Raw genomic sequence first — 101,363 nt, 5'->3', positions numbered from 1 at the left:
CCGCCGTTTCAGCCGCGTCGCGGCGGATAACGCCTGTGGCGTTATCCGCCCTGCGGACCGGCACCCCGCTGGCCCAACAGCGGCGTGCTCAGGCGAACCTAGAGAAATCCGGCTGGCGCCGATGCATGAAGGCGCTGAGCGCCTCGATCGCCTCAGGCGAGCGCAGACGGGTACTGAAGATATCGCCTTCCTCGGCGATCACCCGGCGAAGCTCCTCGATAAACGGCGCTTTCATCAGGCGCTTGCTCTCCACTACCGCCGAGGGCGCCAGGTGCAGGAAACGCCGGGCCGCATCGCGGGCGTGCTCCAGCACCGTGGCGCCATCCTCCAGCGCCGCGTTGGCCAGGCCCCAGGCGGCAGCCTGCTCGCCGCTGAAGTCCTGGCCTAGCATCAGCAATTCCGCAGCCCTGGCATGGCCGAGCATGCGCGGCAGGATCAGGCTCGAGCCGAACTCCGGTGTCAGGCCGAGGTTGACGAACGGCATCTTCAATCGCGCGTTGCGACCGACGAAGACCAGGTCGCAATGCAGCAGCAGGGTGGTGCCGATACCCACCGCCGGTCCGTTCACCGCGGCGATCACCGGCTTGGGGAATTCCAGCAGGGCGCTCATGAAGCGGCCGACCGGGCTGTCGCGCAGGGATGGCGGTTGCTCGAGGAAGTCGAGAATGTCGTTGCCGCTGGTGAAGCAGGCGTCGCCGCCAGTGATCAGCACCACCCGCACAGCCGTATCGGCCTGCGCCTCCAGCAGCGCCTCGGCCATCCGGCTGTACATCGCGCGGGTCAGCGCGTTCTTCTTGTCCTGGCGGTCCAGGCGCAGGGTCAGCAGCCCCGTTTCGCGTTCGACCCGAATCAGCTCGCTCATCGTCACTCCAGGGATGCGGCGCAGGGCCGCGGCAATGGCTGCAAGGCTCCGCCACCGGCGCCGAGAGTCAGGCGTGGGGCAGGAACAGGTCCGCCAGGGTCTGGCTACGCGGTACACCGGCCAGGTAGAGCTGCCGGGCGAAGCGTTCGACGCTGGCGGGTTGGCCGCAGAGTAAGGCGATGCTGCGCCGCGGAACAAGGCGGAGATCGGCCAAGGCAGAGGGCAACTGTGCCGCCGACACCAGGTTGACGCGCACTTGCGGATGTCGCCCGGCCAACTCCGCCAGCTCGCTGGCCAGGTAGTGGTCACGCGCCAGGTGCAGCAGTTGGATCGGCGCCTGGTGTTCCGCGCGCAAGGCCTCGCGAAGTATCCCCCAGAGCGGCGCCAGCCCGGTGCCGGCGCCGATCAGCAACAGCGGTCGCTCCTGCCAGTCCGGCTCGTAGCGCAACGCCCCGCCGCGCAACTCGCCCAGGCGCAGGAGAGCGCCAGGCGCCAGGCGACGGGCACGGTCGCAGAACGCGCCGGGAGCGCCGCAGTCGATGTGGAACTCCAGCCATGGGTCCTCGTGGGGCAGGCTGGCCAGCGAATAGGGACGCGCCACACCGTCGTCGCTCCACAGCAGCAGGTGCTGCCCGGCGCGATAGCGCAGGGGCCGCTCCGGCTCCAGGCGCAGGCGCAGCACATCGCCCAGCCAGTGGCAGGCGACGACCCTGGCCGGCAGCCCGTCGCGCTGAGGATCGAAAGGCTGCAACACGAGGTCGCCGAGCACCCGGCACTGACAGGCCAGCCGCCAGCCCGCTTCGCGCCGTGCCGGATCGAGCGCCTCCGGGAGGGTGTCTTCCACCTCGCCCTGCAGGCAATGCACCAGGCAGGCGTGGCAACTGCCGGCGCGGCAGCTATGGGGCACGGCGATGCCGCCGGCGAGCAGCGCATCCAGCAGGTTGCTGCCGGCGGCGACGGCAAGGCGTCGCTCGCCGACCCGTATGTCAGGCACTGGTGACCTCCCAGGTGGCGTCGCAGCGGTTTCGTCCGCCACGCTTGGCACGGTAGAGCGCCTGGTCGGCACGCTGCAAGGCCTCGTCGAGATCGTCGTCGGCATACAGCAGGGTCATGCCCACCGAAAGGCTCAGGGTATCCACCGTGACCCCGACCGGTTCCGCCTGTTGGAACGCCAGGCGCAGGCGTTCGCAACAGCTTTCCAGCTGTTCCGCGTCGGCGTGGGGCAGCAGCAGGACGAACTCCTCGCCGCCGTAACGGGCCAGGACGTCGCCATCGCGCAGACAGGAACGCGCCACCGCGGCGAAGGTCTGCAGGACCCGATCGCCGGCGGCGTGGCCGTGGCGGTCGTTGATCCGCTTGAAGTGATCGAGGTCGATCAGCGCCAGGCCGTGCTGCCGGTTCGGCAGCAGGTCTTCCAGCGCCCGACTGGCCATGCGCATGAAATGCCGGCGGTTGAACAGACCGGTGAGTTCGTCGGTGGCCACCAGGTCTTCCAGTTGGCGCATCATGCCGCGCAGCGTGTCCTGGTGCGCCTGCAAGGCATAGCGGCGCTGGCGCATGCGTTGCCGCATCGCCTGTATGTAGCTGGCGAACAGGCTCAGCCAGACCATTACGATGAACATCACGAGCACCTGCAATGCAGCCCGGCCCGGCAGCTCGAGACGCTGCTGCAAGGCCTCTACCAGGTAGATGCCGGAAAAAGCGATGAACGCCAGCGCCGCACAGCGGGCGAAGACCCGCGGCGGCAGTTGGAACACGCCGAACAGCAGGGCCAGCACGTAGAACACCATGAAGGTGCCGCGCAGGCTGTCGACGTGGTAGAGGAAATAGGTCAGCCAGGCGGTCGCCACCAGCACCTGCGGCTCGGTCAGGCTGGGATCGGCGTAACGCAGGTTGCGACCGCTGGCGAACAGCCAGAGGAAGGCCAGTTGGCAAGCCACCACCAGGGTGGTGCTGGCCGCCGCGGTGGTCGGCGCTGCGCGGTAGAAGCCGCTGAGTAGCGCCAGCCAGAGCAGGACCAGGCCGAGCAGGTAGGTGCCTGCGGCCATGCCGAACCGGCGGAGCAAGAGCTTTTGCAGCGCACGCTGTTTCAGAGGAGGCTTGTCTGTGCGCATGGGCTCCGTCCCGTAATGGCACCTGGCCGCAATGTACCCTGCCCCCTGCGGGTTGCCTAGTCGAACGAACTGCCAGCTAGCGGACCGCGGATTTATCGGCCGACCAAGGTCTGATCGTCGACGCGTGCGCCCCTCTCGTCGGAACGGCTATACTGTCGCGCCTTTTTTGCGCCGGTGCCTGACCGGCGCGCTCCTCGGCTGCGGCCGGCTCCGTGACCCTGCCCCGCATCCGAATTACCCGCCTGAAGAGGACCGTGCTCCATGGCCGTGATCAAGCAAGACGACCTGATCCAGAGCGTCGCCGATGCCCTGCAGTTCATCTCCTACTACCACCCGGTCGATTTCATCCAGGCCATGCATGAGGCCTACCTGCGCGAAGAATCGCCGGCTGCCCGCGACTCCATGGCGCAGATCCTGATCAACTCGCGCATGTGCGCCACCGGCCACCGCCCGATCTGCCAGGACACCGGGATCGTCACCGTGTTCGTCCGGGTCGGCATGGACGTGCGCTGGGACGGCGCTACCATGAGCGTCGACGATATGATCAACGAAGGCGTGCGCCGCGCCTACAACCTGCCGGAGAACGTCCTGCGCGCCTCGATCCTGGCCGACCCGGCCGGCGCGCGGAAGAACACCAAGGACAACACGCCGGCGGTGATCCACTACTCCATCGTTCCCGGCGACAAGGTCGAGGTCGATGTCGCGGCCAAGGGCGGCGGCTCGGAGAACAAGTCGAAGATGGCCATGCTCAACCCGTCCGACTCGATCGTCGACTGGGTGCTGAAGACCGTACCGACCATGGGCGCCGGCTGGTGCCCGCCGGGCATGCTCGGCATCGGCATCGGCGGTACCGCGGAGAAAGCAGCGGTGATGGCGAAGGAAGTCCTCATGGACCCGATCGACATCCACGAACTGAAGGCCCGCGGCCCGCAGAACCGCATCGAGGAACTGCGCCTGGAGCTGTTCGAGAAGGTCAACCAGCTGGGCATCGGTGCCCAGGGCCTGGGCGGCCTGACCACCGTGCTCGACGTCAAGATCATGGACTACCCGACCCACGCCGCCTCGCTGCCGGTGTGCATGATCCCCAACTGCGCCGCGACCCGCCACGCCCACTTCGTGCTCGACGGCTCCGGCCCCGCCGAACTGGAAGCGCCGTCGCTCGACGCCTATCCGGAGATCGTCTGGGAAGCCGGCCCGTCCGCGCGCCGCGTCGACCTGGACAAGATCACCCCGGAAGAGGTGCAAAGCTGGAAACCGGGCGAGACCCTGCTGCTCAACGGCAAGATGCTCACCGGCCGAGACGCCGCGCACAAGCGCATGGTCGACATGCTGAACAAGGGCGAAACGCTACCGGTGGACCTGAAAGGCCGCTTCATCTATTACGTCGGCCCGGTCGATCCGGTCGGCGACGAGGTGGTCGGCCCGGCCGGCCCCACCACCGCCACCCGGATGGACAAGTTCACCCGCCAGATCCTCGAACAGACCGGCCTGCTGGGCATGATCGGCAAGTCCGAGCGCGGTCCCATCGCCATCGAGGCGATCAAGGACAACAAGGCGGTATACCTGATGGCCGTCGGCGGCGCCGCCTACCTGGTCGCCCAGGCGATCAAGAAGTCCAAGGTGCTGGCCTTCGCCGAACTGGGCATGGAAGCGATCTACGAGTTCGAGGTGAAGGACATGCCGGTCACCGTCGCGGTCGATACCAACGGCGAGTCGGTGCACATCACCGGCCCGGCGGTCTGGCAGAAGAAGATCGCCGAAAGCCTGGCGGTCGAGGTCAAGTAAGCCTGCTCTGTCCCTGGAAAAGCCCGGCCCCGCGCCGGGCTTTTTCGTACGGCCACTGGCCGGAGCCTGGGCTGGCAGCGCCGCAGGCGCCTTGGTTCAGCCGAACCAGAAATACAGCAAGGTCAGGTTCGCCGCCGAGATCAGGCCGAACAACGACCAGGCCAGCGCGCTGACCCAGCGCGGGTTGACGAACTCCCCCATCAGGTTCCGGTCGCTGCTGAAGCGAATCAGCGGCCACAGGGCGAACGGCAATTGCAGGCTGAGCACCACCTGGCTGAGCACCAGCAGCTTGCCTACCGCGCCTTCGCCCAGCCAGAGCACGCCGATCAAGGCCGGCACCAGGGCCAGGCCGCGGGTGATCAGGCGCCGCTGCCAGCAGGGAATCTTCGCCCGGAGGAAACCCTCCATCACCACCTGCCCGGCAATGGTGCCGGTGAAGGTCGAGCTCTGTCCCGCCGCCAGCAGGGCGAAGCCGAACAGGAAGCTGGCCAGGGCGCCGCCCACCAACGGGTCGAGCAGGTGGTAGGCGTCCTGGATCTCCACCACCTCGGTATGGCCGCTGCCGTGGAAAGCCGCGGCGGCGAGGATCAGGATCGCCGCATTGACCAGCAGCGCCAGGGACAGCGAGCCGATGGTGTCGAGCCGGGAAAAGCGGATCGCCGAGCGTTTGCTCGCCGCGTCGTCGCCGCTGACCCGGGTCTGCACCACGGACGAATGCAGGTAGAGGTTGTGCGGCATCACCGTCGCGCCGAGGATGCCGATCGCCAGGTACAGCGGCTCCTGGCTGCTCAGGGTGTCCCAGGACGGCCGCAAGCCGGCGGCGACATCCGGCCAGTAGGGGCCGATCAGCACCAGTTCGACGAAGAAACACGCGCCGATGGTCGCGATCAGCCCCAGCACTATGGCCTCCAGGCGGCGGAAGTTGGCGCCCTGCAAGGCCAGCACGATCAGGGTATCGAAGGCGGTGAGGACCACCCCGGTGGTAATCGAGACTCCCAGCAGCAGGTGGAAGGCCAGCGCCGCGCCGAGCACCTCGGCAAGGTCGGTGGCGACGATCGACAGCTCCGCCAGCAGCCATTGGCCACGCGCCACGCCAGGGCGGTAGCGCTCCCGGGAGAGCTGCGCGAGGTCGCGGCCGGTGGCGATCCCCAGGCGCGAACAGAGGCTTTGCAGGAGCATCCCGGAAAAGCTCGCCAGCACCACCACGAACAGCAGCGCGTAGCCGAAGCGCGAGCCCGCCTCGATGGCGGTGGCCCAGTTGCCGGGGTCCATGTAGCCGACCGAGACCAGCAGGCCGGGGCCGACGAACAGCGCCAGCTTGCGCAGCGGCGAGGCGTCGGCCGGCACCGCCACGCTGTGGCTGACCGCCGAGGGACAGAACGGCGCGGTGGCCGTGGTGGGCAGGGAGTATTTCACGAGGCGACGCCGGATCGGGGGAGGAAGTGCGACCAGCCTAAACGTTTCACCCCGGTCGCGTCTTCCCTCGCCTCAGGCCTGGGCGCGCTGGCCGACCAGGCTCAACTCGGCGACTTTCTCGCGCCGCTGCGCCAGATAGCGGGTGCAACTGACACGCAGGAAGGAGGCGAAGTTGAGCACCTCGCCGCGATAGTCCATCACTTCCTCGTAGAGATTGGTGATCAACTGGTTGGTGCTCAGGCCCTCGCCTTCGGCGATTTCCCGGAGGATGTCCCAGAACTGGTTCTCCAGGCGCAGGGTGGTCACCACCCCGCGGATGCGCAAGGAACGCGAGCGCGATTCATAGAGGATCGGGTCGGCTTTCACATAGAGTTCGCACATGCGCGGGGGTCTCCTGGGTCTCAGTGGCCGATGCGGGTGCCGAGCGCCTCGAGGAAGCGCGCCAGCCACGCCGGATGCGCCGGCCAGGCCGGCGCGGTGACCAGGTGGCCGTCGACGTGGGCCTGGTCCGACGGAATGTCGACGTACTCGCCGCCGGCCAGCCGCACCTCCGGGGCGCAGGCCGGATAGGCGCTGCACGCCCGCCCTTGCAGGACGCCGGCGGCGGCCAGCAGTTGGGCGCCATGGCAGACCGCGGCGATCGGCTTGCGCGCGGCGTCGAAGTCACGCACCAGGGCCAGCACCTGCTCGTTCAGGCGCAGGTATTCGGGGGCGCGGCCGCCGGGGATCAGCAGGGCATCGTAATCCTCGGCGCGGGCCTGGGCAAAGTCGGCATTGAGGGTGAAGTTGTGGCCCGGCTTCTCGCTGTAGGTCTGGTCGCCTTCGAAATCGTGGATGGCGGTGCGCACGCTTTGCCCGGCCCGCTTGCCCGGACACACCGCATGCACCTGGTGGCCCACCATCTGCAGGGCCTGGAACGGGACCATGGTTTCGTAGTCTTCGGCATAGTCGCCGACCAGCATCAGGATCTTCTTCGCAGCCATCACGCGCACTCCTTCGGGCAGGGCCCGGTCATACCGGGGATGCACCTAAGGTAGCCAATCCGCAGGGGGACGCGGGTAATAGACGGTTACTACACGCGTGACGGGTTCAGATGCCGATCTTGTCCAGGGCCCGCCCGACGCCTTCCCAGAACGAGCGCTGCACGCGTTTCCGGTAGCCGCTGGCGGCGAACTGCATGGGCTCCTGGACCTGGTGGGTAGCGCCGATTTCCGCAGCGCCGAGATCGGCCGCCACCAATTGCAGCGGGCCATCGCCCTCACCCGCCGGGTGCTCGCTCTTCGGTGGCGGGTTGAGTTCGTCGTAGCGCAGGTAGTAGACCGAGCCGGCCCTGGCCTCGAGCATGAAGCTGGCGATGCGGGTGAAATCCATCGGGCCGTCGGCGAACAGGGTCCAGAAGCTGCCCGCCAGCGGCCGGCGCATTTCCAGCTTGTAGCTGCCGGTCTCGAACTCGAACGCCAGGTAGCCGTTGCTCGGCAGGCTGCCGATCAATTCGTTGTTGAGGAAGATCCCCGGCGCCTCGAGTTCCTCGTCCGCCCACTGGCTCCGCGGACGGTAGAGGTAGACGGTGGCGTGGCTGGCATCGGCGCTCGGATGGGCGACGAAGGCCGGTCCGTCCACCGCACCGAAGAACGCGCCGGGCGTGCTGCAGCCGACCAGGCTCGCGACGATCGACAGGGCCAGCGACAGGCTGCGCAGCATGCTCCATCCCTCTTCTTATGGTTATCCGCGCAGCATAGCCAGCCGGGCCGGGCCTGCCACCCGTCGAAAGTCCGGTTCGCCGGGAAAACGGCCTCAGGCCGGGCGCGGCACCTTGGCCAGCACCGGCGCCGGCATCAGCCTGCGCACCAGCCACTTGCGCACCGGCACCACGCCGCGCTCCTGGAACAGCACGCAGAACGCCACCAGCAGGACCAGGAACAGCGGGTAGTAGAGCAGCGACGATGGCAGCGCGGCCGCCGCCTCGGTGCAGGCACTCCAGTCGTCGAGACAACGCCCCGGCACGGCGATAAGGCGCTCGCTACGGGAGAACAGGGTGAACATCGGCACATGCAGGGCGAACAGCGACAGCGAGGCGGCCCCCAGGCGCGGCGACCAGTGGCGGACGAAAGCGCTCTTCGGGTCGGCGGGCAGCGCGCAAAGGCACACCAGCAGCAACTGGGCCGGCAGCAGCAGGCCGTTGTGCAGCAGGAAGTACCAATGCTTGGCGCCCTGGGTGAACAGGTAGTCGGCCACCAGGAAGGCCGCCACCACCAGCGCCACCAGCCCGGCCAGCAGGCCGCGTCCCGGCACCATGCCGCGGTCGCGGTAACCGCGGAACAAGCCGTAGGCAAGGATGCCGCCAAGGAATTCCGGCAGGCGCAGCAACGGATTGCGGTGCAGCAGGCCGGTCCAGGGGATCCCGTAGCTCTCGCTGGCCACTACCAGCACCGGCGGGACCAGGTAGACCAGCCAGACCAGCGCCAGCACCTTCCACTTGTGCCGGCTACGCATCAGCCGCGGGGCTACGAAGGGAAACGCCAGGTAGAAGAACATCAGCGTCGACAGCGACCACAACGGCGCGTTGAAGGTCAGGTAATAGGGATTCCAGGCCTGCAGCAGGAGGATCTGCAGGATGCTGTTGACGAACAGTTCGGTGTTGCTCATCCAGTGCAGGAAGAGTTCCGGGTGGGTGCGGCCGAGCACTTCGTTGGTGTCGTAGATGACGAAGCGCGGGGTGGCCTTGTCCAGCTCGGGCCCGATTCCCAGGTGGCTGAGGGCCAGCAGCACCAGGATCGACAACAGCAGGGAGAACAGGTGCAGCGGATATAGATTGGACAGTCGCTTGGTCCAGAAGCTGCGGGCGCTTTCGCGCAACCGGCCGCTGCGCGCGTAGACATGGGCCAGGAGGAAGCCGGAAAGCACGAAGAAGGTGCTGGTGGCGAAGAACCCCAGGCTGGTCAGTTCGTCGAGACCGGGAAACTTCTGCTCTTTCGGATAGGTATGCAGGGTGTGGTACACCACCACGTACAGGCCGAGCAGGAAGCGCAACCATTCCAGTCCGATGAAACGTTCCTTGGAGTCGGGCGTTGCCACGCATCTCTCCTTTGTCATTGTAATGGGCGGTCCGGGGTAGACCCGCAAGCTCCCCGGCAAGTTTCACCGGGCCGGCCAGCGGCTACGAACGGCCGCTCCCTAGCGCCGGCGGTCGAGGAAATTCACCACTACCCGGTCCAGCCAACCCCACAGGCGCTGGTGCAGGCGCATCCACAGGGGGCGCGCGCGCCACATCGCCAGGGTCACCTCGCGGCTGTCGGCGAAGTCCGCCAGCAGGCTCGCCGCCGCCTCATTGGTGAAGTCCGGGTCGAGGGCCTCGAGATTGGCGTCGAGGTTGAAGCGTAGATTCCAATGGTCGAAGTTGCAGGAGCCGACGCTCACCCAATCGTCGACCATGACCATCTTCAGGTGCAGGAAGCGCGGCTGGTATTCGTGGATGCGCACGCCGGCGCGCAGCAGGCGCGGGTAGTAGCGCTGCCCGGCATAGCGCACCGGGGCGTGGTCGGTGAGCCGCCCGGCCAGCAGCAGGCGCACCTCCACGCCGCGCTGGGCGGCCTTGCGCAGGGCCCGGCGAACCTTCCAGGTCGGCAGGAAGTACGGCGTCGCCAGCCAGATCCGCCGGCGCGAGCCGTTCAGCGCGCGGACCAGCGATTGCAGGATGTCGCGGTGCTGGCGGGCGTCGGCGTAGGCCACCCGGCCCAACCCGCGGGCCGCCCCCGGCTGCGGCGGAAGGCGGGTAAGGGTCATGCCCTCGCGGGGCTTCCAGGCTTTCTCTTCGAGACAGGCCAGCCATTGCCGCTCGAACAGCGCCGCCCAGTCCGCCACCACCGGGCCGTCCATCTCGACCATCACCTCGCGCCAGGCGCTGACGTCGCTGACCGGTTCCCAGAATTCGTCGGTGATCCCGGCGCCGCCGACATAGCCGAGGCGCCCGTCCACCAGCAGCAGCTTGCGATGGTCGCGGTAGAGATTGCCGCCGGTCAGCTTCCAGCGCAGCGGGTTGTACAACCGCAGTTCGCCGCCGGCCTCGCGCAGGCGCTGGATCCAGGCGCTGCCCAGGCCGAGGCAGCCGAAGCCGTCGAACAGGCAGCGCACGGCGACGCCCCGGCGGCGGGCATCCAGCAGGGCGACGAGAAACAGTTCGGCGCAATGCCCGTCTTCCACCAGGTACAGCTCCAGCTCGATGCTCCGCTGCGCCGCCTCGATGGCCAGCAGCATGCGCGGGAAGAACCGCACGCCGTCATTGAGCAGGGCGAAGCGGTTGTCGCTGCGCCAGGGAAAGACCGGGCCGCTCACCGCGAAGTGAAGATCAGCACGGCGCCGACCGGCACCGAGAGCCCGATGCTGCCGGCGCCGGCCAGCTTGCGCAGGGTCTCGATGCCAGGGGCGAGGTCGAAGTCGGCGGCGTCCAGCACCAGCGGCGACAGGGTCACCACCTGGAAGCGATGCTCGTCCAGGCGGGTCACCAACAGGTCGCTGGCGTAGCTCTTGCGCTTGCCATGCAGGCTGACGGTCAGCGGCTGGCGCATTTCCAGTTGCACGCCGTCGGCCAGCTCGACGATCGGCGCCAGGTCGAGCTGGGCGGTGATCTCCGCCTCGGCGAAGCGCTTGGTCTCGAACAGATGCTCGCGGATGCGTTCGTCGCGCAGCGGGATGTCGGTGCTCACCGAGTCCAGCTCGACGCGCAAGCGCGCCTGGCCCTTGTCGTCGACCTTGCCGTGCATGACCAGGAAGCGGCCGACCTCCGAAAGGGTAGCGTTCTTGGTGGAGATGAAACTGAGTCGCGACGACTCGTAGTCCAGGTACCAGGCGGCCTGGACCGGCAAGGCCAGGAGGGCCAGGCCGAGGCAGATCAACTTGTGCATGCGGGCTCCCTTTGCGTCCGGCGCCACCTTAAACCGGCCGCCTGGGAGCAGGCAAACTCCCGCGTCAGTCGAGCGCGTGCTGCAACTGACTGACGGTATCGGCCAGGGTTCCCAGGTGCCGGCGGCGCACCCGTTCGACGCAATCCTGGTCGCGCGGCCAGTGCAGCGCCACGCTGCCGAGCAGGCGACCCTGGGCGCGTACCGGCAAGGCCACCGCGCGGATCAGGAACGGCAGGCGCACCGGATACTCCCAGTGTCCCTCGGTACGCTCGCCGTATCCCTGGCCGTGGGCCTGCTCGCGGGTGCGCAACCAGAGGTCCTCGTCTACCTGGTGCTGGCGCGCCAGGCGGCGCACCTCGCTGTCTGCCAGTTCGCCCAGGCAGGCCTTGCCCATGGCCGAATGGAACAGACTGGCGTGCTGGCCGACCACCAGCCGGTTGGCCGGGTAGCGCTTGCGCAGGACGCCGGGCACCGAGCTCTCCGCCACCAGCAGGTGGTCGCCGTCGAGAATCGACAAATCGGCGACCAGCCCGGTGCGCTCGCTCAACTCCACCAGCAGCGGCGCGGAACGCTCCACCACCTGGCAGCGGAAGCGCTCGGCGGCGTCACCGTAGAGGCGGGTGGAACGCAGCCGGTAGCGCCGGTCGGTCAAGCCGCGGTACAGCCAGCCCTGCTCCAGCAGGGTATGCAGCAGCCGCGACACCGTGGCCTTGGGCAGTTCGGTCAGGTAATGCAGTTCCTCGAGCCCCAGCGCCTGGTGCTGGCCCAGCAGATCGAGGATCGCCAGCGCCCGCTCCACCGAACGCACGGTTCCCGCCTCTTCTCTTTCCGGCATGACGACACCTCCACCGTCGACAGACCGTTATGGCAAAGCAAGATGCAGGCCCAGGTCATGTTGGGAATCTGCGAATACGCCAGCATTGCTCCGCGGCCTAGTCGATGCCCCCTGGAGCCTCGAGCATCGCCGGCGGACGGCGGCTGACCCAACGGGTCAGGCCCTCGTGGGCATGAGCCAGTTGCAGCACCGCCAGGTCGGCCTGCGCCGGGCCGATGATCTGCAATCCCATCGGCAGGCCCGCCGCGCCGAAGCCGATCGGTACGCTGATCGCCGGCAAACCGGCCAGGGTCGGGCCGATCACCACCTCCATCCAGCGGTGATAGGTGTCCATCGGCCGCCCGGCGACCTGCCGCGGCCACGCCGTTTCTGCATCGAAAGGAAACACCTGGGCGCTGGGCAGCAAGAGGAAATCGTAACGCTCGAACAGATGCGCCAGCGCCCGATACCAGTCGCTGCGATCCAGCGAGGCGCGATAGACCTCGGCGGCGCCGAGGCCGAGCCCGGACTCCACTTCCCACTGCGCCTCCGGCTTGAGCCGGACGCGCCGTGCGGGATCGGCGTAAAGCTCGCCAAGCGAGCCCTGCACCAGCCACTGGCGATGGACCAGCCAGGTGCGCCACAGGCGCTCCAGGGGATAGTCCGGCAGGCACGCCTCGACATCGCAGCCCAGCTCGGCGAAATCGCCCAGCGCGGCTTCGCAAAGCTCCAGCACGCCCTCCTCCATCGGCAGGTAGCCGGCGTAGTCGCCGAGCCAGCCGAGCCGGGCTCCGCGGAAGTCGCGCCCGAGGTCGTCGGCGAACCTGCGCGGATCGTCGCGCAACGACAGCGGACAGCGCGGATCGTAGCCGGCCTGGGTGGCCAGCAGCCGGGCCAGGTCGGCCACGCTGCGCCCCATCGGGCCTTCGGTGGCCAGTTGCTGGACGAACAGTTCCGCTTGCGGGCCGTGCGGCACCCGTCCCTGGGACGGGCGGAAGCCGTAGACGTTGTTGTAGGCGGCGGGGTTGCGCAGCGAACCCATCATGTCGCTGCCGTCGGCCACCGGCAGCATGCGCAGCGCCAGCGCCACCGCCGCCCCACCGCTGCTGCCGCCGGCGATCCGCGCCGGATCGTAGGCATTGCGGGTGGTGCCGAACAGCGGGTTGTAGGTCTGCGAGCCGAGCCCGAACTCCGGTACGTTGGTCTTGCCGATGACGATCGCACCGCTGCTCTTCACCCGCTCGACGACGATGGCGTCGTGCTCCGGCACCTGCCCGGCGAACAGCGGCGAACCCAGGGTGGTAGGAATGCCGGAGGTGGCGGCGAGGTCCTTGATCGCCTGCGGCATGCCGTGCATCCAGCCCAGCCATTCGCCGCGCGCCAGTTGCCGGTCGCGCTCGTCGGCCTGGGCGAGCAGGCGGCTTTCCGCCTGCAACGAGACGATGGCGTTGACCCGCGGGTTGAACCGTTCGATCTGTGCCAGGTAGGCCTGCATGACCTCGCGGCAGGACAGTTCGCGTCGGCGGATCGCCGCGGATAGCGGCAGCGCGTCAAGCGCGACGATTTCCTCGTGGCTGTCGCTTCGATGGCGGGTGGCGCTCATTCACAGACTCCTTGCCGGCTTGCCCAGGGCCGGTTCGCGGGGGCGCGGGGCAGGCGTCGCGCCCTCCCGCAGATAGAGGGTGGCGAGCAGCCCGAGGAAGGCCGCGCCGAGCACGTAGAACGCCGGCGCCACTGGCGAGCCGCCGACCTCGGTGAGCCAGGTGACGATGAACGGAGCGAAACCGCCGAACAGCATCACCGCCAGGTTATACGCCACCGCCAGGCCGGTGGAACGCACCCGCACCGGAAACTGCTCGGCCACCGCGGTCGGCGCCGGGCCGAAGAAGCCGCCGATCGCCGTGCACAGCAACAGTTGCATCAGCAGCAGGCGCCCCAGGCTCGGCGCCGCGGCGACCCAGGCGAACAGCGGATAGACCATGAGCATGAAGGCCAGGGTCGCGACCAGCAGCACCGGGCGCCGCCCGACCCGGTCGGAGAGTCCCCCGGCCAACGGGATCACCAGGGTCATCAGCGCCACCGCAGCCATCTGCACCATGAACACCTCGTCCAGCGGCAGGCCCAACTGCTTGTGGGCGAAGGTCGGCATGTTCACCAGCACCACGTAGAAGGACACCGTGCCGATCACCGTCAGGCCCATGCTCACCAGCACGCTGCGCCGGTATTCGCGCAGCACGCCGAGCAGCCCCTGGCGCTCGCCGGGCTCCCGGATGGCTTCGAGGAAGGCCTCGGTCTCGCCCATGTAGCGACGGATCCACAGTCCCACCGGACCGATCAGCAGACCGAACAGGAACGGCACCCGCCAGCCCCAGCTCTCCAGGGCCTCGGCATCCAGGCAATGGGTGACCAGCGCGCCCATTCCCGCACCGGCGAACACCGCCAGGCACTGGCCGAACAATTGCCAGGAACCGTAGAGACCGCGCCGCTGCGGCGGCGCGCTTTCCACCAGGAAAGCCGTGGCGCTGGCGTACTCGCCGCCGGTGGCGAAACCCTGCAGCATTCGCGCGATCACGATCAGCAACGGCGCGCCAACGCCGATCGCCGTGTAGGTCGGGGCGAAGGCGATCAGCGCGATGGAAAGCGTCATCAGCAGGATGATCAGTTGCATCGCCGCCTTGCGTCCCCTGCGGTCGGCATACAGGCCGAGCAGGACCCCACCGACCGGACGCATGAAGAAACCGACGCCGAAGGTGGCCAGGGCCATCAGCAGCGAGGTGTACTCGTCGCCGGAAGGGAAGAACAGCCTGGCGATCAGGCTGGAAAGGAAGCCGTAGACGATGAAGTCGTACCACTCCAGGGCGTTGCCGATCACGGCAGCCGCCACCTGGCGGGTACGCGAGGTACCGCTCGGGCAAGCGTGCATGGGAATCTCCTGGTAACCGGGGGAAATGCCGGCGCGGCTCAGGCCGCGCCGTTACTGGCGGCAGTCAGTCGCAAGGCCGGACGCCGCGGGGGCGGCCAGCCAGGTCTCGGCGAGCGCGCCCCAATAGGCCGCGCCCCGGACCAGGATGTCGTCGTTGAAGTCATAGGCCGGGTTGTGCACCATCGGCCGCCCTCTGCCGTTGCCGATGAACAGGTAGCTGCCGGGGCAGCGCTGTAGCATCCAGGCGAAGTCCTCGCTGCCCATCAGCTTCGGCGTGGCGCCGTCGACCTGCTCCGCGCCGGCCAGCTCGACCCCGACCTGGCGGGCGAACTCGGTTTCCTCGACACTGTTGACCAGCACCGGATAGGCCGGGTAGTGCTCGATGCTGGCCTGGCACCCATAGCTGGCGGCCTGCAACTCGATGATCTGGCGAACCCGCTGCAACACCTGCTCGCGCACCTGCCCGTCGAGCGCCCGCAGGCTCAGGCGCAGCACGGCGCGCTGGGGTATGACGTTGGCCGCCTCGCCGGCCTGCAGGGCGCCGACCGTGACCACCGCGGCCTTCTGCGGATCGACGTTGCGCGCCACCACGCTCTGCAGGGCCATCACCGCGCTCGACGCGGCGAGCAGCGGATCGACGCTCAGGTGCGGCATCGAACCGTGGCCACCGACGCCCTCCAGGGTGACGCTCAGCAGGTCCTGGGAAGCCATCATCGGTCCCGCGCGGAAGCCCAGGTGGCCGGCCTCCAGTCCCGGCATGTTGTGCATGCCGAACAGCGCATCGCAGGGGAAGCGCTCCAGCAGCCCGTCGGCGAGCATCGCCTCGGCGCCGCCCTGGCCTTCCTCGGCGGGCTGGAAGATCAGCACCAGGGTGCCGTCGAAACGCCGCGTCGCCGCCAGGTAGCGTGCCGCGCCGAGCAGCATCGCGGTGTGTCCGTCGTGGCCGCAGGCGTGCATGCGCCCGCCGTGGCAACTGCTGTAGCCGAGCCCCGTGGCCTCGAGGATCGGCAGCGCATCCATGTCCGCCCGCAGGCCGAGCCGCCGCGTGCCGTCGCCCTGGCGGAGGACGCCGACCACGCCGGTGCGGCCGATTCCTTCGTGCACTTCGTAGCCCCAGCCGCGCAGGCATTCGGCGACCAGCGCGGCGGTGCGTCGCTCCTCGAAGCCCAGTTCGGGATGGGCGTGGATGTCCTGGCGCAGGCTGCGCAGGTCGTCGGCGACCTCCTCGAGCCAGGCCACGATGTGTCGATGTCGAGCCATGCCGTCTCTCCTCTGGCCGGATTGCGCTCCGGTCTTGTTGGCGGGAGGCCCGGACGCAAGGCCGGCCGGGCGTGGTCACAGCTAAGCGCGGCACGCGGCGAAGGACAACGGAAGGCGGTTCCACTGGGTGGAACCCAAGGCCCGCGCCGCCCTGCGCCGGTACGTCAGAACTGTTCCGGCGGCACTTCGCGGAAGTTCAGCACGGCGAACACCGGTACCTCGGGAGTGATCGAGGGAATATTGGCCATCTCCTTCAAGGGCTTGAGCTTCTCTTCCAGGTCGAAGTCGAGCAGCTTCAGCAGCACCGGCTCCAGGGTCGCCACCTGGACCAGCCCCTCGCCCTGGCGGGTGACCAGCACGTCGGCCTTCAGGCGGCGCTGCTGGCCGTGCAGGTCGAGGGTGAAGTCGAGCTTCTCGACCCGCGACTGGCCGACCCGCAGGTCGTCGAAGCCGGCCATGTCCAGGCGGCTCTCCACGGTGGCCTCGGGGAAGCGCGAGGTTTCGAAGAAGTTGTCCTTCATTCGCTCGTCGCGCAAGGCCAGGCCGCTGTCCAGGGTGCCCAGCGGCACCACGACGCGCGCGACGCCCTGCTTGTCGATCTGGCCGCTGAGACGGTCGAAACGCTGCACCTCGGCCATCTTCGCGCGTTTCACGGAAACGAAGCTGATCCGCGAATAATCCGGCTCCAGTTGCCATTCCGCCGCCGACAGCAGCGGGCTGAGGAGCAACAACAGGACACACAATACAACAGGCATTCCACCTCCGGCTTCGGGCCGGCGCCGTCCCTCGCCCCGCGCCCCGACATGCGCCGCCGGTCAGTCCGGCAGCCTGTCCGCCGCGGGCATGAGCCGGCATCCCTCGCGCGGGCCCAGCCAGGCGGCCGTCTGCGTACTGCCGAGGCCGCGGGCGGTCACCCGGCGGCGGGCTTCGTCGTCGAAGAAACCGCTGATCGGCACGTACTGTTGGGTATAGGCCCGGCAATAGTCCGCGGAGTTCCCCATCACGTAGCGGCAGGAGCAATACTCCTTGGCCGTGTAGGCGCCGATGATGGCGGGAAAGGCCGCCAGGTGGATGCGGTTCTGCCAGGCCCACGCGAGGGCGGCGAGCAGGCCCAGGACGCACAGGAAGAGCAAGGGGTGGCGACGGATCATGGTCGCGCCTCCCCGGCGAACGCCGCCTGTGCCAGGCGCAGGAATTCGTTGTGGCGGAAACGCCCGTCGCGGTCGTCGGCGTAGCGCACGATCACCAGCTTCTCCTCGGGCAGCACGTAGAGCGCCTGGCCCCAGTGGCCGAGCGCGGCGAAGGCGGTCTCGGCGACGTCCGGCCAGGGCGCCGGCGCGCCTTTCACCGCACGGTTCAGCCACCAGTGGCCGCCGGGCACCGCCTCGCCGGCCTCTTCCGGGCTCGGCCGGTAGCGGGCGAAAGGCGTCAGGTTGAACTCGACCCATGCCAGCGGCAGCAGCTGCCGCTCGCGCCAGCGCCCGTGGCGCTGCATCAGCAGCCCGACGCGCGCCAGGTCGCGGGCGCTCATGTAGACGTACGACGAGCCGACGAACGTGCCGGCGGCGTCTCGCTCCCATACCGCCGAACGGATGCCCAGCGGCTCGAACAGCGCGCGCCAGGGGTACTCGGCATAGTCCGCGCCGAGCATGCCGTGGAGGGCCGCCGCCAGCACGTTGCTGTCGCCGCTGGAGTAGCGGAAACGCCGGCCCGGCGGCCGGGCCGGCGGGGTCTCGGCGACGAAGCCGGCCATGTCGGCGCGCCCGCGGGTGTAGAGCATCGCCACCACGGAGGACTTCAACGGCGCGAACTCGTAGTCCTCCTGCCAGTCCAGCCCGGAAGACCAGTTCAGCAGGTGGCGTAACGTCACCTCGGGATGACGGGCGAAGGGCGGATAGTAGCGCGCCACCGGGTCGTCGAGCTGGAAGCGCCCTTCGCCCTCGGCGACGCCGAGCAGCGTGGCGAGCAGGCTCTTGCTCACCGACCAGGTAAGGTGCGGGGTCTCGGCACGGCTCGGGCCGGCGTAGCGCTCATAGACCAGGCGACCGTCGCGGATCACCACTACCGCGTCGGTGCGGATGCCTTTGCGACGAACATCGTCGCGACGGCCGAAGGCATAGCGCTCGAATGCCTCCAGCGCCGGCCCCGCGGGCTGTTGGGCACGGGGCCAGTCGGTGTCGGGCCAGTCTTCGGCCAGGGCTGGGAGGGCGAATACCAGGGCAAGCGCGGCGAGGGCGCGGCGGGACAACGGCAAAGCGGGCATCGGCGGGCCCTCTCGACGGTCGAGGGGCAACCCTAGCATGGCGTCGATGACGCCAGGAAGCGCGGACTCAGCCGGGCATGCGGTAGTCGTCCGGGCCGAGCAGGTCGATGCCGCACTCGAGGTTCTCGATCCAGTAGAGGAAGGCGCTGATCATTTCCTTGCCGACGAAGGGCCGCCCGTGTTGCGGCACGATCATCTCCACATCCATGTCCCGGACCATCCGCGCCCACAGGCGGCAGATCTTGTTCGCCGCCATGTAGCGGCGATGGAATCCGTCCATGTACTGGATATGCGCGGCGAAATCGCTGACCGGCGCGGCGTCGTCCACCAGCGAGGCGCCCATGTCGCCCGAGAAAAGGATCTTGCTCACCGGGTCGTAGAGCTGAAAGTTGCCCACCGAATGCAGGAAATGCGCGGGGATCGCCTTCAACGAGCAGTCGCCGAGAGCGATCGCCTGACCACGGTCGGGCAACGGCATGACCCGGTCGTAAGTGTTGATGCCATGGCTGACCGCCAGGTAGTTGGCCGTCAGGTGCGGCAGGAAGCGCGCCCACAGCTTGGAGCAGATCACCCGGGCGCGGGTGTGCAGCAGCCACTTGTCGAGGGCGGCGATGATGTCCGGGTCCTGGTGCGAAGCGAAGATGTAGTCCAGCTCCTGCAGCGGAAAGCGTTTCGACAGTTCCAGCGAGAGCGGCGTGTAGGTCAGGTCGCCGCCGGGATCGAGCAGCAGGTACTGGCCGTTGTCGACGATGAGGAACTGGTTGGACTGGACCCCTTCGCCGCTGACGAGGTCATCGAAACACAGGCACTGGTGGCTGCCGTTGTCGAACAGCACGATCGGTTCGCGTCGCATGGTCGGTGAAATCTACTCTGTGCAGGCGCCGAGGAGCATTCCTCGCCGGATGCTGCGCAGGGTAAGCGCCTGCGGCGCGGCGCCTCACTGACCTGGGTCAAGCCCGAGGCGGGTCAAGGCCTTCTCCAGGCGAACTTTGCGGGCCCCGTTGGCAATCGCCAGCAAGCCGCGGTCGCGTTGCCACAATGCCTCCCAGGTCGAGGCGTTGGCGGCGAAGGCGGCATCCAGCTGCCCCTCCAGCGCCGAGAACTGTTCGAACAGCCCAGCCAGTACCGCCTGGGTGCCGACACAGGCGACCGGATGCCGCGCGACCTCGGCGCAGCCGCCGAGGATGCCGGCCAGGCGCAGCAGCAGCGGCGAGGGCCAGCCGCATTCATGGCCGACCCCATAGAGCCAGCCGACCAGCGCCGCCAGCACATGGACATCCTCCAGCAGGCGGAACGGCCTGACGTAGTCGTCCCAACCATCGCCGGGCAGGCGCTCGCAATGGGCACCGTCGAGCAACAGGCGGGAATGCGGCACGTCCGGCATCAGCGGCAGCGCCGGCAACGCCTCCAGGCGCGCCCCCGGGGCGCCGGCCAGGACCACCGTCATCGACAGTCGCGGCGGCTGCCCCGGCGCCTCGTCGCGGGCGGCCACCAGCCACCAGGAGGCGCTGTCGCCAGCGGTGACGAAATCCTTTTGTCCATGCAGGACCAGCCCCTCCAGGCGGGTCTGCAGGTCCGCCGGGCGCACGCTGCGCTTCTCGGTCACGCACAGCGCGCCGAGACCTTCCGGCGCCGCCGGCCAGAGCGCGCGCAGGGCCGCCTGGTAGCCGGCGAGGAAGGCCAGGCCCGGACTCGCGGCCAATCGTCCGCCGAGCACCGCCCGCTCCAGGGTGCCAAGACCGTCGGCGCGCGCCAGGGCGGCGGCGTGCCAGTCTTCCAGGGAGCCTTCGGTGGGCAGGCGGTCGAGCGGGCCGAGCAAGCGTTGCCAGGACATGGCGGACTCCAATGTGGAATGTGTCGGAACCGGCATCCTGCCGAGGGTGCCAGCGTTGAACAACGGCGCGTTACATCCGGCGACAATGTCATACAAGCATCACGCCCCTGTCACAGGGGTGACACCGCGCCTTCCTAGCCTGAGCTTGCACAACAAAGCCGAGCGGCCGCAACCCGCGGCGCCGGCCCAAGGAGGCCCAGGCATGACCCAGACCGCCATTACCCGCGAACCCGTCGCCGGACGCCGCCTGAAGGCCGAGCGCCTGAACGGCGCCCGCGCCCTGCGCGAGGCCCAGGCCCTGCGCTACCGCGTATTCAGCGCCGAGTTCGACGCCAAGCTCGAAGGCGCCGAAGACGGCCTCGACCGCGACGACTACGACCGTCACTGCGCGCACATCGGCGTCCGCGACCTCGACAGCGGCGCCCTGGTGGCCACCACCCGGCTGCTCGACCATCGTGCCGCCGAACGCCTCGGGCGCTTCTACAGCGAAGAGGAGTTCCACCTCTCCGGCCTCGACGCCCTGCACGGCCCGGTCCTGGAGATCGGCCGCACCTGCGTCGCTCCCGAATACCGCAACGGCGCCACCATCGCGGTACTCTGGGGCGAACTCGCCGAGGTCCTCAACGAGGGCGGCTACCGCTACCTGATGGGCTGCGCCAGCATTCCCATGCGCGACGGCGGTATGCAGGCCAAGGCGGTGATGCAGCGGCTGCGCGAGCGCTACCTGTGCACCGACTACCTGCAGGCCGAGCCGAAGAACCCGCTGCCGCCGCTGGACGTCCCGGAAAACCTCACCGCCGAGCTGCCGCCGCTGCTCAAGGCCTACATGCGCCTGGGCGCCAAGATCTGCGGCGAGCCCTGCTGGGACCCGGATTTCCAGGTCGCCGACGTGTTCATCCTGCTCAAGCGCGACGAACTCTGCCCGCGCTACGCCCGCCACTTCAAGGCGGCGGTCTGATGGCGCGGCTGCGCCTGCTGCTGCGCAGCGCCCGCCTGCTCGGGCTGGTCGCGCTCGGACTGGGCCTGGCCGGTTGGGTCAGCCTGCGCGAGCGGCTGCCCGGCGCCGATGTCACGCCGCTGCGCCAGCGCCTGACCCGCTGGTGGCTGGCGCGCCTCTGCGCGGCCCTGCCCTTCGAGGTCAGGGTCAGCGGCGAAGCGCCCCGGCAACCCATGCTGTGGGTAGCCAACCATGTGTCCTGGACCGATATCCCGCTGCTCGGTGCCCTGGCGCCGCTGACCTTCCTGTCCAAGGCCGAGGTGCGTGCCTGGCCGCTGGCCGGCTGGCTGGCGGAAAAGGCCGGTACCCTGTTCATCCGCCGCGGCTCGGGCGACAGCCGGCTGATCAACCAGCGATTGGCCGAACAGTTGCACCGCGGGCGCAACCTGCTGATATTCCCGGAAGGCACCACCACCAACGGCGAAAGCCTGCGCACCTTCCACGGTCGCCTGATGGCCAGCGCCCTGGAAGCCGGCGTGGCGGTGCAGCCGGTGGCGATCAGCTACCGCCGCGACGGCGTACCCGATGCGCTGGCGCCGTTCATCGGCGACGACGACCTGCTCAGCCACCTCGGCCGCCTGCTGCGCGGCGAGCGCGGCAGCGTGCATATCCAGCTGCTGGAACCGATCCCCAGCCAGGGCCTGGACCGCACCGAACTGGCCCGCCAGGCCCAGCAGGCGGTACGCCTGGCGCTGTTCGGCACTGCCGCCCCTACGGAAACCCGGCGCGCCGCCTAGTCGCGCTTGGGCGGCACCGCCAGCACGTCGCACGGCAGGTCGCCGAGGGCCGCCTCGGCCACGCTGCCGATCAGCGCGCGGCGGAAGCCGGTCAGCCCCTGGGTGCCGAGCACCGTCAACTGCGGCGCCTGGCGGCGTACCTCGGTCATGATCACGTTGATCGGCAAGCCTTCGCCGACGCGCAACTGGATGTCCTCGCGGCCCAGCCCCAGGCCGGCAACGTAGTCGCGCAGTTCGACGTTAGCCTTGAGTTCCTCCTGGTCGACGTAATGCTCGACGCGGTCTTCCTTGATCCCCGAATAACGCATCATGCCCTTGGCGAACGGCTCGAAGGCATGCAGCGCGGTGAGGATGGCGGCGTCGAGGAAGCCGAGCTGGCCGGCCATCTGCACCGCGCGCGTCGAGGTCGGCGAGAAGTCCAGCGCCAACAGCACCCGGCGGTACTCCTCTTCCGGCGCACCGGCCGCGCGCAGCACCGGGATCTTCGCATTGCGTACAACCCGCTCCAGGGTGGTGCCGATGAACAGATCGCGCAGCGGCGTGTGCCGGTGCGCGCCCATCACCAGCAGGTCGGCGCCGATCTCCTCGGCCACCGCGTTGATCACCACCACCGGATCGCCGACCCGCACGATCGCCTTGGACTCGACGCCGAGGCGCTCCTTCAGGGCCTGTCCGTTCACTTCCAGCAGGTTGGCGATGGCCAGCCGTTGCGGCGCGATCAGCACCGGTGGCTGGTCGTCGTCGAGCACGTTCAGCACGGTCAGTTCGGCATTCCTCGCCTTGGCCAGTACCGCGGCGCGCATGACCGCCAGCTCGGAACGCGAGGACAGGTCGGTCGCCACCAGGATTCGTTTCATCTTCCACCTCCATTGGCAGAGCGTTGAACGTCGGCCCCATTGAACGATCGACGCGACCGCTGCCGGTTGATGTGCATCAAGCGGATGCTTCGGACTGAAACAATTGATAGGTGATTCCGCCGGCCGGGCCAATGGCCGCTGCGCCAGGCTCAGCGCTGGCTCAGGGCGAACGCCTGGAGTTGCGGGTAGAAGGCGCGGAAATCCGCGCTCAGGTCATCGTAGCGCTGGGCCAGTTCTTCCCAGGAGCCGTCCAGCAGGTGCGGTCGCGACAACCTCCGCGACATGCCGCCCAGCACTTCGCGCAAGACCGCGAACTCGCGGTAGCTGCCCAGCCAGTCCTGGGCCGCCATCCGCGGCGCGATGCGCGCCAGGCGCTCCGGCAGCGGCGAGGCGGCGCGCAGGGTGCCGTAGACCCGCTCGACGAACTGCGGCAGCGGTTCGTCGGCGTAGTCGTTCCAGTCGCGCGCCAGGCAGTGGTCGAAGAACACGTCCAGCAGGACCCCTGCGAAACGCCGGCGCTCCAGCGGGAAGCGCCGCTTGGCCAAATGCACCAGTGGGTGGCTGTCGGTGAAGGCGTCGATGCGCCGGTGCAACTGGATGGCCCGCTCGATCTCGTCCGGCCATTGTCCCAGCAGGCGGCCCTTGACGAAATCGCCGTACAGGCTGCCGAGCAGTTGGGCCGGTTGCGGGCCGCCGAGGTGGAGATGCGCGAGGTAGTTCATGCGGGCTAGCTTACCCCAGCGACGGAACGGTCGTTTCGATCATCGTCATCAGCCCTGTCGATAGCGACTATCGTCGCAATCGATCCCTATATCGTCCAACACCGATATATAGTTCGTCCCAACCCGATATGGACGGCCAACGGACCACCGCCATGCCACTGGACATCGACGAAATCATCAAGGCTCTCTCCCACCCGGTGCGACGCGACATGCTGCGCTGGCTGAAGGAACCGGAGAAGTACTTCGTCGAGCAGGACCACCCGTTCGAGATCGGCGTCTGCGCCGGCAAGTTCGACCAGCGTACCGGTCTCTCCCAGTCCACCGTGTCGGTGCACCTGGCCACCCTGCAACGCGCCGGTCTGGTGACCAGCCGCCGGGTCGGCCAGTGGAACTTCTTCAAGCGCAACGAGGAGACCATCCAGGCCTTCCTCGACCAACTCGGCGACGAGCTGTAAGCAGCACTCGCTTCCACCCCACCACCTCGCAGTCCAGGAGCTCGACCGATGCCGGCGTCTCTTCTCGTCCTCGCTTTATCCGCCTTTGCCATCGGTACCACCGAATTCGTCATCATGGGCCTGCTGCCGCAGGTCGCCGGCGACCTGCGGGTATCCATTCCCAGCGCCGGCTGGCTGATCAGCGGCTACGCCTTCGCCGTGGCCTTCGGCGCCCCGCTGATGGCCATGGCCACCGCCCGCCTGGAGCGCAAGAAAGCCCTGCTCGCGCTGATGGGCATCTTCATCGTCGGCAACCTGCTCTGCGCGGTGGCCGCCAACTACGGCCTGCTGATGCTGGCGCGGATCGTCACCGCGCTCTGCCACGGCGCCTTCTTCGGCATCGGCTCGGTGGTCGCCGCCAGCCTGGTGGCGCCGAACCGCCGCGCTTCCGCCGTGGCCCTGATGTTCACCGGCCTGACCCTGGCCAACGTACTCGGCGTGCCGCTGGGCACCGCGCTCGGCCAGGAAGCCGGCTGGCGCGCGACCTTCTGGGTGGTGACCCTGATCGGCGTGGTCGCCTTCGTCGGCCTGGCCAGGGTGCTGCCGAACGACCGCGAGGAAGAGAAGGTCGACCTGCGCCAGGAAATGTCCGCGCTGAAGAACCCGTCGCTGTGGCTGGCCCTGGGCACCACCGTGCTGTTCGCCGCCTCGATGTTCGCCCTGTTCACCTACGTCGCGCCGCTGCTCGGCGAAGTCACCGGGGTCAGCCCGCGCGGCGTGACCTGGACCCTGCTGCTGATCGGCGTCGGCCTGACCGTCGGCAACATGATCGGCGGCCGCCTCGCCGACTGGCGCCTGGGCACCACCATGGCCGCGGTGTTCGCCGCCATGGCACTGGTCTCGGCGCTGTTCAGCTGGACCAGCCAGGCCCTGCTGCCGGCGGAGATCACCCTGTTCTTCTGGGCCGCCGCCGCCTTCGCCGCGGTGCCCGCGCTGCAGGTCAACGTGGTCCGCGTCGGGCATGCCGCGCCGAACCTGGTGGCGACCCTGAACATCGGCGCCTTCAACGTCGGCAACGCACTCGGCGCCTGGGTCGGCGGCAGCGTCATCGACCACGGCCTGGGCCTGACCCGCGTGCCGCTGGCCGCCGCCGCGTTGGCCGCGCTGGCGCTGCTGGCCACCCTGATCGCCTTTTCCGGAAACGGCCGCGCCCAGGCGCAGCCGGTCCTCGATTGATCCCCTGTCCGTCTATTCCCTAGTGGAGGATGTTCCATGGCTACTCTGTTCGATCCCATCGTGCTCGGCGACCTCGAGCTGCCCAACCGCATCGTCATGGCGCCGCTGACCCGCTGCCGCGCCGATGAAGGCCGCGTGCCCAACGCCCTGATGGCCGAGTACTACGCCCAGCGCGCCGATGCCGGCCTGATCCTCAGCGAGGCCACCGCGGTCACGCCGATGGGCGTGGGCTATCCCGACACCCCCGGCATCTGGTCCGATGACCAGGTCCGTGGCTGGAGCAACGTGACCAAGGCGGTGCACGCCGCCGGCGGGCGCATCTTCCTGCAACTCTGGCACGTCGGGCGGATTTCCGACCCGCTCTACCTGAACGGCGAGCTGCCGGTGGCGCCGAGCGCCATCGCCGCCGAGGGACACGTCAGCCTGGTGCGCCCGAAGCGTCCCTACGTCACCCCGCGCGCGCTGGACACCGAGGAGATCGCCGACATCGTCGAGGCCTACCGCCAGGGCGCCGAGCGGGCCAAGGCAGCCGGCTTCGACGGCGTGGAGATCCATGGCGCCAACGGCTACCTGCTCGACCAGTTCCTCCAGGACAGCACCAACAAGCGCACCGACCGCTACGGCGGCTCCATCGAGAACCGCGCGCGCCTGCTGCTGGAAGTCACCGACGCGGCGATCTCCGTATGGGGTGCCCAGCGCGTCGGCGTACACCTGGCGCCGCGTGCCGACTCCCACGACATGGGCGATTCCAACCGCCTGGAAACCTTCAGCCATGTCGCCCGTGAGCTGGGCAAGCGCGGCATCGCCTTCATCTGCGCCCGCGAAGCGCAGGCCGACGACAGCATCGGCGTAGCCCTGAAGAAAGCCTTCGGCGGACCCTACATCGCCAACGAGAAGTTCACCCTCGACAGCGCCAACGCCATCCTGGCCAAGGGCGACGCCGATGCGGTGGCCTTCGGCATCCCCTTCATCGCCAACCCGGACCTGGTCGAACGCCTGCGCCAGGGCGCCGAACTGAACCCGCCGCGCCCGGAGACCTTCTATACCGGCGGCACCGAAGGCTACCTGGACTATCCGACCCTGGCCTGATCGCGCCAGCCAGGAAAGAGCCCGCCACGCTTGCCGTGGCGGGCTCTGTGCTTTTCCCGTCTAGCGCAGGCGGAAATACGGCTCCGGTTCCGCGCACGGATCGCGCTGGGCGCAGCCCTTGCAACCGCCGCCGCAACCGCCCGAGCTTTGCGCAGCCACCCGCTCGACCTTGCCGAGCGCGATCAGCCGCTCCAGGATCGCCTCCACCAGCGCCGGCGGCGCGTCCACCTGGCGGCTGAGCTGTTTCAGCCCACGCGCCTGGCCGTCTTCCAGGGCGGCGCGGATCTGCATGAGTGTCGCCATCAGTGACATCCTCCCTGCCCGCTCGGGGCATCGGCCATTCGGCCTGGCAGTTGCAGTACCTGCTCACGGCCGAACAGACGCAGGCAGGTCATCAGGATCAGGTTGAAGACCAGCACCACGGCGATGGTCAGGACGCTACGCTCGGGGTGCGCGGTGAAGGTGGCGACCTGGTAGCAGAGGGTCGCCAGCGAGTAGGCGACGTTCAGCCCCCAGAGCACCGAGAAAGCCATCCAGCCCTTGCTGCTTTCCCGGGCGATCGCACCCATGGCGGTCACGCAGGGCACGTAGAGCAGGACGAAGACCAGGTAGCTGTAGGCCGCGATGGGGCTGCCGAACTTGCTCGCCATGGTGCCCATCGAGCCGGTATCCATGTCGCCGTCGGCCATGCTCGCCTCCACCGGGTTGGCCAGCACGCTGAGGCTGAAGGTATCGACCAGGCCGTCCCGGGTTTCGACCAGGGCGTCGCGCAGTTGCCCGGGCAGGTCGTAGCCTTCGTAGTCGAAGGCCTCGCCCTGGATCTGCTCGGCGGTGTAGAGGGTGTTCAGGGTGCCGACCACCACTTCCTTGGCCATCGCCCCGGTGACCAGGCCGACGGTGGCCTGCCAGTTGTCCGGCTGCACCCCGAGCGGCGCCAGCAGCGGAGTGAGACGCTGGCTGACGCTGGCCAGCGCGGAATGGCCGATGTCGCCCTGCACCGGCTTGCCGTCGAGGGTGATGCTGTTCAGGCCGCCGATCACCAGGCTGACCAGGATGATCACCTTGCCGGCCCGCACCACGAAGCCGCGCAGGCGCGACCAGGTCTGCAGCAGCAGGCTCTTAAGGTGTGGCACATGGTACAGCGGCAGTTCCATGACGAACGGCGAGGCCTCGCCGCGCATCAAGGTGTGCTTGAGCAGCAGCCCGGTGAGGATCGCCACGACGATGCCGAGCAGGTACAGGGAGAAGATCACCAGCGCGCCGCCCTGGCCGAAGAAGGCCCCGGCGAACACGGCGAAGATCGCCAGGCGCGCGCCGCAGGACATGAACGGCGCCATCATGATGGTGATCAGCCGCTCGCGCTGCGCGTCCAGGGTCCGCGCGCCCATGATCGACGGTACGTTGCAGCCGAAACCGACGATCAGCGGCACGAACGACTTGCCCGGCAGGCCCAGTGCCTGCATCAGGCGGTCCATGACGAAGGCCGCGCGGGCCATGTAGCCGGAATCTTCGAGCAGCGAGAGGAACAGGTACATCAAGCCGATCTGCGGCACCAGCGGCAACACCGTGTTGACCCCGCCACCGATGCCCTGGGCGAGGAACACCGTGAGCCAATCGGGCAGGCCGAAGCGGATACCCAGCCACTGGATGCCGTCGATGAAGATCGCCGACGAGCCCTTGTCGAAGATCGGCTGTAGCGCCCCGCCGATGTTGATGGCGAAGAAGAACATCAGGTACATCACCAGCAGGAAGATCGGCAGACCCAGCCAGCGATTCAGGACGACCCGGTCGAGCCATTGGGTCAGCCGGTGCGGCTGAGCCTGCTGGTGGTCGCAGACCGCCGCGCAGATCTCGCCGATCAGCCGGTAGCGCGCATCGACGATCGCCAGCTCGGGCTCCTCGCCGCAGCCCTGGCGCGCCTGGTCCAGGGTGGCCGGCGGCAAGCCCAGCGCCGGGCCGTTGAAGATGTCGCCTTCCAGCGCCTGTAACGCCAGCCAGCGCGGCTCGATGGCCGAAGCCGCCGGAGCGCGCGTTTCCAGGAGGTAGCCGACCTGCGCCTGGATGGCCGGCGGGTAATCCACCGCCAGCGCCGCCTGCGGGACCTGCAGGGAGTCGATGGCCGCCTTCAGTTCGTCGATGCCATCGGCGCGGGTGGATACCAGCGGCACCACCGGGCAACCGAGACGCCGCGCCAGACCGTCAATGTCGATGCGGATGCGCTGGCTACGGGCGATGTCGAGCATGTTCAGCGCGACGATGCAGGGAATGCCCATCTCCCGCAGCTGCACCGTGAGGTACAGGTTGCGCTCCAGGTTCGCCGCATCCACCACGTTGACCAGCACGTCCACTTCGCCGCTGGCGATGTAGCGGCAGGCGATCTGCTCGTCCAGCGAGGCCTGGGCGGAAACGCTGGTCAACGAATAGGTGCCGGGCAGGTCGACCAGGCGTACCGCGTGACGGACGGTGTGGAACGCACCCTCCTTGCGCTCCACGGTGACGCCGGCCCAGTTGCCGACCCGCTGGCGCGAGCCGGTGAGCTGGTTGAACAGGGTGGTCTTGCCGGAGTTGGGATTGCCGATCAGGCCGAGGGTCAATGCGGTCATGGGGATTCCGGGCGGGGTCAGTCGAGCGGGACAAGGGTCAGCAGGGCGAGATCCTTGCGCCGCAGCGCCAGGCTGGTCTGGCGGGTCTCGACCTGGACCGGGTCGCCCAGCGGGGCGATGCGCACCACGCGCAGCGCCGCGCCGGGCAGAAGCCCCATGGAGAACAGGCGTTGGCGATAGCCGTTGCTGATGGCGGGGGAATAACCGGTGATGCGATAGGAACGGGACGGTTGCAATGCGCTCATGGCGGATTCCAGGCAGAGGAAGGGACCAATGGCCTCCCTGGCCGGTGATCGAGAATCTAAACGACTCTCACTTAAGGCTCGCTTAAGGACGCAGTATCGGAGCGGAGGAGCAGCGGATTCGCTGATCCAGAGCAATGGAAGCGGGGATTTTCGCCGGGCGCGGCGAACTGTCGCCGCCAGCGCCCGGTGCGACGGGGCGGCTGGCGGCGCAAGGGGTCAGCGGGTATTGAGCTGCTGCTGCAGGTTCTGCACCTGGGCCTGGAGGGTGTTGATGTTGCGCATCACCTGGGTGCGGAAGGCGTCGAACTCGGCGGTATTGCCGCCCTGGGCCGGGCGGTTGTCGAGCTGGCTGCGCAGCACCAGCAGATCGTCCTGGATACCCTTGATCGTCTGGCTCGGGTTGCCCTGCTTCTTCAGCGCCGCGACATCGCCGCCGAGGGCCTTGAGTTGCTCGTTGGTCTTGCCCAGTTCGACCTGCAGGGCTTTCAGCTTCTCCTGTTCGGCGGCCAGTGCCTGCAGCTTGCCGTCCAGTTGCGCGACCAGTTGCGCCGCGCTTTCCTGCTGGGCCTTGAGATCGCTGGCCAGTTGATCGAGGCGTTTGCCCTGACCGCCGAACTGGTTGCTCACATCGGCCTGCTGGCGCTCCTGGCTGCCGAGTTTCTCCTGCAGTTGCTTGACCTGCAGGCGCAGCGCCTCGCGTTCGCTGGTGACGCTGGACTCGCTGGCGACCACCTTGCCGCGAATGTCGTCGAGGCGACCGGCGGCTTCCTCGCTGATCCTCACGAAGCTTTCCTGGGTCGCCACCAACTGCTGTTCCATCAGGCTGATTTGCTGGTGGCTCCACCAACCCACCCCGGCGAGGGCAATCAGCATCGCCCCGAGCAGAGCCCAGAGCGGGCCGGTGGAGGCCGGGCGGCGCTCCTTGGTGTCTACGACCCGGCGCTGCTCCGGTTCGTAGACGTGCCGCGGGTGGTGGCCGAATTCGTCGCGGTCGGCGGCATCGGTGGTCAGGCTGGGCACATCGTCGAGTTCGTCGAAAGCATCGTTACGCATGGTGAAAACCTGTGAAGGGGAACGGCATCCTGCCGGAGGCCTGGAGAAAGGGCCGAATGGCGCATTATATCGGTTCGGCCCCGCCCCTTCAGCGTCTGCTCGAAGCAAATTGCCGGACCGGGGCGCTCCACCGCGAAGCCGTGCGCCCCAAGACGGAGCGAACGCTGCCCGGCACAGACCGCCGCAGGCCGCCGCCGGTTCCCCGCCCCGCACGCCGGCGCTGGCCCGCGGCCCGCATGGCACGTCGCTTGCCTGGACCTTGCCGGGCAGATTCGAGAGCCGGAGGATGCATGGAGTTGAACAAATCCTTGCTGGATTGCATGCGCGCCGTACGCCGACGCCTGCGCGAGGAACAGGCGCTGGATATCCACTTCCAGCAACGCGATGCGGTCGCCGCGATGCAGGCGGCCTGCGCCCGCTCCGGCGATGCGACGACGCGGGAGCTGGGACAGCGCCTCGGCAGGCTCAGCGGGGTCGAGCTGCCGCCGGCGGAACCTTCCCTGTTGCCCGCGCAGGCGCCGAGCCGGCAATACGCCGGCCCGTTGCGCGGCTGATCAGAGTCCCTGGGCGCGCCACCAGGCGCAGAACTCGTCGAGCGCGGTCCACAGGCTGACCCGCGGGTCGTAGTCGAGGTATTCGCGGGCGCGGTTGATGTCCAGGGTGAAGTTCTTCGCCATCACCGCCATGCCCAGGCGGAACAGCACCGGCTCCGGGCGCCCCGGCAGGATCCGGCAGACGCTTTCGTTGAGCGCCGCCAGGCCATAGCCGACGGCATACGGCAGGTGACCGCCGACCGGCGGCAGGTCGAGCTGGCGCATCACGTAGTTGACCGCATCCCAGAACGGTACCGGCTGCCCGTTGCTGATGTTGTAGACCTTGCCCAGCGCCGGCTCGCCGGCCAGCAGGCAACTGAACAGGGCGTCGTTGAGATTGTGCACGCTGGTGAAGTCGACCCGGTTCAGGCCGTTGCCGAGGATCCGCAGGCGTCCCTTGCGGTGGGCCTGGATCATTCGCGGGAAGATGCTAGTGTCGCCGGCGCCGACCACGAAGCGCGGACGCAACGCCAACACTTCCAGGCCCAGGTCGCGGGCGCTGAGCACCAGTTGCTCGGCCTGGTACTTGGTCGCCCCGTAGTGGTCGGAAAAACGCCGGGGTACGTATTCTTCGTTCAGGTCCAGGTGGTCGCGCCCGTCGAAATAGATCGACGGCGACGACAGATGCACCAGGCGCCGCACCTTTTGCCGCATGCAGGCCTCGACGACGCTCTCGGCAAGCCCGACGTTGGCCGCCAGGAAGCGTTCGCGCGGTCCCCAGACTCCGACCGCGCCGGCACAATGCACCACCGCCTCGACATCCTCGCAGAGGCGCAGGACCAGCGCCGGGTCGGCGAGGTCGCCGGGAACGAACTCGGCGCCCCGCGCCACCAGATGTTCCACCGCGTCCGCACGCCGACCGCTGACCCGTACCGACAGGCCCTGCTCCAGGGCGAAGCGAGCGAAACGCCCGCCGATGAAGCCCGTTGCCCCCGTTACCAGAATCCGCATTGCGTTCTCCCGTTGTTCTTCTTGTGCCGCGACTCTAGCAACCCGGAGCCGCGCCACCACTGGCACAGCATGCCAGAACAACGACCTTGCGGGCCGCCGGCACGACTTGCGTTGGGCGACAGAAGCGGCGCTGCGCGCTACAAGGTCTAACCTGAAAGCCACCTGCACGCTGGGAGACACACCATGGGCAGTCACTGGATGATCTACGGCGCCAACGGCTACACCGGCCGGCTGGTCGCCGAACAGGCACAGCGCGAGGGCCTGACGCCGCTCCTCGGCGGACGCAACCCGGCCGCCCTGCACGCCCTCGGCAGCCAGCTCGGGCTGGAGTGCCGGGTCTTCGACCTGGGGGATCCGCAGGCCTGCCGCGAAGCCCTGGACCAGGTGAAGGTGGTGGCCCATTGCGCCGGTCCGTTCTCCGCCACCAGCACGCCGATGATCGCCGCCTGCCGCGCCGCCGGCACCCACTACGTGGATATCACTGGAGAGATCGCGGTGTTCGAGCAGGCCCACGCCGGCGACGCCGAGGCCCGCGAGGCCGGCATCGTGGTCTGCCCGGGCGTGGGCTTCGATGTGATCCCCACCGATTGCCTGGCCGCCTGCCTGAAGGAGGCGCTGCCGGACGCGCAACGGCTGGCGCTGGGCTTCGACACCGGCAGCGGGCTTTCGACGGGAACCGCGAAGACCAGCGTCGAAGGCCTCAAGTTCGGCGGCAAGATCCGCGAGAATGGCCGCCTGCGCGACGTGCCGCTGGGCTACAAGCGCCGCGACATCGATTTCGGCCGCGGCCTGCGGCACGCCGTGACGATTCCCTGGGGCGACGTGGCCACCGCCTACTACAGCACCGGCATCCCTGACATCGAGGTCTACCTGCCGGCGCCGCCGCTGCTGGCTCTGGGCATGCGCCTGATCGACCCGCTGCGTCCGCTGCTCGGTCGGCAACGGGTCCAGGACTGGCTCAAGGGGCAGGTCGACAAACGCATCGCCGGCCCCGACCAGGCAGCCCGCGAACGCCTGCGCACCTGGGTCTGGGGCGAGGCGCGCAACGCCCGCGGCGAACGCCGCACGGCGCGCCTGGAGACGGCCAACGTGTACGACCTGACCCTGCACGGCGTGCTCCTGGCAATGCGCCACCTGCTGGACTACCAGGGTCCCGGCGGCTACTTCACGCCATCGCGGTTGCTCGGCGCGCGCTGCGTCGAATCGTTGCCCGGCTCCGGACGAATCACCGTCATCGGCTGATCAGCCTGCCACCCGCACCAAGCCGTCGCCGGCGCGGGCGAGCAGGTGCTCGGTGAGCGACGCGAGCAGTTCGCCGCCGTTGCGCCAGTAGTGCCAGTACAACGGTACGTCGATGACCTGGCCGGGCAGCAACTCGACCAGTTCGCCGCGCTCCAGCTCGCCTTGCACCTGGCGCTCCGGCACCAGGCCCCAGCCGAGACCGCCGGCCGTGAGGCGGACGAAACCTTCCGAGGACGGGCAGAGGTGGTGGATGAAACCGCCCTCGACGCCGAGGTCCTTGAGAAAGCGGTGTTGCAGCAGGTCGTCCGGGCCGAACACGATCGCCGGCACGCCGGCCAGGGCGGCCGCCTCGACCCCGCGGGGAAAGTGCCGGGCAATGAAATCCGGGCTGGCCAGGCCGCGATAACGCATGGCTCCGAGCAGCAGCGATCGCGCGCCGGCCACCGGCCGCGCGCTACCGCAGACGCAGCCGGCCACCTCGCCCGCGCGCATGCGCTTGAGCCCGACCTCCTGGTCCTCCACCACAAGGTCCAGCAGCACCCGCCGCTCGGCGCAGAAATCGCCCACCGCGGCGGCCCACCAGGTCGCCAGGCTATCGGCGTTGAGAGCGATGCGCAGGCGTTCCGGGGCACCGCCTTCATCCAGGTTCGGCACCCAGCGCTGCAGGTCGCCCTCCAGCAGCCGCACCTGCTGTACATGGTTGAGCAGGCGGCGCCCGAGATCGGTGGGATGCGGCGGCGTCTCGCGCACCAGGACCGGCTGGCCGACCCGCGCCTCGAGCAGCTTGATCCGCTGCGATACCGCCGATTGCGACAGCCCCAGCGCCTGTGCGGCGCGCTCGAAACCGCCCTGCTCCACCACCGCGGCCAGCGCGGCGAGCAACTTGTAGTCGAACAAAATCAGTTTTCCTAATGAGAGATCAGCAGGATTCGTTTTCCTTATAAACCGCCCGCGGCCACACTCGCCAGCACTTTTCCGATCCACCCGACGCGGACCGACCATGGCTGGCGAAACCTCGCTGCGCACCCTGCTGCGCACGCTCACTCCCGAACTCAACCCCGGCGACTATGTGTTCTGTACCTGCGCCGATGGCGCGCTGCCGAACGGCGCCGAGCCGCTCGCCAGCTTCCGCGAGCGCGAGGGCCTGACCCTGGTGCTCGAACGCCGGCAGGCCGAACGCCTGGGCCTGCCCTACGAATACGTAGCGGCCTGGATCACCCTGACGGTGCACTCCTCGCTGGCGGCGGTGGGCCTGACCGCCACCTTCGCCAGGGCGCTGGCCGAAGCCGGGATCAGTTGCAACGTGATGGCCGGCTATTTCCACGACCACCTGTTCGTCGCCCGCGACGAAGGTCGGCGCGCCCTCGCCGTCCTCCAGCGGCTGGCGGCGGAGGCGCACTGACATGTGGCAGAGCTATCTCAACGGCATCCTGGTGGCTGCCGGCCTGATCATCGCCATCGGCGCGCAGAATGCCTTCGTCCTCGCGCAGAGCCTGCGCCGCGAGCATCACCTCTCGGTAGCCGCGCTCTGCGTGTTTTGCGACGCGGTGCTGGTCAGCCTCGGCGTGTTCGGCCTGGCCAAGCTGCTGCTGGAAAACCCGACGCTGCTGGCCATCGCCCGCTGGGGCGGGATCGCCTTCCTGACCTGGTACGGGCTCAAGGCGCTGCTTCGCGCGTTGCGCCCGGACGCCCTCGGCAACGCCGCGGAAACCGGGCCACGCTCGCGCAAGGCGGTGCTTCTGGCGGCACTGGCGGTCACCCTGCTCAACCCCCACGTCTATCTCGATACCGTACTCCTGATCGGTTCGCTCGGCGCCCAGCAGGCCGCGCCGGGCGCCTATGCCCTCGGCGCCGCCAGCGCCTCGCTGATGTGGTTCTTCGCCCTCGCCCTCGGCGCGGCGTGGCTGGCTCCCTGGCTGGCGCGCCCGGCCACCTGGCGCCTGCTCGACCTGATGGTGGCGGCCATGATGCTGGGCCTGGCCGCGCAACTGCTGTTCCGGGGATAACTCGGTTTCCGTCTTCCCGAGCGAACCCTCGCGCCGCCAGGCAGTCCAGAGAGAATGCGGCGGTGTTCGCCGGCGAGCTTGCAGAAGCCCGTCGCAGCGCGCCGCCGCCGGCCTTTGCCCCTACAGTTGCTGCGTGGATATGCCCCGACACGGGTGCTATGATCCGGAGTTCGCGGCACTGGGAGCCTAGGCTCCGAGTCGCACCCGGCGCCCTTTCCGGAGCGCTCCGCCGAACGTCCCCCCGGGGATCCAGGACGGGCTCCCGGACAGGCATCGGACCGGCCCCGTGAACCGGTCGCGCGCTAGCCGCGCCAGTCCTGACCTGAGGAAGAATAGGAGAGACACCATGGCTTTCGAATTGCCGCCGCTGCCTTACGAAAAGAACGCCCTTGAGCCGCACATTTCCGCAGAAACCCTGGAATACCACCACGACAAGCACCACAACACCTACGTGGTGAACCTGAACAACCTGATCCCAGGCACCGAGTTCGAAGGCAAGAGCCTCGAAGAGATCGTCAAGAGCTCCTCCGGCGGCATCTTCAACAACGCCGCCCAGGTGTGGAACCACACCTTCTACTGGAACTGCCTGAGCCCGAACGGCGGTGGCCAGCCCACCGGCGCCCTGGCCGACGCCATCAACGCCGCCTTCGGCTCCTTCGACAAGTTCAAGGAAGAGTTCACCAAGACTTCCGTCGGCACCTTCGGCTCCGGCTGGGGCTGGCTGGTGAAGAAGGCCGACGGCTCCCTGGCCCTGGCCAGCACCATCGGTGCCGGCAACCCGCTGACCAGCGGCGACACCCCGCTGCTGACCTGCGACGTCTGGGAACATGCCTACTACATCGACTACCGCAACCTGCGTCCGAAGTACGTCGAAGCGTTCTGGAACCTGGTCAACTGGGACTTCGTAGCGAAGAATTTCGCTGCCTGAGTCTGATCAGAACCACGAAAAAGCCCGGCATTCGCCGGGCTTTTTCGTTTTAATCTGGGGTCCAGGAGCCATCGTCTACCCTCAGGAACTGGTAGACCTTCGCTCGTGATAGCCTCTTGAGGTAAACAAGCTCTTCCTACCGGCTTGTCTTTCGCCCTGGCGACGAACAAGGAAGGCCCCTTGAAACTGGACTCCCGACACAGCCTCTCGCTCAAGCTGCTGCGTGTCGTGCTACTGGCGGCGCTGGCCGTTGGCGTAGTGCTCAGTTGCGCGCAGATCGTCTTCGACGCCTACAAGGCCAAGCAGGCGGTGAGCAGCGACGCCCAACGCATCCTCGCGATGGTCCGCGACCCTTCTACCCAGGCGGTCTACAGCCTCGACCGGGAAATGGCGATGCAGGTCCTCGAAGGCCTGTTCCAGCACGAGGCGGTGCGCCAGGCGAGCATCGGCCATCCCGGCGAGCCGATGCTGGCGGAGAAATCCAGGCCGCTGCTGGACCTGCCGACGCGCTGGCTGACCGACCCGATCCTCGGCCAGGAACGCACCTTCAGCATTCGACTGATCGGCCGCCCGCCCTATAGCGAATACTACGGCGACCTGAAGATCACCCTGGACACCGCGCCCTACGGCGAGAACTTCGTCACCACTTCGGAAATCATCTTCATCTCCGGCATTCTCCGCGCCCTGGCCATGGGCCTGGTGCTATTCCTCGTCTACCACTGGATGCTGACCAAGCCGCTGTCGAAGATCATCGAGCACCTGGTCAGCATCAATCCCGACCGCCCCAGCCAGCACCAGTTGCCGCTGCTCAAGGGACACGAACGCAACGAGCTGGGGCTCTGGGTGACCACCGCCAACCAGTTGCTCGCCTCGATCGAAAGCAACAGTCACCTGCGCCGCGAGGCCGAGGACAACCTGCTGCGCATTTCCCAGTACGACTTCCTCACCGGCCTGCCGAACCGCCAGTTGCTGCAGCAGCAACTCGACCAGATCCTCGACGGCGCCGGCCGCCAGCAGCGCCGGGTAGCAGTACTGTGCCTGGGTCTCGACGATTTCAAGGGGATCAACGAGCAGTACACCTACCAGCTCGGCGACCAGTTGCTGATCGCCCTCGCCGACCGCCTGCGCGGGCACAGCGCGCGGCTCGGTTCGCTGGCGCGCCTGGGCGGCGACCAGTTCGCCCTGGTCCAGGCCGACATCGAGCAACCCTACGAGGCGGCCGAACTGGCGCAGAGCATCCTCGACGGCCTGGAAGCGCCGTTCGAGATCGACCAGCACGAGGTGCGCCTGCGCGCCACCATCGGTATCACCCTGTTCCCCGAGGACGGCGAGACCACGGAGAAACTGCTGCAGAAGGCCGAGCAGACCATGACCCTGGCCAAGACACGCTCGCGCAACCGCTACCAGTTCTACATCGCCAGCGTGGACAGCGAGATGCGTCGCCGCCGGGAACTGGAAAAGGACCTGCGCGACGCCCTGCAGCGCCACGAGCTGCACCTCGTCTACCAGCCGCAGGTGGACTACCGCGACCACCGCGTGGTCGGCGTCGAGGCGCTGCTGCGCTGGCAACATCCGTTGCACGGCTTCGTCCCGCCGGACCTGTTCATCCCGCTGGCGGAACAGAACGGCAGCATCTTCAGCATCGGCGAGTGGGTGCTCGACCAGGCCTGCCGGCAATTGCGCGAATGGCACGACCAGGGCTTCGACGACCTGCGCATGGCGGTCAATCTTTCCACCGTGCAGCTCCACCACAACGCCTTGCCGCGGGTGGTCAGCAACCTGCTGCAGGTCTACCGCCTGCCGGCGCGCAGCCTGGAGCTGGAAGTCACCGAGACCGGCCTGATGGAGGACATCTCCACTGCCGCCCAGCACCTCCTCAGCCTGCGCCGCGCCGGCGCGCTCATCGCCATCGACGATTTCGGCACCGGCTATTCCTCGCTGAGCTACCTGAAGAGCCTGCCGCTGGACAAGATCAAGATCGACAAGAGTTTCGTCCAGGACCTGCTGCAGGACGAGGACGACGCGACCATCGTTCGCGCCATCATCCAGCTCGGCAAGAGCCTGGGCATGCAGGTGATCGCCGAGGGCGTGGAAACCGCCGAGTAGGAAGCGTACATCATCGCCGAAGGTTGCAACGAAGGTCAGGGCTACCTGTACAGCAAGCCGCTGCCGGCCAGGGAACTGACCCAGTACCTCAAGCAGGCGCGACGCCTGAGCCAGGCCACCAGCAGCGAACGGCCCTGATCAGAACAGGCGGCTGAACAGCCAGCCCGCCAATAGCGCGCTGCCCAGGCAGAGCAACGCGGCCCCCGCCGCCTGGCGGCGCAGTTGCACGGCGAGATCGTCCTCGCCCTGGCTGGAGAGAATGAAGGGATGCGCCTCCTCCGGCTTGCCGAGCAGGTGGCGGGTCGGCGCGGCGCTGCTTGCCCGATGCCGATCCTCGGCTTCCAGCCGCGCCGCCAGGCGCACCCGGTTCCATTCGCGCTCGTCCAGCTCGCCGTTGCCGTCGCTGTCGAAGCGCGCCAGCAGCCCATGGAAATCGCCCTTCCATTCACGGATGACCGCACCCTGCGCCCGTTCGGCATCGAGCCCCTGGCGACCGCCACCGCTGCTGCGGAATTCGCCCAGCGCATAGAGCGGCTCGCCGGCGTGCAGGCGCTCCTCGGTGTAGCGGTAGAGCCGCTCTCCGCCGACCAGGGTGCCGAAGCTCTCCAGCAATCGCAGGGTATCGATCGGTGCTTCGCGAAAAGCCTCCCAGCGCTGCTGGGTCAAGGGTCGCACCTCGGCGCCGCGTGGGTCGACCAGGCAGGCATCGGTGGCATCGCGCAAGCCGAATGGCGACTCGCTGGCACCTTTGTCGACGGTGCGCCAGGCCTTCTCGCGGCCGCTGCGCTTTTCCTCGACTTCGATGCGGTAGCGCCACCACAGACACGGCTTGCCGGTCAAGGGAGCCTGCAGCGGGCCTTCCGGGCCCTCCTCGAGCACCCCGTAGAGTTCGACGAAACCCTGCGCCGCCGAACGGATCCGCGAGGTCGGTACGTCGCCGAGCAGGCGCGCCCGCGCAAGACGGCGCACGAACTGCCAGCCGGCCCAGGCGCAGAGCCCCAGGCTGGCGGCGATGAACAGCCAGCGCAGGTCGAAGTCCATCTCAGCCGAACAGGGCCTTGAGATCGACGTTGGCCTTCTCCGCCTCGCTGAACTGCAACAGCTCGGCGGCCTTGAAGCCAGCGACACGGGCGATCAGCAGGTCGGGAAATTGCTCGATGCGCACGTTGTTCAGGTTCACCGCCTCGTTGTACAGCTCGCGGCGATCGGCGATGCCGTTCTCCAGGCCGCTGATGCGCTGGGAAAGGAACTGGAAACTTTCGTTGGCCTTGAGCTGCGGGTAGTTCTCGGCCAGCGCGAAGAGCTGTCCCAGGCCGGCGCGCAGCCCGCTCTCGGCCTTGCCCAGGGCATCCACGTCGGCGCGCTCGCGGGCGCTGGCGACGGCGTTGCGGGCGGCGATGACCCGCTCCAGCGTGGCGCGCTCGTGCTGCATGTAGTGCTTGCAGGCCTCGACCAGCTTCGGCAACTCGTCATGGCGCTGCTTGAGGAGCACGTCGATGTTGGCCCATGCCTTGCCCACGGAGTGCTTCAGCCGTACCAGGCCGTTGTAGAGCACCACCGCGTAGCCGGCGAGCAGCAGCAGGACAACCCAGAAAGCGATAGCGGTCAGACTCATGGACGGAGTTCCGGACGAAGATGCTGGCATTCTAGCTGCGCCCGACATGTCCAGGCACGACGGCGATCACGCTGCGCCCTTTTCAAAAATGCAAATCTTTCGCATTATGTGGCGGTTTTTTAACGCCCTTGCGGGTGTTTCCGACAAGCGCACGCCGCTTCGGCACGCCACCAATAAAGCAAAGGAATCCGCCATGACTCGTATGCCCCTGGCCACCGCCAGTCTGCTGGCCCTCGCCATCTCCCTCGCCGGCTGCGGCGACGACAAGAAAGCCGAAGCGCCCGCGACACCGGCGGCCAGCACGCAGCCCGCCGCTCCCGCCGCCGCCCCGGCTGCCAAGGTCGACGAGGCCGCCGCCAAGGCAGTGATCAAGAACTACGCGGACCTCGCCGAAGCCACCTTCGCCGATGCCCTGAGCACCGCCAGGGACCTGCAGAAAGCCGTCGACGCGTTCCTCGCCAAGCCCGACGCGGAAACCCTGAAAGCCGCCAAGGAAGCCTGGTTTGCCGCACGTACCCCCTACTCCCAGAGCGAAGCCTTCCGCTTCGGCAACGCGATCATCGACGACTGGGAAGGACAGGTTAACGCCTGGCCGCTGGACGAAGGCCTGATCGACTATGTCGCCAAGGACTACCAGCACGCCCTGGGCAACCCCGGCGCCACCGCCAACATCGTCGCCAACACCGAGATCCAGGTTGGCGAAGACAAGATCGACGTCAAGGAAATCACCGGCGAGAAACTGGCCAGCCTGAACGAGCTGGGCGGTTCCGAAGCCAACGTCGCCACCGGCTACCACGCCATCGAGTTCCTCCTCTGGGGCCAGGACCTGAACGGCACCGGTCCGGGCGCCGGCAACCGTCCCGCCACCGACTATGCCCAGGGCAAGGACTGCACCGGCGGCCATTGCGACCGTCGCGCCGCCTACCTGAAGGCCGTCACCGACCTGCTGGTCAGCGACCTCGAATACATGGCCGGACAGTGGAAGGCCGGCGTCGCCGACAACTACCGCGCCAAGCTGGAAGCCGAACCGGTGGATACCGGCCTGCGCAAGATGTTCTTCGGCATGGGCAGCCTGTCCCTCGGCGAACTGGCCGGCGAGCGCATGAAGGTCGCGCTGGAGGCCAACTCCACCGAAGACGAGCACGACTGCTTCAGCGACGACACCCACCACACCCTGTTCTTCAACGGCAAGAGCATCCGCAACATCTACCTCGGCGAGTACAAGCGCATCGACGGTAGCGTGGTCAAGGGCCCGAGCCTGGCCGACCTGGTCGCCAAGGCCGACGCCGCCGCCAACGACACCCTGAAGGCCGACCTGGCCGACACCGAGGCCAAGCTGCAGGCCATCGTCGACAGCGCCGATAAGGATGGCGTGCACTTCGACCAGATGATCGCTCCGGACAACAAGGACGGCCAGCAGAAGATCCGCGACGCCATCGCCGCCCTGGTCAAGCAGACCGGCGCCATCGAGCAGGCCGCGGGCAAGCTGGGTATCCAGGACCTGAAACCGGACAACGCCGACCACGAGTTCTGATTCCTTCCTGCGCCAACAGCGTGCGGCCCATGGCCGCACGCTGCGTTTCAGGGCCTCGAAAGCGGACTTCGCGGGCCTTTACAAACGCAAATCCCTCTTATTTTGATTAGCCCCAACTGGTAAGCTTGCGGGCTGTTTCCACGCAGTCCGGGATGTTCGCCGATGTCGTTGCCGTCACCTTCCATGCCGCTCGCCTGTCTCCTGACGGCGCTCCTTCTGGGCGGATGCGGCGCCGACGACGCACCGCTGCGCGCCGAGCCCGGCGAACACCTGTCCGGGGGCGCGACCACGGTGCTGCAAAGCGACCGCAACGCCTTCTCCCTGCCCTCCGCCAACCTCGCCCCGAGCCGGCGCCTGGACTTCAGCGTGGGCAACAGTTTCTTCCGCAACCCCTGGGTCATCGCCCCTTCCTCCACCACCGCGCGCGATGGTCTGGGGCCGCTGTTCAATACCAACGCCTGCCAGAACTGCCATGTGAAGGACGGTCGCGGCCACCCGCCGGGAGCGGACGCGGTCAGCGCGGTGTCGATGCTGGTACGCCTGTCGATCCCGGCCGGCCCTGCGGACGGCAAGACCCTGTTGCACCAGGGGGTGATTCCCGAACCGACCTACGGCGGCCAGTTGCAGGACGTCGGTATTCCCGGCGTCGCCCCGGAAGGCAAGGTGCGGATGGACTACGAGCCGCTGAAGGTGAGGTTCGAGGACGGCACCGAGGTCGAACTGCGCAAGCCGATCCTGCGTATCAGCCAGCTCGGCTATGGGCCGATGCATCCGCAGACGATGTTTTCCGCCCGCGTCGCCCCGCCGATGATCGGGCTCGGCCTGCTCGAGGCGATTCCCGAAGAGGCGATCCTGGCCAATGCCGATCCGGACGACCGCAACGGCGACGGTATCCGCGGGCGCGCCAACCAGGTCTGGGATGCCGCGCGGCAGCGCACCGCGATCGGCCGCTTCGGCTGGAAGGCCGGCCAGCCGGATATCCCGCAGCAGAACGCGCACGCCTTCGCCAACGACATGGGCCTGACCAGCAGCCTGCTGCCCCACGACGACTGCAGCGCCGCCCAGGTCGAGTGCCGCCGGGCGCCCGACGGCGGCGAGCCGGAAGTCAGCGACAACATCTTCGCCCAGGTGCTGTTCTACAGCCGCAACCTGGCGGTCCCGGCGCGGCGCAAGGTAGACGACCCGCAGGTGCTGGCCGGCAAGCGCCTGTTCGCCCAGGCCAACTGCGTGGCCTGCCACGTTCCCGCCTTCACTACCGGTTCCGACGCCAGCGAGCCGGAGCTGGCCAACCAGCGGATTCGTCCCTATTCCGACCTGTTGCTGCATGACATGGGCGACGGCTTGGCGGACAATCGCCCGGAATTTCTCGCCAGCGGGCGGGACTGGCGAACCCCGCCGCTATGGGGCATCGGCCTGACCGAAACGGTCAACGGCCACACCCAGTTCCTCCACGACGGGCGCGCCCGCAATCTGCTGGAGGCGATCCTCTGGCACGGCGGCGAAGCCGAAGCGGCCAAGCGGCACGTGCTCGGCTTCGACGCCGACCAGCGCAGCGCCCTGCTGGCCTTCCTGAATTCACTCTGAGGAGCCCACATGTTCCGCCCACGACTGCTCTTGACCAGCCTCGCCATCGCCCTCGGCGCCTGTTCGCCGCAAGACCCGCAGGCCGTCACCAGTGCCGCCCTGGCGCAACAGGTGATCCTGCCGACCTACAGCCGCTGGGTGGAGGCCGACCAGGCCCTGGCCAGCAGCGCCCTGGCCTACTGCCAGGGCAAGGAAGACCTGGCCAAGGCCCGCGACGCGTTCCACGCCGCGCAGAAGGCCTGGGCCGAGCTGCAACCGCTGCTGATCGGCCCGCTGGCCGAGGGCAACCGCGCCTGGCAGGTGCAGTTCTGGCCGGACAAGAAGGACCTGGTCGGGCGCCAGGTCGAACAGTTGCTGAAAAACAACCCGCAGGTCGACGCCGCGGCCCTGGCCAAGGCCAGCGTGGTGGTGCAGGGGCTCTCCGCTTACGAATACATCCTCTTCGACAGCAAGATCGACCTCGCCGACGCCGCCACCAAGGCCCGCTATTGCCCGTTGCTGGAAGCCATCGGCACCCACCAGCAGCAACTGGCCCAGGACATCCTGGCGCGCTGGAAGAACGACGGCGGCATGCTCACCCAGATGAGCAAGTTCCCCAACGACCGCTACGCCGACGCCCACGAGGCGATCGCCGAGCTGCTGCGGGTCCAGGTCACCGCCCTGGACATGCTGAAGAAGAAACTCGGTACTCCGCTGGGCCGGCAGAGCAAGGGCATTCCCCAGCCCTACCAGGCCGAGGCCTGGCGCAGCAACGCCTCGCTGGCCAGCCTGGACGCCAGCCTGAGCGGCGCCCAGGCGCTCTGGGAAGGTATCGACGGCAAGGGCCTGAAGACCCTGCTGCCGGCCGAACAGAAGGACCTGGCCGGCAAGATCGACGCCGCCTACGCCGACAGCCACGCGAAGCTGGCGGCGCTGGAACAGAAACCGCTCTCCGAACTGCTCGCCAGCGAAGACGGGCGCAACCAGCTCAACGCCCTCTATGACAGCCTGAACGTGGTCCACCGCCTGCACGAAGGCGACCTGGCCCGCGCCCTCGGCGTGCAACTGGGCTTCAACGCCAACGATGGCGACTGAGGTCGGCACCATGCTGCGACGTCATGTGATCGGCCTGGGCAGCCTGCTGCTCGGCGCCTTGTCCTTCGGCGGCTGGAGCTTCAGCCGCCAGGGTAGCCAACCGCTGGTGCTATCGGCGCGCGACGACGCCGATGGCCAGCATTACGCGGTGGGCTACCGCCTGGACGGCAAGCGCCAGTTCGCCACCCGCGTGGCCCAGCGCTGCCACGACATCGTCCAGCACCCGAGCCTGCCGCTGGCGCTGTTCGTCGCCCGCCGGCCTGGCACCGAAAGCTACCTGATCGACCTGAACGACGGTCGCCTGCTGCAGACCCTGGTCTCGCAGAAAGACCGCCACTTCTACGGCCACGGCGTGTTCCACCAGAGCGGCGAGTGGCTCTACGCCACCGAGAACGACACTACCGATCCCGGTCGCGGCGTGCTCGGCGTCTACCGTTTCGACGGCGAGCGACTGCAGCACAGCGGCGAGATCTCCACTCACGGCCTCGGGCCGCACCAGGTTTCCTGGATGCCCGACGGCGAAACCCTGGTAGTGGCCAATGGCGGCATTCGTACCGAGGCGGAAAGCCGGGTCGAGATGAACCTCGACGCCATGGAGCCCAGCCTGGTGCTGATGCGCCGCGACGGCAACCTGCTGTCCAAGGAAACCCTGGCGCAGCAGATGAACAGCGTCCGCCACCTGGCGATCGGTCGCGACGGCACCATCGTCGCCGGCCAGCAGTTCATGGGCGATGCCCACGAACATGCCGACCTGCTGGCGATCAAGCGCCCCGGCCGTCCCTTCGAAGCCTTCCCGGTGGCCGAGGAGCAGCGCCTGGCGATGGCCCAGTACACCGCCAGCGTGGCGATCCACGACGACCTGCGCCTGGTGGCCCTGACCGCCCCGCGCGGCAACCGTTTCTTCATCTGGGACCTGGACAGCGGTGCCGTGCGCCTCGACGCGCCGTTGCCGGACTGCGCCGGCGTGGGCGCGGTGAAGAACGGCTTCGTCGTCACGTCCGGACAGGGCCGTTGCCGCTTCTACGACTGCCAGGGCGAGCGCATCGCCGCGCAACCGCTGGAGCTGCCTTCCGGCCTCTGGGACAACCACCTGCACCTGGCCTGAGAGCGCGGCGTCAACCTCTCGCCATACCGGTCCGCGAAAGCCGGAAGCGACCTGCAGCACGCTTGAAATCTTTCGCCGATCCTGTGCTTTGACAAGCCCTGAAAGCTGCACGTAATGTGTCGGATTCGCCCCGCAACGGGGCGCTCTCGGCATACCAGGGACCAGGATTATGTTGCTCCGCCGCATGTTGATCATGCTCGCCGCGGTGATCGCCGTGGTGGCGATTCTCGCCGGCTACAAGGTCTATTCCATCCGTCAGCAGATCGCCCTTTTCAGCGCACCGAAACCGCCGATCAGCGTGACCGCCAGCCTGGCCGAAAAGCGTCCCTGGCAGAGCCGCCTGCCAGCCATCGGCAGCCTCAAGGCGTTCCAGGGCGTGACCCTCACCGCCGAAGTCTCCGGCACGGTACGCGACGTACTGTTCCTTTCCGGCGACCAGGTGAAGCTGGACCAACCGCTGATCCAGCTGGAAAGCGACGTCGAGGAAGCCACCCTGCGCACCGCCGAGGCCGATCTCGGCCTGGCCAGGGCCGAGTACCAGCGCGGCCGCGAACTGATCGGCAGCAAGGCCATCTCGAAAAGCGAATTCGACCGTCTCGCCGCGCAGTGGGCCAAGACCAGCGCCACCGTCGCCGAGCTGAAGGCGGCGCTGGCGAAGAAGCGCGTGCTCGCGCCCTTCGCCGGGACCATCGGCATCCGCCAGGTGGACGTCGGCGACTATGTCTCGCCCGGGACGCCGATCGCCACCTTGCAGGACCTTTCCACCCTGCTCCTGGATTTCCACCTGCCCGAGCAGGACTTCCCCCTGCTCAGCCGCGGCCAACTGGTGAAGGTCCGGGTCGCCGCCTACCCCGGCCAGGTGTTCGACGCCGAGATCGCCGCCATCAACCCCAAGGTCGACAACGAGACCCGCAACCTGCAGGTCCGCGCCGCCCTGGAGAACCCGGACGGCAAGCTGCTGCCGGGCATGTTCGCCAACCTCGAGGTGATGTTGCCTGGCGAGGAACAACGCGTCGTGGTGCCGGAGACGGCGATCACCTTCACCCTCTACGGCGACTCGATCTACGTCGTCGGGCAGCAGAAGGACGAGCAGGGCCAGGCGTCGAAGGACGACAAGGGCCAGCCGCAACGGGTCGTCGAGCGCCGCTTCGTCAGGATCGGCGAACGCCGCGAAGGCCTGGCGGTGGTGCTCGAAGGCCTGGAGGGCGGCGAGCAGGTAGTGACTTCCGGGCAACTGAAGCTCGACAACGGCGCCTCGGTGGCCATCGTCGCCGAGCGGGACCTCCAGCAAGAGCACTGACTCGCGCGCCTTCCCGCTCCGTGGCGGAAGGCTTGCCAAGGGACTGAAACATGGCTTTTACCGATCCGTTCATCCGTCGTCCGGTCCTGGCGAGCGTGGTCAGCCTGCTGATCGTCCTGCTCGGCATGCAGGCCTTCAGCAAGCTGGTGATCCGCGAGTATCCGCAAATGGAGAACGCGCTGATCACGGTGACCACGCTCTACGCCGGAGCCAACGCGGAAACCATCCAGGGCTACATCACCCAGCCGCTGCAGCAGAGCCTGGCCAGCGCCGAAGGCATCGACTACATGACCTCGGTGAGCCGGCAGAACTATTCGACCATCTCCATCTACGCGCGGATCGGCGCCAATACCGATCGCCTGGTCACCGAGCTGCTGGCCAAGTCCAACGAAGTGAAGAGCCAGCTGCCGCCGGACGCCGAGGACCCGGTGCTGCAGAAGGAGGCCGCGGACGCCTCGGCGCTGATGTACATCAGCTTCTACAGCGAGCAGATGAACAACCCGCAGATCACCGACTACCTGTCGCGGGTGATCCAGCCCAAGCTGGCGACCCTGCCCGGTATCGCCGAGGCGGAGATCCTCGGCAACCAGGTGTTCGCCATGCGCCTGTGGCTGGACCCGGTGAAGATGGCCGCGTTCGGCGTCACCGCCGGCGAGATCAACCAGGCGGTGCAGCAGTACAACTTCCTCGCCGCCGCCGGCGAGGTGAAGGGCCAGTTGGTGGTCACCAGCGTCAATGCTTCCACCGACCTCAAGTCGCCCCAGGCCTTCGCCGCCATTCCGGTGAAGACCGACGGCGACCGCCGGGTACTGATGGGCGACGTCGCGCGGGTCGAACTGGGCGCCGCCAGCTACGACGCGATCAGTTCGTTCAATGGGATTCCCTCGGTCTACATCGGCATCAAGGGCACGCCCAGCGCCAACCCGCTGGACGTGATCAAGGAAGTGCGGGCGAAGATGCCCGAACTGGAAGAGCAATTGCCGCCCAACCTCAAGGTGTCCATCGCCTACGACGCCACGCGCTTCATCCAGGCCTCCATCGATGAAGTGGTGAAGACCCTCGGCGAGGCGGTGCTGATCGTCATCGTGGTGGTGTTCCTGTTCCTCGGCGCGTTCCGTTCGGTACTGATCCCGGTGGTGACCATTCCGCTGTCGATGATCGGCGTATTGTTCTTCATGCAGGCCATGGGCTACTCGATCAACCTGCTGACCCTGCTGGCGATGGTCCTGGCCATCGGCCTGGTGGTGGACGACGCGATCGTGGTGGTGGAAAACATCCACCGCCACATCGAGGAGGGCAAGCCGCCCTTCGAGGCCGCCCTGGAGGGCGCGCGGGAGATCGCCGTACCGGTGGTCAGCATGACCATCACTCTCGCCGCGGTCTATGCTCCGATCGGCTTCCTCACCGGCCTCACCGGCGCCCTGTTCAAGGAGTTCGCCTTCACCCTGGCCGGCGCGGTGATCATTTCCGGGATCGTCGCCCTGACCCTGTCGCCGATGATGTGCTCGCGCCTGTTGCGCCACGAGGAGAATCCCTCGGGCCTGGCGCATCGCCTCGACCTGATCTTCGAGGGCCTGAAGCGACGCTACCAGCGCGCCCTCCACGGCACCCTGGACACCCGTCCGGTGGTCCTGGTGTTCGCCGTGCTGGTACTGGCGCTGATCCCGGTACTGCTGATGTTCACCAAGAAGGAGCTGGCGCCGGAAGAGGACCAGGGCATCGTGTTCCTCATGACCAACTCGCCGCAGACCGCCAACCTCGACTACCTGAATCGCTACACCGCCGAGTTCGAAGGCATCTTCCGCAGCTTCCCGGAGTATTACTCGGCGTTCCAGATCAACGGCTACAACGGCGTCCAGGCCGGCATCGGCGGCATGCTGCTCAAGCCCTGGGACGAACGCGGAAAGAGCCAGATGGAATTGCTCCATGCGGTGCAGGCGAAGCTCAACGAGATTCCCGGCGTGCAGATCTTCGCCTTCAACCTGCCGTCGCTACCGGGCACCGGCGAGGGCCTGCCATTCCAGTTCGTGCTCAACACCGCCAACGACTACGAGTCGCTGCTGCAAGTGGCGCAACGGGTGAAGCAGCGCGCCAGCGAGTCCGGCAAGTTCGCCTTCCTCGATCTCGACCTGGCGTTCGACAAACCCGAGCTGGTGGTCGACATCGACCGCGAGAAGGCCGCGCAGATGGGCGTCTCCATGCAGGACCTGGGGGTGGCGCTGGCCAGCCTGCTCGGCGAGGGCGAGATCAACCGCTTCACCATCGACGGGCGCAGCTACAAGGTCATCGCCCAGGTCGAACGTCCCTATCGCGACAATCCCGGCTGGCTCGGCAGCTACTATGTGAAGAGCCGCAACGGCCAGCTGGTCGCCCTCTCGACCCTGATCGAGACCCACGAACGGGCACGGCCACGGCAACTGAACCAGTTCCAGCAGCTCAACTCGGCGATCATCTCCGGCTTCCCCATCGTCAGCATGGGCGAGGCCATCGAGACGGTTCAGCAGATCGCCCGCGAGGAAGCCCCGCGCGGCTTCGCCGTCGACTACGCCGGCGCTTCCCGGCAATACGTGCAGGAAGGCAGCGCATTGCTGGTCACCTTCGGACTGGCCCTGGCGATCATCTTCCTGGTCCTCGCCGCACAGTTCGAAAGCTTCCGCGATCCGCTGGTGATCATGGTCACCGTGCCGCTGTCGATCTGCGGTGCGCTGATACCGCTGTTCCTCGGCGTGTCGAGCCTGAACATCTATACCCAGGTCGGCCTGGTGACACTGATCGGCCTGATCAGCAAACACGGCATCCTGATCGTCGAGTTCGCCAACCAGTTGCGCCACGAACAGGGGCTGGGGCGTCGCGAGGCCATCGAGCAGGCCGCCGCGATCCGCCTGCGGCCGGTACTGATGACCACCGCGGCGATGGTGCTCGGGGTGATCCCGCTGATCCTCGCCACCGGCGCCGGGGCGGTCAGTCGCTTCGACATCGGCATCGTGATCGCTACCGGCATGTCGGTGGGCACCCTCTTCACCCTGTTCGTCCTGCCGTGCATCTACACCCTGGTGGCCAGGCCGGATGCCCCGCCAGGCGTGACGCAAGCGGCAAACGCACACTGATCGGAAACGGCGGACAGCGACAACAGCGCTGTCCGCCGGCGCTGTCGCTCCATCCCACAGCCCTCCGGGCGCGATCCTATGTCCGCCGGCAGCCGCCTCCAGTAGACTGCCCGCTGAAACGCAGTGGTGAGACGAGCATGGCCGAGAGCGCTTTTTCCGAACGTATCGTGCAGAACCTGCTGGATACCGACTTCTACAAGCTGACCATGATGCAGGCGGTACTGCACAACTATCCCAACGCCGAGGTGGAGTGGGAGTTCCGCTGCCGCAACCAGGAAGACCTGCGCCTGTACCTGCCGGCCATCCGTGAACAGCTGGAATACCTGGCGGGCCTGGCGATCAGCGACGAGCAACTGGCCTTCCTCGAACGGATTCCCTTCCTCGCGCCGGACTTCATCCGCTTCCTCGGGTTGTTCCGCTTCAACCCGCGCTACGTGCAGACCGGCATCGAGAACGACGAATTCTTCCTGCGCCTGAAAGGTCCCTGGCTGCACGTGATCCTCTTCGAAGTGCCGCTGCTGGCGATGATCAGCGAGGTGCGCAACCGCGCCCGCTACCCGGCGGCCACCGTCGAACAGGCGCGTGAGCGCCTGCAGGAAAAGTTCGATTGGCTGCGCCGGGAGGCCAGCGCCGAGGAACTGGCCGGCTTCAAGATGGCCGACTTCGGTACCCGCCGCCGCTTTTCCTATCGGGTCCACGAGGCGGTGGTGAGCGGTCTGAAGGAGGACTTTCCAGGTTGCTTCGTCGGCACCAGCAACGTCCACCTGGCGCGCAAGCTCGACCTCAAGCCCCTCGGCACCATGGCCCACGAATGGCTGATGGCCCACCAGCAGCTCGGTCCACGCCTGATCGACAGCCAGAGTGCCGCGTTGGACTGCTGGGTCCGCGAATACCGTGGGCTGCTCGGTATCGCACTGACCGACTGCATCACCACCGATGCCTTCCTGCGCGACTTCGACCTCTATTTCGCCAAGCTCTTCGACGGCCTCCGCCACGACTCGGGCGACCCTTTGCTGTGGGCGGAAAAGACCATCGCCCACTACCTCAAGCTGGGCATCGACCCGCTGACCAAGACCCTGGTGTTCTCCGACGGCCTCGACCTGCCGCGGGCCCTGAAGATCTATCGTGCGCTGCAGGGCCGGATCAATGTCAGCTTCGGCATAGGCACGCATTTCACCTGCGACCTGCCGGGCGTCGAGCCGATGAACATCGTGGTGAAGATGAGCGCCTGCAACGGCCATCCGGTGGCGAAGATCTCCGATACTCCCGGCAAGGCCCAATGCCGGGACCCTGACTTCATCCACTACCTCAAGCACGTGTTCCAGGTCGCCTAAAGCAAGCCTGGCGTGCCACGGCAAGGTGGCGCATGAGGCCTGGTCCTTATTCGGCCCATGCCTCCGATGATCTCATCGCCCATGAAAAAGCCCCGCCAAGGCGGGGCTTTTTCGACCAGGAGACTCAGCGCGACAGGCTGGCTCCCCCCTGAGAAAGACCGAACATCAGCAGCAGGATGTCCTTGTTCGGCTGGACCTCCTGGCGCGTCGGCCGCTCGGCCTTGAGCGCCGAAGGCGTCGGGCAGTACTCATGACCGCCGCTCATCTGCACCACGTTCGGCGCGGGTTCGTGCCAGGCGGCAGCCGCGGCTGTAGCCACGGCGAGAGCGCCGACCAGCAACAAACCTCGAGTGATTTCTAATTTCATGTCTGCAACCCTTTGATGGCGCTGCCAAACGCCGTCTGGTAACCATAGATGAAGGCTTGCCACTGCGCGCCAGTCCACGACGAACGGCGCTTCAACTGCTTCAGGTCGTGCTGGGACGCCCTGCTCACCGTAAGGCGGCGGCGACTCTTCTCCAGGTCGATCAGCGCGACTTCGATGGCCTCGCCCTCGACGCGAACGAAGATGTGCTTCGGATAGAGACAACCGTGCTGCCAGTGGGCGAGATTCATCCGGGCGATGGTAGCGCCGATTTGTTGCAGAATTCTTTGGTGCTTCGCTTCGCCCCAGCGGTCCTGGTCACCGCGCGCATAGCACTCGTCGAGGCTGGAGAAACCCTCCAGGGCTTCGGTCACCAGCAGCGCCTGCCATTGCCCGTCGACCTTGCGGCAGCCGGAATAGACCAGGCGCGGCACGCGTATACCGAGCGACTCGAAGGCCCGTAGCGCATCGCGCTCGCGCATGGCGGTGGGATAGCCGAAAGGGCGCTGCCAGTCGCGGTAGACGTGGCCGGTCTGCTGCTTGCGATAGAGCAGCCGTCCATCGCCGGTGTACACCCGCTGCACGCCGCTGGCCCCGCCGCGCCGCTCGTTGGGCTCCTCGACCCAGCTGCCGGGTACCTGCAACCACTGGTCGATGGCGGAGTCGCCGGAGATACGTTGCAGGGATGCCAGATCGGGAGCCATCGTTATTCCTTTCGCAAGATATAGACCCGCCACATGTGGTACAGCGGGATGAAATCGAGATGCTTCTGGACGACGAAGCCGGCGTCGCGGAATTCGCGCTCGACCGTTTCGGCTGGTAACACGAAGCGGTTCTGGTAGCCGTTCTGTTCCCCGTTCGCTACCCGCCGTGCCTCCATGCGCCTACGCTTCCAGGCCTTGAAATTGCCATCGACCCAGAGGGAAAGAATCACGCTGTCCCGCGTGACCCGGTGAAACTCGCGGAGCAGGACGCGTCGATCGTCCGCCTCGCCGATGTGGTGGAGCAGCCGCATGCAGAAGATATTGTCCACCGAGCTGTCCGGCAGGTCGATGGCGAAAGCGGAAGTCTGCAAGGGCCGTACCCGTTTAACCACACCGTCCGCCTGGCCGGCGCAGGCGACCGCCAGCATGTCCGCGGAATTGTCGGCACCGATGATAACCCGGTTGTCCTTTTCCGCCAGCAGCGGCCAGAAGCGTCCGGCGCCGCAGGGCAGGTCGAGCACCAGGTTGGGCTGTCCCGCGAGCTTCAGCGCGTGCCGGGCGAGTTGGACGTCGCGCCGGTGGGAAAGTTTCCGGGCGAGGCCGTCCTGATGCTTCTTCAGGTAGGCCTCAGCATGCTCGCGATCATACTTGTGAGAAAAGTCGAGGTCGACAGGCGGATTGTTCATGACGGGAACTCCAGGACTCATGAGACGAACGGTATGAATCCAGCCGTCAAGCTCGGGTCAAGGGGTGGTGAATTTTTCGTCAAGCAACATCGAGTAAAACTTCGAACCGGCAGCCGTGCGGCTCCACCGCGCTGAGGGTTACGCTCCAGCCCTCGGCCGCGCAGATCCGCTTCACCAGCGAGAGCCCCAGGCCAAGGCCTTCGCCACGTCCGGAGCTGGAACTGCCACGAACGAAGGGCATGAAGATGCGTTCGCGTTGTTCTTCCGGGACGCCCGCCCCGGTGTCCTCGACGCTGAAACCACGCTCGTCGAGGGTCAGCGTGATGCTCCCGGCATCGGTGTAGTGGGTCGCGTTGCGCAACAGGTTGCCCATCACCGCGCGCAGCAGCGGCGCGTTGAACTGGCCGGCGCAGGCACCTTCGTTGCGGTAGTGCAGGGTCAGGCCTCGCGCCTCGACCTGTTCGCGCCAGACCTGGACCAAGTCGTCGGCGATGCTCTCCAGGCTACCGTGGGGCGCCAGGCTTTCCTCGCCCTTCTGCGCACGCGCCAACAACAGGAAGGTTTGCACCAGGTCGCGCATCTCCTCGGTGGCCTTGGTCATCCGCTCCAGTTGTCCACGGGCGCGCGGGCCCAGGCTGGGTTCTTCGGCCAGCAGTTCGCATGAAGTGGCGATGACCATCAACGGCGTACGCAACTCATGACTGACGTCGCTGGTGAACAATTGCTCGCGCTTGAGCGCGTCGCGCAGGCGGCCAAGGGTCTCGTCGAAGGAAGCAGCCAGCTCGCCGACCTCGTCGTTGGCGTAGTCCGGCGCCAACGGCGGCGCCAGACCGAGCAACTGTTCGCGATGCCGCACCTGGCGCGCCAGGCGCACCACCGGCTCCATCACCTTGCGCGCAAGCATCCAGCCAAGCAGGCCGGCCAGCGCGATGCTCAGCACATAGCCGGTCAGCACCGAGGCGTAGAGCACCTGCTCGCGCGCTTCGAAATCGCTCTGGTCCTGCAGCAGGACGAAGCGGCGACCATCGATGTCGCGCACCAGCGCATGGAACGACAAGTCGCCCTCGAACACTTCGTGGAAACCGACATCCAGTTGGTCCAGCGCCGGCGGCATGGCGTAGGAGCCCTGGCCGTCGCTGATGAAGAAGCGCATGCCGGGATCGAGCACCGGGTTGCGTCCCTGGGCCAGGTCGTCGCGCAGGATGCGCTCCAGTTCGCCGCCCAGGTCGCGGGAAATCAGGCGCTCCTCGATGATGTGGACCACGCCGACGATGCCGGCGGAGAACAGTCCCCCCACGGCGACCGTCATCAGCATGAAGGCGATGACGATCCGGCGGGCGAGGCTCTGCTTATACTCCATTCGGCTCCTCCGCCAGGCGGTAGCCGACGCCATGCACCGTATGCAGCAAGGCCACGGAGAATGGCTTGTCGATCACCTGACGGAGTTGATGGACGTGGCTGCGCAGGCTGTCACTGTCCGGGCAGTCGTCGCCCCAGACCGCTTCTTCCAGGGCATCCCGGCGCACCACATGGGGGCTCTTCTGCATCAGCACGGCGAGCAGCTTGAGGCCGATCGGGTTGAGCTTGAGCGACTTGCCCGCGCGCTTGACCTCCAGGGTATCCAGGTCGTAGCTGAGATCGGCCACGCTCAGCTCGCGGCGGCCGCCACCCTGGGCGCGACGCAGCACCGCCTCGATGCGTGCGGAAAGTTCGGAAAGGGCGAAGGGCTTGACCAGGTAATCGTCGGCTCCGGAACGAAACCCCTGCAGGCGATCGTCCAACTGGTCGCGGGCGGTGAGCATGATCACCGGGGTGTCGCGCCGCGCGTCTTCGCGCAGGCGCCGGCACAGGGCATAGCCGTCGATTCCCGGCAGCATCACGTCGAGCACGATCAAGTCGTAGTGCTCGGTGGCCGCCAGGTGCAGGCCAGACAGCCCGTCCTGCGCGCAATCCACGGTATAGCCCTTGAGCGACAGGTAATCGGCCAGGTTGGCCAGGATGTCGCGGTTGTCTTCGACCACCAGTATTCGCATGTCCCACTCCTTCGCAGGAAGACCGATCGAGCGCCTCTCGCGCATTTACGGATTCTTCACCGGCGATTCACACCGGCTCTACGCTCGCCACCAGAGACTGCATGGCGTCTTCCACGGCCGCCGATCATAGCGGCTTTGCGGATGCGCACGAACCCCGGCGGTGGATTTAACCAGCGTCGAAGTCAAGAGAACGTCAACGCCAGCGTTGGAGATCGCATGACCCAGGCCGCCGTCCATTCCCCTTCCCGTCCATTCAACCCCTGGCTGTTCCTCGCCCTGCCGCTGGGCCTGGCGGCACTGCTGCTGGCCTTCGAGCCGGTGACCCTCGACCTCGCCCTGGCCAACCTGATGTACGAGCCGGGCGCCGGCTTCATCGGCCGGCACAGCTGGTTCCTGGAGAACATCCTGCACGACCGCGTCAAGCAACTGGTGATCGCCATCAGCGTCCTCGGTCTGCTGATCTCCATCGCCGGACTGTTCCACCGGCCATGGCGCGCACTGAGCCGGCCGCTGGCCTATGTGTTCCTCGCCATGAGCCTTTCAGCCAGCATAGTCACTCCGCTCAAGGCGCTCACCGCCGTGCAGTGCCCCTGGAGCCTGGCGCAGTTCGGCGGCGAGGAAACCTATAGTTCGCTGCTCAGCCCACGGCCGCCGACCGAGCACCCCGGACGCTGCTGGCCGGGCGGGCACGCGTCCTCCGGATTCGTCCTGTTCGCGCTGTTCTTCGCTCTGCGCGACCGCAAGCCCAGGCTGGCGCGCTACGCCCTGGTCTTCGCCTTCGCCATGGGCTGCCTGCTATCGCTGTCGCGCATGCTGCAAGGTGCGCACTTCCTCTCGCACAATCTGTGGACGATGCTGTTCGACTGGCTGATCTGCCTCGGCCTGTACCGCCTGATGCTCTACCGACCGGAGACGCGAGGACAGCGCAGCGGCGCCGACGAAAACCGCGCTCAGGAAGACGGTTCGTCCGCTCCCAGCACGCCGAACTCGATGGGCACCTTCATGTAGAACAGCCGCACGCCGGCCTGGCGGATCGACTCGAACAGCCGTTCTGCCTGCTCGGGATCGACCGCCATGAGGATTTCCTGCGGCTGGTCGGCCAGCTCGAAGAAGTGCATCGAATGCAGCCGGCCGCTCTGGCCGAAGCCTTCGCTGGCAGCCAGCGCGGTGGCACCGCGCACGCCCAGGCGGCGCGCCTCTTCCAGCAGCCAGTCGCAGATCGGCTGGCCCTGGTGGCGACGCCCCTGCTGGGTGATGAAGGTCAGTTGATAGCCTTGCATGGTCGGTCCTCCCGCTGCGCTATTTGCCCAGCATCCAGTTCATCGAGAACAACCCCAGCAGGGTCATCAGCAACGAGCCGCTGACGTGCGTCGCGATGGCCCCGGCGGCCCAGCCCAGGCGGCCCTCCTGAAGCAGGCTGACGACCTCGGCGGAAAAGGTGGAGAAAGTGGTCAGGCCGCCGCAGAACCCGGTGATGATCAGTAGCCGCCATTCCGGAGCGATGCCCGGCGCCTGGGCGAAATAGGCAATCGCCGCGCCGATGACATAGCCGCCGACCAGGTTGGCCAGCAGCGTGCCGGGAGGAATGCTGGGCAGCAGGCTGTTCAGCTTGAGCCCGAGGAACCAGCGCAGCAACGCCCCCAGGGCGGCGCCGAGGGCGATGGCGAGAATGGATTTCCACATAGTCCTGTCCTTGTAGGAGCGATTCGGACAGGCGGCAGGCGAGCGCCTACGCGCCTTTCCAGGTTCATGCGTAGGCATCATCAGCCCCAGGGGCGGTTGAAGGAGGAATGCCATCTCCTGTCGGCAAGAGTGGCACAAAGCGAGGCACCTATCAAAGGCCGGAGTACGCCGGATCGCCCGAAGCGTGCCAGTCTAGGGAACCTTTCCCCTTCCTTCGCCGGAGCCCCCATGCGCCCAGTCCTGCTGCTTTGCTGCCTGTTCCTGTCCGCCACCGCCCAGGCCGAGGATTGCTCGCCGCAAACCTCCGTCGGTAGCTGGTGCGAGCTGCCGCTCGCGGCCCTCCACCCGACCCAGCAGAATGTCGGCCTGCTGCAGGTCGAGGATGACCAGGCCAAGCTCGCCGGGAAGAAGCCCAAGGCTCTCGAGCGCTACTTGCGCAAGAAGGAGGTTCCGGTGGTGATCGGCCCCGGTGGCCGCTTCTACCTCACCGATCGCCATCACCTGAGTAGCGCGCTCTGGCGTCTGGACCCGAAACAGGACGTACCGGTGAAGGTGATCGGCCGACTCCCCCAGGCCGCCGACTTCTGGGAGAGGATGCAGGAAAACCACTGGGTCTGGCTGCACGATGCGCGTGGCGCGGAGATCCCGCCCGAGGCCCTGCCGGACGCTCTCGCCGGGCTTGGCGACGATCCCTACCGCGCCCTGGCCGGCTACGCCGAGGACGAGAACGCCTTCGACAAGGATCGGCAGAGCTATTTCATCGAATTCCACTGGGCGCGCTATTTCGGCGAACGCATGCACTGGCGGCCGATCAGCCGCGCCACTCTGCCCGACGACCTGAAGCAGGCGCTGCGCCTGGCCTGCGAACCGGCGGCAAAGGAGCTGCCGGGCTACCGCCAGGAATGCCCGCGCTGAGGAATAAAAAAGCCCCGCCGAAGCGGGGCTTTTCCAACCACAGGGGCCGGTCGGCTTACATCATGCCGCCCATGCCGCCCATGCCGCCCATGTCAGGCATGCCGCCCATGGCCGGCTTGTCTTCCACGATCTCGGCAACCATGGCTTCGGTGGTGATCATCAGACCGCCGATGGAGGCCGCAGCCTGCAGAGCGGAACGAGTGACCTTGGCCGGGTCCAGGATGCCCATCTCGATCATGTCGCCGTACACGCCGGTAGCAGCGTTGAAGCCGTAGTTGCCGGAACCCTGCTTGACCTTGTCGACCACTACGCTCGGCTCGTCGCCGGCGTTGGCCACGATCTGGCGCAGCGGCGATTCGACGGCGCGACGCAGCAGGGCGATACCGACGTTCTGCTCCTCGTTGTCACCCTTCAGGCCTTCGATGGCTTGCAGGGCACGAACCAGGGCTACGCCGCCGCCGGGAACCACGCCCTCTTCCACCGCTGCACGAGTAGCGTGCAGGGCGTCTTCGACGCGGGCTTTCTTCTCTTTCATCTCGACTTCGGTGGCAGCGCCTACCTTGATCACGGCAACACCGCCGGCCAGCTTGGCCAGGCGCTCTTGCAGCTTCTCGCGGTCGTAGTCGGAAGTGGTTTCCTCGATCTGCTTGCGGATCTGCAGGACGCGGGCCTCGATATCAGCCTGCACACCGGCGCCATCGATGATGGTGGTGTTTTCCTTGTTGATCACGACGCGCTTGGCGTTGCCCAGGTGCTCCAGGGTAGCGCCTTCCAGGCTCAGGCCGACTTCTTCGCTGATCACGGTACCGCCGGTGAGGATGGCGATGTCCTGCAGCATGGCCTTGCGGCGGTCGCCGAAGCCCGGAGCCTTGACGGCCGCGACCTTGACGATGCCACGCATGTTGTTCACCACCAGGGTGGCCAGGGCTTCGCCCTCGACGTCCTCGGCGACGATCAGCAGCGGACGGCCGGCCTTGGCGACGGCTTCCAGCACCGGCAGCATTTCGCGGATGTTGGAGATCTTCTTGTCGACCAGCAGCAGCAGCGGGCTATCCAGCTCGGCAGCCATGGTGTCCGGCTTGTTCACGAAGTAGGGGGACAGGTAGCCGCGATCGAACTGCATGCCTTCGACGACGGACAGTTCGTTTTCCAGGCCCGAGCCTTCCTCGACGGTGATCACGCCTTCTTTACCGACTTTTTCCATGGCTTCGGCAATGATCTGGCCGATGGACTCGTCGGAGTTGGCGGAGATGGTGCCTACCTGGGCGATGGCCTTGGTGTCGGCGCAGGGCTTGGCCAGCTCTTTCAGCTGGGCGACGATGGCCACGGTGGCCTTGTCGATGCCGCGCTTCAGGTCCATCGGGTTCATGCCGGCGGCAACGGCCTTCAGGCCTTCGTTGACGATGGCCTGGGCCAGGACGGTCGCGGTGGTGGTGCCGTCACCGGCAGCGTCGTTGGCCTTGGAGGCAACGTCTTTCACCAGTTGCGCGCCCATGTTCTCGAACTTGTCTTTCAGCTCGATTTCCTTGGCGACGGAAACGCCGTCCTTGGTGATGGTCGGAGCGCCGAAGGACTTGTCCAGAACCACGTTGCGACCTTTCGGGCCGAGGGTGGCCTTGACGGCATCGGCCAGCACGTTCACGCCGACCAGCATTTTCTTGCGAGCGGAATCGCCGAACTTAACTTCTTTGGCAGCCATGTTCTCTTTCCTCTAAATCGAATTCGGTGAAAACGGAGTGGGGAGACCGATCAGTCTTCCAGGACGGCGAGGATTTCGGACTCGCCCATCACCAGCAGTTCCTCGCCATCGACCTTGATGGCGTTGCTGCCGGAGTAAGGCCCGAAGACCACCTTGTCGCCCACCTTCACTGCCAGAGCGCGCACTTCGCCGTTGTCCAGTACACGACCGGTACCTACGGCTACCACTTCACCGCGGTTCGGCTTCTCGGCGGCGGAACCCGGCAGCACGATGCCGCCTGCGGTCTTGGTCTCTTCCTCGCTGCGACGGATAACGACGCGATCATGCAGAGGACGAAGCTTCATAGTCGTAACTCTCCCAAACAGTGGTTTCCAACGGCCGGATCGAAGTCCGGCGGGTTTTGTTGAAGCCGGCGTTGCCGGTTTGCGACTCGACGCGCGAGCCGCGTAAGACAGCCTGCCCTTGTGGCAGGGACCTTGCGGTGACGGTTACATAAGGTCGCCACAAGCCATTTCAAGGGCATGCAGTGAAATTTTTTTTCAGTTGCGCGAATCGTCGCGGCGCTCGTACTCGCCCTCGATGACGTTCGGCCGCGACGGACCCTGTCCGTAGCGGGCGCTCAGGTCGTCGGCGAAGGCGCGCCGGCGCAGCGCCTGCTGTTCGACGCGGCGGCGCAGGCCGCCGAGCATCAGGCGACGGGTGAAAGGAATCAGGCAGAGGATGCCGAAGATGTCGCTGATGAAACCCGGCAGCATCAGCAGGCCGCCGCCGACGGCGATCAACAGGCCTTCGAGCATTTCCTGCTCCGGCAGTTCGCCACGGGCCAGTCGCTCGCGGGCGCGCCAGGCGGTGGCCACGCCGGCCACGCGCAACAATGCGGCACCGATGAAGGCGCTGGCGACGATCAGGAACAGGGTCCAGCCGACCCCGATGACACTGCCGACCTTGATCAGGACGGCCAGCTCGACCAGCGGGAAGAGCAACAACAGGAAGAGGAAAGCGCGCATTTCAGAGTCCTTGGCGGGGCCCGTTTGCCCCCGGTACCACCAGTAGTTGGCGCCAGCCGGGGAAGAATTCAACCCTGCTCCGGCTCGACGGTCGGCCAGCGCTCGGCCCTGGCCAGTTGCACCAGCGCCTGGCGCACGGCCCCGGGGTTGCCGCAGGCGGCGGGGAACGGCAGCCAGTGCAGGCCCTGGCCGATGCGCAGGTGGAAACCTTCTGTATCAATTCCCGCCAGCTGTGCCGCGGCATGCGCCGGCAGTCCGGCCAGTTCCACATAGTGGGCGATGGCGGCGGCGTGGTCGCTGTTCATGTGCTCGATCATGCCGCGCTCGGCTTCTCCGGCGAACGGATTGGCCAGCGGCACGCGCTCGGCGGCCAGCCAGTGGATCGCGCCGAAACCGCCGATGAAACGCCACTGGACCGGCTGCAGCACCCAGAAATCGAAATCGTGGACCCGATGGTAGTCGGCGGACTCGGGGAAATAGCGGTAGTAGCGCTCGGCCGCCGCGGCGACCTCCTCCTCCGCCAATTGCCGCGCCTCGGCCAGCAGGGTGAGGCGGCCGACAGCCTGGATATCCTCGGCGCCGCGCTCGCCTACCAGCATCGAGCAGCGCGGGTCCGCCTGCAGGTTGTGGGTGTGCTGGGCGATCCGGCTGATCAGGATCAGCGGCCGGCCTTCGGCATCCAGGCAATAGGGAACCACCGAGCCGAAGGGAAAGCCCGGCCATTTCTTCGAGTGGGTGGAAAGGACCGCACGGTATTCCTTGAGCAGCAATTCTCGGGCATTCTTTGCAGCTTCAACGCTCAATTTATGACTCCTTGCATAGAATCCGTCGTAAACGGACGGGCATATCAAAGTACGTTCGCAGGTGCCGGCAAGGTCCGCTTCCAGAAACTGCTCGTGGGGTTCCAAGCAATGCAATTGAAAGACAAGGTCATCATCATCACCGGCGGCTGCCAAGGGCTCGGTCGGGCAATGGGCGAATATCTCGCCGGCAAGGGCGCCAGGCTGGCCCTGGTCGATCTCAACCGCGAACGTCTCGACGAAGCCGTCGCTGCCTGCAAGGCCGCCGGCGGCGACGCTCGCGCCTACGTGTGCAACGTGGCGGACGAGGAACAGGTTACCCACATGGTGGCCCAGGTCGCCAGCGACTTCGGCGCGATCAACGGCCTGGTCAACAACGCCGGCATCCTCCGCGACGGCCTGACCATCAAGGTCAAGGACGGCCAGTTGAGCAAGATGAGCCTGGCCCAATGGCAGTCGGTGATCGACGTCAACCTCACCGGCGTGTTCCTCTGCACCCGCGAAGTGGCGGCGAAGATGATCGAGCTGAAGAACGAAGGCGCGATCGTCAACATTTCCTCGATCTCCCGCGCCGGCAACATGGGCCAGGCCAACTACTCGGCAGCCAAGGCCGGGGTGGCCGCGGACACCGTGGTCTGGGCGAAGGAACTGGCGCGCTACGGCATCCGCGTGGCCGGCGTGGCGCCGGGCTTCATCGAGACCGAGATGACCGCCGGGATGAAACCCGAGGCGCTGGAAAAGATGACCGCCGGCATCCCCCTCAAGCGCATGGGCAAGCCGGTGGAGATCGCCCACTCGGTGGCCTACATCTTCGAGAACGATTACTACACCGGCCGCGTTCTCGAACTGGACGGCGGCCTGCGCCTGTAGACCCCGGCCCGGCAAGGAAAAAGCCCCGCTATCGCGGGGCTTTTTCGTGCAGGCCGGCTTACCAGCCGACCCCGAGGCCGAAGGTATAGCGGCGCTGGTTGACGTTGCCGTCGTTGCCGCTGAACTTGTCCCATTCCGCCTTCATGCTCAGCGAAGCCCAACTGGTCAGCTTGTAGCGGATCCCCGCTTCGGTCTGCAGCTCGTAGTCCAGGCCGGATTGCAGCGGCTTGCTGACCTCGCCGTTGGTGAACAGCTCGAACTGCTTGGCCAGCAGGTAGCGGTTGTAGTCCCACTTGAAGCTCGACGAATAGAAGTGTTCCTTCTCGCCGTCGGCGAACTCGTAGTCGTTGCGGTTGACCAGGGTGGCGATGGAGAACGCGCCCAGCTCGTTGTCCCAGAACTGGTAGCCGGGGCCGGTACCGACGGTACGCTTCTTCGCCAGGTCCTCGATCATGTCGCGCTTGTAGGCGACCTGGCCCTGCCAGAACCAGTGGTCGTCGATGAAGCGGTCCAGCGCGTACTGGCCGGAATAATTGTCGGTGCTGACCTGGCCGTTCTTCTTCTCGCGGTTGTACTCGCCCTGCACGTTGTGGCGCCAGAGTCCGTGGCGGGCGTTGGTCTTGAAATCGATGTCGTAGTCGGACACATCGTTCTCGGCCTGCTTGCGGTCCAGCGAGAAATCGACGTTGCCGTTCCATACCCAGTCCTGGAGGATCGGCTTGGGCGGCATCATCTGCTGGATGCTGGCCAGCTCCACGGTCTTCGGTTCGCCGTTGACCAGGGTCACCTGGCCCGGCCCGGCGGCCTTGATGCCCTTGGAGTGCTCGCCGGTCTCGGCATCCTGCTTGACCAGCAGGTTCTGCTCGCTCTCGAAGGTGGAGATCTTGTCCCACTTGAGCGTGATGTCGCCGCCATAGTCGGTCTTCAGCAGCAGCTTGCCGCCGTCGAACAGGGTGATCTTGCCGGTAAGGCGGTCACCGTTCTTCATCCAGACCGTATCGGCTAGGACAGAGGTGGAAGTTGCAAGGGCAGCGAGGCACAGCAGGATTCTCGACAACATGAGCACAAATCAACTGAGTTGGGTTCGAAGAGGCCGGCATTATCCAAATGCCGGGCGGCAGAGCAAGGACCGGGGCATGGGCGGTAAAGTTCAGCCGGATCGACCGAAAGGTGAGCCGCGTCACCAGCCGACGCCGACCCCGATCAGGTAGTGCCGGTCGGACTGGGTGCCCCCCTCGGAGCGCAACTGGTCCAGCTCATAGAGGAACGAAAGACGCGCCCAACTGTTCAGGCGATAGCGCAGGCCGTATTCGCTGTCGAGCAGATAGTCGATCCGCTCGATACCGGGAACCAGCACGATTCCCTTGCTGTACAGCTCCAGCCGGGTGCCGGCGAGCAGCCGCTTGTAGTCCCACTCCAGCGAATAGGAGGTGAAATCCTCGCGTGGCTGATCGCGCCACTCCAGTTGCCAGCGACTGATCTCGGCGACCAGGTCGAAACGCCCGAGTTCGTCGTCCCAGAACTGGTAGCCGGGGCCGCTTCCCAGCGCGCTCTGGCGCTCCAGGTTGTCGATCGCATCGTGCTTCTGCGAATAGCTGCCACGCCAGAACCAGTGTTCGTCGAAGAAGCGATCGAGGTCGTAGTCCAGCTCCCAGTTGTCCTCGACCTTGCGCCCATCCTTCTTTTCCCGCTCCACTTCCCCCGCCAGCACGTGGCGCCAGGCGCCGTGGCGAACCCGGGTATCGCCCTTGAGCTTCCATTCGTCCTTGTCGCTGTCGTTGCGCTTGCTATCCAGCTTGACGTCGAGATTGCCCTCCCAGACCAGGTCCTCCACCAGCGGTCGCGGCGGCACCATCTGGCGAATACTGGCCAGCGGGACGGTATGGCTGCCGCCATCGACGATCCGCACCATGCCCTTGCCCGCCGCCTCCAGGGTTCGGCTACGCTGCCCGGATACGCCCTGCTGCTTGATCAGCAGGGGTTTGTCGGAACTGATGGTGTCGATATCCTTCCAATCGATCAGCACCTGGCCGGCATAACGGGTCTTCAGCGCCAGCTTGCCGCCGTCCATCAGCACGATCTCGCCGGACAGGCGGTCGCCGTTGTCCAGCCATACGGTGTCGGCCAGCGCGGGGCCGGCCAGGAGCATCACGACGATTGAACAGAGGGCTCTGAGCGACATGGGCGTTCACAAGGCGGACAGGAAAGGGAAAACCGATGAGCATGCATGGGCCGGCAGCGACCCGGCAAGTGCCCAGGCGCGCCGCGAGGCCCTGTACCTGGTGCTGGCGCAGGTGCCGCCGGGGCTGGTGGTCAGCTACGGGCAACTGGCCGAACTGGCCGGCCTCGGTCGCGCCGCCCGCTGGGTCGGCAGGACGCTCAGCCAGTTGCCGGTGGATACCCGCCTGCCCTGGCATCGGGTTCTCGGCGCCGGCGGTCGCATCAGCCTGCCGGCGGACAGTCCCGGCGGTCGCGAACAACGCGCACGCTTGCGCGAGGAAGGCGTTCTCCTGCACAACGACAGGGTGGACATACGTCGGCATGGCTGGCTTACAGCGAAGTAGAGCGGTTAGAGTGCGCGTTATTTTTTGCGGAACGGTTACCCCATGACTCAGCAATCCTGGCGAGAGGCCCTGGTCGCCTACAAGTCTCCCGCCAGCCTGGCCCTCCTGCTGCTCGGCTTCGCCGCCGGCCTGCCGACCATGCTGGTGTTCAACACCCTGTCGGTGTGGCTGCGCGAAGCCGGCGTGGCGCGGGATACCATCGGTTTCGCCAGTTGGCTGGGGCTGGTGTACGCCTTCAAGTGGGTCTGGTCGCCGATGCTCGACCAGTGGCGCCTGCCCTTCGTCGGCCGTCTCGGCCGGCGCCGTTCCTGGCTGGTGTTCTCGCAGGTGCTGATCGCCTTGGGACTGCTCGGCATGGCCCTGTGCAATCCGCAGAGCCACCTGCCCTGGCTGATCGGCCTGGCCCTGCTGGTGGCGTTCGCCTCCGCCACCCAGGACATCGCGATCGACGCCTACCGCTTGGAAATCGCCGAGGATAGCCGCCAGGCCGCCCTCGCCGCCTGCTACATGACCGGCTACCGCGCGGCGATCCTGCTGGCCAGTGCCGGCGCGCTGATTCTCGCAGAATGGTTCGGTTCCACCAGCCTCAACTACAGCCAGTCGGCCTGGGGCCTGACCTATGCGTTGTTCGCCCTGCTGATCCTGCCTGGGCTGGTCACCAGCCTGCTGATCCGCGAGCCGGCGGTGGACGTGCCGATCCACGTCAACCCGTCGCGTTTCGACTTCAACCACCAACTGCTCTCGGTGCTCCTGCTGCTGATCCTGCTGATCTCGCTGCCGGCGATGATCACCGCCCTCCTCGACCGCGCCTGGCCGCGCGCCGGCCTCTACGCGCTGCTCATGGGGATCTGCCTGTCGCCGTGGGGACGCCAGCAGATCCGCCCGGTCCGCGAACTGCTCGCCACCGTGCGCAGGCCGCTGCTGGTGGCGGCGCGCGGCAAGGAAGTGCCGCTGTTCGATTTCGTCCACCAGGCGGTCTCGGTGATGGTGCTGATCATCCTCCTCGTCACCGTCACCGCCATGTGCCGCGCCTACTACTCCGGTGCCTGGCCGCGCGGCACGCTGTTCCTGCTGATCGCCGCGTCCTGCCTGTCGGCACCCGGACGCCTGCTGATGGCCCCGGTGCTGACACCGATCACCGAGTTCGTCCAGCGCTATCGCTGGCAGGCCCTGCTGCTGCTCGGCCTGATCTCCACCTATCGCCTGTCGGACACGGTGATGGGGGTGATGGCCGGGGTCTTCTACATCGACATGGGCTTCTCCAAGGAAGTCATCGCCAGCGTCAGCAAGGTCTTCGGCGTACTCATGACCCTGATCGGCGCCGCCGCCGGCGGGGTGCTGATCGCCCGCTTCAGCATCCTCTCCATCCTGTTCATCGGCGGTGCCGCCTCGGCCGCCACCAACCTGCTGTTCGCCATGCTCGCCCAGCTTGGCCCGCTACACGCCGAGGCTCTGCCCAGCCACGACGTGATCAGCCTGGTGATGGCGCTCGAGCCGCACGTGCTGATGCTGGTGATGACCATCACCCTCGACAATTTCAGCGGCGGCCTCGCCGCCTCGGCCTTCGTCGCCTACCTGTCGAGCCTGACCAACCTGAAGTTCTCCGCCACCCAGTACGCCATGCTCAGCTCGACCATGCTCCTGCTGCCGCGCTTCATCGGCGGCTACTCCGGAACCATGGTCGAGAGCCTCGGCTACGAGCGCTTCTTCTACGTCACCGCGGTGATGGGCATTCCCACACTACTGCTGATCGGCTGGTTGTGGCTGCGCCGCGCGCCGACCAGCGAGACGCCGGCGCCGGGCCACCAGAACGCCGAGCAGCACTGAGGCGAGAATGAAAAAGGCCGGCATTCGCCGGCCTTTTTTCGTGGATCGTACGGGCCTCAGTCGGCCATCGCACCCTGCACAACCTTGACCACCCGCTGCGGGAAGGGAATGCCGATACCTTCCTTGCCCAGCGCGTCGCGGGCCTTTTCGTTGAACATGAACATCACGTCCCAGTAGTCGGCGTTCTTCACCCAGACCCGCAGGGACAGGGTAATCGCGCTTTCGCCGAGATTGGAAACCACCGCCACCGGCGCCGGGTCCTTAAGAACCCGCGGGTCGTCGGCCATGGCCAGGAGAATGTTCTGCGCATTCTTCAGGTCGGCGTCGTAGTCGATGCCGACGTCGAAGATCACCTTGCGCAGCGGCTCGGCGGAGTAGTTGGTCACCGTTCCGTTGGACAGCGCCCCGTTGGGCACGATGATCCGCTTGTTGTCGCCGCTACGCAGCACGGTGTGGAAGATCAGGATCGAATCCACGGTACCGGCCACGCCCTGCGCCTCGATCCAGTCGCCGACCTTGAACGGGCGGAACAGCAGGATCAGCACGCCGCCGGCGAAGTTAGCCAGGCTGCCCTGCAGGGCCAGGCCGATGGCCAGGCCGGCGGCGCCGATGGCGGCGACGAAGCTGGTGGTCTGGATGCCGATCATGGAAGCCACGCTGACCACCAGCAGGATCTTCAGGACGATGCTCACCAGGCTGCCGACGAAGCCTTGCAGGGTGCGGTCGACGCTGCGCCTGGCGAGCAGGCCGCCGACCCGGCCGGTCAGGGTGTTGATCAGCCACCAGCCGATCGCCAGGGTCAGCAGCGCCAGGGCGACCTTGCCGCCGTACTCCAGCACGATCGGCAGCCAGGACTCGGTCTGCTGCACCAGTCGGTCGTAGTTCAATTCCATGCATTACCTCCATTTCTCGAAAAAAACACCCCTCCCTTGCGCAACGGAAACGGGACGGGCTTGCAGATTCCTGCCTGGACGCCGTGCGGCGACGTTCCCGGGCCTGGATACGAATCGGCGCAGCGCGGACGAACCGACGCTGCGCCGACGGGGGCGGACAACGCGGGAGAGGTCGCGGCGGCGCTACTCCCTATTGCGATGCCCGGGATGGCTAGAGGTTCCGAAAAACCTCGTCAATCGCGGAAGTTGGTGAACTGCAGCGGCATGCCGAGGGATTCGCCGCGCAGCAGGGCGATGGCCTCCTGCAGATCGTCGCGCTTCTTGCCGGTGACGCGCACCTGCTCACCCTGGATGGCGGCCTGGACCTTGAGCTTGCGCTCCTTGATCAGACCGACGATCTTCTTCGCCAGGTCCTTGTCGATGCCCTCGCGGAAGTTCACTTCCTGCTTGACCACCTTGCCCGACGGGTAGGCATCCTTGATCTCCATGCACTGGCTGTCGACCTTGCGCTTGACCAGGTTGGAACGCAGGATGTCGAGCATCTGCTCGAGCATGAAATCGGCTTCGGCGGTGAGGGTCACCGACTTGTCCTTGGCTTCGAAACTGCATTTGCCTTTCAGGTCGAAACGGCGATCCAGTTCCTTGATGGCGTTGTCCACGGCGTTGGTCAACTCGTGTTTGTCCAGTTCGGACACCACGTCGAACGAAGGCATGTCATCTCTCCAGATGGACGGCGCGACAGGGTTCACAGACGGAACCGCGCCTGGCTTGACGGTAAAAAATGCCCGCCCATTATAACCGAGCCCTCGCGAGCGAATGCCCGCCGGTGTGGCGGAGACCGACGATTTCTTCCCGATGGCGCGCGACCGCGGCCGGGACCCGGCCTCCCGCGACGAACCGGGCCCTTGCCGGCAGCGTACCGGCGCCCATCCTCTTCTCGAGTCCGTTCATGCCCAACCCCGATCTCAGCATCCTGGTCGTCGACGACGCCAAGTTTTCCAGCGCCATGATCGGCCGCGCCCTCAGCCAGGCCGGCTACCAGGACATCCGCTTCGCCAGCAGCGCCAGCGAGGCCCTGCAGCAGCTCGAACAACGCCCGGTCAGCGTGCTCCTGGCCGACTGGCTGATGCCGGAGATGGACGGCCTGGAACTGACCGCCCGGGTCCGCCAACTGGACGAAAGCATCAACCACTACACCTACATCGTCCTGCTCACCGGCAAGGAGGGCGAGAACGTCCTCGGCGAGGCCTTCGACCGCGGCGTCGACGACTTCGTCAGCAAGGCCGCGATGAACGAGCAACTGGTGCCGCGCATCTACGCAGCCGACCGCCTGTGCAACACCCTGCAACGGTTGCTGGTGGAAAACCGACTGCTCACCGAAAACATCGCACGGATGGAAGAACGCAACCTGGTGGATACCCTCACCGGCCTCGGCAATCCCCGCTACCTGCGACAGAAGCTGGCCGACAGCCTGCGCCAGGTGGAAACCCGCGGTGGAGCGCTGTGCTACCTGCTGGTCGGCATGCCCGAGGCACCGGTCCTGCGCCAGCGGCACGGCGAAGCCTTCCATCGCGAGCTGCTGCTCGGCGTGGCCAGGCGCCTGCAACAGCTGGTCCGGCCGCTGGATGTGCTGGTGCGCCTGGACGAGCAGCATTTCGCCCTGATCACCCTGGTGGAGGACCTGCACGAATGCTCGTCGAGCAGCTTCAAGCGGCTGCACGACGGGCTCAACCTGAAGGCCTTCAAGACCAGCGAAGGCTTCATCAGCCTGAAAGCCGGCATCGCCATGCTCGGCCTCGACAGCGGGGCATTGCCGCTGGGCATCGACGAACTGCTGCAGCGCACCGAGGCCCTGTTGCCCGATGCCTATGCCAGCGGCAGGATCGCAACCTGCCGGCTACCGACACTGCGCTAGACTTCGCTCTATCGTCAGCCATTCGCAGTAGCCACCATGACCTGGCATATCCTCGGCGCCGGTAGCCTCGGCAGCCTCTGGGCCGCGCGCCTCGGGCGCGCCGGCCTGCCCGTCCGCCTGATCCTGCGCGACCGCCAGCGCCTGCGCCGCTACCAACAGGCCGGCGGACTGAGCCTGGTGGAAGACGGCCAGGCCAGCCTCTACCCGATCGCCGCGGAAACCCCGGACGGCGGGCAACCCATCCAGCGCCTGCTGCTGGCCTGCAAGGCCTACGACGCGGAGGAAGCCGCCTCCAGCCTGGCCCATCGCCTGGCCGGCAACGCCGAACTGCTGTTGCTGCAGAACGGCCTGGGCAGCCAGCAAGCGGTCGCCGCCCGCCTACCGCGCAGCCGCTGCCTGTTCGCCTCCAGCACCGAAGGCGCGTTCCGCGATGGCGAGTTCCGCGTGGTCTTCGCCGGCCGCGGGCACACCTGGCTCGGCGATCCACGCGACACAAGCGCCCCCGCCTGGCTGGCGCAGCTATCCCAGGCCGGGATCCCGCACAGCTGGAGCGACGACATCCTCGAACGCCTGTGGCGCAAGCTGGCCCTGAACTGCGCGATCAACCCGCTGACCGTCCTTCACGATTGCCGCAACGGCGGCCTGCGGCAGCACCCGGAAGAGATCGCCGCGCTTTGCGACGAACTCGGCCAGTTGCTCCACGCCAGCGGCTACGACGCCGCCGCCAGGAGCCTGCTGGAGGATGTCCGGGCGGTGATCGACGCCACCGCGGCCAACTATTCCTCGATGCATCAGGACGTCGCCCGGGGCCGGCGCACGGAAATCGGCTACCTGCTCGGCTACGCCTGCCAGCACGGGCAGCGCCTGGGACTACCGCTGCCGCGCCTGGGAACCTTGCTCGCCCGCCTCCAGGCCCATCTGCGCCAGCGCGGTTTGCCCGACCGCTAAAGCGCGTTACCCTGCCCGCCATTCCTTTTCGCCGCGGACCGCCAGAGCCCATGAACCTGCGCCAGCGCCTCGACAACCTGCCCGTAGGGCAGAAACTGCTCGCCGCCCTGCTGATCCTGCTGGCCACCGTGCTGCTGGTGGCCAACCTGGCGTTCATCAGCGCAGCCTACTGGATTTCCCAGGAGAGCGTCGCTCCCCAGGCGATGCAGACCATCGGCCGGCTGATCGCCAACCCGGCGCTCAGCCAGCCGGCACTCAGTTCACCGCAGACCGCCGAGGTCCTGCTGCGCCAGCTCAACGATTACCAGCCGTTGCGCGCCGCGGCCCTGTACGACAGCAATGGGCTGATGCTGGCCGACCTGCAACGCGGCGACACGCTCAAGCTGCCGGCCCGCCTGGACCGCCTGGAGCACTGGCGGCGCGGCGAGTACCGCCTCAACGCGCTGATCGAACTGCCCCAGGAAAACGCCCGTCCCGGCTACCTGCTGCTGGTGGCCAGCGGCGAACTGCCGAGCGCGTTCTACACCGGAACCCTCACCGCCAGCCTGGCGATCCTCGGCGTCAGCGTGCTGCTCTGGCTGCTGGTGGCGCAGCAGATACGCCGCCTGATCACCCGGCCGATCCGCGATCTCGAGGAACTGTCGCGGCAAGTCACTCGCGAGGAGAACTACGCCCTTCGCGCCCAGCGCGGCAACGGCGACGAGATCGGCCGCCTGGCCGATGCGTTCAACACCATGCTGACTCGCATCGAGGCCCGCGAGCAGCAGCTCAAGCGCGCCCGCGATGATGCCCAGGAAGCGGTCGAGCAGGCCCAGAGCCTGGCCGAGGAAACCCGCCGCTCGAACCGCAAGCTGGAACTGGAAGTGCAGGTGCGCAGCAAGATCGAGAAGAAGCTCACCGGTTTCCAGCACTACCTCAACAGCATCATCGACTCCATGCCTTCGGCGCTGATCGCGGTGGACGAGCAACTCTACGTCACGCAGTGGAACCAGGAGGCCAGCCAGCTTTCCGGCACCAGCCTGGACGATGCGGTCAACCAGCCGGTTTTCCTCGCCTTTCCCTCGCTCAAGCCATTCCTTCCGCAGCTCACCCGGGCTGCCGAGAAGCACAGCGTGGAGCGTGTCGAACGGGTCACCTGGGCGCTGATCGACACGCCGCGCCACTACGCTCTGACCTTCTACCCGCTGATGGGCGGCACCGGCCGCGGCGCGGTGATCCGCATCGACGACATCACCCAGCGGCTGAGCCTGGAAGAAGTGATGGTGCAATCGGAGAAGATGCTTTCGGTCGGCAGCCTCGCCGCCGGCATGGCCCACGAGATCAATAACCCGCTCGGCGCAATCCTGCACAACGTGCAGAACATCAAGCGGCGCCTGTCCCCGGAGCTGGCGAAGAACGTCGAGCTGGCGGCCGAGGTCGGAGTGCCGCTGGAAGACATCAATCACTACCTCGATGGCCGCGACATCCCGCGCCTGCTGGAAGGCATCCAGCACGCCGGCTCGCGGGCAGCGAAGATCGTCACCCACATGCTCGCCTTCAGCCGCCGCAGCCACCGGCAGATGACCGCTTGCGAACTGCCCGCACTGCTCGAACAGGCGGTGGAAATCGCCGGCAACGACTTCGACCTGGCCGAAGGCTTCGACTTCAAGTCGTTGCAGATCGTCCACGAGTTCGACCCCAACCTCGGCCCGGTGCCGGTGATCGCCAACGAGGTCGAGCAGGTCCTGCTCAACCTGCTGAAGAACGCCGCCCAGGCCATCCACCAGCGCGACGACGAAGAGGAAGGCGAACAGGGCCGGATCGTCCTGCGCACGCGCCTGACGCCGCCCTGGGCGGAAGTCCAGGTGGAAGACAACGGCAGCGGCATGCCCGAACTGGTGCGCAAGCGTATCTTCGAGCCGTTCTTCACCACCAAGGAAGTCGGCCAGGGCACCGGTCTCGGCCTGTCCGTCTCGTATTTCATCATCACCAACAATCACAAGGGCCAGATGGAAGTGCGCTCGGAACTGGGCCGCGGCACCTGCTTCAGCATCCGCCTGCCGCTGGAAAGCTCCGAAGCGGTCGCCCCGGCACAAGCCAAGGCCCTGCCGCCCGCTCTGCCGCAACCCGGTAGCAGCCTGCGGCGGGGCGACGAAGAGGAAGGTTGAAACCATGGGCAATCGTTTGTCGAAGATCTACACCCGTACCGGCGACCGCGGCGAGACCGGCCTGGCCGGCGGCCGCCGGGTGCCAAAGAGTCACCCCCGCATCGAGGCGATCGGCGCGGTGGACGAATTGAACAGCCAGTTGGGCCTGCTCCTTGCCGAGCTGCTGGAAGCGCGTGGCGCACATCCCGGCCTGGAGGAGATCGTCCAGGTGCTGGCGCCGGTGCAACACCGCCTGTTCGACCTCGGCGGGGAGTTGGCGATGCCGGAGTATCGGGCCCTGGACGAGACGGAAGTGGCACGCCTGGAAAGCTGCATCGACCGCTGGAACGACGAGCTGGGCCCGCTGAAGAATTTCATCCTCCCCGGCGGTACCCGCCTGGTCGCCCAGGCCCATGTCTGCCGCAGCCTGGCGCGCAGCGCCGAACGGCGCTGCCAGGCGCTGGACCAGGAGGAAACGCTGGAGGGCATCGGCCTGCGCTACCTGAACCGGCTCTCCGACCTGCTGTTCGTCGCCGCCCGTGCCATCGCCCGGCACCAGGGCGTGGCGGAGATTCTCTGGGAGGCGGCGGCCAAACCGGACTGACGGCGAGCGAGGGCTCGGCATCGAGACGAAAAAAGGAGGCCGAAGCCTCCTTTTTTCTTCATTCCACCGTCAAAGGCCGCCCGGCCAGAACGCACGGATACCCGCCACGCCCTGGGCTCCATGTTCCCAAGCCTGCTCGGCTTGCTGCGGACCGACGCCCCCCAGCAGGTAGACCGGCTGGTTGAAGCCGGCGATCAGTTCGGCGGCCTTGTCCCAACCCAGCGCCGGCTCGCCGGGATGGCTCTCGGTCGGCTGTACCGGCGAAAGGGTGACGAACTCCACTCCCATCGAGGCGGCCAGGGCCAGTTCCTCCGCGTCGTGGCAGGAGGCGGCCAGCAGGCGCCCTTCGGGGAACGGCCGACCGGCGCTGGCGTATTTGCGCAGTTGAGCGGAGGTCAGGTGCCAGCCGGCAGCCGGGAAGTCACCCAGCCACTCCAGCGGGCCTTTCAGCATCAGTTGCGCCTTGCCGGCGCAGAGTCCCTGGATATCGATGGCGAGATCGCGGTATTCGGGACTGAACATGTTTGGCGCACGCAACTGGATCAGGCGGATGCCCGCCTCCACCGCCTTGCGTACGCCGCTGATCAGCTCGCCCGGCTCCAGGCCGTCCGGGGTGATCAGATAGTGCGCCGGCAGGCGCGCGGCCTGGACGATCGGCGCGTTGGCGGCGGGGAACTCGTAGTCCGCCAGCTCGCGCGGCTCCACCCAGGCCAGCGGTTGGCCCTCGGCGCCGTGGGCTTCGCCGGAAAACCCGTCGACCTCCCAGACATCGAGCAGGACGTGCTTGTCGGCATAGTCGTGGCGAACCTGGATCAGCGGCCGGGCCCGCTCGACACGGATGCCCAGTTCCTCTTCCAGCTCACGAGCCAATGCCGCGCGCACCGGCTCGCCGTCCTCCACCTTGCCCCCGGGAAACTCCCACAGGCCGCCCTGGTGCTTGTCTTCCGGCCGCCGGGCGATCAGCACCCGGCCATCGGAGCCACGAATCACGGCCGCGGCGACATGTACTCGTTTCACGGATCATCTCCTCGCTACTGCCGTCACGCACCGCCGGAAGCGGCGGACGGCCATCAACTACCGGCCTGCTCGCGCAATGCCGCGTCATACCAGGCGCGGAACGCAGGCCACTGATAAATCGTCTCGACATAGGTCCGGGCGATATCCGGCAACTCCACCGCATAACTGCGGAAACGCGCCGCCACCGGTGCGTAGAACGCATCCGCCAGGCTGGCGTGGCCGAACAGGAACGGACCGTCCTGGCCGAAGCGCCGCCGGCAATCCGCCCAGGCTTCGCAGATACGTTGGATATCCTGTCGTGTCGCCGCGGACAATTCCACCAATGGCTGCTGGCGCCGCAGGTCCATCGGCAGCTCGCCGCGCAACGCGGCGAAACCACTGTGCATTTCCGCGCAGACCGAACGGGCCAGCGCCCGCGCCGCCTCGCCGCGCGGCCACAGGTGGGCCTCGGGGAAGCGCTCGGCGAGGTACTCGGCGATGGCCAGGGAGTCCCAGATGTCGCCATCCTCGCTTTTCAGCAAGGGCACCTTGCCGGTCGGCGAATATTGCAGGATCCGCTCCCGGGTATCGGGCCGCCCCAGCGGGACGAGGATCTCGTCGAACGCCGCCCCGCTCATGCGCAGGGCCAGCCAACCCCGCAGTGACCAGGACGAGTCATTGCGATTGCCAATCACGATGGTCAGGGCCATGCGCCTCTCCTCTTCGGCCGCCCGACGCGGACGGCCATGCACCAGAGAACTTAAGAGGCGCACGTACCGATGGCAAATTCCCGATTTTCATCCATCGATGAAGGATCGGAATGCCTGGCTTCAGGTGCGGTACTCTGCGTTGATCTTCACGTATTCGTGGGACAGGTCGGTGGTCCAGATGGTCTCGCTGCAGGTGCCGCGTCCCAATTCGATGCGGATGCCGATCTCGGCCTGGGCCATCACCGCCGCGCCCTGCTCCTCGGTGTAACTGGCCGCCCGGCCGCCACGGCTGGCGATACAGACGTCGCCAAGGAACACGTCGATCTTGCTCACGTCCAGATTGGCCACGCCGGCACGTCCGACCGCAGCGAGGATGCGTCCCCAGTTCGGGTCGGAGGCGAACAGCGCGGTCTTGATCAGCGGCGAGTGGGCCACGGCATAGCCGACATCCAGGCACTCCTGGTGAGTGGCGCCGCCGTTGACCTGGACAGTGACGAACTTGGTCGCGCCCTCGCCGTCGCGAACGATGGCCTGTGCCAGCTCCATGGAAACCTCCAGTACCGCTTGCTTCAACGCGGCGAACAGCGCGCCGCTGGCCTGGGTGACTTCCGGCAGCGCCGCGCGACCGGTGGCGATCAGCATGCAGCAGTCGTTGGTGGAGGTATCGCCGTCGATGGTGATGCGGTTGAAGGACTTGTTGGCGGCGTCGCGCAACAGATCCTGCAGCACGCCCTGGGCGACCTTGGCGTCGGTGGCGATATAACCGAGCATGGTCGCCATGTTCGGCTTGATCATCCCGGCGCCCTTGCTGATCCCGGTGACGGTCACGGTCACGCCATCGTGCACGAACTGGCGGCTGGCGCCCTTGGGCAGGGTATCGGTGGTCATGATCCCCGCGGCAGCTTCGGCCCAGCGGTCCTCGGCCAGGTCGGCCAGGGCCGCAGGCAACGCCGCCTCGATCTTGGCCACCGGCAGGGGCTCGCCGATCACCCCGGTGGAATATGGCAGCACCGAAGTCTCGGCGACCCCGGCCAGTTCGGCGAGCTTGGCACAGGTTTGCGCGGCGGCGGCGAGGCCGGCCTCGCCGGTACCGGCGTTGGCGTTGCCGGTATTGGTCAGCAGGTAGCGCACCTCACCGAGGAAACGCTGCTTGGCCAGGGTCACCGGCGCGGCACAGAACGCGTTCAGGGTGAACACCCCGGCCACGCTGGAGCCTTCGGCGCAGCGCATGACCACCACGTCTTTGCGCCCCGGTCGCTTGATGCCGGCGGAAGCGATGCCGAGTTCGAAACCGGGGACCGGGTGCAGGGTGGACAGGGGGCCAAGACCGACAGCCATGGGAACGCGCTCCTTTACCAAACAGTGGACTCGATGCCGTCTGCGACGGCGTGACGGAAAACGCATCGGCGCCGGTCTGGCGCCAATTCGAACAAACGCCGCGAGCGGCAGGACCGGTCGCGGCGTTGGTGAACCAGGCGGGAAGCTTAGTCCAGCTGCCCGTGGCAGTGCTTGTATTTCTTGCCGGAACCGCACGGGCAAGGCTCGTTGCGGCCGATTTTCTGCTCGTTGCGCACAGGCTCGAGCGGCACGACCGGAGCCGGGCCCTCGGGAAGCTCTTCTTCCTCGCCGGCCACGGCCTGCTCCATCGAGGGAGCCTCGGCGTGCTGGAACTGCATGCGCTTGGCCAGTTCCTCCGCCTCGCGACGCAGGCGAGCCTCCTCTTCGGCCGGGTCTTCGCGACGGACCTGGACATGGGACAGCACGCGGATGGTGTCGCGCTTGATCGAGTCCAGCAGCTCCTGGAACAGGGTGAAGGACTCGCGCTTGTATTCCTGCTTCGGATTCTTCTGCGCGTAGCCACGCAGGTGGATGCCGTGCCGCAGGTGGTCCATGGTCGACAGGTGGTCCTTCCACAGGTCGTCCAGCACCCGCAGCAGCATCTGCTTCTCGAAGGCGCGCAGGGCTTCGGCGCCGGCCAGCTCTTCCTTCTCGTAGTAGGCGGCGACGATCTGCTCGAGGATCTTGCTACGCAGGGTTTCCTCGTACAGCTTGTCGTCTTCGTCCAGCCACTGCTGGATCGGCAGGCGTACGGCGAAGTCGCTGTACAGCGCAGCCTCCAGGCCTTCGATGTCCCACTGCTCGGGCAGCGACTGCGGCGGAATGTGCTGGTTGATGGTGGCGCTGAGGGTTTCCTCGCGGAATTCCTTGATGGTCTCGCCCACGTCCTCTGCCGACAGCAGGGTGTTGCGCATGTGGTAGATCACCTTGCGCTGCTCGTTGGCTACGTCATCGAATTCCAGCAGTTGCTTGCGGATGTCGAAGTTGCGCCCTTCGACCTTGCGCTGGGCCTTCTCGATGGCATTGGTCACCATGCGGTGCTCGATCGCCTCGCCGGATTGCATGCCCAGCGCCTTCATGAAGTTCTTCACCCGGTCGGAGGCGAAGATCCGCATCAGGTTGTCTTCCAGCGACAGGTAGAAGCGGCTGGAACCCGGGTCGCCCTGACGACCGGCGCGGCCGCGCAACTGGTTGTCGATCCGGCGGGACTCGTGGCGCTCGGAGGCGATCACGTGCAGGCCGCCCGCCTCGATCACCTGCTGGTGGCGCTTCTGCCATTCGGCCTTGATCTGGGCGATCTGCTCCTCGGTGGGGTTCTCCAGGGCCGCGACTTCGACTTCCCAGTTACCGCCGAGGAGGATGTCGGTACCGCGGCCGGCCATGTTGGTGGCGATGGTCACCGAACCGGGCGCGCCGGCCTGGGCGATGATCTCGGCTTCCTTCTCGTGGTACTTGGCGTTGAGCACCTTGTGCTCGATGCCTGCCTCTTGCAACAGCTTGGAAACGTACTCGGAACTCTCGATCGACGCGGTGCCGACCAGGATCGGCCGGCCGAGGGCCTGGCACTGCTTGATGTCGGTGATGATCGCCGCGTACTTCTCTTCCTGGGTCAGGTAGACCAGGTCGTTGAAGTCCTTGCGCGCGATCGGCCGGTGGGTCGGGATCACCACCACGTCGAGACCGTAGATCTGGCGGAACTCGAAGGCCTCGGTATCGGCGGTGCCGGTCATGCCGGCCAGCTTGTTGTACAGGCGGAAGTAGTTCTGGAAGGTGGTGGAGGCCAGGGTCTGGCTCTCGGCCTGGATCGGCAGGCCTTCCTTCGCCTCGATGGCCTGGTGCAGGCCCTCGGACAGGCGACGGCCAGGCATGGTGCGGCCGGTGTGCTCGTCGATCAGGAGGATCTGGTCGCCCTGGACGATGTACTCGACGTTGCGGTGGAACAGGGTGTGCGCGCGCAGCGCTGCGTAGACGTGGGTCAGCAGGCTCAGGTTGTGCGCCGAGTAGAGGCTCTCGCCTTCGCCGAGCAGACCGTTCTGGCTCAACAGGTCTTCGATGAACTGGTGGCCCTGCTCGTTGAGTTCGACCTGGCGAGTCTTCTCGTCGATGCTGTAGTGGCCTTCCTCGGTCGGCTTGCCCTCGACCTCTTCGACCTGGCGCTTGAGACGCGGGATCAGCTTGTTGATCTTGATGTACAGCTCGGAGCTGTCTTCGGCCTGGCCGGAGATGATCAGCGGGGTACGCGCCTCGTCGATGAGGATCGAGTCCACTTCGTCGACCACGGCGAAGTTCAGCTCGCGCTGGAACTTGTCGTCCAGGCTGAAGGCCATGTTGTCGCGCAGGTAATCGAAGCCGAATTCGTTGTTGGTGCCGTAGGTGATGTCGGCGGCGTAGGCGGCGCGCTTGTCTTCCGGCGGCTGGAAGGGAGTGACCACGCCGACGCTGAGGCCGAGGAACTCGTACAGCGGGCGCATCCAGTTGGCGTCGCGGCGCGCCAGGTAGTCGTTCACCGTGACCACGTGCACGCCCTTGCCGGACAGCGCGTTGAGGTACACCGGCAAAGTGCCCACCAGGGTCTTGCCCTCGCCGGTACGCATTTCGGCGATCTTGCCGTCGTGCAGGGTCATGCCGCCGATCAACTGCACGTCGAAATGGCGCATGCCCATCACCCGCTTGCCAGCCTCGCGAACCACGGCGAAGGCTTCGGGCAGCAATTGGTCGAGCGTTTCGCCCTTGGCGTAGCGCTGCTGGAATTCAGCCGTTTTCGCCTTCAACTGCTCGTCGGAGAGCGCCACCATCTGGGGCTCGAGCGCATTGATGGCCTGTACAGCCTTGGCCATGCGCTTTACATCACGCTCGTTCTTGCTTCCAAAGAGTTTCTTCAACAAAGGCGCAAACATATCGACTTGGTCATCCACACGTGGGGAATGGAAGGCTCACCCATCCGGCGGCCCGTGCCGATCAACGGCATGAAAGAGAACATTCTACCCGGAAACGGGTATGAGAAAAGTACAGCAGATCAATGCGCGTCGCTCACTCGGAAACAGACGCGCGTGCGATGAAGCTTTGCGGATTCATTACCCGGCCATCCTTCATCACTTCGAAATGTACGTGGTAGCCGGTGGAGCGTCCGGTGCTGCCGACCTTGGCCAGCACCTGGCCGCGCTTGACCAGGTCACCGACCTCGACCAGGTTCTTCTGGTTATGGGCATACAACGTGGTATAGCCATCGGCGTGCCCGACCTCGACCACGTTGCCATAGCCGTTCTTGCGCCCGGACCAGGTCACCACACCCGCCGCCACGGCCACCACGTCGCTGCCGGCCGGCGCGGCGAAGTCGATGCCCTTGTGCATACTCAGGCGGCCGCTCACCGGATTGACCCGGCGCCCGAACGGCGAGGAGATGTAGCCCTGGCGCACCGGCTGGCCGGCCAGGTAGGTCGACTGGCTGATGTGCTTGTCGGCGAGCAGTTGCTCCAGCACCTCGAGCTGCTGCTCGCGGGTATCCAGGCGTGCCGCCAGTTCGTCCAGCGTCGCCATGAACGACGGCGGGGCATAGGCGCTGCCCTCCAGCGGTTCGTCGACCCCACCCTGGCCGACGCTCAGGGAGAAATCGAACTCGTCGGGGTCGACGTCGGCCAGCTCGGTGAGACGTTCGCCGAGGGCATCCAGCCGAACCAGACGTGCCTGCAGTTCGCCGAGATGCACGCTCAGTGCGTCCATCTGCCGCTGCGCGTCCTCGCGGGCGCTGCTGATCTCGGCGCTCTGCGCCTGCAGCGCGGCATCGACTTCGATGCCGGCCAGCGGAGCCGGCGCGCGGAACAGCCAGGCGCCCATGAAGCCCCCGGCCAACAGGCTGGCACCGACCACGCAGGCCCCGGCCAGCATCAGCAACCGCGGCTGCAGATGGACGGAGCGAGCGGCCCCATGGTGCCGGCTCAGAAAAATGATGTGCATGACTTATCCTTAATACAGGCCGGCAGTAGCGAAACGCTTTCTGCTACCATTCCGACTCAGTAACCCCCAGGCTTCCCGCCATGTCTTTTCGTCCCTTGCCCGCCCAGGCATCGACCCAGTTGCTGCGCCAGGCCAGGCCGCTGCAGATGCTGTTCGCCGAAGCCCAGCGCATCTGCCGCCTGCAGCAACTGCTGGAAAGCCAGTTGCAACCGGCGGCGCGCCCGTACTGCCATGTGGCTTCGTGGCGCGGCGGTTGCCTGCTGCTGATCGTCACCGATGGCCACTGGGCCACACGCCTGCGCTATCAGCAGCGGCGCCTGCAGCGGCAGCTGCAGGCTTTCGAAGAATTCGGGAACTTAGCGAAAATCCTTTTCAAGGTGCAACCCACCACGTCCACACAACGTGCGGCACGTCGCAGCTTGACCCTGTCTGCCGTCGCGGCGGAAAACCTTCGCGAATCCGCCGACATCGTCGGCAATCCACGCCTGCGGGAAGCGCTCGAGCGGCTGGCAAGCCGCGCCGAGAAAAGCCGGCAAGAATAAATCCCGAAATAAAAAGAGGCCACCCTGAGGTGGCCTCCAAATATGGAAAGGAGAGTTTTCCTACACTGCCGCCGCCGGGCGCATATAGGAAATAGGCGCGGTACGCGCGTCTTCGAAGGTCACCACTTCCCAAGCATCCTTGTCTGCGATCAACGTACGCAGCAGTTGGTTGTTCAGGGCATGGCCGGACTTGAAGCCACGGAACTCGCCGATAAGACTGTTGCCGAGCAGATACAGGTCGCCGATGGCATCCAGGATCTTGTGCTTGACGAACTCGTCCTCGTAACGCAGGCCGTCTTCGTTGAGCACGCGGTTCTCGTCGACCACGATCGCGTTCTCCACGCTACCGCCGAGTGCCAGGTTCTGCGAACGCAGGTACTCGATGTCGCGCATGAACCCGAAGGTACGGGCGCGGCTGACCTCCTTGACGAAGGAAGTACTGGAGAAATCGACCGAGGCCTGCTGGGTGCGACCACGGAAGACCGGATGATCGAAATCGATCTCGAAGCTGACCTTGAAGCCGTCGAACGGAACGAAGACGGCGCGCTTGTCGCCCTCTTCCACGCTGACTTCGCGCTTGATGCGGATGAACTTCTTGGCAGCTTCCTGCTCTTGCAATCCGGCGGACTGGATCAGGAATACGAACGGACCAGCGCTGCCATCCATGATCGGCACTTCCGAAGCGGACAGCTCGACGTAGGCGTTGTCGATACCCAGGCCGGCCATGGCCGAGAGCAGGTGCTCCACCGTATCCACTTTGACGTCACCCTTGACCAGGGTGGTCGACATGGTGGTTTCGCCGACGTTCTCGGCCCGGGCCGGGATTTCCACTACCGGATCCAGGTCGGTGCGGCAGAACACGATACCGGTGTCCACCGGCGCCGGTTTCAGGGTCAGGTAAACCTTTTCCCCCGAGTGCAGACCGACGCCAGTAGCCCGGATGATGTTCTTCAAGGTGCGTTGTTTGATCATGGCTTTGGCCGCTTAAGCGCTGACTGCGAACTGTTTTCAACAATGGCCGGCGATGATAGCAGAACCGGCCTTTGCTGAACACCAATCACATCTCTACTCCTGATTAATTACTTCAATCGGCCTGACGACGCAGGAACGCCGGGATATCCAGGTAATCCAGGTCATCCTGCGGGTTCAGCTTGGCCGCGGTCGCCGCGCTGCCGTGAGACTGGTTGCGCATCACGGTAGGACGGTCGAGGTCGCGGTAGTTCACCGACTGCTGCTCGCGCTGGGCCGGAGCGGCTGCCTGGGCTGCACTGCCCTGCACGGTGTTGTCGACGACCTTCACCGGTTTCTCCAGGCGCGCGCCCAGGCCGGTGGCGACTACGGTGACGTGCAGCTCATCGCGCATGTCCGCGTCGATCACGGTGCCCACCTTCACAGTGGCGTGCTCGGAAGCGAACTGTTCGATGATGTTGCCGACATCGGAGTACTCGCCCAGGGACAGGTCCGGACCCGCGGTGATGTTCACCAGGATGCCGCGCGCGCCCTGCAGGTTGACGTCTTCCAGCAGCGGGTTGCGGATTGCCGCCTCGGTGGCCTCGCGGGCACGGTTCGGACCGCTGGCGCAGCCGGTACCCATCATCGCCATGCCCATTTCGCTCATGACGGTCTTCACGTCGGCGAAGTCGACGTTGATCATGCCCGGACGCTTGATGATGTCGGAGATACCGCGCACGGCACCGGCCAGCACGTCATCGGCCTTGGCGAAGGCGGCCAGCAGGCTGGCATCCTTGCCGAGGATGGTCAGCAGCTTCTCGTTCGGGATGGTGATCAGCGAATCGACGCTCTCGGCCAGCGCGCGGATGCCCTCGTCAGCGATCTGCATGCGCTTGCGACCTTCGAACGGGAACGGACGGGTCACCACCGCGACGGTGAGGATGCCCATTTCCTTCGCCACTTCGGCGATGATCGGCGCGGCGCCGGTACCTGTGCCGCCACCCATGCCGGTGGTGATGAAGACCATGTCGGCGCCTTCCAGCACTTCGGAAATGCGCTCGCGATCTTCCAGGGCCGCCTGACGACCGACTTCCGGATTGGCGCCGGCACCCAGCCCCTTGGTGACGCCCGGGCCGAGTTGCAGAACGGTGCGCGCCGCGATGTTCTTCAGCGCTTGTGCGTCGGTGTTGGCGCAGATGAACTCGACGCCCTCGACGTTGTTCTTGGCCATGTGATTGACGGCGTTGCCGCCACCACCACCTACACCGATCACTTTTATGACGGCGGTTTGTGCGATGTTATCGACCAGTTCAAACATTTCCCCTCTCCTTCCTTTCTAGTTTTGTCGCCTACTGTTACCGCGTTGAATCAGAAATTGCCCTGGACCCAGCGTTTGAGCCGCTCCAGGACAGGTGCCTTGGGTTCGTCGCTGCTGTAGTTGCTGCCTGAAACGGACATCGACATGCCATCGGACTGCTTCTGCAGTCCGTACATCAGCAGGCCGACGCCCGTCGAATAGATCGGGTTGCGCACCACGTCGGTGAGGCCCTTCACGCTATACGGCACGCCGAGGCGTACCGGCATGTGGAAGATTTCCTCGGCCAGCTCGACCGCGCCTTCCATCTTCGAGGTGCCGCCGGTGAGGACGATCCCGGCCGGGATCAGGTCCTCGTAGCCGCTGCGGCGCAGCTCGGCCTGGACCAGGGTGAACAGCTCGTCGTAACGAGGCTCGACCACTTCGGCCAGGGCCTGGCGCGACAGTTCGCGCGGCGGTCGGTCGCCGACGCTGGGCACCTTGATGGTCTCGCCGGCACCGGCCAGCTTGGCCAGGGCACAGGCGTAGCGGATCTTGATCTCTTCCGCGTACTGGGTCGGCGTACGCAGGGCCATGGCGATGTCATTGGTGACCTGGTCGCCGGCTATCGGGATCACCGCGGTATGGCGGATCGCGCCTTCGGTGAAGATCGCGATATCGGTGGTGCCGCCGCCGATATCCACCAGGCACACGCCCAGCTCCTTCTCGTCCTCGGTCAGCACCGAATAGGCCGAGGCCAACTGCTCGAGGATGATGTCGTCGACCTCGAGGCCGCAGCGGCGCACGCACTTCTCGATGTTCTGCGAGGCATTCACCGCGCAGGTCACCACGTGCACCTTGGCTTCCAGGCGCACCCCGGACATGCCCAGCGGCTCGCGCACGCCTTCCTGGTTATCGATCACGTAATCCTGGGCCAGGGTATGCAGCACCCGCTGGTCCGCCGGGATCGCCACCGCCTGGGCGGCATCCAATACCCGTTCGATATCCGCCGGGTTCACCTCGCGATCGCGGATCGCCACGATGCCGTGGGAATTGAGGCTGCGGATGTGGTTGCCGGCGATGCCGACGAACGCCGAGTGGATACGGCAGCCGGCCATCTGCTGGGCCTCGTCGATGGCGCGCTGGATCGACTGCACGGTGGACTCGATGTTCACCACCACGCCCTTCTTCAGGCCGCGGGACGGATGAGTACCGATGCCAACGACCTCCAGCTGGCCATCGGCCGTCACCTCGCCCACCAGCGCCACCACCTTGGAGGTACCGATGTCGAGGCCGACGATCATCTTGCCGCTCTGCACGCTTGCCATGGTTATTACTGTCTCCTCAACTCACTGCACGGCGCTGGCCGTGGCCACCGTCGCGGGCGTGACCGGCTCGCGCCACGCAACGGCGAGGCCGTTGGGGTAACGCAGGTCGATCCGCGCAATGTTCGAAATCTGATCTTTGAGTGCCTTGTCGTAGATGCTTACGAAGCGGCGAATCTTGTCTACCACGTGGTCGCGCCCGATCTGGATCTCGACGCCCTGGGCCGTGGTCAGCGCCCAACCGCCGCGATCGCTCATTTCCAGGCGGGCGATGGAGAACCCGAGGGGACGCAGCAACTGGCTGAGCAACTGATATTGCTGCATCACCTGCTGTTGCGCCCGCTGTGGACCATGCAAGCGGGGCAGATGTTCATAATTCGCCAGCTCCTTTGGCGTAAAAGCCTGTCCCTGGTTGTTCAGCAGCGCTTCGTCGCCCCACCGCGCGATCGGCAGTTGCTCGTCCAGGCGGATCACCACCTGGTCCGGCCACACCCGGCGCACCTCGGCGTGGGCGATCCAGGGCATCTGTTCCAGTTGCCCGCGCATGCCCGCCAGGTCGATGGTGAAGAAGCTCGCCGCCAGGTACGGGGAAATCCGCTGCTGCACCGCGCGCTGGCTGATGTAGCTGAGGTCGCCCTCGACACTGACCTTGGCGATCGGCCGGTCGGCGTACGGCAGGATGTACTCGGCGCCGCGATAGGCGCCATAGCCGAGAACGGCCAGCAACAGTGGCCAGGCCAGGTACTTGAGGAAACTGAAGTCGGCTTTCGGCAGGCGCACGCTCAGCGGTTCCTTGGCCACCAGACGGCTGGCGCCGCGCGGCATCGGCTTGCGCGGAGCGCGGCCGAGTCCACCGGGTTGCTGATGACGGAGCAGTACGCCGTTCATGGCTTATCCCCTCGCCTCGCGGCTATCGGCCAGGATCGCCAGCACCAGTTGCTGGAAATCCAGGCCGGCTGCCCGCGCGGCCATAGGCACCAGGCTGTGGTCGGTCATGCCCGGTGCGGTGTTGACTTCAAGCAGCCAGAAACGCCCTTCGGCGTCCTGCATCACGTCCGCCCGCCCCCAGCCCTGGATGCCCAGGGCGTCGCAGGCGCGCGCGGTGAGTTCCTTCAGCTCGCGTTCCTTGGCCTCGTCGAGACCGCAGGGCACCTGGTAGCGGGTATCGCTGGCCAGGTACTTGGCGTCGTAGTCGTAGAAGGTGTGCGGCGTACCCAGGCGGATCGCCGGCAGCACCTGCCCGCGCAAGGTCGCCACGGTGAATTCCGGACCGCTGATCCACTGCTCGACCAGCACCTGCGAGTCGTAGCGGGCCGCTTCGCGCCACGCCGCGATCAATTCGTCGAGCCCGCCGACCTTGGCCATGCCGATGCTCGAGCCTTCGTGAGCCGGCTTGACGATCAGCGGGAAACCCAGTCGCTGCGCCGCTTCGCGGCAGTCATCCTCGCTGGCCAGCACCGCGTAGTCCGGGGTCGGCAGGCCGAGGCTGAGCCAGACCCGCTTGGTCCGCAGCTTGTCCATCGCCAGCGCCGAGGCCAGCACGCCGCTGCCGGTGTAGGGAATGCCCGCGCACTCGAGCAGGCCCTGCATGCTGCCATCCTCGCCGCCACGACCGTGGAGAATGATGAAGGCACGGTCGATCTTCTCCTCGACCAGGCGTTGCAGCAGGTCTTCGCCGACATCGATGCCGAAGGCATCGACCCCGGCGGCCAGCAGGGATTGCAGGACCATCGCGCCGGACTTCAGCGACACCTCGCGCTCGGCGCTCTTGCCGCCGAACAGCACGGCGACGCGGCCGAACGCCTTGGGATCCTGGGTGCCGTTCAGCAGGCTATCGAGGCAAAGGTTCATGCGCCCTTCCCTCCCTTGCCGGCGAACAGCGGGTTCTTGATCAGTTGCGGGGCCAGGCCGCCGACATCGCCAGCGCCCTGGCAAAGCAGGATGTCGCCAGCGCGCAGCAGCGGCTTGACCAGCGGCGCCAGGTCGGCGTCGCGCTCGAAGTAGATCGGGTCGAGCTGGCCGCGCTGGCGGATGCTGTGGCACAGCTGGCGGCTGTCGGCTCCCGGGATCGGCTCTTCGCCGGCCGGATAGACCTCCATCAACAGCAGCACGTTGGCTTCGCCCAGCACCTGCACGAAGTCTTCGTACAGGTCGCGGGTACGGGTATAGCGATGCGGCTGGTAGACCATCACCAGGCGACGCTCCGGCCACCCGCCACGGATCGCCTTGATCACCGCGGCGACTTCGCGCGGATGGTGCCCATAGTCGTCCACCAGCATCACGCTGCCGCCCTCGACCTGCAGCTCGCCGTAGACCTGGAAGCGCCGGCCCACGCCCTGGAAGCCGGACAGCCCCTGGACGATGGCTTCGTCGGAGATGCCCTCGTCGGTAGCGATGACGATGGTCGCCAGGGAATTCAGCACGTTGTGCAGGCCGGGCATGTTCACCGAGACGTCCAGCGGCTCGCGCTCCGGGCGCAACACGGTGAACCAGGTGCGCATGCCTTCCTGGCGGATGTTGATCGCGCGCACGTCGGCGTCTTCGCTGAGGCCGTAGGTCACGGTCGGGCGGGCGATCTGCGGGAGGATCTCGCGCACCACCGGGTCATCCACGCACATCACCGCCAGTCCGTAGAACGGCAGGTTGTGGAGGAACTCGACGAAGGTCTTCTTCAGCTTGTTGAAGTCGCCGCCATAGGTCGCCATGTGGTCGGCGTCGATATTGGTGACCACCGCGACCATCGGTTGCAGGTGCAGGAAGCTGGCGTCGCTCTCGTCGGCCTCGGCCACCAGGTAGCGGCTGGCGCCGAGCTGGGCGTTGGTCCCGGCGGCGTTCAGCCGGCCGCCGATGACGAAGGTCGGGTCCAGGCCGCCGGCGGCGAATACCGAGGCGATCAGGCTGGTAGTGGTGGTCTTGCCGTGGGTGCCGGCTACCGCGATGCCGTGCCGGTAGCGCATCAGCTCGGCGAGCATTTCCGCACGCGGTACCACCGGAATCCGCCGTTCCAGGGCCGAGGCCACTTCCGGGTTGGCCCGGTTGATGGCACTCGACACCACCAGCACGTCGGCGCCGTCGGCGTTTTCCGCCTGGTGGCCGATGAAGATCTGCGCGCCGAACTTCTCCAGGCGCTCGGTCACCGCCGAGGCCTTGAGGTCCGAGCCGGATACCTCGTAGCCGAGGTTCAGCAGCACCTCGGCGATCCCGCACATGCCGGCGCCGCCGATGCCGACGAAATGGATGCGGCGGATACGGCGCATGGTCCGGGTGACGCCATTCGGTTCTTTAACCACGGGCCACCTCCAGGCAGGCATCGACCACCGTCCGGGTAGCCTCGGGTTTCGCCAGGCTGCGTGCCTGGTCTGCCATGGAGCGCAGGGTTTCGGGATGCATCAGGACCTCGGACAGCTGCGCGGCCAGTTCGGCCGCGCCGGTAGACTTTTGCGGCAGCAGGCGGCCGGCGCCGCTGCGTACCAGGAACTCGGCATTGCGGGTCTGGTGGTCGTCGATCGCGTGAGGCAACGGCACCAGAAAGGCCGGCAATCCCGCCGCCGTCAGCTCGCTGACGGTCAGCGCGCCGGCGCGGCAGATCACCAGGTCGGCCCAGGCATAGGCCGCGGCCATGTCGCTGATGAAGGGCGCGACGTCCGCTTCGACCGCCACTGTGCGATAACGCTCGGCGGTAATCTCGGCATGCTGACGACCGGCCTGATGGCGGATTGCCGGACGGATTTCCAGCGGCACCTGCGCCAGGGCCTCTGGCAACAGCTTGTTCAGCGGTTCGGCGCCAAGGCTGCCGCCGAGCACCAGCAGATTGACCCGACGGCCGGTCAGCGGCGCGCGGGCGTGCGCGTCGAGGAACAACTCGCCGCGCACCGGGTTGCCGGTGGTCAGGCGCTTGTCGCTGGCCGGGAAGGTATCCGGGAATGCCTCGCAGACGCGCCTGGCGATCGGCGCCAGGCTGCGGTTGGCGGTGCCGGCCACGGCGTTCTGCTCGTGGATCACCAGCGGCACGCCGTTGAGGCGCGCGGCCAGGCCGCCCGGGCCGGTGACATAGCCGCCCAGGCCGAGCACGCAGACCGGCCTCAGTTGGCGGATCACCCGCAGCGCCTGGAACAGCGACTTAAGCAGTTCCAGCGGCGCCTTGACCAGCGACTTCAAGCCTTTGCCGCGCAGCCCGCTGACCTGGATCAGGTGCAACGGCAGGCCAGCCTTGGGTACCAGATCATTCTCGATGCCGCGCGGCGTCCCCAGCCAGTGCACGGCATAGCCGCGCGCCTGGAACTCCCGCGCACAGGCGAGTGCCGGGAACACGTGTCCGCCGGTGCCACCCGCCATGATCAGGACGTTACCTTTCATCGGCAAAGTCCTCTTCGTTGAACTCATATTCCTCGCTACCCAGGTGGGTTCGCCGTTCCCATTCGATGCGCAGCAACATCCCCAGACAGGCACAGCAGATCACCAGCGAGCTGCCGCCGTAGCTGAGGAACGGCAGGGTCAGGCCCTTGGTCGGCAGCAGGCCGATGTTCACCCCGATGTTGATCAGGAACTGGCCGATCCAGAGGAAGGCCAGCCCGTAGGCCACGTAGGCGGAGAAGAACTGCTTGGCCTGCTCGGCCCAGATGCCGATGTACAGCGCGCGCAGGCTGACGAACACGAACAGTGCGACGGTCGCCAGGGCGCCGACGATGCCCAGCTCCTCTGCAAGCACGGCGAAGACGAAGTCGGTGTGCGCCTCCGGCAGGTAGAACTGCTTCTGGATGCTGTTGCCCAGTCCCATGCCCAACCAGCCGCCGCGGCCGAAGGCGATCAGCGCCTGGCTCAACTGATAGCCGGCGCCGAACTGGTCGGCCCAGGGGTCGGTGAAGTTGGTCAGGCGCGCCATCCGGTAGGGCTGGGTCTGGATCAGCAGGACCACCGCGCCGACCGCCAGCAGCACCATCAGGCCGAAGCGGAATAGCCCCACCCCGCCGAGGAACAGCATGGCCGCGGCGGCGCCCATCATTACCACGGTGGCGCCGAAGTCCGGCTCGCGCAGCAGCAGGCCGGCCATCGGCAGCAACACCACGAAGGGCTTGAAGAAGCCCATCCAGCTTTCGCGGACCTCCTGCTGGCGACGGATCAGGTAGCCGGCCATGAAGATCACCACGCAAACCTTGGCGATCTCCGAAGGCTGGATGTTGAACAGGCCGAAGCCGATCCAGCGCATCGAGCCGTTCACCTCGCGGCCGATGCCGGGGGTGACCACCAGCACCAGCAGGCCGAAGGCGACCAGCAAGAGCTTCCAGCCCCAACGCTGCCAGGTGGCCATCGGGACCATCATGGTCAGGCCGCAGGAAATCAGGCCGATCACCAGGTAGATCAGGTGACGGACGGAGAAGTACAGCGGGTTGCCCGACTGCGCCGCCGCCACCTCGGAAGAGGCGGAAGTCACCATCACCAGGCCGAGGCCGAGCAGCGCCAGGCAACCCGCCAGCAGCGGGAAGTCCAGGTCGATGCCGTGCCGGCTCAACAGCGGCGACGGAAAGGGGCGCAACACCGACAGCATCACGCTAGCTCCTCCACGGCTTTGGCGAACAGGCGTCCGCGTTCTTCGAAGTTCTTGAACATGTCCAGGCTCGCGCAGGCCGGCGACAACAGCACCGCATCGCCTTCGCGGGCCAGCTCGGCGGCCTGCCGGACTGCCTCGTCCAGCGTTGCGACACGCACCAGCGGTACCGCGTTACCCAGCGCCTGGGCAATCAGCCCGGCGTCGCGGCCGAGCAGTACCACCGCGCGGCAGAAACGCGCGACCGGCTCGCGCAGGTCATGGAAATCGGCGCCCTTGCCGTCTCCGCCGGCGAGCAGCACCAGCTTGCCGTCGATGTCGGCACCCAGCCCCTCGATCGCCGCCAGGGCGGCGCCGACGTTGGTGGCCTTGGAATCGTCGTAGTAGTTCACGCCCTGCCGCTCGCGTACCCACTGGCAGCGATGAGCCAGGCCGGAAAACGCCTTCAGCGCGCCGAGCATGGCGTCGAACGGCAGGCCGACCGCATGCCCCAGCGCCAACGCGGCGAGCGCGTTGGAGTAGTTGTGGGCGCCACGGATCTTCAGTTCGCCGACCGGCAGCAGCTTGTCGAACTGGAACGCCAGCCACTTCTGGCCGTCCTCCTCGATCAGGCCGAAAGCCTTGAAGTCCGGTTTGTTCAGGCCGAACGACCAGCACGGCACGGTATCGGCGATCAGCGGTCGGGTCAGGGCATCGGCGCGATTCACCACGACCTGGCGGGCACCGCGGAAGATCCGGTGCTTGGCCAGGTGGTAGTCAGCCATGCCGTCGTAGCGATCCATATGGTCTTCGCTGACGTTCAGCACGGTCGCGACCTCGGCGCCGAGGCGATCGCAGGTTTCCAGCTGGAAGCTCGACAACTCCAGCACGTACAGCTCGATGTCGTCGGCCAGCAGGTCGAGCGCCGGTGTGCCGAGGTTGCCGCCGACGGCGACACGCTTGTCCGCGGCCACCGCCATTTCGCCCACCAGGGTGGTCACGGTGCTCTTCGCGTTGGAACCGGTGATGGCGACGATCGGTGCCTTCGCCTCGCGGGCGAAGAGATCGATGTCGCCGGAGATGCGCACGCCTTTCGCGGCGGCCTGTACCAGCGCGGGGGTGCGCAGCGACAAGCCGGGGCTGACGTAGAGTTCGCGGGCGGAGCAGAGGAACTCGGCGTCGAGTTCGCCGCAACGCACTTCCACCTGCGGATACTGGGCACGCAGGGTGGCCAGCTCCGGCGGGCTCTCTCGGGTATCGACCACGGCGAAAGGCAGGCCACGGCGCGCCAGGTAGCGCACCAGGGACATGCCGCTCTTGCCGAGGCCGACAACGATGCGGAAGTGGTCGGAGGCGATCAGGCTCATGCTCTCTTCGTCCTCAACGCAGCTTCAGGGTGGCGAGGCCGATCAGCACCAGGATCACGGTGATGATCCAGAAGCGCACGATCACGCGCGGCTCCGGCCAGCCTTTCAGTTCGAAATGGTGATGGATCGGCGCCATGCGGAAGACGCGGCGTCCGGTCAGCTTGAAGGAAGCGACCTGGATCATCACCGAGAGGGTTTCCATGACGAACACCCCCCCCATGATGAACAGCACGATCTCCTGGCGCACGATCACCGCGATGGTGCCCAGCGCGGCGCCCAGCGCCAGCGCGCCGACGTCGCCCATGAAGACCTGCGCCGGATAGGTGTTGAACCAGAGGAAGCCGAGGCCGGCGCCGACCAGCGCGGCGCAGAACACGATCAGCTCACCGGCGCCCGGTACGTTGGGAATCAACAGGTACTCGGCGAACTTCACGTTGCCCGACAGGTAGCAGAAGATGCCCAGCGCGCCGGCAACCATTACCGTCGGCATGATCGCCAGGCCGTCGAGACCGTCGGTGAGGTTCACCGCATTGCTCGAACCGACGATAACGAAGTAGGTCAGGACCACGAAGAAGATGCCCAACTGGATCTCGACGCTCTTCAGCATCGGCACGATCAGGGTGGTCTCGATCGGGGTTTCGGCAGTCATGTAGAGGAACACGGCTGCGCCGATACCGAACACCGATTGCCAGAAATACTTCCAGCGGCTCGGCAGGCCGCGTGAGTTCTTCTCGATCACCTTGCGGTAGTCGTCCACCCAGCCGATGGCACCGAACAGCAGGGTAACGACCAGCACCACCCACACGTAGCGGTTGGAAAGATCCGCCCACAGCAGCGTGCTGATGGCGATGGCGGTAAGGATCAGGGCGCCGCCCATGGTCGGGGTGCCCTTCTTCGACAGGTGCGACTGCGGACCGTCATTGCGCACGGCCTGGCCGATCTGGCGGATCTGCAAGGTACGGATCATCCAGGGCCCCAGCCACAGCGATAGCGACAGCGCGGTGAGCACGCTGAGAATGCCGCGCAGGGTCAGGTACTGGAAGACGCCGAAGCCCTTGTAGAACTGTTGCAGGTATTCGGCCAGCAGCAGGAGCATTAGTGACTCTCCTCGGAGGAACCGCACAGCGCCGCGACGACTTTGTCCATCGCCGCACTGCGGGAACCCTTGATCAAAATGGTGGTTGTCGGTTGTTCGGTGGCCAGCGCCCCGATCAGGCTGGCCTGGTCGGCGAAGTGCCGGCCCGTGGCGCCGAACGCCTGTACGGCGCGGGCCATCAGCGGTCCGACCGCATAAAGCGCGGACACCTTGCCAGCGGCGTAGGCGCCCACCTCGCGGTGGGCCTGCTCGGCCCAGGAACCGAGTTCGCCCATGTCTCCGAGGACCAGGACGGTGCGCCCGGAAAAGCCGCTCAGTATATCAATCGCCGCCAGCATTGACGCGGGGTTGGCGTTGTAGCTGTCGTCTATCACACGCAGCCCGCTGGCGGTCAGTTGCGCTACCGCGCGGCCCTTGACCGGTTGCAGCGCCTGCAGCCCGGCGACGATCCCACCCAGCGGCACGCCCAGCGCATGGGCGGCAGCGGCGGCAGCCAGGGCATTGGCGACATTGTGCCGCCCCAGCAGGTTGAGCTGGACCTGCGCGTCACCCGCTACGCCCTGCAGCCTGAAACCCATGCAGCCGCGCGCATCGCGCTGCAGATCGGCGGCACGGAAATCGGCCTGGGGCCGGTCGAGGGAGAACGTCAGCAACGGACGGCCGCTGGCGCGGGCCTTCCAGGTGTCGAAGGCCTTGTCGTCCAGGTTCAGCACGGCGGTGCCGTCGGCGGCCAGCCCTTCGAGTATCTCGCCCTTCGCCTCGACGATCTTCTCCGGTCCGCCGAACTCGCCGACATGGGCGGTGCCGGCATTGGTGATGATCGCCACGTGCGGGCGGGTCAGCTCGACCGTGTAGGCGATCTCGCCGATGCGCGAGGCGCCCAGCTCGATCACTGCGCTACGGTGCTGCGGCGCCAGTTGCAGCAGGGTCAGCGGTACGCCGAGGTCGTTGTTCAGATTGCCACGGGTAGCCAGCACCGACTCGGCATCGCCGGCCTGGGTACGCAGGATGCTGGCGAGCATCTCCTTGACCGTGGTCTTGCCGCTGGAGCCCGTCATGGCCGCCAGCGGGCCGGTGAACTTGCGCCGGTTCAGCGCGCCCAGTCGTCCCAGGGCCGCACGGGTATCGCGCACCAGCAATTGCGGCAGGGGCGCGTCGGCGACTTCGCGCTCCACCAGCGCAGCCACCGCGCCCTTGGCGGCAACCTCGGCGAGATAGTCATGGCCGTCGAAACGTGGCCCACTCAGGGCAATGAACAGTTGGCCGGGCCCAATGGCGCGGCTGTCGGTGGAAACCGCCGAAAAGACGGCGTCCTCGCCGATCAGGCGGGCGTCCAGCGCGACCGTCAACTGGCTGAGGCGAAGAGGCTCAAGCATGCGGCACCTCCCAGGCGGCCAGGGCGCGCTCGGCCTGCTCGATGTCGGAGAACGGATGGCGTACGCCGTCGATCTCCTGATAATCCTCGTGACCCTTGCCGGCCAGGAGCACCACATCATCCACCGCAGCGGAAGCGATCAGGTGGGCGATCGCCTCACCGCGCGACGGCAGGAAGGTAACCTTGTCGGCGGCAGCGAAGCCTTTGCGGATATCGGCGATGATCGCCGCACTGGCCTCGGTGCGTGGGTTGTCGTCGGTGACCAGCACCCCATCCGCCAGGCGTTCGGCGATCGCAGCCATCAGCGGACGCTTGCCGGCATCGCGATCGCCGCCGCAGCCGAACAGGCACAGCAGGCGCGCGGCCGCGTGCGGACGCAGAGCCTCCAGGACTTTTTCCAGGGCGTCGGGAGTATGCGCGTAGTCCACCACCACCAGCGGCTTGTCGCCGCCTCCCAGGCGCTGCATGCGCCCGACCGGCCCCTGCAGTTGCGGCAAGGTACGGAGGATATCGCCCAGCGGATAGCCCAGGCCAAGCAACGCACCGACCGCCGCCAGCAGGTTGCTCAGGTTGAAACGGCCGAGCAACGGGCTGCGCAGCAGACCCTCGCCGTGCGGAGTGACCAGCGCCGCCTCGATGCCGGCGTCGCCGAAGCGCGCTTCGCGGCAATAGAGGAACGCCGAGCTGTCGGTGAGGCTGTAGGTGATCAGCTCCGAGTCCTGTTCCTCGCCGGCCAGTCGACGGCCGAAATCGTCGTCCAGGTTGATCACCCGGCAGCGCAGGCCCGGCCAGGCGAACAGCTTGGCCTTGGCGGTGGCATAGGCTTCCATCGAACCGTGATAGTCGAGGTGGTCGCGGGACAGATTGGTGAATACCGCGATATCGAAACCGAGCGCCGCCACGCGGCCCTGGTCGAGGCCGTGGGAAGACACTTCCATCGCCACCGCGCGGGCGCCGGCCTGCTTCAGCGTGGCCAGCGTGGCCTGCACCGCGAGCGGGTCCGGCGTGGTGTGCCGGCCGCTTTCCAGGGCGCCGTAGAAACCGGTGCCGAGGGTGCCGACGATACCGCAGCGCTCGCCGAGCAGATCCAGGGCCTGGGCCACCAGTTGGCTGACGCTGGTCTTGCCGTTGGTGCCGGTGACGCCGATCAGGTCCAGCCCGCGGCTCGGTTCGCCGTAGAAACGCCCGGCGACCGCCGACAGTTGCGCGGCCAGCCCCTTCACCGGGATCAGCGGCGCATCGCCGGGCGGCAGCTCTCCGGCGCCTTCCGCCTCGTATGCGACGGCAGCCGCGCCCTTGGCCAGGGCATCGGCGATGTGCGCACGACCATCCTGGCGCCCGCCCGGCACCGCCAGGAACAGGTCGCCCGGACGAACGCCGCGGCTATCCAGGGTCAGCTCGCGGATCAGCAGATCGCGCTCGGCCTGGGGAAACAGTTGGTTCAGGCTCATGGGCATCAGCCACGCCCTCCTTTTGCGGGCGCAGCATTGACCTGCTGCTGTTCGGTGGCCGTCGGCAGGTTATCCGGCGGCACGTTCATCAGGCGCAGCGCGCCAGCCATGACCTTGCTGAACACCGGCGCCGAGACCAGGCCGCCGAAGTAGCCCGCCTTGCTCGGCTCGTCGATCACCACGACCATCGCGATGCGCGGATCGGTGGCTGGGGCGAAACCGGCGAACAGCGAGCGATAGGCGTTTTCCCGATAGCCCTTGGTGCCGACCGAGACCTTGCGCGCGGTCCCGCTCTTGCCGGCGGCGTGGTAACCCGGCACCTGGGCGCGGAACACCCCGCCCTGGGCCTCGACCACTTGTTGCAGCATGCCCTGCACAGTGGAAGCCACTTCCGGCGAAATCACCTGCACGCCATCCGGCACGCGGTCGACTCGGGTCATGCTCAGCGGCACGCTCTTGCCGTCGTTGGCCAGGGCCGCATAGGCATGCGCCAACTGGATCGCGGTTACCGAGAGACCGTAGCCGTAGGCCAGGGTCGCGGTTTCCGCCTTCGGCCACTTGCGGTGGTTGGGCAGGTTGCCGACGCGCTCGCCGGGGAAGCCCAACCCCGTGTCCTGCCCGAGGCCGACCTGCTGCATGACCGAGTAGATGGATTCGGCGCCGATGTCGAAGGCGATCTTGCTGATGCCGACGTTGCTCGACTTGATCAGGATGCCGGTGAGATCGAGTTGCCGCGAATTGCGCGATACGTCGCGAATGGTGTAGCGGCCGATCTGCAGGGTGCCCGGGTAGACGTCGACGATATCGCTGGGTTTCCAGCGCCCGCTGGCCAGCGCCGCGCTCATCGAGAACGGCTTGACCGTCGAGCCCGGCTCGAACACGTCGATCATCGCCCGGTTGCGCATGGCCGCCGGCTGCAGGTTACGACGATTGTTCGGGTTGTAGGTGGGCTGGTTGGTCATGGCCAGGATCTCCCCGGTCTTCACGTCCATGATCACCAGGCTGCCGGCCTTGGCGCCGTTCTCCAGCAGAGCGTTGCGCAGTTCGCGATGAGCCAGGTACTGCAGGCGCAGGTCGATGGACAGCGCCAGGGTCTTGCCCGGCTTGGCATTCTTGGTGACCTGCACGTCCTTGATCACGCGGCCACGGCGATCCTTGAGCACCTGGCGCTTGCCCGGCACGCCGGCCAGCCATTCGTCGAAAGCCAGTTCGATACCTTCGCGACCGCGGTCGTCGACATCGGTGAAGCCGACCGCATGGGCCACCACTTCGCCAGCCGGGTAGAAACGCCGAAACTCCTCGATGGAGTACACGCCGGGCACCTTCAGGGCGATCACGCCTTCGCCCTGCTCCGGGGTCAGCCCACGGACCAGGTAGATGAACTCGCGCTCGGCGTTCTGCTCGATGCGGTCGGCGAACAGCTTGGTATCCTGCCCGAGCGCCGCCGCCAGTTGCGGCCAGCGTTCCTTGGCGGTCATCAGCTCCTTGGGGTTGGCCCACAGGGTGGTGACCGGTGTGCTCACCGCCAGCGGTTCGCCGTTGCGGTCCGTGATCAGGCCCCGGTGCGCAGGGATGGCGATATGCCGCACGCTACGCGCGTCGCCCTGGCCCTTGAGGAAGTCATGGTCGATCACGTGCAGGTCGACGATTCGCCAGACGATGGCGCCGACCATCGCCAGCAGCAGGCCGACGATCACGCAGAACCGCCATGGGTAGAGGGCGCCCTGGAAATAATTCAGTTTCATGGCGCCACCATCCTGACCTCGGCCGGGTCGGGAACGCGCATGCGCAACTGTTCCACCGCCAGGCTTTCGATGCGGCTATGGGCGGTCCAGGTGCTCTGCTCGAGAATCAACCGGCCCCACTCGGCCTGCGCCTTGTCGCGCACGCTCAGCTCGGAATACAGCGAGTTGAGCAGTTGCCGGTTCCAGTAGGTGCTGTAGGCCACGGCAATCGCCGAGAGCAGCAGACCTATATAAAGCAGCAACATGAGGAAGCTGCCGGTAGGCAGGCGCTTGACGAAGAGACGGCTCATCTCAGCTTCTCCGCCACGCGCATGACCGCGCTGCGCGAGCGCGGGTTGGCCTTGAGTTCTTCTTCCGAAGCGTACTGCGGCTTGCCCAACAGCTTCAGGCGCGGCTCGAAGACCTTGGAGCGGATCGGCAGGTCGCGCGGCAGGTTGTCCGCCTCGCCCTTGGCGTGCTTGCGCATGAACAGCTTGACGATGCGATCTTCCAGGGAATGGAAACTGATCACCACCAGCCGGCCACCGACGGCCAGCGATTCGAGCGCGGCGTCAAGGCCACGCTCGAGATCGCCCAGCTCATTGTTCACATGGATGCGCAGACCCTGGAATGCGCGGGTCGCCGGATTCTTGCCCTTCTCCCAGGCGGGGTTGGCAACCGTGATCACTTCGGCCAGATCGGCGGTCCGTTCGAACGGGCGCTCCTGGCGGCGCTGCACGATGGCGCGGGCCATCCGCTTGGCGAAGCGCTCTTCGCCATATTCCTTGAAGACCCGGGCGATTTCCTCTTCGGCGGCGTTGGCGATGAACTCCGCTGCGCTGATGCCCTGACCGGGATTCATGCGCATGTCCAGCGGACCATCGTTGAGGAAGCTGAAGCCGCGCTCGGGATCGTCGAGTTGCGGCGACGACACGCCAAGGTCGAGCAGGACGCCATCGACCCGCCCTTCGAGACCGCGTGCGCGCACCTCATCGCCCAGTTCGGCGAACGAGCGCTGCACAATGACGAAGCGGCCGTCTTCGGCCGCCAATGCTTTTCCTGTCTGGATGGCCTGGGGATCTTTGTCGAATCCGAGCAGGCGTCCCCCGGCGCCCAGTTTCTCGAGCAAGGCTCGACTATGGCCCCCTCTTCCGAAGGTACCGTCCAGATAGCAGCCGTCCTCCCGCGGGGCCAGTGCGGAAACGGCCTCCTCGAGCAGAACGGTGATATGGCGGTAGGTGGCATTCATAGTCAAAGGATCAGGTCGCGTAGTTCGTCCGGCAGCCCACCGGGTTGTTTGATTGCCGCCAGGTCGGCTTCAGCCATGGCGTTCCAGGCATCCTCATCCCACAACTGAAACTTGTTCAGTTGCCCCACCAGCATCGCCCGCTTGTCCAGCTTGGCGTACTCGCGCAGGCGCGGCGGAATCAGGAAACGCCCGTTTCCGTCCAGTTCCAGATCGACGGCATTACCGATCAGCAGCCGCTGCAGGCGCCGCGTTTCTTCTCGCAAAGAAGGCAGCTCGCGCAGCTTGGCTTCGATCAGTTCCCATTCGGGCAAGGGGTAGACGGTGAGGCAGGGGTCGACTGCGTCGATAGTGACGATGAGCTGGCCGGCACAACGCGAAACGAGCTCGTCACGATACCGACTCGGCATCGCGAGGCGCCCTTTGGCGTCGAGACTTATGGCATTAGCTCCGCGAAACACGTCAGCGCTTCCCCTGTGGTTGGCTTTCCATGCCAATTGATCCCACTTTTACCCACTTCATACCACTTCTGCACACTATAGAAATCCACACTCCCCACCGTCAAGGCGCGTCAGAAGTGAAAAATCCTTACAGGACGGAGATTTAGCGTGCTTTTGGAAGGTTGCGGAGCGCTTTTAGAAGTAAAAGAGATGACAAAACACAATAAGTCCAAAGTCTTAGCCTTCGAACTTAAAGTGATTTATCAAGAGTTGCGGCTTTTCGCTTTTGCGACGGACGGATAAAACCGGGAAAAAGCGAAGAGAGTGGGAAGAAGTGGGAGAGTCGATCTATAAGCCGGGTTCTGTCGAGGACAGCCATTCCTCTGGGACGCACATCACTATACGCCTCAAGCGACCTACCCGAATCCAACGCGGGCCGCGCCAATGGATTCCTATTTGGTCTTGCTCCGAGTGGGGTTTACCTAGCCACGCACTGTTGCCAGCCGTGCGGTGCGCTCTTACCGCACCTTTTCACCCTTACCGGCGCTGTTGCGCTTAGGCGGTTATTTTCTGTGGCACTTTCCGTAGGCTCGCGCCTCCCAGGCGTTACCTGGCACTCTGCCCTATGGAGCCCGGACTTTCCTCCACCGCGCTATTGCGCGACAGCGACTGTCCAATCGACTCTCCGCCGACAAGGTTAGCGGGAGCAGGCGCGAAGAACAAGCTCAACTCTTCCCTCGGCGCTGCAAAGCCTGTTGATACAAAAGGTTTTTTCGCACCCCGGTGATTTCCGCCGCCAGCGCCGCGGCTTTCTTCAACGGCAACTCGGCAAGCAGCAAGTCGAGCACCCTGAGCGCCTCCGCACCGATCGATTCCTCGCCGTCCGGCGCCTGCCACCCCGCCACCAGCACAACGCACTCGCCGCGCTGCTGGTTGCTGTCCGACGCGACCCAATCGTGCAGTTCGGCCAACGGCAGGCTGCGAATGGTCTCGAAGGTCTTGCTCAGCTCCCGCGCCAGCACCGCACGGCGCTCCCCGCCGAACACGTCGCGCATGTCCGCCAGGCTTTCCAGCAGACGATGGGGCGCCTCGTAGAAAATCAGCGTGCGCGGCTCTTCCTGTACCGCCTGGAGGCGGCTGAGTCGCCCCGCAGCCTTGGCGGGCAGGAAACCTTCGAAGACGAACCGGTCCGACGGCAATCCCGCCGCCGACAGCGCCGCGATCAGCGCGCAGGAACCCGGCACCGGGACCACCCGGATACCCAGCGCCTGTGCCTGGCGCACCAGGTGGAAGCCGGGATCGGAAATCAGCGGGGTACCGGCGTCCGAGATCAGCGCGACGTCCTCCCCACCCTGCAGCCGGGAGATGAAGCGCCCGCCCTCCTCGCGCTCGTTGTACTCGTGGCAGGCCGCCAATGGCGTCTCGATGCCGAAGTGCTGGAACAGCCGGATCGAATGGCGGGTATCCTCCGCAGCCACCAGGGCCACCTCCCGCAGCACCCGCAGGGCGCGCGGGGTGATGTCGTCGAGATTGCCGATCGGGGTCGCCACTACGAACAGAGTGCCTGCTGACACGAAAATACCTCGGGAGCTATCTGAAAAGGTGGCATTGTATCGCGATTCAGGGTGCCGCCATCGCACCCGAGGCGGGCCTCCGGTACAATCGGCGACTCTTCGTGAATGCGCCATGAGAAGCCCTATATGATCGCTTGCCTGCGTCCGCTTTCTGCTCTGATCCTGGCCGGTCTGCTGACCGCCTGCGCGACCTCGTCCAATTCCGGACTGGGCGAACTTCCCCGTACGCCGAATGCCAGCATCGAGCAGTTGTTGCAACAGGCCAGCCAGAGCAAGCCCGAGGAAGCGGCGCTGCTGCGCCTCTCGGCAGCGGACCTTGCCTACCAGCAGAAGGACCTCGCCAGGTCCACCGCCATCCTGGGACAAATCCCGCTGGAAAGCCTGAAGCCGGCCCAGCAGATCTTCGCCAGCACCCTGAACGCCGAACTGGCCCTCGCCCGCAGCAAGCCCAAGGCCGCCCTGCAGGCATTGCAGCATCCGAGCATGCAGCATCTCAGCGAACTGCCGGTGACCCAGCAGGTTCGTACCCAGCGCGCCAAGGCCCAGGCCCTCGCCGCCGACGGCCAGATCCTTGCCGCAGCCAAGGAGCGCATCTACTTCGCACCGCTGCTCGAGGGCCCGGCGGTGATCGAGAACCAGGAAAAGATCTGGACCCTGGTCAGCAGCCTGCCGGTCGACCAGTTGCAACCGAGCGCCAACGAAGGCGACCTCAGCGGCTGGCTGGCCCTGGCACGCATCACCAAGACCTCGCCGACCCTGCAGCAACAGCAGGCCAGCATCGAGAGCTGGCAACAGCAGAACCCCGAGCACCCCGCGGCCAAGCACTTGCCGGCGGCGCTGGAGAAACTCAAGACGCTGTCCCAGCAGCCGCTGACCCGCATCGCCCTCCTGCTACCCCAGCAGGGGCAGCTGGCCAACGTCGCCCGGGCCCTGCAGGACGGATTCCTCGCCGCCCACTTCCAGGCCCAGCAGGCCGGCCAGAACCCACCTTCGATCAAGCTCTACGACAGTACCCAGGTGCGCTCGCTAGATGACTTCTATCGCCAGGCCCAGGCCGATGGCGTCGAACTGGTCGTCGGTCCACTGGAGAAGCCGCTGGTCAAGCAACTCGCCAGCCGCGAGCAACTGCCGATCACCACCCTCGCGCTGAATTACAGCGACAACAGCCAGGAAGGCCCGGCGCAGCTGTTCCAGTTCGGCCTGGCCGCCGAGGACGAAGCGCGCGCGGTGGCCAGCCAGGCCTGGGGCGACGGCATGCGCCGGGCCGTAGCGCTGGTGCCGCGCGGTGAATGGGGCGACCGCGTCCTGGCCGCCTTCAGCCAGAGCTGGCAGTCCGCGGGCGGTAGCCTGATCGCCGCCGAGCATGTCGACCAGCCGGTACAACTGGCGCAACAGATCGCCGACCTCCTGCAACTGCGCCAGAGCGAAGGCCGCGCCCAGCGCCTGCAGGGCGCCCTCGGCAGCCAGATCGCCACCCAGCCGTCGCGCCGCCAGGACATCGACTTCGTGTTCCTCGCCGCCACCCCGCAGCAGGCGCGCCAGATCAAGCCGACCCTGGCTTTCCAGTACGCCGGCGACCTTCCGGTCTACGCCACTTCGCACCTCTACACCGGGACCAACAACCCGACCCAGGACCAGGACCTCAACGGCATCCGCTTCTGCGAGACCCCGTGGCTGCTCAACCCCAGCGACCCGACCCGCCAGCAGGTCGCCGCCCAATGGCCCCAGGCCAACGGCAGCATGGGCCGCCTCTACGCCATGGGCGTCGACGCCTACCGCCTCGCTCCGCGACTGCCTGAACTGAAGGCCGTGCCGAGCCTGCAGATCGACGGCCTGACCGGTACCCTGAGCCTGAATCCGACCCAACGCATCGAACGCCAGTTGCAATGGGCCGAATTCCGCAATGGCCAGGTCCAGCCGCTGGGGACCACCAGCTTTTGACCGATAGGGAAAGCTCCCGGGACAAGGGGCGCCAGGCCGAGGAACTGGCCTGCGCCCATCTACGACGACAGGGCCTTGCCACACTTGGCAAGAATTGGACCTGTCGCCGCGGAGAGCTCGATCTGGTCATGCTCGACGGCGATACAGTAGTATTCGTCGAAGTCCGCTCCCGCCGGCATCGCGCCTGGGGCGGAGCTCTGGAGAGCATCGACGCGCGCAAGCGGCAGCGCCTGATTCTCTCCGCCGAACTTTT

94 protein-coding genes, 1 other RNA gene, 3 pseudogenes and 1 riboswitch are annotated in these 101,363 nt (G+C 66.6%); of the genes and pseudogenes, 31 read left to right on the top strand and 67 right to left on the bottom strand.

What is annotated here, in order from left to right; genetic code table 11:
* Nucleotides 1-88: 88 nt before the first annotated feature.
* The 3 genes from HMPREF2886_RS06805 to HMPREF2886_RS06795 all read right to left on the bottom strand — a co-directional run bounded on the left by HMPREF2886_RS06805 (nt 89) and on the right by HMPREF2886_RS06795 (nt 2,976).
* On the bottom strand, nt 89-862 hold the full coding sequence (locus HMPREF2886_RS06805; protein WP_003110043.1) for an enoyl-CoA hydratase: 774 nt from the start codon (nt 860-862) through the stop codon (nt 89-91).
* Nucleotides 863-929: 67 nt separating this feature from the next.
* Nucleotides 930-1,856 carry an iron-sulfur-binding ferredoxin reductase gene (locus tag HMPREF2886_RS06800; RefSeq protein ID WP_058178884.1) on the bottom strand — a complete coding sequence of 309 codons (927 nt, stop codon included), beginning with the start codon at nt 1,854-1,856 and terminating at the stop codon, nt 930-932.
* Nucleotides 1,849-2,976: a GGDEF domain-containing protein gene (locus tag HMPREF2886_RS06795; RefSeq protein WP_039027848.1), complete on the bottom strand. Its 1,128-nt coding sequence runs from the start codon at nt 2,974-2,976 to the stop codon at nt 1,849-1,851. Before HMPREF2886_RS06795 ends, HMPREF2886_RS06800 begins: the two co-directional genes overlap by 8 nt.
* Nucleotides 2,977-3,237: 261 nt before the next feature.
* Here HMPREF2886_RS06795 and HMPREF2886_RS06790 point away from each other — a divergent pair, with 261 nt between their 5' ends.
* Nucleotides 3,238-4,761, top strand: a complete 1,524-nt coding sequence (locus tag HMPREF2886_RS06790) for a fumarate hydratase (protein WP_003093938.1) — start codon at nt 3,238-3,240, stop codon at nt 4,759-4,761.
* A 96-nt stretch (nt 4,762-4,857) separates the two neighbouring features.
* Here HMPREF2886_RS06790 and HMPREF2886_RS06785 read toward each other — a convergent pair whose 3' ends face one another.
* The 16 genes and pseudogenes from HMPREF2886_RS06785 to HMPREF2886_RS06710 all read right to left on the bottom strand — a co-directional run bounded on the left by HMPREF2886_RS06785 (nt 4,858) and on the right by HMPREF2886_RS06710 (nt 20,172).
* Entirely contained in the window at nt 4,858-6,165 is a 1,308-nt protein-coding gene (locus HMPREF2886_RS06785; protein ID WP_073651059.1) for an Nramp family divalent metal transporter, read from the bottom strand.
* Between the two features lie 84 nt (nt 6,166-6,249).
* Entirely contained in the window at nt 6,250-6,558 is a 309-nt protein-coding gene (locus tag HMPREF2886_RS06780; RefSeq protein ID WP_003101146.1) for a ribbon-helix-helix domain-containing protein, read from the bottom strand.
* A gap of 20 nt (nt 6,559-6,578) precedes the next feature.
* The gene (locus HMPREF2886_RS06775) at nt 6,579-7,163 is read right to left on the bottom strand and encodes a DJ-1/PfpI family protein (RefSeq protein ID WP_110194299.1); all 585 of its coding nucleotides are present in this window, start codon (nt 7,161-7,163) and stop codon (nt 6,579-6,581) included.
* A 103-nt stretch (nt 7,164-7,266) separates the two neighbouring features.
* Nucleotides 7,267-7,878 carry a DUF2846 domain-containing protein gene (locus HMPREF2886_RS06770; RefSeq protein WP_003101143.1) on the bottom strand — a complete coding sequence of 204 codons (612 nt, stop codon included), beginning with the start codon at nt 7,876-7,878 and terminating at the stop codon, nt 7,267-7,269.
* A gap of 93 nt (nt 7,879-7,971) precedes the next feature.
* Nucleotides 7,972-9,252 (bottom strand): acyltransferase family protein, encoded by a 1,281-nt coding sequence (locus HMPREF2886_RS06765; RefSeq protein ID WP_033970650.1) that lies wholly within the window; start codon nt 9,250-9,252, stop codon nt 7,972-7,974.
* 99 nt (nt 9,253-9,351) lie between these two features.
* Nucleotides 9,352-10,431: a phospholipase D-like domain-containing protein gene (locus HMPREF2886_RS06760; RefSeq protein ID WP_003120863.1), complete on the bottom strand. Its 1,080-nt coding sequence runs from the start codon at nt 10,429-10,431 to the stop codon at nt 9,352-9,354.
* Between the two features lie 74 nt (nt 10,432-10,505).
* On the bottom strand, nt 10,506-11,078 hold the full coding sequence (locus tag HMPREF2886_RS06755; protein WP_033970649.1) for a YceI family protein: 573 nt from the start codon (nt 11,076-11,078) through the stop codon (nt 10,506-10,508).
* 64 nt (nt 11,079-11,142) lie between these two features.
* Nucleotides 11,143-11,913 carry an IclR family transcriptional regulator gene (locus HMPREF2886_RS06750; RefSeq protein ID WP_033970648.1) on the bottom strand — a complete coding sequence of 257 codons (771 nt, stop codon included), beginning with the start codon at nt 11,911-11,913 and terminating at the stop codon, nt 11,143-11,145.
* Between the two features lie 97 nt (nt 11,914-12,010).
* A complete protein-coding gene (locus tag HMPREF2886_RS06745; RefSeq protein ID WP_033970647.1) occupies nt 12,011-13,495 on the bottom strand; it encodes an amidase in 1,485 nt (494 codons plus the stop codon).
* On the bottom strand, nt 13,496-14,815 hold the full coding sequence (locus tag HMPREF2886_RS06740) for a citrate-proton symporter (protein WP_033970645.1): 1,320 nt from the start codon (nt 14,813-14,815) through the stop codon (nt 13,496-13,498).
* A 38-nt stretch (nt 14,816-14,853) separates the two neighbouring features.
* Nucleotides 14,854-16,075 (bottom strand): annotated as a pseudogene (locus HMPREF2886_RS06735) (M20 aminoacylase family protein).
* A 164-nt stretch (nt 16,076-16,239) separates the two neighbouring features.
* A complete protein-coding gene (locus tag HMPREF2886_RS06730; protein WP_033976447.1) occupies nt 16,240-16,830 on the bottom strand; it encodes a YceI family protein in 591 nt (196 codons plus the stop codon).
* 60 nt (nt 16,831-16,890) lie between these two features.
* Complete coding sequence (locus HMPREF2886_RS06725) at nt 16,891-17,226, bottom strand: hypothetical protein (protein ID WP_033970639.1); 336 nt, start codon at nt 17,224-17,226, stop codon at nt 16,891-16,893.
* Nucleotides 17,223-18,338, bottom strand: a complete 1,116-nt coding sequence (locus HMPREF2886_RS06720; RefSeq protein WP_033970637.1) for a serine hydrolase domain-containing protein — start codon at nt 18,336-18,338, stop codon at nt 17,223-17,225. The genes HMPREF2886_RS06725 and HMPREF2886_RS06720 overlap by 4 nt, the downstream gene beginning before the upstream one ends.
* A gap of 67 nt (nt 18,339-18,405) precedes the next feature.
* The gene (locus HMPREF2886_RS06715; RefSeq protein ID WP_003093967.1) at nt 18,406-19,191 is read right to left on the bottom strand and encodes an oxygen-binding di-iron domain-containing protein; all 786 of its coding nucleotides are present in this window, start codon (nt 19,189-19,191) and stop codon (nt 18,406-18,408) included.
* Between the two features lie 84 nt (nt 19,192-19,275).
* Nucleotides 19,276-20,172: an acyl-CoA dehydrogenase middle domain-containing protein gene (locus HMPREF2886_RS06710; protein WP_003093969.1), complete on the bottom strand. Its 897-nt coding sequence runs from the start codon at nt 20,170-20,172 to the stop codon at nt 19,276-19,278.
* 202 nt (nt 20,173-20,374) lie between these two features.
* Here HMPREF2886_RS06710 and olsB point away from each other — a divergent pair, with 202 nt between their 5' ends.
* Nucleotides 20,375-21,130 (top strand): L-ornithine N(alpha)-acyltransferase, encoded by a 756-nt coding sequence (olsB, locus tag HMPREF2886_RS06705; RefSeq protein WP_003093970.1) that lies wholly within the window; start codon nt 20,375-20,377, stop codon nt 21,128-21,130.
* The gene (gene olsA / locus HMPREF2886_RS06700) at nt 21,130-21,906 is read left to right on the top strand and encodes a lyso-ornithine lipid O-acyltransferase (RefSeq protein WP_033976444.1); all 777 of its coding nucleotides are present in this window, start codon (nt 21,130-21,132) and stop codon (nt 21,904-21,906) included. The genes olsB and olsA overlap by 1 nt, the downstream gene beginning before the upstream one ends.
* Here the strand turns inward: olsA and HMPREF2886_RS06695 are convergent.
* A complete protein-coding gene (locus HMPREF2886_RS06695; RefSeq protein ID WP_033976443.1) occupies nt 21,903-22,763 on the bottom strand; it encodes a universal stress protein in 861 nt (286 codons plus the stop codon). The genes olsA and HMPREF2886_RS06695 overlap by 4 nt on opposite strands.
* Before the next feature lie 149 nt (nt 22,764-22,912).
* A complete protein-coding gene (locus HMPREF2886_RS06690) occupies nt 22,913-23,485 on the bottom strand; it encodes an acyl carrier protein phosphodiesterase (RefSeq protein WP_033970632.1) in 573 nt (190 codons plus the stop codon).
* Nucleotides 23,486-23,637: 152 nt separating this feature from the next.
* Between HMPREF2886_RS06690 and pyeR the strand changes: the two genes are divergently transcribed.
* Genes pyeR through HMPREF2886_RS06675 form a run of 3 tightly spaced genes read left to right on the top strand, consistent with a single transcriptional unit; the run spans nt 23,638 to nt 26,244 of the window.
* Nucleotides 23,638-23,940, top strand: a complete 303-nt coding sequence (gene pyeR, locus HMPREF2886_RS06685; RefSeq protein WP_003093978.1) for an ArsR family transcriptional repressor PyeR — start codon at nt 23,638-23,640, stop codon at nt 23,938-23,940.
* 48 nt (nt 23,941-23,988) lie between these two features.
* Nucleotides 23,989-25,155, top strand: coding sequence for an MFS transporter (locus tag HMPREF2886_RS06680; RefSeq protein ID WP_033970631.1), 1,167 nt, complete (start codon nt 23,989-23,991; stop codon nt 25,153-25,155).
* A gap of 36 nt (nt 25,156-25,191) precedes the next feature.
* On the top strand, nt 25,192-26,244 hold the full coding sequence (locus HMPREF2886_RS06675) for an alkene reductase (RefSeq protein WP_033970630.1): 1,053 nt from the start codon (nt 25,192-25,194) through the stop codon (nt 26,242-26,244).
* 60 nt (nt 26,245-26,304) lie between these two features.
* Here the strand turns inward: HMPREF2886_RS06675 and HMPREF2886_RS06670 are convergent, their stop codons facing one another.
* The 4 genes from HMPREF2886_RS06670 to HMPREF2886_RS06655 form a co-directional block, all read right to left on the bottom strand.
* A complete protein-coding gene (locus HMPREF2886_RS06670; protein WP_003093982.1) occupies nt 26,305-26,547 on the bottom strand; it encodes a FeoC-like transcriptional regulator in 243 nt (80 codons plus the stop codon).
* On the bottom strand, nt 26,547-28,847 hold the full coding sequence (gene feoB, locus HMPREF2886_RS06665) for a Fe(2+) transporter permease subunit FeoB (protein ID WP_033970628.1): 2,301 nt from the start codon (nt 28,845-28,847) through the stop codon (nt 26,547-26,549). The genes HMPREF2886_RS06670 and feoB overlap by 1 nt, the downstream gene beginning before the upstream one ends.
* A 17-nt stretch (nt 28,848-28,864) precedes the next feature.
* A complete protein-coding gene (gene feoA / locus HMPREF2886_RS06660) occupies nt 28,865-29,092 on the bottom strand; it encodes a ferrous iron transporter A (RefSeq protein WP_003093986.1) in 228 nt (75 codons plus the stop codon).
* A gap of 216 nt (nt 29,093-29,308) precedes the next feature.
* Complete coding sequence (locus HMPREF2886_RS06655; RefSeq protein WP_033970626.1) at nt 29,309-30,145, bottom strand: ATPase; 837 nt, start codon at nt 30,143-30,145, stop codon at nt 29,309-29,311.
* A 290-nt stretch (nt 30,146-30,435) separates the two neighbouring features.
* On the opposite strand from HMPREF2886_RS06655, the gene HMPREF2886_RS06650 reads away from it, so the two are divergent.
* Nucleotides 30,436-30,699: a hypothetical protein gene (locus HMPREF2886_RS06650; RefSeq protein ID WP_033970625.1), complete on the top strand. Its 264-nt coding sequence runs from the start codon at nt 30,436-30,438 to the stop codon at nt 30,697-30,699.
* Here the strand turns inward: HMPREF2886_RS06650 and HMPREF2886_RS06645 are convergent, their stop codons facing one another.
* Entirely contained in the window at nt 30,700-31,689 is a 990-nt protein-coding gene (locus HMPREF2886_RS06645) for an NAD-dependent epimerase/dehydratase family protein (RefSeq protein ID WP_033970624.1), read from the bottom strand.
* Nucleotides 31,690-31,872: 183 nt separating this feature from the next.
* Between HMPREF2886_RS06645 and HMPREF2886_RS06640 the strand changes: the two genes are divergently transcribed.
* Nucleotides 31,873-32,931, top strand: a complete 1,059-nt coding sequence (locus HMPREF2886_RS06640) for a saccharopine dehydrogenase family protein (protein WP_070746992.1) — start codon at nt 31,873-31,875, stop codon at nt 32,929-32,931.
* On the opposite strand, the gene HMPREF2886_RS06635 is transcribed toward HMPREF2886_RS06640, so the two are convergent.
* The gene (locus HMPREF2886_RS06635) at nt 32,932-33,834 is read right to left on the bottom strand and encodes a LysR family transcriptional regulator ArgP (protein WP_073648398.1); all 903 of its coding nucleotides are present in this window, start codon (nt 33,832-33,834) and stop codon (nt 32,932-32,934) included.
* A 97-nt stretch (nt 33,835-33,931) separates the two neighbouring features.
* Between HMPREF2886_RS06635 and HMPREF2886_RS06630 the strand changes: the two genes are divergently transcribed.
* The 4 genes and pseudogenes from HMPREF2886_RS06630 to bifA all read left to right on the top strand — a co-directional run bounded on the left by HMPREF2886_RS06630 (nt 33,932) and on the right by bifA (nt 38,109).
* Entirely contained in the window at nt 33,932-34,333 is a 402-nt protein-coding gene (locus HMPREF2886_RS06630; RefSeq protein ID WP_033970619.1) for an ACT domain-containing protein, read from the top strand.
* Between the two features lies 1 nt (nt 34,334).
* Nucleotides 34,335-34,937: a LysE/ArgO family amino acid transporter gene (locus HMPREF2886_RS06625; protein WP_033970617.1), complete on the top strand. Its 603-nt coding sequence runs from the start codon at nt 34,335-34,337 to the stop codon at nt 34,935-34,937.
* Between the two features lie 346 nt (nt 34,938-35,283).
* Complete coding sequence (gene sodB, locus HMPREF2886_RS06620) at nt 35,284-35,865, top strand: superoxide dismutase [Fe] (RefSeq protein WP_003094005.1); 582 nt, start codon at nt 35,284-35,286, stop codon at nt 35,863-35,865.
* Between the two features lie 180 nt (nt 35,866-36,045).
* Nucleotides 36,046-38,109: pseudogene (bifA, locus tag HMPREF2886_RS06615) on the top strand (cyclic-di-GMP phosphodiesterase BifA).
* Here the strand turns inward: bifA and HMPREF2886_RS06610 are convergent.
* Both HMPREF2886_RS06610 and HMPREF2886_RS06605 read right to left on the bottom strand, forming a co-directional pair.
* The gene (locus HMPREF2886_RS06610) at nt 38,110-39,012 is read right to left on the bottom strand and encodes a GIDE domain-containing protein (protein WP_039027842.1); all 903 of its coding nucleotides are present in this window, start codon (nt 39,010-39,012) and stop codon (nt 38,110-38,112) included.
* A gap of 1 nt (nt 39,013) precedes the next feature.
* Nucleotides 39,014-39,586: a LemA family protein gene (locus HMPREF2886_RS06605; protein WP_057389492.1), complete on the bottom strand. Its 573-nt coding sequence runs from the start codon at nt 39,584-39,586 to the stop codon at nt 39,014-39,016.
* Nucleotides 39,587-39,779: 193 nt separating this feature from the next.
* Between HMPREF2886_RS06605 and HMPREF2886_RS06600 the strand changes: the two genes are divergently transcribed.
* From HMPREF2886_RS06600 to pncB, 7 genes are all read left to right on the top strand, one after another.
* A complete protein-coding gene (locus tag HMPREF2886_RS06600) occupies nt 39,780-41,120 on the top strand; it encodes an imelysin family protein (protein ID WP_070746990.1) in 1,341 nt (446 codons plus the stop codon).
* Between the two features lie 162 nt (nt 41,121-41,282).
* On the top strand, nt 41,283-42,704 hold the full coding sequence (locus HMPREF2886_RS06595) for a di-heme oxidoreductase family protein (RefSeq protein ID WP_070746988.1): 1,422 nt from the start codon (nt 41,283-41,285) through the stop codon (nt 42,702-42,704).
* 9 nt (nt 42,705-42,713) lie between these two features.
* Nucleotides 42,714-43,778, top strand: coding sequence for an imelysin family protein (locus HMPREF2886_RS06590; RefSeq protein WP_003102644.1), 1,065 nt, complete (start codon nt 42,714-42,716; stop codon nt 43,776-43,778).
* Between the two features lie 10 nt (nt 43,779-43,788).
* Nucleotides 43,789-44,883, top strand: coding sequence for a DUF1513 domain-containing protein (locus HMPREF2886_RS06585; protein WP_033970610.1), 1,095 nt, complete (start codon nt 43,789-43,791; stop codon nt 44,881-44,883).
* A 169-nt stretch (nt 44,884-45,052) separates the two neighbouring features.
* Complete coding sequence (gene mexV, locus HMPREF2886_RS06580) at nt 45,053-46,183, top strand: multidrug efflux RND transporter periplasmic adaptor subunit MexV (protein WP_033970609.1); 1,131 nt, start codon at nt 45,053-45,055, stop codon at nt 46,181-46,183.
* 50 nt (nt 46,184-46,233) lie between these two features.
* The gene (gene mexW, locus HMPREF2886_RS06575; protein ID WP_033970608.1) at nt 46,234-49,290 is read left to right on the top strand and encodes a multidrug efflux RND transporter permease subunit MexW; all 3,057 of its coding nucleotides are present in this window, start codon (nt 46,234-46,236) and stop codon (nt 49,288-49,290) included.
* Nucleotides 49,291-49,427: 137 nt separating this feature from the next.
* The gene (gene pncB, locus HMPREF2886_RS06570) at nt 49,428-50,624 is read left to right on the top strand and encodes a nicotinate phosphoribosyltransferase (protein ID WP_003102657.1); all 1,197 of its coding nucleotides are present in this window, start codon (nt 49,428-49,430) and stop codon (nt 50,622-50,624) included.
* Between the two features lie 124 nt (nt 50,625-50,748).
* Here pncB and HMPREF2886_RS06565 read toward each other — a convergent pair whose 3' ends face one another.
* From HMPREF2886_RS06565 to HMPREF2886_RS06545, 5 genes are all read right to left on the bottom strand, one after another.
* Nucleotides 50,749-50,991, bottom strand: coding sequence for a hypothetical protein (locus HMPREF2886_RS06565; protein ID WP_003102660.1), 243 nt, complete (start codon nt 50,989-50,991; stop codon nt 50,749-50,751).
* Nucleotides 50,988-51,692 carry a lipopolysaccharide kinase InaA family protein gene (locus HMPREF2886_RS06560; protein WP_033970606.1) on the bottom strand — a complete coding sequence of 235 codons (705 nt, stop codon included), beginning with the start codon at nt 51,690-51,692 and terminating at the stop codon, nt 50,988-50,990. Before HMPREF2886_RS06560 ends, HMPREF2886_RS06565 begins: the two co-directional genes overlap by 4 nt.
* A 2-nt stretch (nt 51,693-51,694) precedes the next feature.
* Nucleotides 51,695-52,378 (bottom strand): class I SAM-dependent methyltransferase, encoded by a 684-nt coding sequence (locus HMPREF2886_RS06555; protein ID WP_033970605.1) that lies wholly within the window; start codon nt 52,376-52,378, stop codon nt 51,695-51,697.
* Between the two features lie 79 nt (nt 52,379-52,457).
* Nucleotides 52,458-53,738, bottom strand: a complete 1,281-nt coding sequence (locus tag HMPREF2886_RS06550) for a sensor histidine kinase (RefSeq protein ID WP_033976435.1) — start codon at nt 53,736-53,738, stop codon at nt 52,458-52,460.
* Nucleotides 53,728-54,411, bottom strand: a complete 684-nt coding sequence (locus tag HMPREF2886_RS06545; RefSeq protein ID WP_003094039.1) for a response regulator transcription factor — start codon at nt 54,409-54,411, stop codon at nt 53,728-53,730. The genes HMPREF2886_RS06550 and HMPREF2886_RS06545 overlap by 11 nt, the downstream gene beginning before the upstream one ends.
* 216 nt (nt 54,412-54,627) lie before the next feature.
* On the opposite strand from HMPREF2886_RS06545, the gene HMPREF2886_RS06540 reads away from it, so the two are divergent.
* Nucleotides 54,628-55,419, top strand: a complete 792-nt coding sequence (locus tag HMPREF2886_RS06540) for a phosphatase PAP2 family protein (protein WP_033970603.1) — start codon at nt 54,628-54,630, stop codon at nt 55,417-55,419.
* On the opposite strand, the gene HMPREF2886_RS06535 is transcribed toward HMPREF2886_RS06540, so the two are convergent.
* Together HMPREF2886_RS06535 and crcB are read right to left on the bottom strand one after the other, a co-directional pair.
* Nucleotides 55,362-55,691 carry a DUF190 domain-containing protein gene (locus tag HMPREF2886_RS06535; protein WP_039027839.1) on the bottom strand — a complete coding sequence of 110 codons (330 nt, stop codon included), beginning with the start codon at nt 55,689-55,691 and terminating at the stop codon, nt 55,362-55,364. The two genes, HMPREF2886_RS06540 and HMPREF2886_RS06535, sit on opposite strands and share 58 nt — an antisense overlap.
* A 19-nt stretch (nt 55,692-55,710) precedes the next feature.
* Complete coding sequence (gene crcB, locus HMPREF2886_RS06530; protein WP_003094051.1) at nt 55,711-56,094, bottom strand: fluoride efflux transporter CrcB; 384 nt, start codon at nt 56,092-56,094, stop codon at nt 55,711-55,713.
* A 64-nt stretch (nt 56,095-56,158) separates the two neighbouring features.
* Nucleotides 56,159-56,221, bottom strand: a riboswitch (Fluoride riboswitch).
* A gap of 101 nt (nt 56,222-56,322) precedes the next feature.
* On the opposite strand from crcB, the gene HMPREF2886_RS06525 reads away from it, so the two are divergent.
* Nucleotides 56,323-57,009 (top strand): ParB-like protein, encoded by a 687-nt coding sequence (locus HMPREF2886_RS06525; protein ID WP_070746985.1) that lies wholly within the window; start codon nt 56,323-56,325, stop codon nt 57,007-57,009.
* A 55-nt stretch (nt 57,010-57,064) separates the two neighbouring features.
* Here the strand turns inward: HMPREF2886_RS06525 and groL are convergent, their stop codons facing one another.
* The 4 genes from groL to HMPREF2886_RS06505 all read right to left on the bottom strand — a co-directional run bounded on the left by groL (nt 57,065) and on the right by HMPREF2886_RS06505 (nt 60,518).
* A complete protein-coding gene (gene groL / locus HMPREF2886_RS06520) occupies nt 57,065-58,708 on the bottom strand; it encodes a chaperonin GroEL (RefSeq protein WP_003094059.1) in 1,644 nt (547 codons plus the stop codon).
* Between the two features lie 50 nt (nt 58,709-58,758).
* Entirely contained in the window at nt 58,759-59,052 is a 294-nt protein-coding gene (locus HMPREF2886_RS06515) for a co-chaperone GroES (RefSeq protein ID WP_003094064.1), read from the bottom strand.
* A gap of 195 nt (nt 59,053-59,247) precedes the next feature.
* Entirely contained in the window at nt 59,248-59,715 is a 468-nt protein-coding gene (locus tag HMPREF2886_RS06510) for an FxsA family protein (protein WP_033970597.1), read from the bottom strand.
* A 68-nt stretch (nt 59,716-59,783) separates the two neighbouring features.
* Nucleotides 59,784-60,518 carry a HugZ family pyridoxamine 5'-phosphate oxidase gene (locus HMPREF2886_RS06505; RefSeq protein ID WP_033970596.1) on the bottom strand — a complete coding sequence of 245 codons (735 nt, stop codon included), beginning with the start codon at nt 60,516-60,518 and terminating at the stop codon, nt 59,784-59,786.
* Nucleotides 60,519-60,626: 108 nt separating this feature from the next.
* On the opposite strand from HMPREF2886_RS06505, the gene HMPREF2886_RS06500 reads away from it, so the two are divergent.
* Nucleotides 60,627-61,385, top strand: coding sequence for an SDR family oxidoreductase (locus HMPREF2886_RS06500; RefSeq protein WP_003094072.1), 759 nt, complete (start codon nt 60,627-60,629; stop codon nt 61,383-61,385).
* Nucleotides 61,386-61,443: 58 nt separating this feature from the next.
* Here HMPREF2886_RS06500 and HMPREF2886_RS06495 read toward each other — a convergent pair whose 3' ends face one another.
* Both HMPREF2886_RS06495 and HMPREF2886_RS06490 read right to left on the bottom strand, forming a co-directional pair.
* A complete protein-coding gene (locus HMPREF2886_RS06495; RefSeq protein WP_079385240.1) occupies nt 61,444-62,451 on the bottom strand; it encodes a DUF481 domain-containing protein in 1,008 nt (335 codons plus the stop codon).
* 114 nt (nt 62,452-62,565) lie between these two features.
* Complete coding sequence (locus tag HMPREF2886_RS06490) at nt 62,566-63,567, bottom strand: DUF481 domain-containing protein (RefSeq protein ID WP_070746983.1); 1,002 nt, start codon at nt 63,565-63,567, stop codon at nt 62,566-62,568.
* On the opposite strand from HMPREF2886_RS06490, the gene HMPREF2886_RS06485 reads away from it, so the two are divergent.
* Nucleotides 63,566-63,949 carry an MGMT family protein gene (locus HMPREF2886_RS06485; protein WP_058018455.1) on the top strand — a complete coding sequence of 128 codons (384 nt, stop codon included), beginning with the start codon at nt 63,566-63,568 and terminating at the stop codon, nt 63,947-63,949. The genes HMPREF2886_RS06490 and HMPREF2886_RS06485 overlap by 2 nt on opposite strands.
* A gap of 42 nt (nt 63,950-63,991) precedes the next feature.
* Nucleotides 63,992-65,776, top strand: a complete 1,785-nt coding sequence (gene ampG / locus HMPREF2886_RS06480) for an MFS transporter AmpG (protein ID WP_033976431.1) — start codon at nt 63,992-63,994, stop codon at nt 65,774-65,776.
* A 56-nt stretch (nt 65,777-65,832) separates the two neighbouring features.
* Here the strand turns inward: ampG and HMPREF2886_RS06475 are convergent, their stop codons facing one another.
* Together HMPREF2886_RS06475 and HMPREF2886_RS06470 are read right to left on the bottom strand one after the other, a co-directional pair.
* The gene (locus HMPREF2886_RS06475; protein WP_033970588.1) at nt 65,833-66,669 is read right to left on the bottom strand and encodes a mechanosensitive ion channel family protein; all 837 of its coding nucleotides are present in this window, start codon (nt 66,667-66,669) and stop codon (nt 65,833-65,835) included.
* Between the two features lie 233 nt (nt 66,670-66,902).
* Nucleotides 66,903-67,382 carry a YajQ family cyclic di-GMP-binding protein gene (locus HMPREF2886_RS06470; protein ID WP_003094081.1) on the bottom strand — a complete coding sequence of 160 codons (480 nt, stop codon included), beginning with the start codon at nt 67,380-67,382 and terminating at the stop codon, nt 66,903-66,905.
* Between the two features lie 103 nt (nt 67,383-67,485).
* On the opposite strand from HMPREF2886_RS06470, the pseudogene HMPREF2886_RS06465 reads away from it, so the two are divergent.
* The 4 genes and pseudogenes from HMPREF2886_RS06465 (at nt 67,486) to HMPREF2886_RS06450 (ending at nt 72,262) form a co-directional block, all read left to right on the top strand.
* Nucleotides 67,486-68,584, top strand: a pseudogene (locus tag HMPREF2886_RS06465) (response regulator).
* A 36-nt stretch (nt 68,585-68,620) separates the two neighbouring features.
* Nucleotides 68,621-69,532, top strand: a complete 912-nt coding sequence (locus HMPREF2886_RS06460) for a putative 2-dehydropantoate 2-reductase (protein WP_070746981.1) — start codon at nt 68,621-68,623, stop codon at nt 69,530-69,532.
* Between the two features lie 50 nt (nt 69,533-69,582).
* Complete coding sequence (locus HMPREF2886_RS06455) at nt 69,583-71,679, top strand: sensor histidine kinase (RefSeq protein ID WP_003106517.1); 2,097 nt, start codon at nt 69,583-69,585, stop codon at nt 71,677-71,679.
* A 4-nt stretch (nt 71,680-71,683) separates the two neighbouring features.
* On the top strand, nt 71,684-72,262 hold the full coding sequence (locus HMPREF2886_RS06450) for a cob(I)yrinic acid a,c-diamide adenosyltransferase (protein ID WP_033970582.1): 579 nt from the start codon (nt 71,684-71,686) through the stop codon (nt 72,260-72,262).
* A 69-nt stretch (nt 72,263-72,331) separates the two neighbouring features.
* On the opposite strand, the gene HMPREF2886_RS06445 is transcribed toward HMPREF2886_RS06450, so the two are convergent.
* The 5 genes from HMPREF2886_RS06445 to HMPREF2886_RS06425 form a co-directional block, all read right to left on the bottom strand.
* Entirely contained in the window at nt 72,332-73,279 is a 948-nt protein-coding gene (locus HMPREF2886_RS06445; protein ID WP_033970580.1) for a Nudix family hydrolase, read from the bottom strand.
* Between the two features lie 53 nt (nt 73,280-73,332).
* Nucleotides 73,333-73,968: a glutathione S-transferase family protein gene (locus HMPREF2886_RS06440; RefSeq protein ID WP_033970578.1), complete on the bottom strand. Its 636-nt coding sequence runs from the start codon at nt 73,966-73,968 to the stop codon at nt 73,333-73,335.
* Nucleotides 73,969-74,088: 120 nt separating this feature from the next.
* On the bottom strand, nt 74,089-75,306 hold the full coding sequence (gene argJ / locus HMPREF2886_RS06435; protein WP_003110156.1) for a bifunctional glutamate N-acetyltransferase/amino-acid acetyltransferase ArgJ: 1,218 nt from the start codon (nt 75,304-75,306) through the stop codon (nt 74,089-74,091).
* A 146-nt stretch (nt 75,307-75,452) separates the two neighbouring features.
* Nucleotides 75,453-78,203 carry a preprotein translocase subunit SecA gene (secA, locus tag HMPREF2886_RS06430; protein ID WP_003112752.1) on the bottom strand — a complete coding sequence of 917 codons (2,751 nt, stop codon included), beginning with the start codon at nt 78,201-78,203 and terminating at the stop codon, nt 75,453-75,455.
* A 133-nt stretch (nt 78,204-78,336) separates the two neighbouring features.
* Complete coding sequence (locus HMPREF2886_RS06425) at nt 78,337-79,260, bottom strand: M23 family metallopeptidase (RefSeq protein ID WP_033970577.1); 924 nt, start codon at nt 79,258-79,260, stop codon at nt 78,337-78,339.
* 80 nt (nt 79,261-79,340) lie between these two features.
* Here HMPREF2886_RS06425 and HMPREF2886_RS06420 point away from each other — a divergent pair, with 80 nt between their 5' ends.
* Nucleotides 79,341-79,802, top strand: coding sequence for a DciA family protein (locus HMPREF2886_RS06420; protein WP_057388433.1), 462 nt, complete (start codon nt 79,341-79,343; stop codon nt 79,800-79,802).
* Nucleotides 79,803-79,862: 60 nt separating this feature from the next.
* Here HMPREF2886_RS06420 and lpxC read toward each other — a convergent pair whose 3' ends face one another.
* The 18 genes from lpxC to rsmI form a co-directional block, all read right to left on the bottom strand.
* Complete coding sequence (gene lpxC, locus HMPREF2886_RS06415; protein WP_003094111.1) at nt 79,863-80,774, bottom strand: UDP-3-O-acyl-N-acetylglucosamine deacetylase; 912 nt, start codon at nt 80,772-80,774, stop codon at nt 79,863-79,865.
* A 112-nt stretch (nt 80,775-80,886) separates the two neighbouring features.
* Nucleotides 80,887-82,071 (bottom strand): cell division protein FtsZ, encoded by a 1,185-nt coding sequence (gene ftsZ / locus HMPREF2886_RS06410; protein ID WP_003094113.1) that lies wholly within the window; start codon nt 82,069-82,071, stop codon nt 80,887-80,889.
* A 50-nt stretch (nt 82,072-82,121) separates the two neighbouring features.
* Nucleotides 82,122-83,375 (bottom strand): cell division protein FtsA, encoded by a 1,254-nt coding sequence (ftsA, locus tag HMPREF2886_RS06405; protein WP_058179525.1) that lies wholly within the window; start codon nt 83,373-83,375, stop codon nt 82,122-82,124.
* Between the two features lie 21 nt (nt 83,376-83,396).
* On the bottom strand, nt 83,397-84,260 hold the full coding sequence (locus tag HMPREF2886_RS06400; protein WP_003094118.1) for a cell division protein FtsQ/DivIB: 864 nt from the start codon (nt 84,258-84,260) through the stop codon (nt 83,397-83,399).
* 3 nt (nt 84,261-84,263) lie between these two features.
* On the bottom strand, nt 84,264-85,223 hold the full coding sequence (locus HMPREF2886_RS06395; RefSeq protein ID WP_003103113.1) for a D-alanine--D-alanine ligase: 960 nt from the start codon (nt 85,221-85,223) through the stop codon (nt 84,264-84,266).
* Nucleotides 85,220-86,662 carry a UDP-N-acetylmuramate--L-alanine ligase gene (gene murC, locus HMPREF2886_RS06390; protein ID WP_003094121.1) on the bottom strand — a complete coding sequence of 481 codons (1,443 nt, stop codon included), beginning with the start codon at nt 86,660-86,662 and terminating at the stop codon, nt 85,220-85,222. The genes HMPREF2886_RS06395 and murC overlap by 4 nt, the downstream gene beginning before the upstream one ends.
* A complete protein-coding gene (gene murG, locus HMPREF2886_RS06385; RefSeq protein ID WP_003103107.1) occupies nt 86,655-87,728 on the bottom strand; it encodes an undecaprenyldiphospho-muramoylpentapeptide beta-N-acetylglucosaminyltransferase in 1,074 nt (357 codons plus the stop codon). The genes murC and murG overlap by 8 nt, the downstream gene beginning before the upstream one ends.
* Nucleotides 87,718-88,917: a putative lipid II flippase FtsW gene (ftsW, locus tag HMPREF2886_RS06380; RefSeq protein ID WP_033970574.1), complete on the bottom strand. Its 1,200-nt coding sequence runs from the start codon at nt 88,915-88,917 to the stop codon at nt 87,718-87,720. Before ftsW ends, murG begins: the two co-directional genes overlap by 11 nt.
* A complete protein-coding gene (gene murD / locus HMPREF2886_RS06375) occupies nt 88,917-90,263 on the bottom strand; it encodes a UDP-N-acetylmuramoyl-L-alanine--D-glutamate ligase (RefSeq protein ID WP_033970572.1) in 1,347 nt (448 codons plus the stop codon). The genes ftsW and murD overlap by 1 nt, the downstream gene beginning before the upstream one ends.
* A 13-nt stretch (nt 90,264-90,276) precedes the next feature.
* Nucleotides 90,277-91,359, bottom strand: a complete 1,083-nt coding sequence (mraY, locus tag HMPREF2886_RS06370) for a phospho-N-acetylmuramoyl-pentapeptide-transferase (protein ID WP_003094129.1) — start codon at nt 91,357-91,359, stop codon at nt 90,277-90,279.
* Nucleotides 91,359-92,735 carry a UDP-N-acetylmuramoyl-tripeptide--D-alanyl-D-alanine ligase gene (murF, locus tag HMPREF2886_RS06365; RefSeq protein ID WP_070746979.1) on the bottom strand — a complete coding sequence of 459 codons (1,377 nt, stop codon included), beginning with the start codon at nt 92,733-92,735 and terminating at the stop codon, nt 91,359-91,361. Before murF ends, mraY begins: the two co-directional genes overlap by 1 nt.
* Entirely contained in the window at nt 92,728-94,191 is a 1,464-nt protein-coding gene (locus HMPREF2886_RS06360) for a UDP-N-acetylmuramoyl-L-alanyl-D-glutamate--2,6-diaminopimelate ligase (protein WP_033970564.1), read from the bottom strand. The genes murF and HMPREF2886_RS06360 overlap by 8 nt, the downstream gene beginning before the upstream one ends.
* Nucleotides 94,191-95,930: a peptidoglycan D,D-transpeptidase FtsI gene (ftsI, locus tag HMPREF2886_RS06355; protein ID WP_003094139.1), complete on the bottom strand. Its 1,740-nt coding sequence runs from the start codon at nt 95,928-95,930 to the stop codon at nt 94,191-94,193. Before ftsI ends, HMPREF2886_RS06360 begins: the two co-directional genes overlap by 1 nt.
* Nucleotides 95,927-96,220: a cell division protein FtsL gene (ftsL, locus tag HMPREF2886_RS06350; protein WP_003094142.1), complete on the bottom strand. Its 294-nt coding sequence runs from the start codon at nt 96,218-96,220 to the stop codon at nt 95,927-95,929. The genes ftsI and ftsL overlap by 4 nt, the downstream gene beginning before the upstream one ends.
* Nucleotides 96,217-97,158, bottom strand: a complete 942-nt coding sequence (rsmH, locus tag HMPREF2886_RS06345; protein ID WP_004348010.1) for a 16S rRNA (cytosine(1402)-N(4))-methyltransferase RsmH — start codon at nt 97,156-97,158, stop codon at nt 96,217-96,219. Before rsmH ends, ftsL begins: the two co-directional genes overlap by 4 nt.
* 2 nt (nt 97,159-97,160) lie before the next feature.
* Complete coding sequence (gene mraZ, locus HMPREF2886_RS06340; RefSeq protein WP_003103101.1) at nt 97,161-97,616, bottom strand: division/cell wall cluster transcriptional repressor MraZ; 456 nt, start codon at nt 97,614-97,616, stop codon at nt 97,161-97,163.
* A 314-nt stretch (nt 97,617-97,930) separates the two neighbouring features.
* An RNA gene (gene rnpB, locus HMPREF2886_RS06335) (RNase P RNA component class A) lies at nt 97,931-98,280 on the bottom strand.
* A gap of 40 nt (nt 98,281-98,320) precedes the next feature.
* Nucleotides 98,321-99,169, bottom strand: a complete 849-nt coding sequence (rsmI, locus tag HMPREF2886_RS06330; RefSeq protein ID WP_033970556.1) for a 16S rRNA (cytidine(1402)-2'-O)-methyltransferase — start codon at nt 99,167-99,169, stop codon at nt 98,321-98,323.
* 126 nt (nt 99,170-99,295) lie between these two features.
* Between rsmI and HMPREF2886_RS06325 the strand changes: the two genes are divergently transcribed.
* Together HMPREF2886_RS06325 and HMPREF2886_RS06320 are read left to right on the top strand one after the other, a co-directional pair.
* A complete protein-coding gene (locus tag HMPREF2886_RS06325) occupies nt 99,296-101,110 on the top strand; it encodes a penicillin-binding protein activator (RefSeq protein ID WP_070746977.1) in 1,815 nt (604 codons plus the stop codon).
* Nucleotides 101,107-101,363 (top strand): YraN family protein (locus tag HMPREF2886_RS06320; RefSeq protein WP_070746975.1); only part of this gene is annotated, 257 nt, incomplete at its 3' end. The genes HMPREF2886_RS06325 and HMPREF2886_RS06320, both read left to right, overlap by 4 nt.

This window comes from Pseudomonas sp. HMSC066A08, from assembly GCF_001813025.1.
In the GTDB taxonomy this organism is placed as follows: Bacteria; Pseudomonadota; Gammaproteobacteria; order Pseudomonadales; family Pseudomonadaceae; genus Pseudomonas; species Pseudomonas aeruginosa.
The sequence above is the reverse complement of the archived record's forward strand: the minus strand, read 5'-3'. Positions and strand labels throughout refer to the sequence as shown.

Excerpts from the sequence above, each read along its gene's own strand:
- HMPREF2886_RS06805 (WP_003110043.1), bottom strand. The coding sequence starts at position 862 with ATGAGCGAGCTGATTCGGGTCGAACGCGAAACGGGGCTGCTGACCCTG.
- HMPREF2886_RS06795 (WP_039027848.1), bottom strand. The coding sequence starts at position 2,976 with ATGCGCACAGACAAGCCTCCTCTGAAACAGCGTGCGCTGCAAAAGCTC.
- HMPREF2886_RS06790 (WP_003093938.1), top strand. The coding sequence starts at position 3,238 with ATGGCCGTGATCAAGCAAGACGACCTGATCCAGAGCGTCGCCGATGCC.
- HMPREF2886_RS06780 (WP_003101146.1), bottom strand. The coding sequence starts at position 6,558 with ATGTGCGAACTCTATGTGAAAGCCGACCCGATCCTCTATGAATCGCGC.
- HMPREF2886_RS06770 (WP_003101143.1), bottom strand. The coding sequence starts at position 7,878 with ATGCTGCGCAGCCTGTCGCTGGCCCTGTCGATCGTCGCGAGCCTGGTC.
- HMPREF2886_RS06760 (WP_003120863.1), bottom strand. The coding sequence starts at position 10,431 with ATGCTGCTGGCCATCGAGGCGGCGCAGCGGAGCATCGAGCTGGAGCTG.
- HMPREF2886_RS06755 (WP_033970649.1), bottom strand. The coding sequence starts at position 11,078 with ATGCACAAGTTGATCTGCCTCGGCCTGGCCCTCCTGGCCTTGCCGGTC.
- HMPREF2886_RS06750 (WP_033970648.1), bottom strand. The coding sequence starts at position 11,913 with ATGCCGGAAAGAGAAGAGGCGGGAACCGTGCGTTCGGTGGAGCGGGCG.
- HMPREF2886_RS06745 (WP_033970647.1), bottom strand. The coding sequence starts at position 13,495 with ATGAGCGCCACCCGCCATCGAAGCGACAGCCACGAGGAAATCGTCGCG.
- HMPREF2886_RS06740 (WP_033970645.1), bottom strand. The coding sequence starts at position 14,815 with ATGCACGCTTGCCCGAGCGGTACCTCGCGTACCCGCCAGGTGGCGGCT.
- HMPREF2886_RS06730 (WP_033976447.1), bottom strand. The coding sequence starts at position 16,830 with ATGCCTGTTGTATTGTGTGTCCTGTTGTTGCTCCTCAGCCCGCTGCTG.
- HMPREF2886_RS06725 (WP_033970639.1), bottom strand. The coding sequence starts at position 17,226 with ATGATCCGTCGCCACCCCTTGCTCTTCCTGTGCGTCCTGGGCCTGCTC.
- HMPREF2886_RS06720 (WP_033970637.1), bottom strand. The coding sequence starts at position 18,338 with ATGCCCGCTTTGCCGTTGTCCCGCCGCGCCCTCGCCGCGCTTGCCCTG.
- HMPREF2886_RS06715 (WP_003093967.1), bottom strand. The coding sequence starts at position 19,191 with ATGCGACGCGAACCGATCGTGCTGTTCGACAACGGCAGCCACCAGTGC.
- HMPREF2886_RS06710 (WP_003093969.1), bottom strand. The coding sequence starts at position 20,172 with ATGTCCTGGCAACGCTTGCTCGGCCCGCTCGACCGCCTGCCCACCGAA.
- olsB (WP_003093970.1), top strand. The coding sequence starts at position 20,375 with ATGACCCAGACCGCCATTACCCGCGAACCCGTCGCCGGACGCCGCCTG.
- olsA (WP_033976444.1), top strand. The coding sequence starts at position 21,130 with ATGGCGCGGCTGCGCCTGCTGCTGCGCAGCGCCCGCCTGCTCGGGCTG.
- HMPREF2886_RS06695 (WP_033976443.1), bottom strand. The coding sequence starts at position 22,763 with ATGAAACGAATCCTGGTGGCGACCGACCTGTCCTCGCGTTCCGAGCTG.
- HMPREF2886_RS06690 (WP_033970632.1), bottom strand. The coding sequence starts at position 23,485 with ATGAACTACCTCGCGCATCTCCACCTCGGCGGCCCGCAACCGGCCCAA.
- pyeR (WP_003093978.1), top strand. The coding sequence starts at position 23,638 with ATGCCACTGGACATCGACGAAATCATCAAGGCTCTCTCCCACCCGGTG.
- HMPREF2886_RS06680 (WP_033970631.1), top strand. The coding sequence starts at position 23,989 with ATGCCGGCGTCTCTTCTCGTCCTCGCTTTATCCGCCTTTGCCATCGGT.
- HMPREF2886_RS06675 (WP_033970630.1), top strand. The coding sequence starts at position 25,192 with ATGGCTACTCTGTTCGATCCCATCGTGCTCGGCGACCTCGAGCTGCCC.
- HMPREF2886_RS06670 (WP_003093982.1), bottom strand. The coding sequence starts at position 26,547 with ATGGCGACACTCATGCAGATCCGCGCCGCCCTGGAAGACGGCCAGGCG.
- feoB (WP_033970628.1), bottom strand. The coding sequence starts at position 28,847 with ATGACCGCATTGACCCTCGGCCTGATCGGCAATCCCAACTCCGGCAAG.
- feoA (WP_003093986.1), bottom strand. The coding sequence starts at position 29,092 with ATGAGCGCATTGCAACCGTCCCGTTCCTATCGCATCACCGGTTATTCC.
- HMPREF2886_RS06655 (WP_033970626.1), bottom strand. The coding sequence starts at position 30,145 with ATGCGTAACGATGCTTTCGACGAACTCGACGATGTGCCCAGCCTGACC.
- HMPREF2886_RS06650 (WP_033970625.1), top strand. The coding sequence starts at position 30,436 with ATGGAGTTGAACAAATCCTTGCTGGATTGCATGCGCGCCGTACGCCGA.
- HMPREF2886_RS06645 (WP_033970624.1), bottom strand. The coding sequence starts at position 31,689 with ATGCGGATTCTGGTAACGGGGGCAACGGGCTTCATCGGCGGGCGTTTC.
- HMPREF2886_RS06640 (WP_070746992.1), top strand. The coding sequence starts at position 31,873 with ATGGGCAGTCACTGGATGATCTACGGCGCCAACGGCTACACCGGCCGG.
- HMPREF2886_RS06630 (WP_033970619.1), top strand. The coding sequence starts at position 33,932 with ATGGCTGGCGAAACCTCGCTGCGCACCCTGCTGCGCACGCTCACTCCC.
- HMPREF2886_RS06625 (WP_033970617.1), top strand. The coding sequence starts at position 34,335 with ATGTGGCAGAGCTATCTCAACGGCATCCTGGTGGCTGCCGGCCTGATC.
- sodB (WP_003094005.1), top strand. The coding sequence starts at position 35,284 with ATGGCTTTCGAATTGCCGCCGCTGCCTTACGAAAAGAACGCCCTTGAG.
- HMPREF2886_RS06610 (WP_039027842.1), bottom strand. The coding sequence starts at position 39,012 with ATGGACTTCGACCTGCGCTGGCTGTTCATCGCCGCCAGCCTGGGGCTC.
- HMPREF2886_RS06605 (WP_057389492.1), bottom strand. The coding sequence starts at position 39,586 with ATGAGTCTGACCGCTATCGCTTTCTGGGTTGTCCTGCTGCTGCTCGCC.
- HMPREF2886_RS06600 (WP_070746990.1), top strand. The coding sequence starts at position 39,780 with ATGACTCGTATGCCCCTGGCCACCGCCAGTCTGCTGGCCCTCGCCATC.
- HMPREF2886_RS06595 (WP_070746988.1), top strand. The coding sequence starts at position 41,283 with ATGTCGTTGCCGTCACCTTCCATGCCGCTCGCCTGTCTCCTGACGGCG.
- HMPREF2886_RS06590 (WP_003102644.1), top strand. The coding sequence starts at position 42,714 with ATGTTCCGCCCACGACTGCTCTTGACCAGCCTCGCCATCGCCCTCGGC.
- HMPREF2886_RS06585 (WP_033970610.1), top strand. The coding sequence starts at position 43,789 with ATGCTGCGACGTCATGTGATCGGCCTGGGCAGCCTGCTGCTCGGCGCC.
- mexV (WP_033970609.1), top strand. The coding sequence starts at position 45,053 with ATGTTGCTCCGCCGCATGTTGATCATGCTCGCCGCGGTGATCGCCGTG.
- mexW (WP_033970608.1), top strand. The coding sequence starts at position 46,234 with ATGGCTTTTACCGATCCGTTCATCCGTCGTCCGGTCCTGGCGAGCGTG.
- pncB (WP_003102657.1), top strand. The coding sequence starts at position 49,428 with ATGGCCGAGAGCGCTTTTTCCGAACGTATCGTGCAGAACCTGCTGGAT.
- HMPREF2886_RS06565 (WP_003102660.1), bottom strand. The coding sequence starts at position 50,991 with ATGAAATTAGAAATCACTCGAGGTTTGTTGCTGGTCGGCGCTCTCGCC.
- HMPREF2886_RS06560 (WP_033970606.1), bottom strand. The coding sequence starts at position 51,692 with ATGGCTCCCGATCTGGCATCCCTGCAACGTATCTCCGGCGACTCCGCC.
- HMPREF2886_RS06555 (WP_033970605.1), bottom strand. The coding sequence starts at position 52,378 with ATGAACAATCCGCCTGTCGACCTCGACTTTTCTCACAAGTATGATCGC.
- HMPREF2886_RS06550 (WP_033976435.1), bottom strand. The coding sequence starts at position 53,738 with ATGGAGTATAAGCAGAGCCTCGCCCGCCGGATCGTCATCGCCTTCATG.
- HMPREF2886_RS06545 (WP_003094039.1), bottom strand. The coding sequence starts at position 54,411 with ATGCGAATACTGGTGGTCGAAGACAACCGCGACATCCTGGCCAACCTG.
- HMPREF2886_RS06540 (WP_033970603.1), top strand. The coding sequence starts at position 54,628 with ATGACCCAGGCCGCCGTCCATTCCCCTTCCCGTCCATTCAACCCCTGG.
- HMPREF2886_RS06535 (WP_039027839.1), bottom strand. The coding sequence starts at position 55,691 with ATGCAAGGCTATCAACTGACCTTCATCACCCAGCAGGGGCGTCGCCAC.
- crcB (WP_003094051.1), bottom strand. The coding sequence starts at position 56,094 with ATGTGGAAATCCATTCTCGCCATCGCCCTCGGCGCCGCCCTGGGGGCG.
- HMPREF2886_RS06525 (WP_070746985.1), top strand. The coding sequence starts at position 56,323 with ATGCGCCCAGTCCTGCTGCTTTGCTGCCTGTTCCTGTCCGCCACCGCC.
- groL (WP_003094059.1), bottom strand. The coding sequence starts at position 58,708 with ATGGCTGCCAAAGAAGTTAAGTTCGGCGATTCCGCTCGCAAGAAAATG.
- HMPREF2886_RS06515 (WP_003094064.1), bottom strand. The coding sequence starts at position 59,052 with ATGAAGCTTCGTCCTCTGCATGATCGCGTCGTTATCCGTCGCAGCGAG.
- HMPREF2886_RS06510 (WP_033970597.1), bottom strand. The coding sequence starts at position 59,715 with ATGCGCGCTTTCCTCTTCCTGTTGTTGCTCTTCCCGCTGGTCGAGCTG.
- HMPREF2886_RS06500 (WP_003094072.1), top strand. The coding sequence starts at position 60,627 with ATGCAATTGAAAGACAAGGTCATCATCATCACCGGCGGCTGCCAAGGG.
- HMPREF2886_RS06485 (WP_058018455.1), top strand. The coding sequence starts at position 63,566 with ATGGGCGTTCACAAGGCGGACAGGAAAGGGAAAACCGATGAGCATGCA.
- HMPREF2886_RS06490 (WP_070746983.1), bottom strand. The coding sequence starts at position 63,567 with ATGTCGCTCAGAGCCCTCTGTTCAATCGTCGTGATGCTCCTGGCCGGC.
- ampG (WP_033976431.1), top strand. The coding sequence starts at position 63,992 with ATGACTCAGCAATCCTGGCGAGAGGCCCTGGTCGCCTACAAGTCTCCC.
- HMPREF2886_RS06475 (WP_033970588.1), bottom strand. The coding sequence starts at position 66,669 with ATGGAATTGAACTACGACCGACTGGTGCAGCAGACCGAGTCCTGGCTG.
- HMPREF2886_RS06470 (WP_003094081.1), bottom strand. The coding sequence starts at position 67,382 with ATGCCTTCGTTCGACGTGGTGTCCGAACTGGACAAACACGAGTTGACC.
- HMPREF2886_RS06460 (WP_070746981.1), top strand. The coding sequence starts at position 68,621 with ATGACCTGGCATATCCTCGGCGCCGGTAGCCTCGGCAGCCTCTGGGCC.
- HMPREF2886_RS06455 (WP_003106517.1), top strand. The coding sequence starts at position 69,583 with ATGAACCTGCGCCAGCGCCTCGACAACCTGCCCGTAGGGCAGAAACTG.
- HMPREF2886_RS06450 (WP_033970582.1), top strand. The coding sequence starts at position 71,684 with ATGGGCAATCGTTTGTCGAAGATCTACACCCGTACCGGCGACCGCGGC.
- HMPREF2886_RS06440 (WP_033970578.1), bottom strand. The coding sequence starts at position 73,968 with ATGGCCCTGACCATCGTGATTGGCAATCGCAATGACTCGTCCTGGTCA.
- argJ (WP_003110156.1), bottom strand. The coding sequence starts at position 75,306 with ATGGCTGTCGGTCTTGGCCCCCTGTCCACCCTGCACCCGGTCCCCGGT.
- secA (WP_003112752.1), bottom strand. The coding sequence starts at position 78,203 with ATGTTTGCGCCTTTGTTGAAGAAACTCTTTGGAAGCAAGAACGAGCGT.
- HMPREF2886_RS06425 (WP_033970577.1), bottom strand. The coding sequence starts at position 79,260 with ATGCACATCATTTTTCTGAGCCGGCACCATGGGGCCGCTCGCTCCGTC.
- HMPREF2886_RS06420 (WP_057388433.1), top strand. The coding sequence starts at position 79,341 with ATGTCTTTTCGTCCCTTGCCCGCCCAGGCATCGACCCAGTTGCTGCGC.
- lpxC (WP_003094111.1), bottom strand. The coding sequence starts at position 80,774 with ATGATCAAACAACGCACCTTGAAGAACATCATCCGGGCTACTGGCGTC.
- ftsZ (WP_003094113.1), bottom strand. The coding sequence starts at position 82,071 with ATGTTTGAACTGGTCGATAACATCGCACAAACCGCCGTCATAAAAGTG.
- ftsA (WP_058179525.1), bottom strand. The coding sequence starts at position 83,375 with ATGGCAAGCGTGCAGAGCGGCAAGATGATCGTCGGCCTCGACATCGGT.
- HMPREF2886_RS06400 (WP_003094118.1), bottom strand. The coding sequence starts at position 84,260 with ATGAACGGCGTACTGCTCCGTCATCAGCAACCCGGTGGACTCGGCCGC.
- HMPREF2886_RS06395 (WP_003103113.1), bottom strand. The coding sequence starts at position 85,223 with ATGAACCTTTGCCTCGATAGCCTGCTGAACGGCACCCAGGATCCCAAG.
- murG (WP_003103107.1), bottom strand. The coding sequence starts at position 87,728 with ATGAAAGGTAACGTCCTGATCATGGCGGGTGGCACCGGCGGACACGTG.
- ftsW (WP_033970574.1), bottom strand. The coding sequence starts at position 88,917 with ATGCTGTCGGTGTTGCGCCCCTTTCCGTCGCCGCTGTTGAGCCGGCAC.
- murD (WP_033970572.1), bottom strand. The coding sequence starts at position 90,263 with ATGAGCCTGATCGCCTCCGACCACTTCCGCATCGTTGTCGGCCTCGGC.
- mraY (WP_003094129.1), bottom strand. The coding sequence starts at position 91,359 with ATGCTCCTGCTGCTGGCCGAATACCTGCAACAGTTCTACAAGGGCTTC.
- murF (WP_070746979.1), bottom strand. The coding sequence starts at position 92,735 with ATGCTTGAGCCTCTTCGCCTCAGCCAGTTGACGGTCGCGCTGGACGCC.
- HMPREF2886_RS06360 (WP_033970564.1), bottom strand. The coding sequence starts at position 94,191 with ATGCCCATGAGCCTGAACCAACTGTTTCCCCAGGCCGAGCGCGATCTG.
- ftsI (WP_003094139.1), bottom strand. The coding sequence starts at position 95,930 with ATGAAACTGAATTATTTCCAGGGCGCCCTCTACCCATGGCGGTTCTGC.
- ftsL (WP_003094142.1), bottom strand. The coding sequence starts at position 96,220 with ATGAGCCGTCTCTTCGTCAAGCGCCTGCCTACCGGCAGCTTCCTCATG.
- rsmH (WP_004348010.1), bottom strand. The coding sequence starts at position 97,158 with ATGAATGCCACCTACCGCCATATCACCGTTCTGCTCGAGGAGGCCGTT.
- HMPREF2886_RS06325 (WP_070746977.1), top strand. The coding sequence starts at position 99,296 with ATGATCGCTTGCCTGCGTCCGCTTTCTGCTCTGATCCTGGCCGGTCTG.